The sequence below is a fragment of the Sphaerimonospora mesophila genome (genome assembly GCF_001417795.1).
Classification (GTDB): Bacteria; Actinomycetota; Actinomycetes; order Streptosporangiales; family Streptosporangiaceae; genus Sphaerimonospora; species Sphaerimonospora mesophila.
This window is the reverse complement of the sequence record NZ_BCBX01000031.1, coordinates 448791-563020: the sequence shown is the minus strand read 5'-3', so window position 1 is coordinate 563020 and position 114230 is coordinate 448791. Positions and strand designations below refer to the sequence as shown.

General features: G+C 70.6%; 102 protein-coding genes and 2 pseudogenes (2 of these 104 cut by a window edge). 54 read left to right on the top strand and 50 right to left on the bottom strand.

The features are described from left to right. On the bottom strand, positions 1–252 hold the 5' end (the start) of the coding sequence (locus AP234_RS06970; RefSeq protein ID WP_055478683.1) for a cytochrome ubiquinol oxidase subunit I. 936 nt of this gene lie to the left of the window's left edge; 252 of the gene's 1188 nt are visible here — the first part of the coding sequence; the start codon lies at positions 250–252; the stop codon falls past the left edge of the window. Between the two features lie 84 nt (positions 253–336). Here AP234_RS06970 and AP234_RS06965 point away from each other — a divergent pair, with 84 nt between their 5' ends. After that, a complete protein-coding gene (locus AP234_RS06965) occupies positions 337–660 on the top strand; it encodes a helix-turn-helix transcriptional regulator (protein ID WP_055478682.1) in 324 nt (107 codons plus the stop codon). Here the strand turns inward: AP234_RS06965 and AP234_RS37825 are convergent. Then, on the bottom strand, positions 620–1330 hold the full coding sequence (locus tag AP234_RS37825; protein ID WP_063842794.1) for a permease prefix domain 1-containing protein: 711 nt from the start codon (positions 1328–1330) through the stop codon (positions 620–622). The two genes, AP234_RS06965 and AP234_RS37825, sit on opposite strands and share 41 nt — an antisense overlap. Positions 1331–1590: 260 nt before the next feature. Further along, positions 1591–2433 (bottom strand): carbohydrate-binding protein, encoded by an 843-nt coding sequence (locus tag AP234_RS06955; protein WP_055478681.1) that lies wholly within the window; start codon positions 2431–2433, stop codon positions 1591–1593. Positions 2434–3025: 592 nt separating this feature from the next. On the opposite strand from AP234_RS06955, the gene AP234_RS06950 reads away from it, so the two are divergent. After that, positions 3026–3499 carry a universal stress protein gene (locus tag AP234_RS06950; protein ID WP_055478680.1) on the top strand — a complete coding sequence of 158 codons (474 nt, stop codon included), beginning with the start codon at positions 3026–3028 and terminating at the stop codon, positions 3497–3499. Between the two features lie 75 nt (positions 3500–3574). Here the strand turns inward: AP234_RS06950 and ctaD are convergent, their stop codons facing one another. Then, positions 3575–5257 carry an aa3-type cytochrome oxidase subunit I gene (gene ctaD, locus AP234_RS06945; RefSeq protein ID WP_083501845.1) on the bottom strand — a complete coding sequence of 561 codons (1683 nt, stop codon included), beginning with the start codon at positions 5255–5257 and terminating at the stop codon, positions 3575–3577. A gap of 149 nt (positions 5258–5406) precedes the next feature. On the opposite strand from ctaD, the gene trxA reads away from it, so the two are divergent. Continuing rightward, positions 5407–5781, top strand: coding sequence for a thioredoxin (gene trxA / locus AP234_RS06940; RefSeq protein WP_055478679.1), 375 nt, complete (start codon positions 5407–5409; stop codon positions 5779–5781). A gap of 120 nt (positions 5782–5901) precedes the next feature. Here the strand turns inward: trxA and AP234_RS06935 are convergent, their stop codons facing one another. From AP234_RS06935 to AP234_RS06905, 7 genes are all read right to left on the bottom strand, one after another. Beyond that, complete coding sequence (locus AP234_RS06935) at positions 5902–6897, bottom strand: Gfo/Idh/MocA family protein (RefSeq protein WP_055478678.1); 996 nt, start codon at positions 6895–6897, stop codon at positions 5902–5904. 105 nt (positions 6898–7002) lie between these two features. Continuing rightward, positions 7003–8967, bottom strand: a complete 1965-nt coding sequence (iolD, locus tag AP234_RS06930; protein WP_152990274.1) for a 3D-(3,5/4)-trihydroxycyclohexane-1,2-dione acylhydrolase (decyclizing) — start codon at positions 8965–8967, stop codon at positions 7003–7005. Next, positions 8964–9884, bottom strand: coding sequence for a 5-deoxy-glucuronate isomerase (gene iolB, locus AP234_RS06925; protein ID WP_055478676.1), 921 nt, complete (start codon positions 9882–9884; stop codon positions 8964–8966). Before iolB ends, iolD begins: the two co-directional genes overlap by 4 nt. An 83-nt stretch (positions 9885–9967) precedes the next feature. After that, on the bottom strand, positions 9968–10897 hold the full coding sequence (locus AP234_RS06920; protein ID WP_055478675.1) for a Cgl0159 family (beta/alpha)8-fold protein: 930 nt from the start codon (positions 10895–10897) through the stop codon (positions 9968–9970). Beyond that, positions 10894–11850 (bottom strand): 5-dehydro-2-deoxygluconokinase, encoded by a 957-nt coding sequence (iolC, locus tag AP234_RS06915; RefSeq protein WP_055478674.1) that lies wholly within the window; start codon positions 11848–11850, stop codon positions 10894–10896. The genes AP234_RS06920 and iolC overlap by 4 nt, the downstream gene beginning before the upstream one ends. Before the next feature lie 2 nt (positions 11851–11852). Further along, entirely contained in the window at positions 11853–12773 is a 921-nt protein-coding gene (locus tag AP234_RS06910; RefSeq protein ID WP_235557999.1) for a TIM barrel protein, read from the bottom strand. Between the two features lie 3 nt (positions 12774–12776). After that, on the bottom strand, positions 12777–13799 hold the full coding sequence (locus AP234_RS06905) for a Gfo/Idh/MocA family protein (RefSeq protein ID WP_055478673.1): 1023 nt from the start codon (positions 13797–13799) through the stop codon (positions 12777–12779). A gap of 215 nt (positions 13800–14014) precedes the next feature. Between AP234_RS06905 and AP234_RS06900 the strand changes: the two genes are divergently transcribed. Further along, a complete protein-coding gene (locus AP234_RS06900; RefSeq protein ID WP_055478672.1) occupies positions 14015–14752 on the top strand; it encodes a GntR family transcriptional regulator in 738 nt (245 codons plus the stop codon). 74 nt (positions 14753–14826) lie between these two features. On the opposite strand, the gene AP234_RS06895 is transcribed toward AP234_RS06900, so the two are convergent. The 5 genes from AP234_RS06895 to AP234_RS06875 form a co-directional block, all read right to left on the bottom strand. After that, positions 14827–16164, bottom strand: coding sequence for a class II 3-deoxy-7-phosphoheptulonate synthase (locus AP234_RS06895; RefSeq protein ID WP_055478671.1), 1338 nt, complete (start codon positions 16162–16164; stop codon positions 14827–14829). A 49-nt stretch (positions 16165–16213) separates the two neighbouring features. Further along, positions 16214–17443: an FAD-dependent oxidoreductase gene (locus AP234_RS06890; protein WP_055478670.1), complete on the bottom strand. Its 1230-nt coding sequence runs from the start codon at positions 17441–17443 to the stop codon at positions 16214–16216. An 84-nt stretch (positions 17444–17527) separates the two neighbouring features. Beyond that, positions 17528–18535 (bottom strand): phosphotransferase family protein, encoded by a 1008-nt coding sequence (locus AP234_RS06885; RefSeq protein WP_055478669.1) that lies wholly within the window; start codon positions 18533–18535, stop codon positions 17528–17530. 39 nt (positions 18536–18574) lie between these two features. Then, a complete protein-coding gene (locus tag AP234_RS06880) occupies positions 18575–19462 on the bottom strand; it encodes an aldose 1-epimerase family protein (RefSeq protein WP_055478668.1) in 888 nt (295 codons plus the stop codon). Between the two features lie 576 nt (positions 19463–20038). Continuing rightward, on the bottom strand, positions 20039–21361 hold the full coding sequence (locus AP234_RS06875; RefSeq protein WP_055478667.1) for a GH1 family beta-glucosidase: 1323 nt from the start codon (positions 21359–21361) through the stop codon (positions 20039–20041). A gap of 300 nt (positions 21362–21661) precedes the next feature. Here AP234_RS06875 and AP234_RS06870 point away from each other — a divergent pair, with 300 nt between their 5' ends. The 5 genes from AP234_RS06870 (at position 21662) to AP234_RS06850 (ending at position 25296) form a co-directional block, all read left to right on the top strand. Then, positions 21662–21907: a hypothetical protein gene (locus AP234_RS06870; protein WP_055478666.1), complete on the top strand. Its 246-nt coding sequence runs from the start codon at positions 21662–21664 to the stop codon at positions 21905–21907. Positions 21908–21939: 32 nt separating this feature from the next. Beyond that, positions 21940–22482: a TlpA disulfide reductase family protein gene (locus AP234_RS06865; protein ID WP_055478665.1), complete on the top strand. Its 543-nt coding sequence runs from the start codon at positions 21940–21942 to the stop codon at positions 22480–22482. Continuing rightward, positions 22479–24344, top strand: coding sequence for an ABC transporter ATP-binding protein (locus tag AP234_RS06860; protein ID WP_235557998.1), 1866 nt, complete (start codon positions 22479–22481; stop codon positions 24342–24344). Before AP234_RS06865 ends, AP234_RS06860 begins: the two co-directional genes overlap by 4 nt. A 103-nt stretch (positions 24345–24447) precedes the next feature. Continuing rightward, complete coding sequence (locus AP234_RS06855; RefSeq protein WP_055478664.1) at positions 24448–24924, top strand: S26 family signal peptidase; 477 nt, start codon at positions 24448–24450, stop codon at positions 24922–24924. A gap of 192 nt (positions 24925–25116) precedes the next feature. Continuing rightward, positions 25117–25296 (top strand): hypothetical protein, encoded by a 180-nt coding sequence (locus tag AP234_RS06850; RefSeq protein WP_055478663.1) that lies wholly within the window; start codon positions 25117–25119, stop codon positions 25294–25296. Between the two features lie 159 nt (positions 25297–25455). Here the strand turns inward: AP234_RS06850 and AP234_RS06845 are convergent, their stop codons facing one another. From AP234_RS06845 to AP234_RS06810, 8 genes are all read right to left on the bottom strand, one after another. Beyond that, positions 25456–27291: a BTAD domain-containing putative transcriptional regulator gene (locus tag AP234_RS06845; RefSeq protein WP_055478662.1), complete on the bottom strand. Its 1836-nt coding sequence runs from the start codon at positions 27289–27291 to the stop codon at positions 25456–25458. A 98-nt stretch (positions 27292–27389) separates the two neighbouring features. Next, positions 27390–28409: a LacI family DNA-binding transcriptional regulator gene (locus tag AP234_RS06840; RefSeq protein ID WP_055478661.1), complete on the bottom strand. Its 1020-nt coding sequence runs from the start codon at positions 28407–28409 to the stop codon at positions 27390–27392. Between the two features lie 27 nt (positions 28410–28436). Continuing rightward, a complete protein-coding gene (locus AP234_RS06835) occupies positions 28437–29828 on the bottom strand; it encodes a GH1 family beta-glucosidase (protein ID WP_055478660.1) in 1392 nt (463 codons plus the stop codon). A 41-nt stretch (positions 29829–29869) separates the two neighbouring features. Next, complete coding sequence (locus AP234_RS06830) at positions 29870–30763, bottom strand: carbohydrate ABC transporter permease (protein WP_083501844.1); 894 nt, start codon at positions 30761–30763, stop codon at positions 29870–29872. Continuing rightward, the gene (locus AP234_RS06825) at positions 30760–31734 is read right to left on the bottom strand and encodes a carbohydrate ABC transporter permease (RefSeq protein WP_055478659.1); all 975 of its coding nucleotides are present in this window, start codon (positions 31732–31734) and stop codon (positions 30760–30762) included. Before AP234_RS06825 ends, AP234_RS06830 begins: the two co-directional genes overlap by 4 nt. 84 nt (positions 31735–31818) lie before the next feature. Further along, complete coding sequence (locus AP234_RS06820; protein WP_055478658.1) at positions 31819–33174, bottom strand: ABC transporter substrate-binding protein; 1356 nt, start codon at positions 33172–33174, stop codon at positions 31819–31821. A 336-nt stretch (positions 33175–33510) separates the two neighbouring features. Next, on the bottom strand, positions 33511–35064 hold the full coding sequence (locus AP234_RS06815; protein ID WP_235557997.1) for a sulfatase family protein: 1554 nt from the start codon (positions 35062–35064) through the stop codon (positions 33511–33513). A gap of 145 nt (positions 35065–35209) precedes the next feature. Beyond that, positions 35210–36667, bottom strand: coding sequence for a sensor histidine kinase (locus tag AP234_RS06810; protein WP_055478656.1), 1458 nt, complete (start codon positions 36665–36667; stop codon positions 35210–35212). 253 nt (positions 36668–36920) lie between these two features. Between AP234_RS06810 and AP234_RS06805 the strand changes: the two genes are divergently transcribed. Next, a complete protein-coding gene (locus tag AP234_RS06805) occupies positions 36921–37580 on the top strand; it encodes an amino acid-binding protein (protein ID WP_055478866.1) in 660 nt (219 codons plus the stop codon). On the opposite strand, the gene AP234_RS06800 is transcribed toward AP234_RS06805, so the two are convergent. Next, entirely contained in the window at positions 37540–38817 is a 1278-nt protein-coding gene (locus tag AP234_RS06800; protein ID WP_055478655.1) for an ATP-binding cassette domain-containing protein, read from the bottom strand. The two genes, AP234_RS06805 and AP234_RS06800, sit on opposite strands and share 41 nt — an antisense overlap. Before the next feature lie 301 nt (positions 38818–39118). On the opposite strand from AP234_RS06800, the gene AP234_RS06795 reads away from it, so the two are divergent. Genes AP234_RS06795 through AP234_RS06775 form a run of 5 tightly spaced genes read left to right on the top strand, consistent with a single transcriptional unit; the run spans position 39119 to position 44943 of the window. Beyond that, positions 39119–40414, top strand: coding sequence for an extracellular solute-binding protein (locus AP234_RS06795; protein ID WP_055478654.1), 1296 nt, complete (start codon positions 39119–39121; stop codon positions 40412–40414). A 4-nt stretch (positions 40415–40418) separates the two neighbouring features. Continuing rightward, positions 40419–41381: a carbohydrate ABC transporter permease gene (locus AP234_RS06790; protein ID WP_055478653.1), complete on the top strand. Its 963-nt coding sequence runs from the start codon at positions 40419–40421 to the stop codon at positions 41379–41381. Then, positions 41375–42259, top strand: a complete 885-nt coding sequence (locus tag AP234_RS06785) for a sugar ABC transporter permease (RefSeq protein WP_055478652.1) — start codon at positions 41375–41377, stop codon at positions 42257–42259. Before AP234_RS06790 ends, AP234_RS06785 begins: the two co-directional genes overlap by 7 nt. A gap of 27 nt (positions 42260–42286) precedes the next feature. Further along, entirely contained in the window at positions 42287–43906 is a 1620-nt protein-coding gene (locus AP234_RS06780; protein WP_055478651.1) for a glycoside hydrolase family 13 protein, read from the top strand. A gap of 11 nt (positions 43907–43917) precedes the next feature. Continuing rightward, positions 43918–44943 carry a LacI family DNA-binding transcriptional regulator gene (locus tag AP234_RS06775; protein ID WP_055478650.1) on the top strand — a complete coding sequence of 342 codons (1026 nt, stop codon included), beginning with the start codon at positions 43918–43920 and terminating at the stop codon, positions 44941–44943. A 149-nt stretch (positions 44944–45092) separates the two neighbouring features. Here the strand turns inward: AP234_RS06775 and eda are convergent, their stop codons facing one another. The 3 genes from eda to edd are packed head-to-tail and all read right to left on the bottom strand — an operon-like array spanning position 45093 to position 48630. After that, entirely contained in the window at positions 45093–45713 is a 621-nt protein-coding gene (gene eda / locus AP234_RS06770) for a bifunctional 4-hydroxy-2-oxoglutarate aldolase/2-dehydro-3-deoxy-phosphogluconate aldolase (RefSeq protein WP_055478649.1), read from the bottom strand. Next, positions 45710–46699 (bottom strand): glucokinase, encoded by a 990-nt coding sequence (locus AP234_RS06765; RefSeq protein ID WP_055478648.1) that lies wholly within the window; start codon positions 46697–46699, stop codon positions 45710–45712. The genes eda and AP234_RS06765 overlap by 4 nt, the downstream gene beginning before the upstream one ends. After that, the gene (edd, locus tag AP234_RS06760; protein WP_083501843.1) at positions 46696–48630 is read right to left on the bottom strand and encodes a phosphogluconate dehydratase; all 1935 of its coding nucleotides are present in this window, start codon (positions 48628–48630) and stop codon (positions 46696–46698) included. Before edd ends, AP234_RS06765 begins: the two co-directional genes overlap by 4 nt. An 87-nt stretch (positions 48631–48717) precedes the next feature. On the opposite strand from edd, the gene AP234_RS06755 reads away from it, so the two are divergent. Beyond that, positions 48718–49884, top strand: coding sequence for an ROK family protein (locus AP234_RS06755; RefSeq protein WP_055478647.1), 1167 nt, complete (start codon positions 48718–48720; stop codon positions 49882–49884). Between the two features lie 327 nt (positions 49885–50211). Next, on the top strand, positions 50212–50979 hold the full coding sequence (locus AP234_RS06750) for an ion transporter (RefSeq protein ID WP_055478646.1): 768 nt from the start codon (positions 50212–50214) through the stop codon (positions 50977–50979). A 71-nt stretch (positions 50980–51050) separates the two neighbouring features. Here the strand turns inward: AP234_RS06750 and AP234_RS06745 are convergent, their stop codons facing one another. The 4 genes from AP234_RS06745 to AP234_RS06730 all read right to left on the bottom strand — a co-directional run bounded on the left by AP234_RS06745 (position 51051) and on the right by AP234_RS06730 (position 54792). After that, the gene (locus AP234_RS06745; protein WP_055478645.1) at positions 51051–51620 is read right to left on the bottom strand and encodes an AAA family ATPase; all 570 of its coding nucleotides are present in this window, start codon (positions 51618–51620) and stop codon (positions 51051–51053) included. After that, positions 51617–51880, bottom strand: coding sequence for a hypothetical protein (locus AP234_RS06740; RefSeq protein WP_055478644.1), 264 nt, complete (start codon positions 51878–51880; stop codon positions 51617–51619). Before AP234_RS06740 ends, AP234_RS06745 begins: the two co-directional genes overlap by 4 nt. A 28-nt stretch (positions 51881–51908) precedes the next feature. Then, a complete protein-coding gene (locus AP234_RS06735) occupies positions 51909–53270 on the bottom strand; it encodes a S8 family serine peptidase (protein WP_055478643.1) in 1362 nt (453 codons plus the stop codon). Positions 53271–53424: 154 nt separating this feature from the next. Continuing rightward, the gene (locus AP234_RS06730) at positions 53425–54792 is read right to left on the bottom strand and encodes an LCP family protein (protein WP_235557996.1); all 1368 of its coding nucleotides are present in this window, start codon (positions 54790–54792) and stop codon (positions 53425–53427) included. Positions 54793–55017: 225 nt separating this feature from the next. Between AP234_RS06730 and AP234_RS38415 the strand changes: the two genes are divergently transcribed. Continuing rightward, positions 55018–55350, top strand: a complete 333-nt coding sequence (locus tag AP234_RS38415) for a hypothetical protein (protein ID WP_235557995.1) — start codon at positions 55018–55020, stop codon at positions 55348–55350. A 234-nt stretch (positions 55351–55584) separates the two neighbouring features. Here the strand turns inward: AP234_RS38415 and AP234_RS37820 are convergent, their stop codons facing one another. After that, positions 55585–56505, bottom strand: a complete 921-nt coding sequence (locus tag AP234_RS37820) for a neutral zinc metallopeptidase (protein WP_200926253.1) — start codon at positions 56503–56505, stop codon at positions 55585–55587. On the opposite strand from AP234_RS37820, the gene AP234_RS37815 reads away from it, so the two are divergent. Together AP234_RS37815 and AP234_RS06720 are read left to right on the top strand one after the other, a co-directional pair. Beyond that, positions 56483–56665 carry a hypothetical protein gene (locus AP234_RS37815; RefSeq protein ID WP_200926252.1) on the top strand — a complete coding sequence of 61 codons (183 nt, stop codon included), beginning with the start codon at positions 56483–56485 and terminating at the stop codon, positions 56663–56665. The two genes, AP234_RS37820 and AP234_RS37815, sit on opposite strands and share 23 nt — an antisense overlap. Positions 56666–57149: 484 nt before the next feature. Beyond that, entirely contained in the window at positions 57150–58019 is an 870-nt protein-coding gene (locus AP234_RS06720) for a LysR family transcriptional regulator (RefSeq protein WP_055478642.1), read from the top strand. A 57-nt stretch (positions 58020–58076) separates the two neighbouring features. On the opposite strand, the gene AP234_RS06715 is transcribed toward AP234_RS06720, so the two are convergent. The 4 genes from AP234_RS06715 to AP234_RS06705 form a co-directional block, all read right to left on the bottom strand. Continuing rightward, on the bottom strand, positions 58077–59495 hold the full coding sequence (locus AP234_RS06715; protein WP_055478641.1) for a pyridoxal phosphate-dependent decarboxylase family protein: 1419 nt from the start codon (positions 59493–59495) through the stop codon (positions 58077–58079). 155 nt (positions 59496–59650) lie between these two features. Next, positions 59651–60415 (bottom strand): class I SAM-dependent methyltransferase, encoded by a 765-nt coding sequence (locus AP234_RS06710; protein WP_055478640.1) that lies wholly within the window; start codon positions 60413–60415, stop codon positions 59651–59653. 28 nt (positions 60416–60443) lie between these two features. Continuing rightward, a complete protein-coding gene (locus tag AP234_RS39415) occupies positions 60444–60704 on the bottom strand; it encodes a DUF664 domain-containing protein (RefSeq protein WP_431998197.1) in 261 nt (86 codons plus the stop codon). Between the two features lie 13 nt (positions 60705–60717). Next, complete coding sequence (locus AP234_RS06705; protein ID WP_083501840.1) at positions 60718–61326, bottom strand: MarR family winged helix-turn-helix transcriptional regulator; 609 nt, start codon at positions 61324–61326, stop codon at positions 60718–60720. 63 nt (positions 61327–61389) lie between these two features. Between AP234_RS06705 and AP234_RS06700 the strand changes: the two genes are divergently transcribed. Continuing rightward, positions 61390–61947 (top strand): hypothetical protein, encoded by a 558-nt coding sequence (locus AP234_RS06700; protein WP_055478639.1) that lies wholly within the window; start codon positions 61390–61392, stop codon positions 61945–61947. Here AP234_RS06700 and AP234_RS34680 read toward each other — a convergent pair. Beyond that, complete coding sequence (locus AP234_RS34680; RefSeq protein WP_152990271.1) at positions 61829–62326, bottom strand: DUF4158 domain-containing protein; 498 nt, start codon at positions 62324–62326, stop codon at positions 61829–61831. The genes AP234_RS06700 and AP234_RS34680 overlap by 119 nt on opposite strands. An 81-nt stretch (positions 62327–62407) precedes the next feature. Here AP234_RS34680 and AP234_RS06695 point away from each other — a divergent pair, with 81 nt between their 5' ends. Together AP234_RS06695 and AP234_RS06690 are read left to right on the top strand one after the other, a co-directional pair. Further along, entirely contained in the window at positions 62408–63232 is an 825-nt protein-coding gene (locus AP234_RS06695) for a hypothetical protein (protein ID WP_055478638.1), read from the top strand. Positions 63233–63303: 71 nt separating this feature from the next. Continuing rightward, complete coding sequence (locus tag AP234_RS06690; protein WP_055478637.1) at positions 63304–63777, top strand: hypothetical protein; 474 nt, start codon at positions 63304–63306, stop codon at positions 63775–63777. A 7-nt stretch (positions 63778–63784) separates the two neighbouring features. Here the strand turns inward: AP234_RS06690 and AP234_RS06685 are convergent, their stop codons facing one another. Genes AP234_RS06685 through AP234_RS06675 form a run of 3 tightly spaced genes read right to left on the bottom strand, consistent with a single transcriptional unit; the run spans position 63785 to position 66068 of the window. Next, complete coding sequence (locus tag AP234_RS06685; RefSeq protein WP_055478636.1) at positions 63785–64549, bottom strand: ATP-binding cassette domain-containing protein; 765 nt, start codon at positions 64547–64549, stop codon at positions 63785–63787. A 2-nt stretch (positions 64550–64551) separates the two neighbouring features. Next, positions 64552–65340 (bottom strand): ABC-2 family transporter protein, encoded by a 789-nt coding sequence (locus AP234_RS06680; RefSeq protein ID WP_083501838.1) that lies wholly within the window; start codon positions 65338–65340, stop codon positions 64552–64554. 35 nt (positions 65341–65375) lie between these two features. Beyond that, positions 65376–66068, bottom strand: a complete 693-nt coding sequence (locus tag AP234_RS06675; RefSeq protein ID WP_431998195.1) for an ABC transporter permease — start codon at positions 66066–66068, stop codon at positions 65376–65378. Positions 66069–66576: 508 nt separating this feature from the next. Here AP234_RS06675 and AP234_RS06670 point away from each other — a divergent pair. Both AP234_RS06670 and AP234_RS06665 read left to right on the top strand, forming a co-directional pair. Beyond that, positions 66577–67575 carry an alpha/beta hydrolase gene (locus tag AP234_RS06670; protein WP_055478635.1) on the top strand — a complete coding sequence of 333 codons (999 nt, stop codon included), beginning with the start codon at positions 66577–66579 and terminating at the stop codon, positions 67573–67575. A gap of 62 nt (positions 67576–67637) precedes the next feature. Continuing rightward, complete coding sequence (locus tag AP234_RS06665) at positions 67638–68447, top strand: ATP-binding cassette domain-containing protein (RefSeq protein WP_235557994.1); 810 nt, start codon at positions 67638–67640, stop codon at positions 68445–68447. 160 nt (positions 68448–68607) lie between these two features. On the opposite strand, the gene aceA is transcribed toward AP234_RS06665, so the two are convergent. Further along, the gene (aceA, locus tag AP234_RS06660) at positions 68608–69900 is read right to left on the bottom strand and encodes an isocitrate lyase (RefSeq protein WP_055478633.1); all 1293 of its coding nucleotides are present in this window, start codon (positions 69898–69900) and stop codon (positions 68608–68610) included. Between the two features lie 244 nt (positions 69901–70144). On the opposite strand from aceA, the gene AP234_RS06655 reads away from it, so the two are divergent. The 5 genes from AP234_RS06655 to AP234_RS06635 all read left to right on the top strand — a co-directional run bounded on the left by AP234_RS06655 (position 70145) and on the right by AP234_RS06635 (position 76807). Beyond that, positions 70145–71617, top strand: a complete 1473-nt coding sequence (locus tag AP234_RS06655) for a helix-turn-helix domain-containing protein (protein ID WP_055478632.1) — start codon at positions 70145–70147, stop codon at positions 71615–71617. An 80-nt stretch (positions 71618–71697) separates the two neighbouring features. Then, positions 71698–72924, top strand: a complete 1227-nt coding sequence (locus AP234_RS06650; RefSeq protein ID WP_055478631.1) for an acyl-CoA dehydrogenase family protein — start codon at positions 71698–71700, stop codon at positions 72922–72924. Positions 72925–73092: 168 nt separating this feature from the next. After that, positions 73093–75171 (top strand): histidine kinase, encoded by a 2079-nt coding sequence (locus tag AP234_RS06645; protein WP_083501837.1) that lies wholly within the window; start codon positions 73093–73095, stop codon positions 75169–75171. 96 nt (positions 75172–75267) lie between these two features. Next, positions 75268–75804, top strand: a complete 537-nt coding sequence (locus tag AP234_RS06640; RefSeq protein ID WP_268778016.1) for an NUDIX hydrolase family protein — start codon at positions 75268–75270, stop codon at positions 75802–75804. A 136-nt stretch (positions 75805–75940) separates the two neighbouring features. Beyond that, positions 75941–76807 carry a universal stress protein gene (locus tag AP234_RS06635; RefSeq protein WP_055478629.1) on the top strand — a complete coding sequence of 289 codons (867 nt, stop codon included), beginning with the start codon at positions 75941–75943 and terminating at the stop codon, positions 76805–76807. A 35-nt stretch (positions 76808–76842) separates the two neighbouring features. Here AP234_RS06635 and AP234_RS06630 read toward each other — a convergent pair whose 3' ends face one another. Next, on the bottom strand, positions 76843–77538 hold the full coding sequence (locus AP234_RS06630) for a CBS domain-containing protein (protein ID WP_055478628.1): 696 nt from the start codon (positions 77536–77538) through the stop codon (positions 76843–76845). A 157-nt stretch (positions 77539–77695) separates the two neighbouring features. Here AP234_RS06630 and AP234_RS06625 point away from each other — a divergent pair, with 157 nt between their 5' ends. Both AP234_RS06625 and AP234_RS06620 read left to right on the top strand, forming a co-directional pair. Then, on the top strand, positions 77696–78355 hold the full coding sequence (locus AP234_RS06625; RefSeq protein WP_055478627.1) for a CBS domain-containing protein: 660 nt from the start codon (positions 77696–77698) through the stop codon (positions 78353–78355). A gap of 32 nt (positions 78356–78387) precedes the next feature. Continuing rightward, positions 78388–79395 carry an Acg family FMN-binding oxidoreductase gene (locus tag AP234_RS06620; RefSeq protein WP_055478626.1) on the top strand — a complete coding sequence of 336 codons (1008 nt, stop codon included), beginning with the start codon at positions 78388–78390 and terminating at the stop codon, positions 79393–79395. Between the two features lie 94 nt (positions 79396–79489). Here AP234_RS06620 and AP234_RS06615 read toward each other — a convergent pair whose 3' ends face one another. Continuing rightward, positions 79490–80122 (bottom strand): NAD(P)H-binding protein, encoded by a 633-nt coding sequence (locus AP234_RS06615; protein ID WP_055478625.1) that lies wholly within the window; start codon positions 80120–80122, stop codon positions 79490–79492. 53 nt (positions 80123–80175) lie between these two features. Between AP234_RS06615 and AP234_RS06610 the strand changes: the two genes are divergently transcribed. After that, positions 80176–80661, top strand: a complete 486-nt coding sequence (locus tag AP234_RS06610) for a MarR family winged helix-turn-helix transcriptional regulator (RefSeq protein WP_055478624.1) — start codon at positions 80176–80178, stop codon at positions 80659–80661. On the opposite strand, the gene AP234_RS06605 is transcribed toward AP234_RS06610, so the two are convergent. Beyond that, positions 80658–81848: an MFS transporter gene (locus tag AP234_RS06605; RefSeq protein WP_055478623.1), complete on the bottom strand. Its 1191-nt coding sequence runs from the start codon at positions 81846–81848 to the stop codon at positions 80658–80660. The two genes, AP234_RS06610 and AP234_RS06605, sit on opposite strands and share 4 nt — an antisense overlap. A gap of 256 nt (positions 81849–82104) precedes the next feature. Between AP234_RS06605 and AP234_RS06600 the strand changes: the two genes are divergently transcribed. The 11 genes and pseudogenes from AP234_RS06600 to AP234_RS06555 all read left to right on the top strand — a co-directional run bounded on the left by AP234_RS06600 (position 82105) and on the right by AP234_RS06555 (position 95802). Next, positions 82105–82611, top strand: a complete 507-nt coding sequence (locus AP234_RS06600; RefSeq protein WP_235557993.1) for a MarR family winged helix-turn-helix transcriptional regulator — start codon at positions 82105–82107, stop codon at positions 82609–82611. 48 nt (positions 82612–82659) lie between these two features. Then, entirely contained in the window at positions 82660–83949 is a 1290-nt protein-coding gene (locus AP234_RS06595) for a helix-turn-helix domain-containing protein (protein WP_055478622.1), read from the top strand. 1001 nt (positions 83950–84950) lie between these two features. Beyond that, on the top strand, positions 84951–85637 hold the full coding sequence (locus AP234_RS06590) for a phosphoribosylanthranilate isomerase (RefSeq protein ID WP_055478621.1): 687 nt from the start codon (positions 84951–84953) through the stop codon (positions 85635–85637). Beyond that, positions 85634–86305, top strand: coding sequence for a uracil phosphoribosyltransferase (gene upp / locus AP234_RS06585; protein ID WP_055478620.1), 672 nt, complete (start codon positions 85634–85636; stop codon positions 86303–86305). Before AP234_RS06590 ends, upp begins: the two co-directional genes overlap by 4 nt. Positions 86306–86334: 29 nt before the next feature. Next, on the top strand, positions 86335–87216 hold the full coding sequence (locus AP234_RS06580; RefSeq protein WP_431998189.1) for an EamA family transporter: 882 nt from the start codon (positions 86335–86337) through the stop codon (positions 87214–87216). Between the two features lie 29 nt (positions 87217–87245). Then, positions 87246–88574 (top strand): annotated as a pseudogene (locus AP234_RS39410) (non-ribosomal peptide synthetase); the annotation flags it as partial. 87 nt (positions 88575–88661) lie between these two features. Then, positions 88662–91334: a thioesterase domain-containing protein gene (locus AP234_RS06575; protein WP_431998257.1), complete on the top strand. Its 2673-nt coding sequence runs from the start codon at positions 88662–88664 to the stop codon at positions 91332–91334. Positions 91335–91343: 9 nt separating this feature from the next. Next, the gene (locus tag AP234_RS06570) at positions 91344–92291 is read left to right on the top strand and encodes a pseudouridine-5'-phosphate glycosidase (RefSeq protein WP_055478617.1); all 948 of its coding nucleotides are present in this window, start codon (positions 91344–91346) and stop codon (positions 92289–92291) included. A 17-nt stretch (positions 92292–92308) separates the two neighbouring features. After that, positions 92309–93256: a ribose-phosphate diphosphokinase gene (locus AP234_RS06565; protein ID WP_055478861.1), complete on the top strand. Its 948-nt coding sequence runs from the start codon at positions 92309–92311 to the stop codon at positions 93254–93256. Positions 93257–93426: 170 nt separating this feature from the next. After that, the gene (locus AP234_RS06560) at positions 93427–94005 is read left to right on the top strand and encodes a hypothetical protein (protein ID WP_235557992.1); all 579 of its coding nucleotides are present in this window, start codon (positions 93427–93429) and stop codon (positions 94003–94005) included. A gap of 90 nt (positions 94006–94095) precedes the next feature. Further along, positions 94096–95802 (top strand): GAF domain-containing protein, encoded by a 1707-nt coding sequence (locus tag AP234_RS06555; RefSeq protein WP_055478616.1) that lies wholly within the window; start codon positions 94096–94098, stop codon positions 95800–95802. A gap of 299 nt (positions 95803–96101) precedes the next feature. On the opposite strand, the gene AP234_RS06550 is transcribed toward AP234_RS06555, so the two are convergent. Beyond that, on the bottom strand, positions 96102–96743 hold the full coding sequence (locus AP234_RS06550) for a response regulator (protein ID WP_055478859.1): 642 nt from the start codon (positions 96741–96743) through the stop codon (positions 96102–96104). Between the two features lie 110 nt (positions 96744–96853). On the opposite strand from AP234_RS06550, the gene AP234_RS06545 reads away from it, so the two are divergent. Continuing rightward, positions 96854–99475: a cation-translocating P-type ATPase gene (locus AP234_RS06545; protein ID WP_083501835.1), complete on the top strand. Its 2622-nt coding sequence runs from the start codon at positions 96854–96856 to the stop codon at positions 99473–99475. Positions 99476–99626: 151 nt separating this feature from the next. Here the strand turns inward: AP234_RS06545 and AP234_RS06540 are convergent, their stop codons facing one another. Continuing rightward, a complete protein-coding gene (locus tag AP234_RS06540; protein ID WP_235557991.1) occupies positions 99627–100334 on the bottom strand; it encodes a CBS domain-containing protein in 708 nt (235 codons plus the stop codon). A 271-nt stretch (positions 100335–100605) separates the two neighbouring features. On the opposite strand from AP234_RS06540, the gene AP234_RS06535 reads away from it, so the two are divergent. Beyond that, positions 100606–101496, top strand: coding sequence for a universal stress protein (locus tag AP234_RS06535; protein ID WP_055478615.1), 891 nt, complete (start codon positions 100606–100608; stop codon positions 101494–101496). A 111-nt stretch (positions 101497–101607) separates the two neighbouring features. Here AP234_RS06535 and AP234_RS06530 read toward each other — a convergent pair whose 3' ends face one another. Further along, positions 101608–102306 carry a methyltransferase domain-containing protein gene (locus AP234_RS06530; RefSeq protein ID WP_055478614.1) on the bottom strand — a complete coding sequence of 233 codons (699 nt, stop codon included), beginning with the start codon at positions 102304–102306 and terminating at the stop codon, positions 101608–101610. Positions 102307–102524: 218 nt separating this feature from the next. Further along, on the bottom strand, positions 102525–103952 hold the full coding sequence (locus tag AP234_RS06525) for a sensor histidine kinase (RefSeq protein WP_055478613.1): 1428 nt from the start codon (positions 103950–103952) through the stop codon (positions 102525–102527). A gap of 342 nt (positions 103953–104294) precedes the next feature. Here AP234_RS06525 and AP234_RS35960 point away from each other — a divergent pair, with 342 nt between their 5' ends. Continuing rightward, positions 104295–105092 carry an alpha/beta hydrolase gene (locus AP234_RS35960; protein ID WP_200926250.1) on the top strand — a complete coding sequence of 266 codons (798 nt, stop codon included), beginning with the start codon at positions 104295–104297 and terminating at the stop codon, positions 105090–105092. On the opposite strand, the gene AP234_RS06520 is transcribed toward AP234_RS35960, so the two are convergent. Continuing rightward, the gene (locus AP234_RS06520) at positions 104983–106218 is read right to left on the bottom strand and encodes an MFS transporter (protein WP_055478612.1); all 1236 of its coding nucleotides are present in this window, start codon (positions 106216–106218) and stop codon (positions 104983–104985) included. The genes AP234_RS35960 and AP234_RS06520 overlap by 110 nt on opposite strands. A gap of 160 nt (positions 106219–106378) precedes the next feature. On the opposite strand from AP234_RS06520, the gene AP234_RS06515 reads away from it, so the two are divergent. From AP234_RS06515 to AP234_RS06485, 7 genes and pseudogenes are all read left to right on the top strand, one after another. Then, on the top strand, positions 106379–108097 hold the full coding sequence (locus tag AP234_RS06515; RefSeq protein WP_055478611.1) for a DEAD/DEAH box helicase: 1719 nt from the start codon (positions 106379–106381) through the stop codon (positions 108095–108097). 70 nt (positions 108098–108167) lie between these two features. Then, positions 108168–108773 carry a hypothetical protein gene (locus tag AP234_RS06510; protein ID WP_055478610.1) on the top strand — a complete coding sequence of 202 codons (606 nt, stop codon included), beginning with the start codon at positions 108168–108170 and terminating at the stop codon, positions 108771–108773. A gap of 32 nt (positions 108774–108805) precedes the next feature. Next, the gene (locus AP234_RS06505; protein ID WP_055478609.1) at positions 108806–109540 is read left to right on the top strand and encodes a YcnI family copper-binding membrane protein; all 735 of its coding nucleotides are present in this window, start codon (positions 108806–108808) and stop codon (positions 109538–109540) included. A gap of 1157 nt (positions 109541–110697) precedes the next feature. Beyond that, positions 110698–112314: pseudogene (locus AP234_RS39405) on the top strand (PP2C family protein-serine/threonine phosphatase); the annotation flags it as partial. 43 nt (positions 112315–112357) lie between these two features. Next, entirely contained in the window at positions 112358–112987 is a 630-nt protein-coding gene (locus tag AP234_RS38405; RefSeq protein ID WP_431998255.1) for an ATP-binding protein, read from the top strand. 140 nt (positions 112988–113127) lie between these two features. Further along, on the top strand, positions 113128–113352 hold the full coding sequence (locus tag AP234_RS06490) for a hypothetical protein (protein ID WP_055478606.1): 225 nt from the start codon (positions 113128–113130) through the stop codon (positions 113350–113352). 94 nt (positions 113353–113446) lie between these two features. After that, positions 113447–114230 carry the 5' portion of a BadF/BadG/BcrA/BcrD ATPase family protein gene (locus AP234_RS06485; protein WP_055478605.1) on the top strand. It continues 254 nt past the right edge of the window, so the window shows 784 of its 1038 coding nt (coding positions 1–784); it begins with the start codon at positions 113447–113449; the stop codon falls past the right edge of the window.

Below are 114230 nucleotides of genomic sequence, written 5' to 3'. Positions count from 1 at the left end.
TGACAGACCACTCCAGTTCAGCCCGAACTGGAACTCCATCACCAGGCCGGTGAAGATGCCGAGCGCGTAGTTGATGACATAAATCTGCCCCCAGAAGCGGGTCATCCGCTCGTGCAGGGGGTTTCCGCTCAGCACGTGGCGCGTGTTCATGATCGCGACAAGCGGGGCCAGTCCCAGCGTGAGCACGACGAACAGGAAATGGAGGCTTCCCGTCACGGCGAACTGCAGCCGGGCCAGATCGACGACGTCCATGCGACTCCCTTATAGGTAGACAGCCTACATGTAGGTAGCCTACATATAGACTGGTCGCATGGAGGACCGGGATAGGGTTCGGATGTGAACGCCGACGAGCTCCGCGGGCACATGGACGCCCTGCTGCTCTCCGTGCTGGAGGGGGAGCGGCTGCACGGCTATGCGATCATCGAGGCGCTGCGCGAGCGCAGCGGTGGCGAGTTGAACGTTCCGACCGGCACGGTCTATCCGGCGCTGCGGCGGCTGGAGGGCGCGGGGCTGCTGGCCGGCGAGTGGTCGACCGCGGGGGGCCGCAGGCGCCGGACCTACCGGCTCACCGACGCGGGCCGCCGGGCCCTGGCCGGGGAGCGCTCGGCGTGGCGATCGTTCACGCGTACGATCGGGAGCGTGCTCGATCCGCTGCGCTGAGGGCGGCGGGAGAGGCGAACCGGAGGCAGAGTGTGGCGCTGCGGAGCTGCCACAGCCATATGGCGTAGCTGACGATGGTCAGGGCGATGCCGGGCAACTCGTCCATGATGTCCGATGTGCCGCGGGTGAAGCTCAGGGCCGCGCACATTGCGACGAGCACCGGCATCCCAAGCCACACCAGAAGCCCCAGCGACCGAGTGATCAGCGCGGGGCGGTGCAGCCGCCGCAGTCCCCGGCCGAGTGCCAGCAGCGCGAGAGCGCCGACCACGCCCGTGAGGAGCTGGCTGTAGTCCACCACCCTGGCCAGCACGCCGAACCAGGCCGGCTTGGCGGCCATCACGGAGGGGGGCTCGGGGAAGATCTTCCAGACGAGGTTCCACATCAGCGTCATCGGCGGCACGCTGAGGAACAGCAGGAGCGCGGTCCTGCGGCCCTGACCGACCGCGAGCTCCTGCTGGAATCCCGGGGCGATCTCCGCCACCGGGCCGAAGTCCGCGACCGCACGCCGCTCGGCCTCCGCTCGCGGCAGGCCATCGCACTCGTAGGCCTCGGCTGCGTCCAGCAGACCGTCGCGGGCCTCGGCGAGCAGGTCACGCTTCACCCGCCCCGGACCCCGCAGGGCGGAGCGCAGCGCGGCCACATAGACGTCGATCGGACCCCCGTCCGTCATGGAACCGCCTCCCTCGCCCCGGCTGCCCATAAGCGTAGTCGCGGGACGAGGGAGGCGGCGGGTCGCGGCCGTGCCGGAAGGGGGTCCGCGAGGTACCCGCGTGCGGACTCCCCGGCTGAGCCCCGCCGCCCAGCTCCCGGATGGCGTTCGGGACTCCCGGCGCGCGCCGCCGGCCCGGCTCCTGGCGGCCGCGTCCCCGGGCCGGCTCTGCCCCTGTCTCAGGCTCGGCCTGTGGGACGCGGCCGCTCAGTCGGGACGCGTCAGACGCGCTGCCACAGGGCCGGGACGTTCGGAGGCTCCCAGCCGACCAGGGCGGTGTGTCCCTGGAGGCAGCGGTACGTCACTCCGCCATAGGTGACCGTGGCGCCGGCCTGGTACGTCGTACCGGCCTGCCAGGTGCCCCCGCCGGGCGGCGGCGTTGGGGTGGGGCTGCTCGGCGGCGGCGTGGGGGTCGGGCCGGGGCTGGTCGGCGGGGTGCCGACGACGTTGAGCACGAAGTCGAACGTGGCCTCCCTGCCGTTGCCGTTCGCCCGTACGTTCATGAGCAGCCGGGGGTCGTAGATCGTGTCGGTGTTGTTGCGCGGCTCGCCCGGGAAGTAGAGCTGCGTGGTGAGGATCGGCTTGTTCGGGGCCTGTGCCTTCACGTGGATGTGCCGGGTGCGGCCGGGGTAGAGGCCGGGCACGATCGTGGTGAGCCTGTACGCCCCGTTGGCATCCGTGAACTGGTGTCCTCGGAAGGTGTAGCCCTGCATGTCGTAGTTGCCGTTCGCGTCCGCCTGCCAGAAGTCGAGCAGCACGTTGGCGAGCGGCACGCAGTTGACGCCGAACACGTAACCGCTGACGGTGAGCAGCGTGCCGGAGCCGGGCAGGGTGGAGCGCAACGGGGAGCTGGGCTTGAAGTAGGGACCCTCTATCTGCGGCGGAGTGTTCCCGCCGCTGTCACCGCAGAAGGGGGTCGGCTCCAGCGGCTCGCCCTTCTCCACCGCGGCCCGGGCCAGCGGCGTGGCCCCGAGCAGGAGCGGGATCGGGGCGGCCACGAGGGCTGCCTTCATGAAGGACTTGCGGCTGATGCCCTCGGGTTCGTTGGCGCTGTCGGCGGCCATGACTGTCTGTCTCCTTCGACCTGGGGGATGAGCGCGATCACAACCTGTCGAACGGTGACGACCCGACGAGGCTGGTCGAGGGCAGGCGCCGTTCAGGTCGTGTCCGGTAGGTCCTCCTGCCGATCGCGATGGCTACTGCGAAGATCCACAGGACACTCCCTCGCGCGACTGCAGATCGCGGCGCCTGGCTTGATCGATGCTAGCTCTGGAAAGGAAAGGTGAATACTAGATGAAACTCCATAACGCCGTGATATGCCCCTTGCCGTCGAATAGCCGTACCAACCGATAAAAAGCCAGATCTGTGGAAAATCGCGCCGGTCCCCGCGTACCGGGTCCAACGTCCCGTCCGTCTCGTGACCTTGGGACTCTCGCCGGTGGCCGTACGGCGGGCGACGGATGGGAACCGTCCGTGGCAGTGTGAGAGCCGTGGGGGACAACCCCCGAAAATTGGGAGATCGTGGGGCAGAAGAGGACCGTTGCCCGGATACCCTGTCTTCAGAGGAATCCCGGCTTCCCGGACCGTCGCCTGTCCCCCCGGGGCGAGGTGACGGGCAGCCGTCGTACCTGGCGGAAGTGGAGAGCGAGGCGGGACGTGGACCAGCCGAAAATCGTCGTGGGCATCAACGGGTCGATGGCATCGCAGGCCGCCCTGCGGTGGGCCGCCGCCGAGGGGCTGCTGCGCGGCGCGCGAGTCGAGGCCGTGTACGCCTGGGAGTGGTCGGGCGGACTGCACGCCCCTTATGCCCCGCTGTCGAGCCGGACCTCCCGCGAGGACGAGCACGCCGCCGCCGCCGACGTCGCCGAGCACGCCGTCGGCGAGCTGGGCGAGAGCCACGTCGTGCCCGTCGTCGTCGAGGGTCCGTCGGCCCAGGTCCTGCTGCGTGCGACCGCGGACGCCGACCTGCTCGTCCTCGGCGCGCACGAGGCCGAGAGCGAGCCGTACCCGGTGATCAACCCGGTGGTCACCGCCTGCCTGCTCAGGGCGCGCTGCCCGGTCGTCGTGGTGCTGCCCGGCGGCGAGCAGGAGCGCCGCGCCGAGGCCGTGCTCGCCGGCGCCCGCACCTGAGCCGGCCGGGGAGCCGGGTGGCGGACGCCACAGGGCCGGGGGGAGCCGGACGGCGGACGCCACAGGTCCACGACGTCACAGGTCCACGGCGTCGCGTCTGGTCTCGGGAGGCGCGCCCGGCGGGCCGCCGAGGCGCGGATAGTGGAGATCGAAGGCGGGCCGCTCCGACCGGATCGGCGGGATCGAGACGAAGTTGTGGCGCGGGGGCGGGCACGAGGTCGCCCACTCCAGTGAGTTGCCGTACCCCCAGGGGTCGTCGGTGGTGACCCGCCCGCCACGCCGGGCGGTGCGCCAGATGTTGAACAGGAACGGCAGGTTCGACAGCCCGAGCAGGAACGCGCCCACGCTGGAGACCTGGTTGAGCAGGGTGAAGCCGTCGAGCGGAGAGTAGTCGCCGTACCGCCGCGGCATGCCGATAACACCCAGCCAGTGCTGCACGAGGAACGTCACCTGGAAGCCGACGAAGACCATCCAGAAGTGCACCTGCCCGAGCCGGTCGTTCAGCATCTTTCCGGTCAGCTTCGGCCACCAGAAGTAGAACCCGGCGAACATCGCGAACACGACCGTGCCGAACAGCACGTAGTGGAAGTGGGCGACGACGAAGTAGGTGTCGGTCACATGGAAGTCGAGCGGCGGCGACGCCAGGATCACCCCGGTGAGCCCGCCGAACAGGAACGTGACCAGGAACCCCACGGCGAACAGCATCGGCGGCTCGAACGACAGGTGCCCGCGCCACATCGTGCCGACCCAGTTGAAGAACTTCACCCCGGTCGGCACCGCGATCAGGAACGTCATGAACGAGAAGAACGGCAGCAGCACCCGGCCGGTGGCGAACATGTGATGTGCCCACACCGTCGCCGACAGCACGGTGATCGCCATCGTCGCGCCCACCAGGCCGATGTACCCGAACAGCGGTTTGCGGCTGAAGACCGGGATCACCTCGGTGACGATCCCGAAGAACGGCAGCGCGACGATGTAGACCTCGGGATGGCCGAAGAACCAGAACAGGTGCTGCCAGAGGACCGGGCCGCCGGTCTGCGGATCGTAGATGTGCGTCCCGAGTTTGCGGTCGGCCTCCAGCGCGAGCAGCGCGGCGGCCAGCACCGGGAACGCCAGCAGCACGAGGATCCCGGTGAACAGCACGTTCCACGTGAACAGCGGCATCCGGAACATGGTCATGCCGGGGGCGCGCATCATGATGATCGTGGTGATGAAGTTGACCGTGCCGAGGATCGTGCCGACCCCCGCCATGGCGAGCCCCATGATCCACAGATCCCCCCCGATCTCCGGGCTGTACGTCGCGGTGGCCAGCGGCGTGTAGGCCGTCCAGCCGAAGGAGGGGGCGCCGCCCATCGCGAAACCGCCCAGGCTGATCAGCCCGCCGAAGAGGAACAGCCAGAAGCTCACCATGTTCAGCCGGGGGAACGCCACGTCCGGGGCGCCGATCTGCAGCGGCATGATCGCGTTGGCGAACCCCGCGAACAGCGGCGTCGCGAACAGCAGCAGCATGATCGTGCCGTGCATGGTGAACATCTCGTTGTACCGGGTCAGGTCGACGTACTGCATGCCCGGCTGGAGCAACTCGGCCCGTATCACCATGGCCATGGCGCCGCCGAGCAGGAAGAAGGCGAACGAGGTGATCAGATACAGGTTCCCGATCACCTTGTGATCCGTGCTGGACAGCCAGGAGGCGGCGACCGAGCCGATCGGGCGTCGCCGTCCCGGCGTCGTGCCGGGCCGAGTGGCCTGCGCGGTCATGCGGCGGCTCCTTTCGAAGGCGAAGGAGGTCCCCCTGCCCCGATTGCCCTGCCCCGTCACGCGCCGGTCACACGAGCATCGCCCGAAGAGGAATGCCGGAATCCCGCGGCTGGTTATGCCCGCTGAGGACCGGATGAAAGGAGTCGCCCATGGCGACCATCGAGGTGACCGAGAAGAACTTCAACGACATCACAGAAGAGGGCATCGTGCTGCTCGACTTCTGGGCGTCCTGGTGCGGACCCTGCCGATCGTTCGCACCCGTGTACGAGAAGGCGTCCGAGCAGCATGCCGACATCAAGTTCGGCAAGATCGACACAGAGGCGCAGCCCGCGCTGTCCCAGGCGTTCAACATCCAGGCCATTCCCACGATCATGGCGATCCGGGACGGCATCCAGGTCTTCGCCCAGGCGGGCGCGCTGCCCGCCACGGCGCTCGAGGACCTGATCAGGCAGCTTCGCGCCCTCGACATGGACGCGGTACGCGCCGAGGTCGCGGCCCAGACCGGCGGCAAGACCAAGCAGTGATGATCCCGCCTCTCCCGCGGAACGCGCCCCGGTCCGCGTCGATCATTCGGTGATCTTCCAGCGGACCGGGCACGGCGTACGGAGACACCGGCGATCGATCGCGAACGGTGTCTCCGATCGCTACATCCGCGGCCGGGGCGACAGTCCGGCGGCCCGATAGCAGTCGTCGATCAGCCGCATCGTGACCACCGCGTCGTCGGCGTCGGTGGGCACCGGCGTCCCCTCCCGGACCGCGGCGGTGAACGCCTCGAGCTGATAGGCGAAGGACGGCCGCCTGCCGAGGTGCTCGACCCGGCGGCCCGCCCCGGTCTCGATCACGATGCGGTCGTCCAGGTGCGGCAGGACGAAGTTCGTCGCGGTGGCCTCGCCCCGGCTGCCGACGATCCGGCAGCTCATCTCCACGCCGTCAGCGGCCATGTGGCAGCGCGCGAGGCCGGTCGCGCCGGAGGGGAAGACCAGGTCGGCGTCGAGCCACTCGTCCACGCCCGGCGCGCCGGCGCGCTCACCCGCCCTGGCCGACGCCACGGCGGGCTCACCGCCGCCCCACGGGGCGAGCACGCGCTGCGCGTGCAGGCTGTAGCAGCCGACGTCCATGAGCGCGCCGCCCGCGAGGGCCAGGGACCACCGGGGGTCGTCCTCGGCGGGAGCCTCGATCGCCGTCATCGTCTCGACGCGGACCAGTTCGCCCAGCTCTCCCGAGGCGAGCAGTTCGTGGAGCCGCAGCGTGACCGGGTGGTGGCGGTAGTGGAAGCCCTCCATCACCGTCACCCCCGCGCGCCGCGCCGCGTCGCGCACCTCGGCCGCCTCCTCGGCGTTCGAGGCGAACGGCTTCTCCGACAGCACGTGCTTGCCGGCCTCGACGGCCGCGAGATTCCATGGGCCGTGCAGGGCGTTGGCCAGCGGGTTGTACACCGCCTCGACCTCGGGGTCGGCCAGCAGATCGGCGTAGGTGGCGACGACCCGCTCCACGCCGTGCTCCGCGGCGAAGGCCTCGGCCCGCCGCCGGTCGCGCGCCGCCACCGCGACCAGGCGGGTGCCGGTCAGCTGCGCCGGCGCGACGATGGCGAGCGCCGAGATCCGGGCCGCGCCGAGAACGCCGAGCCGCAACGGTTCCATCTGTGCTTTCCCTTCCCCTGCTTACCGGCAGAAGGGATCGTATCGGTGCTTTCCACTACAGGACCGCCCGGGAACCGCGCTGCGCCGCGGAGTCGCCCCCGGGGGTCAGGAACCGCCCCCCTCGATCGGCTCGGCGGGGCGGCCCGGCCCCAGGAGGGGGCGCTGGGCCGCCTTGTCCGCGACGTACGCCTCATAGGCGCGCCGGGTGCTGTCGAGCTCGCTGACCTGGCTGACCGGCACGTCCCACCAGGACTCGCTGCCGGGGGCGTGCACGGTCGGGTCGGTCTCGACGTGGATGACGACGGGCCCGCCGCCCGCGGGGGCCGCCTTGGCGTCCTTGATCGCCTGATCGAGCTCAGCGCGGCCGCGCGCCTCGATCACGGTGGCGCCGAGGCTGCGGGCGTTGGCCGCCAGGTCGACCGGCAGCCGTGGTCCCTCCAGACGCCCGGTCGCCTGATCGCGGAAACGGTGGGCCGTGGCGAACCGCTGCGATCCCAGCGACTCCGACAGCGAGCCGATCGAGTGGAAGCCGTGGTTCTGCACCAGCACCACGATGATCTTGACGTGTTCCTGCACGGCGGTGACCAGCTCGGTCGGCATCATCAGATAGGAGCCGTCGCCCACCAGCACGAACACGTCGCGGTCGGGATCGGCCAGCCGCACCCCGATGCCGCCGGGGATCTCGTACCCCATGCAGGAGTAGCCGTACTCGACGTGGTAGGCCTTGCGGTCGCGGACCCGCCACAGCTTGTGCAGATCGCCCGGCATGGAACCGGCGGCGCAGACGACCACGTCCCGGGGATCGGACAGCTCGTTGACGCGGCCGAGCACGGTGCCCTGGGTGAGCACGCCGGGGGCGAGCGCCGCGGTGACCTCCTCGCCCGGGTGATGGGCCGCCTCGACCAGCGCGTCCCAGTCACGCCACAGCCGCGCCTGGAGCTCCCGATAAGCCGGCGCCACGGCGTACCCGTCGAGCGCGGCCGTGAGCGCGCCGAGCGCCTCGCGCGCGTCCGCGACGACCGGCAGCCCGCCGATCTTGCCGGCGTCGAACCGGGCGACGTTGATGTTGACGAACCGCACCTCCGGGTGCCGGAAGGCGCTGCGCGAGGCGGTGGTGAAGTCGCTGTAGCGGGTGCCCACGCCGATCACCAGATCGGCCTCGGCGGCGAGCGCGTTGGCGGCCGTCGTGCCGGTCGAGCCGACCGCGCCCATCGCCTGCGGATGACCGTGCGGCAGCGACCCCTTGCCCGCCTGGGTCTCGCCGACGGGGATGCCGGTCGCCGCGCAGAACGCGCGCAGCGCCTCCTCCGCGCCCGAGTAGTGCACCCCGCCGCCGGCCACGACGAGCGGCCGCCGCGCCGCGCGGACGAGCGCGGCCGCCGCCGCGATGTCGGCGGGCTCGGGGAGGGGCCGGCCGACCCGCCAGACCCGCTCGGCGAACAGCTCCGCCGGCCAGTCGAACGCCTCGGCCTGCACGTCCTGCGGCAGCGCGAGCGTGACCGCCCCGGTGTCCGCCGGGTCGGTGAGCACCCGCATGGCGCCCAGCAGCGCCGAGGGCAGCTGCTCGGGCCGGTCCACCCGGTCGAAGAACCGCGACACCGGCCGGAAGGCGTCGTTGACGGACACGTCACCGGCGTACGGAACCTCGAGCTCCTGCAGCACGGGCGTGGCCACCCGCGTCGCGAACGTGTCCGAGGGCAGCAGCAGCACCGGCAGCCGGTTGATCGTGGCGAGCGCGGCGCCGGTCAGCATGTTCGTCGAGCCGGGGCCGATCGACGCGGTGCACGCCCACGTCCGCAGGCGGTCCTTCTGCCGGGCGTAGGCCACCGCGGTGTGGACCATCGCCTGCTCGTTGCGCGCCGGCACGTACCGCAGCGGCCGGTCGCCGCCGGCGAGCTCGTTCTGCAGCAGCGCCTGGCCCAGACCGGCGACGTTGCCGTGCCCGAGGATGCCCAGGCACCCGGCGAACAGCCGCTGCCGCGCGCCGTCGCGTTCGGTCCACTGGGCGGCCAGGAAACGCACGATCGCCTGTCCGACGGTCAGGCGGACCGTGTCCGGGTGCGTGGTCATCGTGATCCTCCGATCGGCAGTCTCCGGTCGACCTCCTGCTGGGTCCACGAGTCCCGCACCCATCCGTGCGCGGGGTCGTCGCAGATCAGCCAGGCCCGGACCGGGCCGGGGCCGGCCATCACGTTGAGGTAGTAGAGGTCGTAGCCGGGCGGGGCCATGGCCGGGCCGTGCCAGCCGTGCGGCACGAGCACGACGTCGCCGGAGCGGACCTCGGCGAGCACGTCGATGGGCCGCTCCGGCGTGCCGTACACGCGCTGGTAGCCGACCGGGTCGGCGCCCGGCGGCGCGCCGCCGTCGGCCCTGACCTCGAAGTAGTAGATCTCCTCCAGCTCGGTCTCCACGCCGTCGCGCTCCTCGTCATGCTTGTGCGGGGGATAGGAGCTCCAGTTGCCGGCCGGTGTGATCACCTCGCAGGCGATGATCGAGTCGGCGTCGAGCACCCGCGGCACGCCGAAGTTGCGCACCTCGCGCGAGGCCCGTCCGGCGCCGCGCAACTCGACCGGGACCTCGGCCGCGCGCACGTGCCGGAAGGGGAGCGGCGCCGCCAGCTTGGCCGCCCTGGCGCCGCAGAGGGCGACCTTCGCCGGGGCGCCGCCGGTGTTCGTCACCGTGAGGCTCGCCTCGCGCGGGACGTAGGCCACGTCGGCCGGACCGGCGAAGACGCTCTCCCGTCCGGCCAGCCGCGCCTCGTGCCGCTCCCCGGTGTGATCGGTCACCGTGACCCCGCAGTCTCCCGACAGCGGGACGACGATCAGCTCGTCGCCGCCCGTGACGAGATCCACCCGCCCTCCCGGGTCCAGGGCCGCCACCCGCAGGCTCGTGTGCCGCCACCCGTCGACGGCGTCGGTGATCGAGACCTGGAATCCGCCTTCGGCGGCGGTGCCGTACGGATGAACCCAGCGTTCGTCGTCGTTCATGACCTGGCCTGCCCACTCATGGTCTGGTTCCGTTGCCGATCCGGGCCCCCTCACGATCCGCTCCCCTCATCATCCGGGTCCCGTCACGATCCGGGTCCGTGTACGAGCCGCGACGCGATGTCGACGGCGGCCGCCACGTCGCCGTCCGGCGGGAAGAGCAGCGCCCGCCCGACCACCAGCCCGCGTACGGCGGGAAGCCCCATGGCCCGTTCCCACGCGGCGAACGTCTCGTCGGGACGGCCGCTCGGATCGCCGCCGAGCAGCAGCGTCGGCAGCGTCGTGGCGTCCATCACCCGCTCCAGCTCATCGACGACCGGCAGCTTCAGCCAGGTGTGGCGGCTCGTGGCCCCGAGCCCGGCGGCGATGCTGATCGACGCGATGGTCGAGTCGGGATCGAGCAGGTTGCGCACCCGGCCCTCCTGGCGGACGGAAAGGAACGGCTCCACCATCGCCATCACACCATGGGACGCCAGCTCGGTCACCGCCCGGGCGCTCGCCTCCAGGGTCGCCACCGTGTCGGGGTCGTCGAGGCAGATCCGGGTGAGCATCTTGCCGCCGTCCAGCCCCCGGGCCGCGATCTCCCCGGCGGTGTAGGCGGTGAAGCGGTCGTCGAGTTCGAAGACCGACCCCTGCAGGCCACCCCGGTTCATCGACCCGATGACGAGCTTGTCCTCCAGCGCGCCCATCAGCAGCAGGTCGTCGAGGATGTCGGACGTGCCGAGCACTCCGTCGACGCCCGGGTGGGACAGCGCGACGGCCAGGCGCCGCAGCAGGTCGCTGCGCGAGGCCATGGCCCGCCGGTCGTCGCGGACGCCGAGTGCGCCCCTGGCCGGGTGGTCGGCGGCCACGATGAGCAGCCTGCCGTCCGCGCCGGCGAGATCGCGCCGGGCCCGGGCGGCCCACCCCGCGGTGATCCGCTGCGGCTCGCGCACCCGGATCTCGGTCAGCTCGGCGATGGCGACGGCGAGGTCCGGGCGGCCGGTCAGGCCTGGTCGGCTGCTCGTCGAGGTCATCGTCCCCCCTTCCGCTCTTCGGCGGCGAGGACGGCCTCGACCTCCGCTTCGTACGGCATGGCACTGGAGCATTCGAGCCGCGACGCGACGAGCGCGCCGGCCACGTTGGCGAACCGCAGCACGCGACGCAGGTCCCATCCGCTGAGCAGACCGTGGACGAGGGCGCCGCCGAACGCGTCGCCGGCGCCGAGGCCGTTGACGACCTTCACCGGGAACGGCGGCACCTCGACGCACTCGTCTGCGGTGGCGGCGAGCACGCCCTCGGGCCCCTGCTTCACGATCGCGAGTTCGATGCCCCGGTCGAGCAGGGCGTCGGCGGCGCGCCGCGGCTCGGTCTCGCCGACGGCGACCTCGCACTCCGCCCGGTTGCCGACCGCCACCGTGACGTGTTCGAGGGCGGCGCCCATCTGCGCGCCGGCCTCGGCCGGGTCGGGCCAGAACATGGGCCGGTAGTCGAGATCGAGGATCGTGTGCGCCCGCCGGCCGCGGGCCCGCCAGGCGGCGAAGTGCGCGGAACGGGAGGGCTCCTGCGACAGCCCGGTTCCGGTGGCCCAGCAGACGGCGGCCTCCCGTACGGCATCGAGCGGGATCTCGTCCGGCTCGATCATCAGGTCCGGCGCGATCGGATAGCGGTAGAAGTACAGCGGGAAGTCGTCGGGCGGGAAGATCTCGCAGAAGGTCACCGGGGTCGGCGGCCCGTCCACCTCGGTGACGAAGCGGTCGTCCACCCCGAAATCACGCAGCGCGCGGTGGATGTAGCGGCCGAAGGGGTCCCGTCCGGTCCGCGTGATGATCGCGGTGCGGCGTCCGTAGCGTGCCGCCGCCACCGTGACGTTGGTCGCGCTGCCGCCGAGGAACTTCCCGAAGCGCTCGACGTCTTCGAGGCCCACACCGTGTTCGAGCGGGTAGATGTCCACCCCGCACCGGCCCATGGCCACCAGGTCGTATGCCATCGTCAGGTCCCCGCCTCGTCCGCCAGAGTCAGCAAGTGCTCCAGGCTCGCCCGCACCTCCCGCGCCGGGCCGGTGCTCGCGTCCGCGGGCGGCCCGCTGAGGATGGTGTCCTGTTCCAGGACGTACCAACCTCGGTACCCGCCGCGCTCCAGGGCGGACACGATGGCCGCGATGTCGACGTCGCCCCGGCCGAGTGGGACGTACATGCCGCCGGCCACCGCCTCGGTGTAGGTCGCAGCTCCGCCGCTGACCCGGCGCGCCCAGTCGGCGCGTACGTCCTTCAGGTGGACGTGGGCGATCCGTTCGGGGTGCCGCCGGGCGACCTCGACGGGGTCGCCGCCGCCGATGAGCAGATGGCCGGTGTCGAGACACAGGCCGATGCGGCTGCCGCCGAGCACCCGGGCCGTCTCCTCGCCGCTTTCGATCATCGTGCCGACGTGCGGGTGCAGGGTGGCCACGAGTCCGCGGGCGGCCGCCGCGCCGGCGATCCGGTCGAGGTTGGCCAGCAGGGCCGACCAGCCGGCGCCGTCGAGCTGCGGCCGGGCGTCGTAACCCTCCCGGCCGGTGGCGGCCGCGACGACGACCGTGGAGGCCCGGGCGGCGACCAGGCCGGCCATGGCCCGCTCCACCTCGGGCAGCGGGTCGTGGCCGGCGTCGTGCAGCACGACGGGCACGAACTGCCCCACGGCCGCCAGGCCGTACGCCGCCAGGGTCGACGCCTTCTCCTCCGGCGCGTCGGGCAGGAAACCGTCGGGGCCGAACTCGGTCGCGGTCAGGCCCAGCTCGCGCATCTCGCGCAGCACGGTGTCGGGCGGGAGCTGATGGCCCCAGCCGGGGACCTCGCAGACGCCCCATGAGATGGGGGCCCCGGCCACGCGGCGGGCCACGGGCGTCCCGGCGGCGATCGCGTCCTCAGCGGTCACGTCTCAGATCCCCTCGGTTTCGTCGGTGCTCCTGATCTCGGCGAGGGCGACGGGTCTGCGCTCCGCGCGGGAGCGCTCGCACGCCTCGGCGATGCGGAAGGCCTCCAGGGCGTCGCGCACCGTGCACGGGGACGGCCGCAGCCCGCGTGCGACGTCGGCGAAGGCGGTGAGCTCGGCGCGGTAGGCGGGCAGGAAGCGCTCCATGAACGACCACTTACGCGGGCCGCGCGGGAAGTCGACGTCGTCCTCGGCCGAGCGCATGGCCAGCGAGTGGTCCAGCCCGACGGCGATCGTACCCTTCTCGCCGAAGATCTCCATTCGCACGTCGTGGCCGCCGCCGTTGTACCGGGCCGAGGAGACCATGACGATCGTGCCGTCGTCCAGGGTCAGCAGGGCGGCGCCGGTGTCGACGTCCCCGGCCGCGGCGAAGAAGTCCGCCCCCTTGTTGGCGCCGGTGGCGTACGCCGTGGCGACCTCCCGGCCGGTGACGAACCGGAGGATGTCGAAGTCGTGCACGTTGCAGTCGCGGAAGATCCCGCCGGAGACCGGGATGTAGGACGCGTGCGGCGGGGCCTGGTCGTGGGTGTTGGCCCGGATGGTGTGGACGAACCCGAGCTCGCCGGACTCCACCGCCCGCCGCGCCCGCCGGTAGCCCGCGTCGAATCGCCGCTGGAAGCCCACGTGCACCGGCACGCCGGCGTCCGCGACGAGTGCGGCGAGCGCGATGGTCTCCTCCAGGGTGGCCGCCACCGGCTTCTCGCAGAAGGTCGGCACCCCGGCGGCGACGCTCAGGCGCAGCAGCGGCGCGTGGCCCGGCGTGGCGGTGGCGATGACGAAGCCGTCGACGCCCGACGCCAGCAGCGTCTCGGCGTCCGGTGCGACCTCGGCGCCGAGTTCGTCGGCGACGGCCTTGGCGGTCTCGAGATCGGCGTCCGTCACCACGAGTTCGTCGACGAAGCCGAGGTCGGCCAGTGTCCTGGCATGGAAGGCGCCTATCCGTCCGACACCCGCGAGCCCGATGCGCATCCGCGTTCCAATCCGATCTAGTGCCCCCACCGCCGGTCTTCGTCCCGGGTGAACCTCGGCGGTCGGGTGCCGGTGGTCATTCGGTGTCCCCCGTGGTCGGCCGGGCCACGGCGGTGATGGGTGAAGCCTGCCTGGCCTATCAATGTTCCGTCAAGAGTTTGTCCTAACATATTTTCATAACGTCGTACGCACATGTTCGGGGTAAACTCTGCGTCGTGGCAATCCAAGTCGGCGTGACGATCGACCGCTCATCCCCCGTCCCCCTCTATCACCAGCTCGCCGAGCAGCTCAGCATGGCGATCGCGAGCGGGCGGCTGCAGCCGGGCGACCCGTTCGAGAACGAGGTCGCGCTCGCCGAACGGCTCAACCTGTCGCGGCCGACGGTCCGGCGGGCGATCCAGGAACTGGTGAACCAGGGGCTGCTCGTGCGGCGGCGCGGGCTCGGCACCACGGTCGCCAACCGCAAGGTGCACCGGCGGGCCGAGCTGACCAGTCTCTACGACGACCTCATGCGCGTCGGCGGCCGGCCGTCGACGGTCGTACTCAGCCACGAGGTGGTGTGCGACGAACGTGTGGCAGCCGCGCTCGACCTACCGGCCGACGCCGAGCTGCTGTCGATCGTGCGGCTGCGTCTGTCCGACGACCGGCCGCTGGCCATCATGCGCAACTGGCTGCCCCCCGGCCACCTGGACGTCACGCGTGCCGAGCTGGAGGCGGAGGGTCTGTACGGCGTGCTGCGGCGGCGTGGCGTCCGTCCGGTCGTCGCGCACCAGACGATCGGCGCACGCACCCCGACCCCGTCGGAGCGGCGTCATCTCCGCCTGAGACCCACCGAGCCCGTGCTCACGATGACGCGGGTCGCCTTCGACGCCGTGGGCAGCGCGGTGGAGTACGGCGACCACTGCTACCGGGCGCAGGACTACAGCATCGAGGTCATGGTCGACCAGCGCTGACACGGCGCCGCGGACCGGCCCCGCCCGCGAGCTCTCTCGCCGGCGCGAGCCGGTCGGGCATGGTGAATGCGATATCAGGCAGAGCGGTAGAGCTCGGCCACCCGGAAGGCGAGGTCGAGGGACTGGCTGCGGTTGAGCCGCGGGTCGCAGGCGGTCTCGTAGCGCAGCGACAGGTCCTCCTCGACGATGCCGTGCCCGCCGCCGACGCACTCGGTCACGTCGTCGCCGGTGAACTCGATGTGGATGCCGCCGGGGTGGGTGCCCAGCGCGTGGTGCACCTCGAAGAACCCGGCCACCTCGTCGAGCACGTCGTCCAGGCGGCGCGTCTTGTGCCCGCTCGGGGCCTCGAACGTGTTGCCGTGCATGGGGTCGCAGACCCAGGCGACGGTGGCCCCGCTCGCCCTGACCTTCTCCACCAGCGTCGGCAGCGCGTCCCTGACCCGGCCGGCGCCCATACGGCTGATGAACGTGAGCCGGCCCGCCTCGTTGTCCGGGTTCAGCTTCTCGACGAGCGCGATCGCGTCCTCGGGGGTGGTCGTCGGGCCCAGCTTCACGCCGATCGGATTGCGGATCTTGCTGAAGAACTCCACGTGCGCGCCGTCGAGCTGGCGGGTGCGCTCGCCGATCCACACCATGTGCCCCGACACGTCGTACGGCAGGCCGGTACGGGAGTCGATCCGGGTGAGGGCCCGGTCGTAGTCGAGGATCAGCGCCTCGTGCGAGGAGTAGAACTCGACCGTGTGGAACTCCTCGGGTTCCGCGCCGCAGGCCCGCATGAACGAGAGCGCCTGGTCGATCTCCCTGGCGAGCTGGTCGTAGCGCCGTCCGGCCGGGGACTCGGCCACGAAGTCCTGGTTCCAGGCGTGCACCTGCCGCAGGTCCGCGTAGCCGCCCTTGGTGAACGCCCGGGCGAGGTTCAGCGTGGCCGCCGAGGAGTGGTAGGCCCGAAGCAGGCGGTTGGGGTCGGGACGGCGCGCCTCGGCGGTGAAGTCGAAGCCGTTGACCATGTCCCCGCGGTAGGCCGGCAGCTCGACGCCGTCGCGCACCTCGGTGGACTTGGACCGCGGCTTGGCGAACTGGCCCGCCAGCCGGCCGATCTTCACGACCGGGACGCGGCCCGCGTAGGTGAGCACGATCGCCATCTGCAGCAACGTCTTGAGCTTGTTGCGCACGTTCTCGGCCGTGGCGCCGGCGAAGGTCTCGGCGCAGTCGCCGCCCTGCAGCACGAAGGCCTCGCCTCGCGCGACGGCCGCCATCTCGGCCTTGAGTTTGTCGCACTCGCCCGCGAACACCAGCGGGGGCAGCTCGGTCAGCTCTCGGACGACTCTGTCGAGCTCACCGCGGTCCGGCCAGTCGGGCTGCTGTGCGGCGGGCAGTTCACGCCACGTGTCAAGGTTGCTGCTAGCGCTCACGGCACACAAGGCTATTGCACCGGGGCGGCTGTGGCCGCCATCCGTCCAATTAGTGAGATCTTCGTTGCCGAGCCTGGAGGCGTACGCGCTCCGGCAGCCGTACGTGCTCGGGGAGCACGCCGTGGCCGATGAAGCGCCGGACGAGGCCCCTGATCACGGGCAGCCGGGTGAGGTCGGGCGGCAGCGCCGGCCGTCCGGGCCGGGTCAGCGCCGGGCGGATCAGCAGGCGCTGGACCACCCGCTGGGCGGTCTGGGTGACCACGGTGGGCAGGGCCCGGCGGCGCTGCACCCGGGCCAGCAGCGCATCGGGGGCCTCGCCGCGCAGCAGGGCGGGCCCGATGATGTTGGCGGCGGCCACGGCGTCCTGCACCGCGAGGTTGATGCCGACGCCGAAGACGGGCGACATGGCATGCGCGGCGTCCCCGATCAGCAGCAGGCCAGGGCGGTGCCAGCGGGTGAGCCGGTCGACCGCCACGCGCAGGAACCCGGCCTCGTCGAAGTCGCGCAGCTCGCCGACCCGGTCCGCCAGGTACGGCAGCAGCCGGGCGATCGTCCGGCGCAGCTCCGCCACGCCCCTCGCCTTGAGCTCCTCGTAGCCGCCCTTGGGGATGACGTAGGCCAGCTGCCAGTAGGTCTCCCGGTTGATCGCCACCATGAGGTGCCCGGCCGACGCCCGCAGGAACGGCTGCTGGGGATCGCCGGGCTCGCGGCGGACGCGGAGCCAGACGACGTCCATCGGCGCGCCGAACTCCTTCGGCCGCAGTCCGGCGGCCCGCCGTACGTCCGAGCCGCGCCCGTCGGCGCCCACCGTCAGCACCGCCCGGATCTCGTGCTCGCCGCTCTCGTCCCGGTATCGCACGCCCCTGACGGCGTCGTCCTCGACGATCAGGCCGGTCACCCGGGCGCGCATGAGCAGCCGGAAGTTGGGATATCGGGCGGCCTCGGCGGTGATCAGGTTGAGGAAGTCCCACTGCGGGACGAAGGCGATGTAGCGATACCTGCCGGGAAGCGCGCTCAGGTCGGCGATCGGGACCCGCGCCTCGTCGGCCTCGATGGCCATCCGGTACGCCTTGCGGTGCGGCAGCCGGTGGAACGCCTCGGCCAGCCCGATCTCGTCGAGCACCTGGAGGGTCGAGGGGTGGATCGTGTCGCCGCGGAAGTCGCGCAGGAAGTCGCCGTGCTTCTCCAGCAGCGTGACGTCCACCCCGGCGCGGGCCAGGAGCAGCGCGAGCATCGCCCCCGCCGGGCCGCCGCCCGCGATCACGCATGTCGTACGCATAATTCATCACCCGATGAAATCATCGCACACGCACCCGCGAGCGGCGATACCCGAACGGCATCCTTTCCCCGGAGGTGGCCGGATTCAGACGCGGACGCCCGCGATGCGGCGGGCGCGCAGGACCTCCAGGGAGCCGGACAGCGAGCGGGTGGCGAGGTCGCGGATCGTGCCGAAGTGCTCCTCGGGATACTGCCGGGGTCCCTGCTCCACCAGGTGGATCAGGTAGAGGTAGACGCGGTAGAGGGCGAGCCGGGTCCGCGCCTGCGGCGTCAGGGCGATCTCGCCGCCGGCCTCGCGGTAGCCCGCCAGCAGCGGATCGCCCTCGCGCAGCTCGCCGAAGATCGTGGGGGTGATGAAGTCGGCCAGCGGGTCGCCCCAGAAGGCCCGCTCGTGGTCGATCAGGCCCTCCACGCGTCTGTCCTCGGTCAGGAACACGTTCCCCGGCCACACGTCGAAGTGGACCAGCGACGGCGTGACGACCTCGTCGAGGACGTCGGAGTTCGTGTGGACCAGGCCGGCGATCTCCACGATCGTCGCGGGCAGCGGTGTGCCGAAGTGGACCGCGTCGTCCAGCAGCGCCCCCATCATGACGAGGAAGGCGTCCCGCCAGGTGTGCCCGGTCAGGCCGGCGTACGGATAGCCGAACACGCCCGTGCCGGAGACCTCGTGGAGGCGGGCGAGGTGACGGCCCAGCTCGAACCGCAGCGCGCCCTCCTCCTCCGGGGTGAGCGAGACCTGGTTCCAGGGCACCCCGTTCAGCGCGGACAGGATGAGGTAGTCGCCGCCGCCGAGCGCCGGATCGTCGAACCCGGCGTGCAGCAGCGCCGGCATCGGCAGCCCCTTCCCGGCGACCAGGTGATAGACCATGGCCTCGGTGCGCAGCAGGTGGTGCTCGTAGGTCAGCAGGCGCAGTCCGGGCGGCGACCCGGCCTTGAGCACGACCTGCCGTCCGTCGTCGAGACCGAGCAGCCACACCGCGTTGGCCATGCCGCCGGCCAGTTCTGTGACCGACACCACGCCGGCGCCCAGCCCGTCGCGGGCGAGCGCGTCGAGCTCATGGGTGGACAGCGGCCTTTTCGTCCTGCTCTGCATTATTCGGTGTCCCGTGCCTCGGAGTGGGGTTCGGAGAGATCAGTTGTCGTCGAAGATCGCGATGGTCCATGAGGCCTCGTGCTTGTCGCCCGGGTTCAGCACGACCAGATCGGCCTCGGAGTTGAACGCGTCCGGCGGGCACGTCATCGGTTCCACGGCCAGCCCCCGGTGGTCGAGGTAGGTGCCGGTGCAGACCTGGACCCACGGCATCACGGCGGGATCCCAGGTGATCTCCACCCCGCCCTCGGGGCCGCGCACCCGCACCCGGCCGGCGCCGATCGAGGTGAAGGCGTTGTCGATCGCCGTGTCACCGAGCGCCCGCGAGGCCCTGAAGTCGTACGGCGTCCCGGCCACGTCCTTCAGCGTGACCGGGGCGAGCGACTCGTCGGTGATCAGCATGCGCTCGATCGGCAGCTCCAGCTCGTACTCCCGTACGTCGGGGCCGGCCAGCAGCCAGGGGTGCGGGGCGCAGCCGTACGGCGCGGGGGCGTCGCCCACGTTCTGCGCCGTGAGCGTCGTGGTGAGGCCGTCGGCCGCGACGGAGTGCAGCACCTCCAGCGCGATCTTGAAGGGGTAGCCCGCCGTCGGCTCGATCATGTGCGTCAGCCGTACGAAGCCGTGGTCGTCCTCGGCCGAGAACACCTCGGCGCACTCCCACACCCGGTCGGAGACCAGGCCGTGCAGCGCGTGGCCCCGATCGGGCTCGTTCACCGGCAGGACGTGACGGCGGCCCCCGAAGACGTACGTGCCGCCGACGACCCGGTTCGGCCAGGGCGCGAGCACGGTGCCGCTGTAGTAGGGGATCGGGCCGTCCGGCGGCCAGCTCGTCACCAGGTCGCGGCTGCCGTGGCGCAGCGCGCGCAGGGCTCCGCCCCGCTCGCTGATCGTGGCGTGGTAACCGCCGCCGAGGATGGTGTGATCGGGCACGGGGGAGTCCTCTCACTGACAGACGTCATGAATCAGGTCAAGTACGCACGGGACTTTAGTCCAGCTCTCCGCCATGGATCCAAGGCGGGGACCATGCTGTGGGAGCGCTCCCACGACACGCCAAGTTAACGCCTTACGGCTGGACGGTCAACTAATTCCCGGAATTGCGGCTAGACGCCTTGGGAGCGGCCAAATCCTCATAATCAAGGGGGACGGGCAACGAACCTCATCGACAGGTCCATATGCCCATAAAAATGAAAATTTCACCCCCAACCACCCATAGCCGTGATCTTGTAGTTGCTCGCAGCCTCAGTGCTTCACCTGCGGCTCCGCCGTTCGTGATCTTGTAGAAACTTCTCGTACGGCCGGCCTGCCAGGGGCTTCGCCGTACGTGATCTTGCACTGCAAGATCAGTGAGGCTGTTCGTCCTGGTCAGGGCCGATCGGTGCGAGTTTCTGCAAGATCACGAACGGGAAGCGGCAGGTCGGCGGATGAGTATGCCAGTAACTGCAAGATCACGGCAGGGGTGGGGCGGGCACCGGCCGGCCGGATGGGCCGGCCGCCGCGAGAACACGCCTAGCGGAGCTCGCCGGTCTTCACGACGTCGCGGTACCAGAGCGCGCTGTCCTTGGGGATCCGCTTCTGGGTCGCGTAGTCCACGTAGACGATGCCGAAGCGCTGGCTGTACCCCTGGGCCCACTCGAAATTGTCGAGCAGCGACCACACGTGGTAGCCCTCCACCCGGGCGCCCTCCTCCACGGCGCGGTGCAGCGCCGCGAGGTGGTCCCGCAGGAAGGCGATGCGCCCCTCGTCGCGTACCCGCCCGTCGGGGCCCGGCTCGTCGAGGGTGGGCAGCCCGTTCTCGGTGATGACCAGCGGCACCCGCGGATAGTCCCGCGTGAGCCGGGTCACGACGTCGTAGAGGCCCTCGGGATAGATCTCCAGCCACTCGGCCTGCGCCGTGGGGTGCTTGAAGACCCGCTCGCCGTCGCCGTCGACGAAGTGCGGCGTGTAGTACTGCACGCCGAGCAGGTCGATGGGCGTGCTGATCGTCGCGAGATCGCCCTCCAGGATGTGGTCGCGCATCGGGCCGCGTTCGGAGATCCACCGCAGCGTGTCCTCCGGGTAGTGGCCCTTGAAGATCGGGTCGAGGTAGAGCCGGTTCTCCAGCCCGTCGGCGTGCCGGGCCGCCCGCGCCGCCTCCGGCGTGTCGTCGGCCGGATAGGTGGGATGCAGGTTCAGCGCCGGGCCGATCCGCCGCCCGGGGTGGCGGTCGTGCAGCACCTGTGCGGCGAGGCCGTGGGCGAGCAGCAGGTGGTGGCAGGCGACGAACGCGCGGGCCTCGTCGCGGACCCCCGGCGCGTGGTCGCCGAACTGGTAGCCGCTCTGCACGATGGTCTTGGGCTCGTTGATCGTGAGCCAGTCGCCGATGTCCAGGGCGTCGAACACGATCTCGGCGTAGTCGGCGAACCGGGCGGCGGTGTCCCGGTTCTCCCAGCCGCCCCGGTCCTGCAGCTCCTGGGGGAGATCCCAGTGGAACAGCGTCGCCATCGGGCTGACCCCGCGCTCGGCCAGGCCGTCCACCAGCCGCCGGTAGAAGTCGAGGCCCTTCTGGTTCGGCCGGCCCGTGCCCGTGGGCTGGATCCGCGGCCAGGCGATCGAGAACCGGTAGCTGCCGAGACCGAGCTCCGCGATCAGGTCGAGATCCTCGCGGTAGCGGTGGTAGTGATCGGCCGCCGGTTCCCCGGTGTCGCCGTCGCGGACGTTGCCGGGCGTCGCCGAGAAGGTGTCCCAGATCGACGCCCCCCGTCCGTCCTCGGTGGTGGCACCCTCGATCTGGTAGGCCGCGGTGGCGGCTCCCCAGACGAATCCGTCCGGAAATCGCGCCGGAGAGTTCATCGCGTCATCCCAATCTCACTTAGCAATTCTTCCGGGCGCTCGAACGCCGCGTCGCAGGCCGTCATAGGGGAACGCTCTTCCGATCGAGGTGCCGTCTCGTCGCGCACGTGTCGTGGGAGCGCTCCCACGAGGAGCCTAAATGGCTCTGTGATGGCTGTCAATCCCAGCGGAGGCCCAAGAAACCGCCCTGGCCGGCGGACATACATGTGCGCGTGTATCCGACGTATAGCCGGTTGCCGCCATGCCTTGGTTAGCGTCTGCGGAGCACACCCGCCCCGAACGTCGCCGAGGTGCGCCTTCATGTCCTACGTCCTTGTCGGCCGCCGACCGTCGATGGGGGCCGGCATTCCTCATCTCGGCGGTGAGCAAGATCCGGAGCCGGGCGGCGTACGCCCGGCGGCCGGCGCCGTGCCGGCCATCGGCGGAGTCCCCGCGGCGGGCCCCGATCAGGCGGGGCCGGCGGTCGCGATCGCCGTCGCGGCGCTGCTCACCCCGCTGACGGTGCCGTCCGTCGGCATCGCCGACCTCTTCTCGGCTTCGTCCTGACCGGAACTTCGTCCTCACCGGAGGTCCCGCCCATGCCGTTCCTGATCGCCCTCGTCGTCGTGGTCGGCGTCCTGTGCCTGCTCGACCTGCTGCTCACTCTCGGAGTGATCCGCAGGTTGCGCGTGCACGGCGAACTGCTCGCCACGCGGACCGGCCCCCGGCCCGAGCCGATGCTTCCGGAGGGGGAGAAGGCTCAGCCGTTCTCGACCGTCACCGTGGACGGCGTGCGGTTGTCGGACACCGCGCTCGCGGACCCGACCCTGCTCGGTTTCTTCTCTCCCGGGTGTTCGGCGTGTGTAGAACGCCTGCCGCTCTTCGTCGAACGTGCGCGGGACTTCCCGGGTGGACGCGATCACGTGCTCGCCGTCGTGGTCGGACCGGAGAACGAGGCGGCCGACTACCTGCGACGGCTTCGGCCGGTGGCGCGAGTAGCGCTCGAAGAGCACGGGGGCGAGGTCAGCCGGGCGTTCCGTGTCACGGGCTTCCCGTCGTTCGCACTGATGGACGGTGACGCGAGAGTGCTGGCCAGCGGCGCCCTCCTCGAAGATCTCGACAGTGCCCCGGCGTCCAGGTGAGCGGCCGGACGACCCCGCACGCCGATACCCGCACGGTCGCACGCGGAGCCGTCATCGCGCTCGGCATGGCGTGTCGGGCAGCCGGTTGGCACACCGTCGGTTTCGCCGTTCTCAGCGTGGTCGCGGCGGCCGTACCGGTGACCCTCGCATGGTTGACGAAGTCGGCGCTCGACCAGATCGCGGGCGCGGACGCCACGGTGGCCGCCCTGGCGGGCCTCGGCCTCGCCATGGCCGGATGCGGTGTGATCGTCGCACTCGTGCCGCAGGCCATCGAGTACCTCAAGGCGGAGACGGGCCGCAGGGTGGGGCTGGTCGCGCAGGATCGCCTCTTCCGGGCGACGGAACGTTTCGTCGGCCTGGCCAGGTTCGAGGATCCCCCGTTCCTGGATCGGATCCGGATGGCCCAGCAGTACGGCGGTGCCACGCCCGGCATGGTCGTCTCCGCCGTGCTGGGCATCATGAAAGCCGCGGTGCTCGGCGCCGGATTCCTGGTGTCTCTCCTGGTGTCTCTCCTGGTGACGATGCCGTGGATGGCGCTGGCCGTCATCGGCTCGGCGGTTCCTTCGCTGATGGCCGAGCTGTGGCTGTCCCGGCGGCGGGCGGCGATGCTCTGGCGGATCGGTCCGGTGGAACGCCGCGAAGTGTTCTTCGCCGACCTGCTGCTCAACGTGCGAGCGGCGAAGGAACTGCGGCTGTTCGGGATCGCCTCTTACCTGAGGGAGATCGTGAATCGGCAACGCCGCATCGCGAACGCCGAACGGCGCCGGATGGATCGGCGAGAGCTGTGGGTGCAGGCCGGCTGCGGCTTTGTCAGCGCTTTCTCCGCCGGCGTCGGCCTGGTCTGGGTCCTGATCTCAGCCGTCCACGGCCACCTCGGTGTCGGCGACATCTCGCTGTTCGTCGCCGCCGTGGCGGGCGTCCAGTCCGCGCTCGGCGGGCTCGTCGCAGAACTCGCCGTCGCGCACCGGCAGCTGCTTTTGTTCGATCATTATCTCGCGGTGCTGCGCGCCGGGCCCGACCTGACCGTCCGGACCGTGCCCGTTGACGTGAAGCCACTGTCCGGCGGCATCGAGTTGCGGGACGTGTGGTTCCGCTACTCGCCCGATCATCCATGGGCGCTGCGTGGGGTCAGCCTCACCATCCCCCACGGTACGGCGATCGCCCTCGTCGGCAAGAACGGGGCAGGCAAAAGCACATTGGTCAAGCTGCTCTGCCGGATGTACGACCCGGAACGTGGCGCGGTGCTCTGGGACGGTGTGGATCTGCGCGATATGGACCCGGGGCAGTTGCGCGGCCGGATCGGCGCGGTCTTCCAGGACTACATGGAGTACGACATGACCGTGGCCGAGAACATCGGTCTGGGCGATCTCACCGCGTTGGACGACCGAGGCCGGATCGAGGCGGCGGCTCGCCGGGCTGGGGCGCACAGCCTGGTCGCCGGGCTGCCCCGGGGATACGACACGCTGCTGTCGCGGATCTTCTTCACGGTCGGGGAGGGGGATCAGGACGGCGATTCCGGGATGCACCTGTCCGGCGGTCAGTGGCAGCGATTAGCGCTGGCCCGGGCGTATCTGCGCGGCGAGCGTGACCTGCTGATCCTGGACGAGCCCAGCTCCGGTCTGGATGCGGAGGCCGAGCATGAGATTCACACGGGGCTGCGTGAGCATCGGAGAGGCCGCACCAACGTGCTGATCTCACATCGGCTGGGGGCGGTTCGCGACGCCGACCACATCGTCGTACTGGACGAGGGCCGGATCGTGGAGGAAGGCACGCACGCGACGCTGATGGCGTCCCAGGGCTTGTACGCGCGACTGTTCTCCATGCAGGCGCAGGGATACCATCCCGAGCGGATCCCGGGGTGAACGCAATGGCCTGGTCGCCTCCCACAGCGAAAACGCTCGGCCCGCCGTTGCCCGACCGCTCTCCCGTGCCCTACCGGACGGACCGGACGGCAGGGAGCCCGTATTGATCGCGCTCACGGTCGCGGGCCTGGTCGTCGTGCTCGGCGCGGCGGCCGCGGCCGGGCTGGTCCTGGTACGGCGGGCCTTCATGGTCATCGAGGTCGAAGGGCGGAGCATGGAGCCCGCTCTACGGTCGGGGGATCGGCTTCTCGCCCGGAGGCGCACCGGGCCGGGCGGAACCATCGAACGTGGCCAGATCGTGGTCATCACTCGGATCGGGCCTGGCGACGGGTTCCTGTTGGACGGCGGTCCCCTGCAGGTGATCAAGCGGGTGGCGGCACTGCCCGGCGACGCGGTTCCCTCGGTGTTCGAAGGGTTGGGGGAGGGACCGGTGCCGCCCGGACACGTTCTCGTGCTCGGCGACAACCCGGATCACAGCGCCGACTCACGCCAGTGGGGATTCCTCCCCGACCATCGGTTGATCGCTGTCGTGGCCCGGCGCCTCCCGCCCGGACCCTCCGTAATCGCGAGACGACCGTAGCGGCGACAATCCCGCTAATGACGATTCCGAAATTCTTTACTTCCCGATCGCTATTCGGCGCGCCATCGGTAATCGCAGCTGCGGGGAAGTGGCCGTCGTACGGGGGATACAGGGCGACGTGTATCGGATTCGTATGCCGGCTATCCCCGCCCTTAGTAATTTGTCACCAGGAAATCTCATCGAGGAGGTTTGATGACGAGAGGTATCCAGCGTCTGGCCGACCGCATGCTCGCCCGGTTCGTCCCCGAGACCAAGGCGGCTGCCAGCGAGTGCGGTACCGAGGGCAGCGGTACCTGCTTGGTCCGGTACTGCTGCTGGGGTGGCGGAGTCCCCAACGGCAAGTTGTGCGGCCCCTGGCAGTACACCTGCTGACGGTCGAGACATGCGGCGGGACGCCCCCGGTCCTCGGGGGCGTCCCGCCTTTCGATTCTCCGGGTTGCGTTCTCGGCGAATCCTCACCGAAATCGCCCTGCGCCTTTGTCCGGGCTGGTCGCGCAGCACCGCCGGGCTCAGCGCCGTATGGAAATCCGCTCATTTGCTGATCACGGAATTCGCCGTTTCCATGGCGTACAGTCGGGTGAGATCGTTCATCCGATACAGATCCTCAGAGATCGGCTCGACCAGTCGGAGATCGGCGAGTCGGCCGAGCGCCGCGGACGCGGTATGGAGGTCGCAGCTCAGCAGGCGCGAGGCCTCGGCCGTGCCACAGTCGGCGATCCCCTCGGTGCCCAGGCGGTGGAAGAGCTTCACCGCGTTCTCATCCGACGGGCCCTGCCCGCGGAGCAGGACCTCATAGTCAGGATGGAAGGCGGCGCGCACGGAGAGATCGCCGCACGTTAGTAGATCGAGCCGCTGCCGCTCATTCTCCAGCATGTCGGCGAAGGTCGCGAGCGACCATTCTCGCCGGACGTCCAGCCTCTTGCCGGCGATGCGCAGCGCCAGCGGGAGATGCTCGCACAGCCGCGCCACCCGGCCCACCTGGTCGGGTTCTCGGCGGGAACGTTCCCGTCCGCAGAGCCGTGCCAGCAGCTCGCATGCCGATGAGTGCTCCAACGGACCCAGGGATACGTGTTCGACGTGATCAAGCGCCCCGAGCACCCTGCGACTGGTGATCAGCACCTGGCACTCGCGGGCGGTGTTGAGAAGCGGGCGCACCTGCCGTTCGTCGGTGACATTGTCGAGCAGGACCAGGAAGCGTCGTCCCGTCGTCACCGCGACGAATCGCTGGACCACCTCGCTCTCACCGGTCGGAACGTCCCCGCCGCACATGCCGAGGATGGCGAGCAGCCTGGTCAGGGTCTCGTACGCGCCCGACCGGGCGCACGATCTCAGGTCGACGTAGAGAACGCCGTCGGGAAACGTGTCGGCCGCGGCACGAGCCGCGTGGATCGCCAGCGCGGACTTGCCCGTGCCCGCCGGACCGTGGACGGCGATGGTCCGCCACGGAGGCGCCGCCGAGGTGATCGCCGCGACCAGATCCTTCAGCTCCGCGTCGCGCCCCACGAACCGGGCCGGCGGCGCGGGCAGCGCCCACGACGGTGGCACCGGACGGGACGGCTGGGACGCGCCGGCCGGTTCGGACTCCACCGGGGAGGGGCCCCCGGCGAACCTCGGAGGCTCGCCGAGCGCCGGGTCACGCAGCAGGATCGCCTGGTGGAGGGTGGCCAGCTCGGGGCCCGGCGCGACGCCCAGTTCCTCGCCGAGTGCGGCCCGTGCCCTGCCGTACGCGCCGAGGGCCGCCGCCGCGTCACCGGTCCGGTACAGCGCGAGCATGAGGTGTCCCCAGAGTCGTTCCCTCGTGGGGTGCACCGCGAGGGTCTCGCGGAGATCGGCGATGACCTCCGCGCGCTCGCCCAGGGCGAGACGGGCCTCGGCCAGTGTCTCCAGGGCGAGTAAGCGTTGCTCGCCGATGGCGTCCAGCCGCGGCCCCAGCGCCGAGGATCTGGGTACGTCCTCGGCCGGCGCGCCCCGCCACCAGGACAGCGCGGCCGTCAGGTGCCGGAGCGCCGCCGCCGCGTCGCCGCCGGACAGCGCTTCCCGGCCCCGCCGTACGGCCTCGGCGAACTCGGTGAGATCGAGCTCGCCGGGGCCGACGGAGAGCAGGTAGCCGGGTGGGCGGGCGATCAGCAACTCGGGCGTGCTCAGGCTGTCGCGCAGCCGATTCGCGTAGGTGCGGAGGTTGGCCACGGCGGAACGTGGCGGATTCGCGTCCCACACGGCCTCCACCAGCCGGTCCAAGGACACGGTGTGGTTGGCCTCCAGCAGTAGGGCGGTCAACAGAGCCCGCTGCTTGGGAGGGCCGAGCGGCACCTTCTTACCGTTTCGCCGCACCTGAACCGGGCCGAGAATGCTGAACCGCAGACTCATCGGACCTCCGCGTTCCGGAAGGAAATCGAGGTCGGCACAGGTTCTGCCGTCGAGCGGGTCGGCGCGTGGGGAGCGCCGCAGTCCCTACGGTGGCCCCGTCAAGCGGAGGCGCGGATCACCAGGTGCGTGTCGAGGATCACGACCGGCTGCTCCAGCGGCTCACCGTTGATCCGGGCGATCAGCAGTTGCACCATCTGCCTGCCCATCGCCTCGGTCGGCTGGTGCACGCTGGTGAGCGGCGGATCGGTGTGCAGCGCCACCTTGGAATCCTCGAAGCCGATGAGCGCGACGTCGTCGGGCACCCGCATGCCCCGCTCCCTGAGCACGTGGAGCGCGCCCATCGCCATCGGGTCGGATGCCGTGAACACGGCGTCCAGGTCCGGATGCCGCTCCAGCAGTTCGTGCATCGCCGCCTCGCCGCTCTCCTCGGAGAAGTCTCCGTACGCGACGCGCTCGGTCATGCCGGTGGCGAGCAGGGCGTCGCGATATCCCGCGAGACGGTCGACACCCACCCCCATGTCCTGGGGACCGGCGATCGTGGCGATGCGGCCGCGGCCCTTGGAGATCAGATACTTGACCGCCTGCCGCGCGCCCGCCCGGTTGTCCATGTCGACATAGCTGTACGGGTTCAGCCCGACAGGACGGCCGCCCAGCACGGTCGGCACGCCCATCTTCTCCAGCCGCCCCGGCAGGGGATCGGCGCCGTGGACCGAGGTCAGCAGGACGCCGTCCACGTGCTGGCCGGTCAGATAGTGCTCCAGCCGGTCGTGCTCGCGTCGGTTCTGCGCCATCGTCAGGATGAGCTGCAGACCGGTCTCCGCGAGCGCCGAGCCGATGCCGCGGATGACCCCGGCGAAGTACGGCTCGTCGAAGACCCGCTGTTCGGACTCGGACACCACCAGCGCGATGGTGTCCGTCCGGTTGGTGACCAGGGTTCGCGCCGCCCGGTTGGGCACGTAGCCGAGCTCCTGGATGGCCTGCATCACGGCGTCTCGGGCTTTGTCACTGACCTTCGGTGACCCGTTGATCACACGCGACACCGTGCCGCGGCCGACCCCGGCGCGGGCGGCGACCGCCTCCAGCGTCGGTCGCCCTCCCGAACGGCGGTCACCGTTCATCTGGTTGCCCCCTCGTCCTATCTGCGCTTATTCTGCCGGACCCAGCAGCCCGCCGTGCCGGATGGTGTCGGCGTACCAGAGGGCGCTCGACTTCATTGTCCTGATCTGCGTCTCGTAGTCCACATAAACCAGGCCGAAGCGCTTGCCGTACCCCCAGGCCCACTCGAAGTTGTCCATCAGCGACCAGGCGAAGTAGCCCCGCAGCGGGATGCCCGCCTCGATGGCGTCGTGGCAGACCCGCAGGTGCGTGTCGATGTACGCGGCCCGCTCGGGGTCGTGGATCGTGCCGTCCTCCGCGACCACGTCGTCGAAGGCCGCGCCGTTCTCTGAGATGTAGAGCGGGAGTCGCGGGTATTCGGCGACGAGCCGGTCGAGCACCTCGCGCAGCCCCGAGCCGTCGATCTCCCAGCCCATCCCGGTGACCGGCCGGCCACCGTTGACGAACCCGACATGCTCGCTGCCCACCCAGGGCGAGCCGGAGTCCGTCGGCGCCGCCGACGCCGACTGCGCACCGCCGGGAGCCCCGGACACGGTGAAGCGGCTGTAGTAGTTGATCAGCAGCATGTCGAGGGGCGCGGCGATCGTCGCCAGGTCGCCGTCCTCGATGAAATCGAGGTCGGTGACGGCGCCGAGGTCCTTCAGCACGTCCTCGGGGTATTCGCCCTTCAGCAGCGCGTCCAGGAAGAAGCGGTTCTGCAGGCCGTCGATGCGCCGTGCCGCGTCCGCGTCCTCCTCGCTGTCGGTGGCCGGGGAGATCGCGTACAGGTTCACGCACCCGCCGATCTGCGAGTCCGCGTTCTGCGCGCGCATCGCCTGTGCGGCCAGGCCGTGGGCGAGGTTGAGGTGGTGCGCGGCGCGGATCGCCGCGGCCGGCTCACGCCGCCCGGGGGCGTGCTCTCCGGAGGCGTACCCGAGGAAGGCCGCGCACCACGGCTCGTTGACCGTGCTCCAGTTCCGCACGCGGTCGCCGAGCTCGGCGTGCACGGCGGCGGCGAAGTCGGCGAAGCGCTTCGACGTGTCGCGTGCCGGCCACCCCCCGGCGTCCTCCAACGCCTGGGGCAGATCCCAGTGGTAGAGGGTCAGCCAGGGGTCGATGCCGTAGCTGAGCAACTCGTCGACCAGCCGCTTGTAGAAGTCGAGGCCCTTGGTGTTGTACGCCCCCGAGCCGAGGGGCTGGATCCGCGGCCACGAGACGGAGAACCGGTAGGCGGTCAGCCCGAGATCGGCCATCAGCCGGACGTCCTCGGCGTACCGGTTGTAGTGGTCGATCGCGACCTCGGCGTGGTCGCCGCCCACGATCCGGCCGTCCTGGCGGCAGAAGGTGTCCCAGATCGAGACCCCCCGCCCGTCCGCCGAGATCGATCCCTCGATCTGGTAGGCGGACGTGGCGGCTCCCCAGACGAACCCGGTAGGGAACATCAGGCCTGAGGGCTGGGTCTCGGGTCGTGTGCCTTGCGTGGTCACGCTTTGACTGCACCTTCCATGAGTCCGCCGATGATCTGTCGGCCGAACGCGATGAAAACGACGATGAGCGGGATGATCGACATCAGCGTGCCGCTGAAGATCAGCACGTAGTCCGTGCCGTACTTCGCGTTGAGCGAGTTGATGGCGACCTGGACGGTCGGGTTGTCCGGCGTCAGCACGAGCAGCGGCCACATGAAGTCGTTCCAGGTCAGCATGAACGTGTTGATGCCGAGCACCGCCATGCCCGGCCGTACGGCGGGCAGGATGACGTTCCACCAGATCCGCATCGTGGACGCGCCGTCCACCCGGGCGGCCTCCACCAGCTCGTTCGGCACGGCCTGGTCGGTGTACTGCGTCATGAGGAAGACGCCGAAGCCGTTGAGCAGGTACGGCATGATCACGGCCTTGATCGTGCCGACCCACTCGAGGCTGACCATCACCCGGTAGAGGGGCACGATGCCCATCTGCTGCAGCGGCACCATCATGGTCACCAGGACCAGCAGCAGCAGGATCTTGCCACCCTTGAAGCGGAGCCTGGCGAACGCGAAACCGGCGAACGTCGAGATCATCACCACGGAGGCGGTCACCGTGACGGCGATGATCAGGGAGTTGGTCAGACCGGTCAGGTAGTGCGCGTCCGGGTTGGACAGCACGCGCTGGATGTTCTCGCCGAGATTGCCGCCGGGCAGGAACGGCGGCGGGATGTCGGTGGCCTCCCGGTTGGAGCGCGAGGCGATGATGATCATCCAGTAGAGCGGGAAAGCCGAGATGACGATCGTGATGGCGAGCACGATCTTCGTGAACGGAGTTGCGGCCCAGATGCCGGCGGCTCCTCCGGACGCCTTGGTGCGGCGCCGCCGCGTGCCGGCGGGCGCGGAGAGCGTGGTCACTTGTTGCCCCCGATCCGGCGGATGAGCAGGAAGTTGATCAGTGATCCGATGAGGATGAGCAGGAACAGCAGCCAGGCGGCGGCCGAGGCATAGCCGTAGTCGAACTCGCGGAAGCCCTCTTCGAAGATGAACATCGAGACGGTCTGGAACTGGCTGTCGGTGCCGCCGTGGACGTTGCCGTTGTAGAACGTGGTCGGCTCGGCGAACAGCGTGAGACCGCCGATCGTCGAGTTCAGCACCACGAAGATCATGGTCGGCCGGAGCATCGGCACGGTGATCTGCCAGAACTGACGCCGCCGGGACGCGCCGTCGATCGAGGCCGCCTCGTAGAGGTCCTTGGGGATCGTCTGCATGCCGGCGAGGAAGATGATCGCGTTGTAGCCGGTCCACCGCCAGTCGACCATCGTGGCGATGGCGAGCCAGGAGGGGATGCGCTGGGCCTTCCAGTCGATGGGGTCGACCCCGAACCAGCTGAGGATCCAGTTGATCACACCCCAGTCCCGGCCGTAGAGCTGGGTGAAGACGACCGCCACCGCGACCACCGAGGTGACCAGGGGGAGCAGGACGCCCATCCGGACCAGCAGCTGGCCCCTGAACCGCTTGTTCAGCGCGTTGGCGAGCAGTAGCGCCAGCAGCATCTGCGGGACCGTCGCGATGACGAACATGCCCAGCGTGTTGACGACCGCCTTCCAGAAGGCGGAGTCGGCGAGCATCGCGGTGTAGTTGCCCAGGCCGGTCCACTCGACCGTGCCGGTGAGGTCGTACTTGTAGAAGGAGTAGTAGAGGGTGAAGCCGAGGGGGAACAGCCCGAAGAGCAGGAAGAGCAGATAGTACGGCGAGACCAGGAGGTACGGCGCGGCCTTGAGGTCCAGCCAGGTCCGGAAGGACCGGGGCGAATTCCGCCGGACGTGCCTCCTGCCGGGGGGAACCGGCGCCCGGGTGGGTTGGCCGGCGTCGACGTGCAGGCTCATGGATTACCTTTCAGTGAAAGCAGGCGACCGGCCCGCCGGCGGGGTGCCGCTGCGGCGGGCCGGTGTTCACCTGGCGGGCGAGGGTCAGCCCGCGGCCTTCACGGCGTCGTCGACGAGCCGCTTCCAGCCCTCGGCGTACGGCACGGAGCCGTCGTCGATGGCCGAGACCACCGACTCCACCGCGTTCTTCACCTGGGCGTGCTTCACACCGAGGAAGACCGGCTGGAGCGCGCCGGCCGACTTGACGAAGATGTCACCGACCGGGGCGTCGTTGAAGTACTCGTTCTTCGCGCCCTGGACGGCCGGGTCCTGCTGGGCCTGGACGTTGCTCGGCAGGTTGCCGGAGTAGTTGAAGACGCTCACCTGGCCTTCCTTGCCGGTCAGGTACTCGAGGACCTGGGCGGCCTCCTTCGGGTGCTTGGACTGCTTGGGCACCGCGAGCCAGGAGCCGCCCCAGTTGCCGCCGCCGCCGGGCACCGCCGCGACGTCCCACTTACCGGCGAACTCCGGACCGGCCGCGTCGTCGCCGCTGACCACGCCGAGCATCCAGGCCGGGCAGCCGAGGGTGGCGAACTGCGACTTCTTCATGCCGGTCTTCCACTCGTCGGTGAAGTTGCGCAGCTTGGCGGTGAGTCCCTCCTTGCTGATCTTCTCGGCGAAGTCGTAGGCCGTCTTGACCGCCGGGTTCGAGTCGACGATCAGCTTGTTGTCCTTGTCGAAGTAGGCGACGTTGCCGTTCTTGGCGGCCTCCTGCACCAGGACCACGTTGTAGAGCGTGTTGGTGCCGTCGACGAACTTGGTGTCCTTGACCTTGGCCTGGAACTGGTGGCCGACCTTGACGAAGTCGTCCCAGGTGGGCCAGAGCTTGCCGACCTCCTCGCGGTCGGAGGGCAGGCCGGCCTTCTCGAACAGGTCCTTGCGGTAGCACAGGCTCATGCCGCCGACGTCGGTGCCGAGCGCGAACAGCTTGCCGTCGACGGTGACGCCGTTCTCCCACTTCCAGGCGGGGAAGTCCGCCTGGTGGTTGTTCAGGCCGAACTCGCCGAGGTCGGCCCACCACTCGGGGTGCGCCTTGGCGAGGCCCATGCCGCCTTCCTCGATGCCGACCACGTCGCCCGCGCCGGCGCCGGACTGCAGCCACTGGATCATCTGCGGCCAGTAGGTCTGCTCGAACTGGTCGGTCAGGTTGTCATATTTGATCTGGATGTCGGTGTGCTCGGCGTTCCACTTGTCGACGGCCTCCTTGAAGCCGAAGTTCTTGCCGCCGCCGAACGTCTGGAGCGTGATCGTGACCTTCTCTGCGGCGGCCGAGGACCCGCCGTCCGACGGAGTGCTGCTGCTGCCGCCGTCGTCGGTGCTGCAGGCGCTGATGACGCTCAGGGCGAGCGCGGACGCCGCGGCGATCGCGAGCATCCTGCCGCGACGCGAGTTGCCAATCATTGCGGACCCCTCTCAGGTGGTATCCCGAAGTCTCATTGGGAGGGTTGTGTCTCAGGCCGGTCCCCGAGCTGACGGCCCGTGATCTGTAACTGCTGCTCGGCGCTGCCGTGCCCGTTGCGAATCCAGGGTTGGGAGCGCTCCCACGAAGAGTCCTCTATTGGGCCCTCAGGCGTCAATACGCTGAAACCTAACTGTTACTCCGCGGGGGGTTAGAGCCCCGAAAAGGGATAGAACCGGATGAACTTCGCCTGGGAGCGCTCCCATGGTCATATGGGTAGAAACGTGGGAATGGCCACCGCCCCTCCGGGCGGTGGCCATCCGAGGCGGACGCACCGATCACGGGACCTGCGCCGGCGGTGCGCGCCCGCCGGTCGCGCTCGCCGAGTCGGCGACCCGGCAGGTGATGCCGACGCAGGCGCGCAGCATCGCCAATCGCGCCGATAGGGTGGCCAGCAGGAAGGGATCGGCCGTCGCGGCGAGGTTGTGCATCTGCGCGGGATCGCTGCTCAGGTCGTAGAGTTGTCGCTCACCCGTGGCGTACTCCACGTAGCTGTAGTGGTCGGTGCGCAGGACGCCGTAGTCGGGCGGGGTCTTCGGCGAGTAGTCGGCGTGGGCGAACTCCACGAGCACGGCGTCGCGCCAGGGCACCGCACGGCCGTGCAGGAGCGGGGCGAGCGAGCGGCCCTCGGCGAACGCGGGCGCCACGGTCCCGGCGATTTCGGCGAACGTGGGCGCGAGGTCGACCGTTGAGGCCAGCGCGCCGATCCTGCTGCCGGGGACGATGCCCGGGCCCCTGACCACGAGGGGGATGCGGATGTCCTCTTCGAAGGGCGTCGTCTTGCCCGGGCGCAGCCGATGCTGGCCCAGATGGAAGCCGTTGTCGGAGGTGAAGAAGATGTAGGTGTCGTCCAGGCGGCCGGTCTCGGCCAGGGTGGAGACCAGGGCGCCCACCATGTCGTCGACGCCCAGCATGGCGCGCAGCCGGTTCCGGTGCACCCGGTCGATCCTGCGCACGTCCTTCGCCGACAGCGGCGCGTGCTTTCTGAGCCACAGCGGCTCGGCCGAGGTGTCCGCCTGGTCGAACGACGCGGTCCTGGGCGCGATCTCGTCGCTGAACGCGTCGGCGTGCCTGGGGGCGTAATTGGCGGGCAGGTGCGGCGCGACCGGGGCCAGGTAGAGGAAGAACGGCCCGGTGGTCGAGGTGGCGAACGCGCTCGCCTTCGTGCTCAGCACGTCCTCGAGGTAGTCCTCGGCCGCGTGGCCGTACTGCCGGATGGTCCCGTTCTCGTTGAGCGCGTAGCCGTACTCCTGATAGAGCCTGGTGACGGGGACCGCCCACTCGTCCCAGCCCCGCGGGACGTACGACCAGCTCGCGCCGGTCGGATAGTTGTTGAGGTACTTGCCCAGCAGGGCGGTGCGGTAGCCGGCGTCGTGCAGCCATGTGCCGACCGTGGAGGCCTCCAGCGGCCGGAACTTGGGAAAGCCGCCGGTCGGCGGCCGGTTGCTCACCACATGGTGGCTGTGCATGTACTGTGACCGCAGGATCGACGATCGGGAGGGGCAGCACCAGGGGTTGGTGGCGAAGAAGCGGGAGAACGTCGCCCCCTGACGGACCAGCAGGTTCCAGATGTTGGGAAACCGGCTGAGATCCATGGCGTCCAGATCGTCCACCAGGATGAACACGATGTTCGGCCGATGGGGCGTGGCGGGTTGCGCGCGTGAGGGCTCTCCGTGGGCGATGCCGGAGAGTGCGAGGCACAGGGTGAGTGCGGCGGCCAGCCGGGTCGGCCATCTCCCGCGCCCCCTCGCGATCGCCGCCCTCTTGGGGAACAGCGCTCTCATGCGGACCGCTGCCCTCTTGAGGAACAGGGCTCTCTTTGTGAACGGCACGGCAGGGATCGTAACCGCACGCTGGACAGCGGAAACACACAGAGCGTAACTGCTTCGACGCAAAAAGTGAACAAATCGCACGAAAGGCGTGCGAAACGCCAGCCCTGCTCACGTCCTCCGCGGCGGCCTCGTGCCCCGCCCGCCCTCAGCGGGAGGCCGAGTCGGAGACCGCGGCGCCGTACGCGGCGCCGGAGGCCGGATCGGGCGCCGCCTCGGGCGCCGGATCGGGTGCCGTTTCCGCCGCGGGGTCGGGCGACAGCGGCAGCCTGACGACGAACCGGACGCCCGCGTCCTCGCACTCGACGTGAATCGTGCCGCCGTGCGACTCCACGACCTCGCGGGCGATGGCGAGGCCGAGCCCGGTCCCGCCGTGGGTCCTGCTCCTGGCGGTGTCGCGCCGGTAGAACCGTTCGAAGATCCGGTCGCAGTCCCCCTGCGGGATGGGCTCGCCGTCGTTGAACACCGACAGCACGGCGTGCTCACCGGTTTCGTCGCGGACCCGGCCGACCTCGGCGTGCACCCGCGTCGCCGCGTGCCGCTCGGCGTTGTCGAGCAGGTTGGTCACCACCCGGGAAAGCTGCGGGCGCAGCCCTTTGACCGTCACGCCCGGCGCGGCCTGGAGGTGTGTCGGCACCCGGTCCGGGCGGGAGCGGATCTCGGCGGTGAGCAGTTCCCCGAGGTCGAGGAACTCGCGCACGGTGGGCGGGGCGGTGCCGAGCCGCGCCAGCAGGAGCAGGTCCGTCACGATCGCCTCGAGCCTGCCCGTGTCGCGCAGGGCCGCCTCGACGGCCTCCTCGGTGTCCTCCGGATGCAGGCGGGCGCACTCCAGCTGGGCGCGGATCCCCGCTATGGGCGTGCGCAGCTCGTGCGAGGCGTCGGCGGCGAACTGCCGCTGCTGCTGGATCGACCGCTCCAGCCGGGACAGCGCGTCGTTGGCGGTCCTGGCGAGCCTGGCGATCTCGTCGTCACCGGGGGGTTCCGGCACCCGGCAGCCGGGGTTTGACGGCGCGACCTCCCCGAGCTCCGACCGGATCGCCTCGACGGGGCGCAGGGCACGTCCGGCGACCAGCCAGGCGATCGATGCCACCCCGCCGCAGAGCAGCAGGCACGCGAGCAGGAGCCCCAGCTCCGGCAGCCGGGTGCCGAGAACGGCCGGGGTGGCCCGGCCCGCGTACACCACGGCGGAGTCCGGCTCGGGGGAGACCTTGACCGCGGTCACGTAGAGGCACTCGCCGTGCGGCAGCGAACACGAGGTGGCCCGGCTGACCCGCGTGTGGGGGGCGGGACGTAAGGGGCTGAGCCGGCGCAGCTCCCTGGCCGGTGCGCTGGCCGCCATGATCCGCCCGTCCGAGGTGACCACCTCGATGAGGTCGATGCCGTTCCCGCTCGTCGGCAGCGGGTCGGGCAGCCGCCCCACCTGGACCTCCGCGGCGATCCGGCTCGCGGTCGACAGGCTGTCGTCCCAGATCCGGTCGGCGATGCCGTGCCGCAGGACGATGTCCGCGATGATCGCCACCGGGATGAGGACGAGCGCGGCGGCGGCTGTGGCGATCAGCGTCAGACGTGCCCTGAGGGACGGTACGCGCGGCCAGGGGAGGGACATGTCCCGAGGCTACTGATGGTCATCTCGTGGAAACTTCGCGACAGCGAAAATTCGAGGCCAAAGTTATTCAAAGTGGGACCAAGTGGATGTTTGCCCGCTCTTTCTGAAACTTGCGGAAGGAGCATGCATGGATCGGCGGTGTCTCGTACGCGCGCTCCGATGTCGACCCATGCCCGGCCCACCGCCGTAACGGCGGCGCGACCCGTGTCGGAGACTGTTGGTGTCGGCCCCGGTAGGAAGGCAGGTGGTGGGCATGTTGCTGCGGCTGCGGGTCTCGCTCCCGGACCGCCCCGGAGTGCTGGGGCAGGTGGCCCGGGCCTTCGGGGTGATGGGCGCCGACATTCTGCAGGTCACCGTGCTGGAACGGCGGGCCGGGCGCGCCGTGGACGACTTCACCGTCTTCTGGCCCGGCCTGTTCGAGCCCGGCGAGCTGCGTGACCGGATCTGCGTGGTCCCCGGCGCCCGGGTCGACGGGGTGTGGCCGACACGGGAGGCCCCCGGCACGAGCCCCGACTACGACCTGCTCGGCCACATCGCGGGCGAACCGGAACGGGCGATCGTCACGCTGGTCGACGCGATGCCCGACGTGGTGAGCGCCGAGTGGGCGGTCGCGGTCGACTCCGGGAGCGGCGCGGTGCTGCACGGGAGCTGGCAGGCGCCCGAGGACGTGCCGGCCGCGGACCTGACCCCGCTGCGCGCCTCCGCCATGACCAGGGACGGACTGCACCTGGCGTGCGTGCCGATGGACGGGACGCACCTGGTCGTGGCCCGGTCACAGGGGCCGCCGTTCCACCAGGCCGAGCTCGACAAGATCGCCAGGTTGACGGGCATCGTCTGCGCCCTGGCCCGATCGGCCGCCGGCCGGGAGCACGCTACCGGCGCGGCGGGTCTATCCGGGCGCCGCTCTGGGTGAACAGCATCAGACGGGAGACGTCGACGGCGACCCGGCCGTGCTCGCCGGCCCGCCACACGGGACGGTTGCCCAGCCGGACGATCAGGTCGGCCCGCCGGTGCGTGCCGTACCCCGCCGGCGGCGGGGTGTGCTCCTCCTCGGAGCTCCCGCCACCCCCCAGGAGCCTGCGCATGATCGAGCGGGTCTTGCCGTTGGCCCCGGCGCCGCCGTTCATGTGGCGACGGGGGTCCGGCGGTTCCGGCACGGTGACGGCGGGGATGCCCGCCTCCAGGTAGGCCAGCCACTCGTGGCCGTGATATTCCAGGGTGCGGACCCGGCCGAAGAAGCTCGGCCCCTCCGTCTGCTCGGGCACCGGCGTCAGCCCGTCCGGCCGGATGCCCACGATGATCTGCGCGCCGGTGTGCTGGGAAACGGCGTACGCACGTGGATCGGTCCATGGCATCGTGATTTGGTGCGGGCCGAAATCCAGCATGATGAACTGGTTCTGCGGCGTCCGGACGGTGGCGGCGAGCAGGTTGAGCTGCTGTGAGTTGAGGAACGCGGCGGTGAAGGCGGTGGCCGGGTCGTTGTAGACCTGGGCGGGGGTGCCGACATCCTGCAGCACGCCACGATTCATGATCGCGATGCGGTCGGCCAGGGTCAGCGCCTCGACCTGGTCGTGCGTCACGTAGATCGTGGTGACCCCGAGCGCACGCACCAGCGATGAGATCTCCATGCGCAGTTCTGTGCGCATGCCGGCGTCGAGGTTGGACAGCGGCTCGTCCATCAGGAACAGGGACGGCTGCCGTACGATCGCGCGGCCCATGGCGACACGCTGGCGCTGCCCGCCGGACAGGGTGCCCGGCCGGCGGTCCAGGGTCTCCTCGATGTGCAGCGCGCGGGACAGCTCCACCACCCGCTCGCGGACCATGTTCGGGTCGGTCTTGGCGATCTCCATCGGGAAGGACAGGTTCCCGCGTACGGATCGGTGCGGATAGAGCGCCCCATTCTGGAACACCATCGCGACATCGCGGTCGCGAGGTGCGTAGTCATTGGCGAGTTGGCCGGAAAGCCACAGATCGCCTGATGTGATCTCCTCCAGCCCCGCGATCATGCGCAGCAGGGTGGACTTCCCGCAGCCCGAGGGCCCGAGCAGGACGAGAAGCTCCCCCTCGTCCGCGCGCAGGCTCAGGCGGTCTACCGCGAGAAATCCCCCCGGGTAGACCTTCGTCACGTTGTCGAGGACGACGGTGCTCATCAAAAGCTCGTTCCTCCCGGGCGCCGCGCCCGGATCCCCAGCCATCGGTTGTGATTGATGAGGTAGTACATCGCGTCTCGGCCACGAATGTCCATACATCCAATGAACAATCCGGCAACTACTGCTATTTCAAGGTGACTAAATCACTTTCTCCATAAAAAGTAGTTTGTCGGATTTGATGCCAGCTGGGCCGAGACCGGCCGAAGGTCACGACTTTGCGGAAACTTTCTGCAAGGTCTTTCACCACGGCTCGGCGGCCGGTACGTTCCGACGTAAACCCCCGAACAAGGAGCGCAACCAGATGCGGCGAGTCATCACGGCCGCGGCTACCGCCGCGGCGCTGACCCTGGCGGTGGCGGCATGCGGTGGCGGTGACGGCGGCACCGGTACGGCTCCCGCCTCCAGTGCGGCGCCCGCCGAGGTCTCGGGTGAGATCACGTGGTGGGACACCTCGGACGCGACCACCGAGGCCCCCGCGTTCAAGGAGCTCGTCGAGGAGTTCCACGCGAAGTATCCGAAGATCAACGTGACCTACGTCAACGTGCCCTTCGCCGACGCCCGGGACAAGTTCAAGACGGCCGCCCCGTCCGGATCCGGCGCCCCCGACGTGCTGCGCACCGACGTCGGCTGGGTGGCGGAGTTCGCCTCGCTCGGCTACCTCGCGCCGCTCGACGGCACCCCGGCCGTGGACAGGCCGGAGGAGTTCCTGCCCACGCCGGCGGCCAGCGGCAGGTTCGGCGGCAAGACGTACGGCGTGCCGCAGGTCACCGACACGATCGGCCTGCTCTACAACAAGGAGCTGCTGAAGAAGGCGGGCCACGACGCCCCGCCGGCCACCATGGCCGAGCTGAAGCAGACCGCGCTCGACGTCAAGTCGAAGACCGACGCCGACGGCATCGCGCTCAACGTCGACGCCTACTTCCTGCTGCCGTTCATCTACGGCGAGGGCGGAGACCTCGTCGACGCGCAGAACAAGAAGATCACGATCTCGTCGCCGCAGTCCGTCGCGGGCGTCAAGATCGTCGAAGACCTGATCGAGTCGGGTGCGGCCGCCAAGCCCGCCCTGCAGGACAGCTACACCAACGCCGAGACCGCCTTCAAGGAAGGCAAGGTCGCGATGATCTTCAATGGCCCGTGGTCGAACGCCGACAACCTCGGCGGCAAGGTGTTCAAGGACGACCCGGACAACTTCGGCGTCGCCCCGGTCCCGGCCGGCTCGGTGCGATCGGGCGCCCCCGTCGGCGGCCACGACTACACCGTCTACGCCGGCTCGAAGAACCTCGCCGCTGCGTATCTGTTCGTCCAGTTCATGGCCTCGGCGGAGAGCCAGGCCAAGATCGCCGGAGAGCTGGGCCTGCTGCCCACCCGCACCCCGGCGTACGGCATGCCCGCAGCGACCGCGAACCCGAAGATCGCGCAGTGGCAGAAGCCGATGGAGTCGGCCGTGGAGCGGCCGTGGATCCCGGAGGCGGCCTCGCTGTTCCAGCCGCTGGTGGAGGGCTACCAGAGGCTCGCCGGCGGTCAGACGACCACCGAGCCGATGCTGGAGGACGTGGCCACCGCCTACGAGGGCATCCTCAAGGGCTGGAGCCGGTGACCCGATGACGACCGATGCCGCCGCGGCTGGGCGGGCCGCGCCCCCGGGTGCGGTGCGGCGTGCCCTTTCCCGGCACTGGTACGCGTGGGCGATGACGGCCCCGGTCGTCATCGTCACGCTCGTGCTGGTCGGCTACCCGCTGCTGCGTGGCGTTTACCTGTCGCTCACCGACGCGACCGAGGCCAACATGGGCCGCACCATCGGGATGAACGTCATCCCCGCGACGTACGAGTTCATCGGGCTGCGCAACTACGTGGAGATCCTCACCTCGGCCACGTTCGTCGGGCGCCTGACCTGGACCATCGTCTGGACGGCGGTGTGCGTCGCCCTGCACGTGGGCATCGGGCTGGGCATGGCGTTGCTGCTCAACCGGCCGATGCGCCTGCGGTCGGTCTACCGGGTGCTGCTCGTGCTGCCCTGGGCCGTACCGGCGTTCGTGTCGGCGTTCATCTGGCGTTACCTGCTCAACGGCGAGTTCGGCGTGATCAACGCCATGCTCCGGGCGGCCGGGTTCGCCGGGATCGCCTGGCTCGACGACCCCTTCTGGGCGAAGGTCTCGGTGATCGTCTGCAACGTCTGGCTGGGCGTGCCGTTCATGATGCTCGCCATGCTGGGCGGCCTGCAGGCCATCCCGCGCGAGCTGCACGAGGCGGCCGAGGTCGACGGAGCCTCGCCCCGGCAGCGGTTCCGCCACATCACGCTGCCCGGCCTGCGCCCGGTGTCGAGCACCGTGGTGCTGCTCGGCACGATCTGGACGTTCAACCAGTTCCCGGTCATCTTCCTGCTCACCAAGGGCGGGCCGGCCGGGTCCACGGAGATCCTCGTCACGTACGCCTTCCGGGAGGCGTTCGAAGGCATCCGCGACTACTCGGGCTCGGCCGCCTGGGGCATGGTGATCCTCGCCCTGCTCGCGGTGCTGGCCGTCGTCTACCGGCGTGCGCTCGGCCGGCAGGGGGAGGCATGGTGACGGGCTCCTCCCAGGTCGTCCAGGGGTCCCGGCGGACGCCCCGGCCGCGTGGCGAGCGCGGCCCGCTGAAGTCGATCGCGCTGCACCTCACGCTGATCACGGCGAGCCTGATCGCGGTCTTCCCGGTCGCCTGGCTGGTGCTGACCTCGCTCAAGCCCAGGACGGTCATCGAGTCGGCCTCGGTCCGGCCGTTCGAACAGCCGACGCTGGACAACTACGCGCAGGTGCTCGGGGACACCAAGTTCCTCACCTGGGCCGCCAACGCGATCGCCGTCTCGCTGCTCACCGCGGTGATCGGCGTGCTGCTGTCGGCCACCACGGGCTACGCCGTGAGCCGCTTCCGGTTTCCCGGCCACCGGTCGATCATGTGGATGCTGCTGGTCACCCAGATGTTCCCGGTGGCCATCCTGATCGTGCCGATCTACAACCTGCTGGCCGGGCTCGGGCTGATCAACCGGCTTCCGTCGCTCGTCATCGCGTACCTCACCTCGACCGTCCCGTTCTGCGCCTGGATGATGCGGGGTTACTTCAACACGGTGCCGGTGTCGATCGACGAGGCGGGACTGGTGGACGGGCTGACGCCGTTCGGCGCGTTCTGGCGGCTCATCCTGCCGCTGGCCAAACCGGGGCTGGCCGTGGCCGCCTTCTACTCGTTCCTCACCGCCTGGGCGGAGGTCGCGTACGCGACCGCGTTCATGACCGGCGACGACAAGTACACGCTCGCCGTCGGCCTCAGCCAGTTCGTCGGGCAGCACAAGGCGGAGTGGGGCCTGCTCACGGCGTCGTCGGTGCTGATCGCCATCCCGGCGGCCGTCGTCTTCCTGCTCGTCCAGCGCCATCTGGTCACCGGCCTCACCGCCGGGGCCGCGAAGGCATGACATCACCATGAGAATCGGGGGATACACATGACCGAAGTCGCCCTGCACCCATCGGCGCGGACGACGGCCACCCGCTGGTGGCGGGACGCGGTGATCTACCAGGTGTACGTGCGCAGCTTCGCCGACGGCAACGGCGACGGCGTCGGCGATCTGCTCGGCGTCCGCAGCCGGCTGCGCTACCTGGCCGATCTGGGCGTGGACGCGATCTGGCTGACGCCGTTCTACCCCTCGCCGATGGCCGACTTCGGCTACGACGTGGCCGACTACCGCGACGTCGACCCGATCTTCGGATCGCTGGCCGATGCCCGGGCGTTGATCGACGACGCCCACCGGCACGGCCTGAAGATCATCGTGGACGTCGTGCCGAACCACACCTCCGACGAGCACCCCTGGTTCCTCGCGGCGCTGGCGGCCGGCCCCGGCTCCCCCGAGCGGGAGCGCTACATCTTCCGGCACGGCAGGGGCACGACCGGGGAACTGCCGCCCAACGACTGGGAGTCGATCTTCGGCGGCCCGGCCTGGACCCGGGTGGCCGACGGGCAGTGGTACCTCCACCTGTTCGCCCCCCAGCAGCCCGACCTCAACTGGGAGCACCCCGAGGTGCACGAGGAGTTCGCCGATGTGCTGCGGTTCTGGCTCGACCTCGGCGTGGACGGCTTCCGGATCGACGTGGCGCACGGCATGGTCAAGGCGCCCGGACTGCCGGACGTCGGCCACACCGGCCAGGTGCGGATGATCGGCACCGAGGTGGTGCCGTACTTCGACCAGGACGGCGTGCACGAGATCCACCGCTCCTGGCGGCGCATCCTCGACTCCTACGACGGCGAGCGGATCGGCGTGGCCGAGGCCTGGGCGCCGACCCCGCGGCGGCTCGCCGACTACGTCCGCCCCGACGAGCTGCACCAGGCGTTCAACTTCCACTTCCTCACCACCCCCTGGGACGCGGCCGGGTTCCGCACGGTCATCGACGAGTCGCTCCGCACGGCGGGACTGGTGGGCGCGCCCTCGACCTGGGTGCTGTCCAACCACGACGTGAAACGGCACGTCACCCGGTACGGCGGGGGCGAGCTCGGCCTGCGCCGCGCCCGCGCGGCCGCCCTGCTCATGCTCGCGCTGCCCGGCTCGGCCTACATCTACCAGGGCGAGGAGCTGGGGCTGCCCGAGGTGCTCGACCTGCCGGAGGAGTATCTGCGCGACCCGCAGCGGCTGCGCGCCCCCGACAGCGGCCGGGACGGCTGCCGGGTGCCGCTCCCGTGGACCGCGACCGGGGAACCGCCGTACGGCTTCGCCCCGCCGGGGATCTACGAGAGCTGGCTGCCGATGCCGGGCGAATGGCGGGACCTCAGCGTCGAGGCCCAGCTCAGGGACGAGACGTCCATGCTCGTCCTCTACCGGGCGGCGCTGGCGATCCGGCGCGGCCGCCCCGATCTCGGCGACGGCCCGCTCGGCTGGCTGGACGGCCCGCCCGGCACGCTGGCGTTCTCCCGCGGCGGCTCCTTCGCCTGCCTGGTGAACATGACGTCCGAGTGGGTCGAGATCGGTGCGGCGCCCGGGACGCCACTCCTCGCGAGCGACCCTCAGGCCGGGCACGGAGATCCGGTCCGGCTTCCCCCGGACTCGGCTACCTGGTGGGATATCGGTCGGTAATGTCTAAACCCATGAACAACACCACGCGGCTCGCCGACATCGCGGCTCAGGCAGGGGTGAGCGAGGCCACGGTGAGCCGCGTGCTGAACGGCAAGGCGGGGGTCTCCGCCGCCACCCGGCAGGCCGTGCTGACCGCGCTCGACCTCATGGGCTACGAGCGCCCCCAGCGGCTGCGCCGGCGCAGCAACGGCCTGATCGGGCTGGTCATCCCCGAGCTCGGCAACCCGATCTTCCCGGCGTTCGCGCAGGCCGTGGAGAAGCCGCTGACCCAGCACGGCTACACCCCGATCCTGTGCACCCAGGAGCCCGGCGGCGCCCCCGAGGACGAGTTCACCGAGATGCTGCTGGACCGGGGGGTCTCCGGCATCGTCTTCGTGTCCGGTCTGCACGCCGACACCACGGCCCGGATGGACCGGTACGCCCGCCTCACCGACCGCGGCCTGCCGATCGTGCTGGTGGACGGCTACAACGAGACGATCCCCGCGCCGTTCATCTCACCCGACGACCGGCTCGCTGCCCGCCTGGCCGTACAGCACCTGGTCGATCTCGGGCACGAGCGGATCGGCCTGGCCCTGGGGCAGCGGCGGTACGTCCCCGTCATCCGCAAGATCGAGGGGTTCCGGCGGGCGATGTCCGAGCTGCTCGGCCTGGCCGACGTCGACGACCTCATCCAGCACTCGCTGTTCTCGGTCGAGGGCGGGCAGGCGGCGGCGGGCGCGCTCCTCGACCGCGGCTGCACCGGCATCTTCTGCGCGAGCGACCTCATGGCGCTCGGCGCGATCCGCGCGGCGCGCGAGCGCGGGCTGTCGGTGCCGGGCGAGGTGTCGGTGGTCGGGTTCGACGACTCGCCGCTCATGGCGTTCACCGATCCGCCGCTCACCACGGTGCGCAAACCGATCGGCGCGATGGCGGCCGCCGCCGTGCAGACGCTGCTCGAGGAGATCGGCGGCACGCCCGCCAAGCACGTGGAGCTCGTCTACCAGCCCGAGCTCGTCGTGCGCGGCTCGACCGGATCCGGCCCACTCGTTCATCGCTGACGGCGTGTCCCAGAAAGGGGCGGGCCCGTGACCGCCGGGTTACAAGGTCACGGGCCCAGGTTTCCATGAACGTGACTCCGGATTGCGGGCACGAGCATGGCCGTCGGCTCCGCCGAGGGAGGATGGCTCGGCCGACGAGGTATGCGAGATCAGGGACTGGTTCGCAGACAGGCGGCCTCCGCGGCGAGTTTCTCGATCCGAGGATAGTCGCCGGCCGCCAGCAGGACGGCCGGCGTGACCCAGCTTCCCCCGACACAGCCCACGTTGGCCAGGGCCAGATAGGACGGCGCGTTCGCCGGCGTGATCCCGCCCGTCGGGCAGAACCGGACATCGGGCAGCGGACCGGACAGGGCCTTGAGATAGGACACGCCGCCGGCCGACTCGGCGGGGAAGAACTTCATCTCCCGCACGCCCTGCTCCGCCAGCGTCATCGCCTCCGTCGCCGTGGCCACCCCCGGCAGGTACGGCACGCCGGACGAGACCATCGCGGCGAGCAGCGACGGCGTGGTCCCGGGGGAGACGAGGAACCTCGCGCCGGCGCCGAGCGCGGCGGTCACGTCGTCGGCCGTGCGGACCGTCCCGGCGCCCACCACGGCGTCGGGCACCTCCGCCGCGATGCGCCGGACGGCTTCGAGCGCGGCGGGCGTACGCAGCGTGATCTCGATGACCGGCAGTCCGCCGGCCACCAGGGCCCGGGCGAGCGGCACCGCCGTACCGGCGTCCTCGATCACGACGACCGGCACCACGGGGGTGAGGTCAAGAAGGCTCATGACGGCTCCACATTAGATGACTTGCGCATCGGGAGGACTTCCCCGGATGCCTGCTGCGTCAGCCAGGCCGCCGCTCCGGCCAGCGCGGGCTGCCCGGCGACGATCAGTGAGGTGGCGATCGGGGCGAGATATTCGCGCAGCGCCGGGATGCTCTCCTCGAACCGCGCACGGAACGCGCTGGCCGGGATGCGGCCGGCGATCCTCGGCAGCACGCCGCCGCCGAGATAGACGCCGCCCCGTGCGCCCAGCGTGAGCGCGACGTTGCCGGCGAACCCGCCGAGCAGCGCGAGGAACACCTCGACGGTCTCGACGCACAGCGGGTGCTCCGACGCCACGATCTCCGAGGCGGTCCGCGCCCGCGGGTCGACCCCGCGCACCAGCGCCAGACCTCGATGGAGCCGTGACAGCCCCGGGCCGGACAGCAGGTGCTCGGCGTCCACGTACGGCAGGCCGTCGGCGCGCAGCGCCCGGACGACGTCGATCTCCAGATCGGACACGACCGGGACCGACACGTGCCCGCCCTCGCCCGGCAGCGGCACCCATTCCGTGCCGTACGGCACCAGCCCCCCGACGCCGAGGCCGGTCCCCGGACCGAGCACCGCCTTGGGCAGGCCGGCCGCCGGGGGCGGGCCGCCGAGCGGCACGAGGTCGTCCTCCGCCAGGTGCGGCAGCGAGAACGCGAGCGCCTCGAAGTCGTTGAGCAGCACCGTGTGCGGAATGCCCAGCTCGGTGACCGAGCCCGACCATCCCGCGTTGGTCAGCCGGTAGCGGTCGCCCTCGACCGGTCCGGCTATCGCCAGACACGCGGCCCCCGGCCGAACTCCGCCCGCATGTTCTGCGAGATAGGCGGCTACGGCATCGGCAAGGCCGAGATGCTGGGAAACGTTGAGTACGGCTATCGCCTCCGGCTGCCCGCCGGGGCGGGTCACCAAACCGAATCGCGCGTTCGTGCCGCCGATGTCGGCGACCAGCCAGGGCGGCCTCATGCGACGTCTCCGAAGGCGTTCCCGAGGACGTCCGTACGGGCGTCGGCGCCGAAGGCGGGCCCGGCGGCGCCACGCGAGACGGTCGCCGGGAAGACGCTCGCCCCGTGGTCGGCCGGTCCGACCACGTGCCGGAAGGCGGCGAACAGCTCCCGCCCGGTGCCCTGCCACCGCTCGTCGCCGGGCGGGGCGCCCGCCGGGGCGCGGCCGGACAGGTCGGCGAGGACGGTGAGCGTCCCGGCGGACGAGTCGAGACGGATCATGTCGCCGTCGCGTACCAGGGCGATCGGCCCGCCGTCGGCGGCCTCCGGCGACAGGTGGATCGCCGCGGGCACCTTGCCCGAGGCGCCGGACATCCGGCCGTCGGTGACGATCGCGACCTTCCGCCCCCGGTCGAGCAGGACCGCCAGCGGCGGGGTGAGCTTGTGCAGCTCGGGCATCCCGTTCGCGCGCGGGCCCTGGTAGCGGACGACCGCGACGAAGTCCTGATCGTCGAGCTCGCCGTCCTCGAACGCGCGCAGCAGGTCGAGCTGGTCGTCGAACACCCTGGCCGGGGCCTCGATCACGAGGTGCTCCGGCTTGACGGCCGACACCTTGCTGACGGCCCGGCCGAGGTTGCCCGACAGGATGTGGATGCCCCCGTCGGGGGAGAACGGCTCGCTCACCGGGCGCAGCACCTCGCGTACGTCCAGGCCGTCGAGGCCGTCACCGCCCACGGGGACGGCGGTGCGCTCCGCCCAGACGAGCTCTCCCTCCTTGAGCTCGGGGGCGCTGCGGTAGTGGTCGAGGCCGGGGCCGGCCACGGTGAGCACGTCGCGGTGCAGCAGCCCGGCGTCGAGCAGGGCGCCGATGAACACGGCCATGCCGCCCGCGGCCTGGAAGTGGTTAACGTCCGCCTGGCCGTTGGGGTACATCCGGGCGAGCAGCGGCACGACCCGCGACAGGTCGGCCATGTCGTCCCAGGTCAGCGTGATGCCGGCGGCCGCGGCCACGGCGACCAGGTGCATGGTGTGGTTGGTGGAGCCGCCGGAGGCCAGCAGCGCCACGACCGCGTTGACGATCGCCCGCTCGTCGACGATCTCGCCGAGGGGGATGTACTCCCCGCCGTGCGGAGTGATCTCGACCGCCCGCCGGGCCGCCGCCCCGGTGAGCGCCTGCCGCAGCTCGGTGCGCGGGTTGACGAACGTCGCGCCCGGCAGGTGCAGGCCCATCACCTCCATCAGGAGCTGGTTGGAGTTGGCGGTGCCGTAGAACGTGCAGGTGCCGGGGGAGTGGTACGACGCGGCCTCGGCCTCCAGCATCTCGGCCCGGCCGATCGCGCCCTCGGCGAACCGCTGCCTGGCCCGCGCCTTGACCTTGTTCGGCAGGCCCGAGGGCATCGGCCCGGCCGGCACGAACAGCGCGGGCAGGTGGCCGAAGCGCAGCGCGCCGATCAGCAGCCCCGGCACGATCTTGTCGCAGACCCCGAGCAGCAGGGCGGCGTCGAACATGTCGTGCGACAGCGCGATCGCGGTCGCCATCGCGATCACGTCGCGACTGTAGAGCGACAGCTCCATGCCGGCGCGCCCCTGAGTGATGCCGTCGCACATGGCCGGCACACCGCCCGCGACCTGCGCCACGCCGCCGGCCGCGCGGACCGCCCGCTTCAGCTGCGCCGGATAGGTCTCGTACGGCTGATGCGCGGAGAGCATGTCGTTGTAGGAGGTGACGATCGCCACCCCGGGCTTGGCCGTACCACGCAGGTCGAGCCTGTCCGCCGCCGGGGCGGCGGCGAAGCCGTGCGCGAGGTTGGCGCACGCCAGTCGGCCGCGGGCCGGCCCCCGCTCGCGCAGCTCCTGCCCGGCCCGCCCGATCCGGTCGAGGTAGTCGGCACGGCTCACCCGACTGCGACGGCGGATCCGGTCGGTGACCCGGTTGATCACGTGGTTCGTCACGCTAGGGAGCGTAGCGGGGAGTTATGTGTTATTTCAAGCCTACTTTTGTATGTTGAGATGAATAAGTCATTGAGCTTCGGTCAGTGGATGTGCTTAACTTCGAGGGTGACGCGACTGGCGACCACCGGCGAGGTCTTCCAGCTCATCAGGAGCGGCGAGGGGGTCACGCGTGCCGACATCGGCCGCGTGACCGGACTATCGCGTCCCGCCGTCGCCGCGCGGGTCGCCGAGCTGCTCCATCGCGGGCTCATCGTGGAGGACGCCGTGGGCCCCTCGACGGGAGGCCGCCCGCCGGTCCGGCTGCGCTTCGCCGCCACCGGGGGAGTGGTCCCGGTGGCCTCGCTGGGCGCGAGCCGTACCCAGATCGCGCTCTGCGACCTGGCCGGCGAGGTGCTGGTGCGCACCGATGTGGAGATCGACGTCGAGGACGGTCCCGACGTCGTGCTGCCCCTGCTCATGGACACCTGGGACAAGCTGCTCGACGGGCGGGGCCCGGTCGTCGGCATCGGGCTCGGCGTCCCCGCCACCGTGGAGTTCGCCGCCGGGCGCACCGAGAGCGCCCGGGTCATGGCGAGCTGGACGGGGGTGGTCATCCCGCCGATCATCGCCGAGCGGTTTCCCGTGCCCGTCCTGGTCGACAACGACGTGAACGTCATAGCGATGGGCGAGCACCGCGCGGCGTACGCGGCCGACCTCGACGACCTGCTGTTCGTGAAGGTCTCCACCCGGATCGGCGCCGGGGTGATCTCCGGCGGGAGCATCCTGCGCGGCGCGCTCGGCGCGGCCGGTGAGATCGGCCACATCCAGGTCAGGGACGGCGGGGGAGTGCTCTGCCGCTGCGGCAACCTCGACTGCGTCGACTCGGTCGCCAGCGGCACCGCGATCCTGCGCGACCTGCGCGCCAAGGGCCGGGACGTACGCTCGCTCGCCGACGTGACCGCGCTCGTGCGCGCGGGCGACGCGGAGACCATGGCGGTGGTGCGGCTGGCCGGCCGCCGGCTCGGTGAGGTCATCTCGACCGCCGTCAACCTGCTCAACCCGGCCGTCGTCGTGCTCGGCGGCGACGTGGCGGAGATGTTCCAGCCGCTGGTCTCCGGCGTCCGCGAGGTGGTCTATCGCCGGTCGACCCAGCTCGCCACCCGCAGCCTGCGCATCGAGCGCAGCCGCCTCGGCGCGGGCGCCGGCATCACCGGCTGCGCCCTCATGGTCCTCGACCGCGTCCTGTCCGCCGACGCCATCGACCGCGTCGCCTGACCACCCACCCCCCATGGTGGTGATCTTGCGATTTCTCGCAGCCACGCCGTGAGCAGGCACGTTCCGTTCGTGATCTTGCGGTTTCTCGCACGCATATCCCCTGAGCGGCGGAAACGGCATTCGTGATCTTGTGCTGGGCGCCGACCGCAAGATCACGAAAGGTGAAGGCGCACGTCAGACGGCCTGCGTGCGAGAAAGTGCAAGATCACCGAAATGATCTGCGCAGGTCCGGTGGCGTCCGTGCAAGAATTCGCAAGATCACGGGGGGTGGCTCTAAAATCCTGGCGATCTAGATAAGTGCCAGGTGTTCGATCTCGGGGAGTGCGCGTGCGTGAGCGAGTCCGCCGTGTGGTCGAGTCGCGGCGGTTCCAGCGGCTCATCATCGCGGTGATCCTGGTCAATGCGGTGACCCTCGGTCTCGAGACCTCGCCCTGGGTGCTCACCCGGTACACCACCGAACTGCACATCGTCGACCATGTCGCGCTGTACGTCTTCGTGGCCGAGCTGCTGGCCAAGGTCTACGTCTACCGGCTGCGGTTCTTACGCGACCCCTGGAACGTTTTCGACGCGCTCATCGTCGCCTTCTCGTTCCTGCCCACGGCGGGCGGGCTGTCGGTGCTGCGGGCCCTGCGCGTGCTGCGGGCCCTGCGCCTGATCTCGGTGGTGCCCTCGCTGCGGCGGGTGGTCTCCGCGCTGCTCAGCGCGGTGCCCGGAATGACCTCGATCGTGCTGCTCCTCGGGCTGGTGCTCTACGTCGCCGCGGTCATGGGCACCAAGTTGTACGGCACGGCCGCGCCGGAGTACTTCGGCGATCTGCCCACCTCGCTCTTCACGCTGTTCCAGGTGATGACCGGAGACGGCTGGTCGGAGATCACCCGCGATCTCATGGACACCCACCCGTCGGCCTGGCTGTATTTCGTGGTGTTCGTCCTGATATGCACCTTCGTGGTGCTCAACCTCTTCATCGCCGTGGTGGTGAGCGCGATGGAGGAGGAGAGCCGGGAGGAGCGCAACGAGGACGCCACCGTGCTGGCCGAGGTGGCCGCCCTGCGTGCGGAGATCCAGGGCCTGCGGCAGACGCTCATCGACCCCTGACCCCGGTCCGTCGATCTCGACGTACGGGCGCGGGCGGGTCCGCCGCCCATTCTCTCGAGCCTCCGGCCCGGTCAGATGTCGAGGAGCTTCGCGACCTGCTGCTCCAGGGGGATCGCGTCGAGACGATTGTCGATCTCGGCGTACGGCACGACCGGCGGCTCGTCGACACGGATGGCCTTCAGGTATTCGTCGAAGCGGGCGAGCTTCCCGCCGTCCCGGTGCAGCCCGCGGCGGACGAGGCGGTCGCGCAGGGTGGGGCCGTCGGAGCGGATCCACACCAGCCGCACCTCGGGACCGCCGAGCTCGCGGACCCAGGTGTGCCATCGGGCGGCGTCGTGGACCTGACCGGTGAACGGCCCGCTGAGCATGACCGGGCAGCCGTGCGAACGGATCTCCCTGGCGGTCTCCGTCATCCCGCCGTATTCGTACCGTTTGATGTGTTCGTCGTACCAGGGGCCCTCCCGCTCGTCCGGCGGCCTGCCGTGGCCGGCGAGCACGGCCTCGACGAAGCCGCCGTAGAGCGTGTCCTTGTCCAGCAGCGCCGGGACCGGGTCGAGCCGGGCGAGCAGGAGCCCGCACACCGTGGACTTGCCCGCGCCCGGCGGACCCGAGACCACCCACGCCGGTGCAGCGGCGGTCATTCTGGCCGGCCGTACGGCTCGATCCGGTCCATCGGGGCTATCGGGGGATCGGCGTAGGGCCCCGACGCCTCCGGGTGACTCCCGGCCACCCGGAGGCTCGCCGCCTCGGTCACCCGCATCGCGTACAGATCGTTCGCGGGGTCGACGGGAATCAGGCCGTAGCCCGTGTCCACCTCGTCCTCGGCGAGATCGAGGTGCCGCCTGGCGGACTCCAGGTTCGCGCCGTGCGGGAGCCGTACGGTGATGAGTACTTTCCGCAATCTCGCTCCCCGCTGCCCGGCCGCGGTCTCAGGCCGCCCTGGCGGCCCTGCGCCGCAGGGCCGCGATGACGCCGGCGGCGTCCACGACACCGTACCCGTAGTCGTGGTCATAGCCTACGTCGCTGCGATCATCGGCGGTACGGCGCAGCAGGGTCCTGAGCTGGCTCGCCGACAGCTTGGCCGACGGCCACAGGGTGCGTACGGCGGCGACGAGACCGGCCGCGACCGGACAGGCGGCGGAGGTGCCCGAGTCGGGCTCCGTGTCACCGAAGGCCTGGGAGCCGGCGAAGTGGGTGTACGCGCAGAGGTCCGGCTTGCGTTCCGTGAGCCGTCCGGGCCCCTGGGAGGAGTAGCCGACCCGCGCCCCGTTGGTGTCGATCCCGCCGATCGACAGCACCTTGGGATGGGAGTTGGCCCCCACGATGGGCCGATCGGGGAAGGCGCAGCGCGAGTCCCGGCAGTCGCGGCCGCAGTTGCCCGCCGCGAACAGGATGTCGGCCCCGGCCTCGGCGAGGCTGCCGACGATCAGGTTGAACGGGTGGGCGGGGTTGTCCGAGTAGTTGCCCGGGCTGCCGGGCGGGAAGTCCCAGCGCGGGGAGAACGACCCCCAGCTGTTGCTGACCACGAGCGCGCGCGACCGCGCGGGCTGGGCCTCCAGCACGTCACGCAGGTGCGCGTACGCCGCGATCGCGTCGGAGAGCAGCCCGTCGAGCGTCGATCCGCCGCGCCGTCGCGACAGCAGCACCGGGATGTCGAGGAGCGACGCCTTGGGCGCGGCGATGAGCGCGTCGAACGCGCACATCGTGCCGTGGTCGATCGGATGCTCGCCCGGCTTTCCCGACACACCGTGGGGACTCCAGCTCCGGTCCTCGTCGACGGTGATCTCGTGCCCGAGCACGCGCTCGGCGTGGGCCGCGTTGATCCCCGTGTCGACGACGGCCAGGGCGACTCCGCCGCCGTCGAGTCCCTCGTCCGCCAGCTCGGCCACGTGCAGCAGCCGCTCCACGTCGTGCCAGTCGCCGACGGCCGGGTCGTCACCGCAGGTGAGGCAGCTCTCGATGACCGGGTCCGCGTAGACGGCGACGACCTCCCGGCGGGTCATGGGCAGCAGCGAGACGCGGGTGGAGATCTCGTCGTCGGCGATCTCACCGCAGACCACGACGGACGCCTCGTCCGGGCGCATCGAGAAGGTCAGCGGCTGGTTGAGGGAGAGCGGGTCGGCGCCGGGCGTGGCGGGGACCGGACGGGGCACCGCGACGGGCGCGAACGCGTGGTCGAGGACGACGCCCGGCAGCCCGTCCGCCACGTCGGAGGCGGTGACGGCGACGGTGGGATCGGCGACCGCCGCGACCAGGTCGGGCGACGGGCGGACCTGGATGAGAACGCGCATGACGATTCGCTCCGTATCGTTTCCGTTACGCGACGTCACCACCTTCCTCCATGCGGAGGGCCACGTCCACTCATTCCGGCGGTCCGGCCCGCACGCGCCGCCGCTGAAAAAAGATCGGGATGCCGCCGGCGGGGCGGCATCCCGAGATGTCAGCTCAGAAACCGCACAGTTCGGACAGGCTCTTGGCCTCCCGATCGTCGTTCTGCGTCGGAGTCTGCGTCGGCCGCTTCGCGATCAGCTGGGACTTCGAGGGGGAGGAGGACGCCGAGACCCGGGGCGTGGTCGCGCCGGGCGTGGCGGGGGCGCCCGAGGGGGACGCGTTCGCCGCGACCGTACGGCGGTCGGCCATGGACTCGCGGATCGCCTTGAGCGTGAGCGTCCTGATCTTGTGCCAGTCCGGATTGCCCGGCCAGATCAGCGGCGGCACGAACTGCAGGCTGGTGATCTTGGCGTCCTTCACCTTCAACCCGAGCGGGACCAGGTGCTCCAGCAGATCGCGCGGAATGTCCGTACGGAACATGTGCCGGGTGGCAGTGGCGATCTTGGTGAAGTTGGTGAGCACGGTCGCCGGGTTGGCCTGCTGAGCGAGCGCACCGATGACGCAGCGCTGCCTGCCCATCCGGGAGAAGTCGTCGCTGTCCACCCGGGACCGTCCGTACCAGAGCACCTCCTCGCCGCTCAGCCTGCGATGGCCCGCCTTGATCGTGCCGGCCGTGCCGAACTTGCCGCCCCACTTGATGTCCCGCTCGACGCGGATCTGCAGACCGCCCATCGCGTCGATCAGCCGGGCGAAGCCGAACATGTCGACCATCGCGTAGTAGTCGATTTTCAGGCCCAGCGTGTGCCCGATCGCGTCCTTCAGAGCCTGCGGACCACGGTTCCGCCCACCCATCACCTGGGGGTTGTTGTCCGCGTAGTACCAGACGGCGTTGAGCAGGCCCTGCTCGGCGGTGAACCCGTTGGGGAACTGCTTGTGCAACGGACTACTGGCCGGGAAACGGACGTACTGCAGGTTGCGCGGCAGGCTGAACAGCACGGTGTTGCCGGTGGCGATGTTCACGCTGGCCACGGTCATGGAGTCGGTTCGCACGCTCTCCCGGTTGCCCGCCGCGTCCCCGCCGAGCAGGAGGAAGTTGATCCGCTTGCGGCCGTTCCACGGATCCTCGGCCCTGATGGGAACGTGGGTCGGCTGGCTCCCGTCGGAGGGGGCGCTGATGGCGTCGAGCGTCTCGCCCACCGCCTTGATCGCGCTCGCGGTCAGCGCGAAGGGCGCCATCACCGACACCGCCAGCACGCCGACGACGATGCCCGACACGATCTGGCCGTTCTGGGGCAGACGCTTGGGGCGCAGCGCGACGAAGGACAGGACCATCAGGGTGAACCACGCGAGCGCGCACACCCCCGAACCGATCATGATGGTCGTGAGCGTGCTCGACCTGATGACCGCGCCCGCGTCGCCCGTGAATCGCAGCCCGTAGAGCAGGATCGCGACCAGCACCACGCCGAACACGGCCAGCAGCACGAATCCGGTGCGCCGCCGGCCCGCCCGGAGATGGGCGGCGCCGGGGACCAGGGCGGACAGCGCGGTCCAGCCGATCAGCGAGGCGGTGGTCAGCGGCCGGGCGTAGCGGGGACCATGTGACCCCTGCCCCTGCCGGGACGGCCCGGGTGAAGGCCGCTGCGACGAGGGCCCCGGCGATGGAGGTCCCTGCCGGGGGCCGGGCGATCCAGGCGCCCGCTGTGCTCCATGCCTCTGCTGTGCGCCAGACCCCTGCTGTGCGCCAGACCCCTGCTGTGCTCCAGACCCCTGCTGTGCGCCGGGCCCCTGCTGTGGCCCGGGTCCTTGCTGGGGGCCCCGCTGCCCGCGCGTGCGCTGACCCTGCCGGCTCTGTCCGCTCGCGCGCTGCCCACGCTGGGCCGGGTCACGCGGTCCGGCTTCGCGTTGCTCCTGCCCTCGCTGCCGTGGCGCCTGGGGCGACTGGGGCGCCTGTGGCGCCTGTCGCGACGTCTGCGGCGGCTGCGGGGGCTCGCCACCCTGCCGTGGCTGTGGCTGGGGCCGTGGCTCTGGCCGTGGCTGTGACGTGTCGCGTCCCGCTCCGGACCGCTCCGGGCCCCTGCCCGCCGTCCGCCCCCTGGCCCGGCCCGACGATCGGCCCGTGTTCCGGCGCGCCGGGCGTTCCGGGCCGTCGGCTGGCTCAGCGGGCCCCTCGCCGCGCATGGTTCACCGCTCTCCACCCTCCGTGAAAACTTGGCTAGGGATTCTAGCCCCCATACCTGGACAAGATTGACATAAGCCAAATGCTGCGGCGTACCGTCAGGACACGTAGGACGAGCCCATGACCCACGTGTTGCACTGGTGGACCTTCGGCCGGGTGTAGCCCTGGCGGAACCACACCGCGTTGTTGCGCGTGCTGCCGTGGTCGCGCGGCCCGCCCGGCTGGTCCCCGATGTATCCGTACGCCCACAGAAGCGTGTTGCGCCGGGCCGGGGTGATCGGATAGCTGCGCTCAACGGAGCGCATGAACATGGCGCCGAAGCAGGTCGCCTGCAGCTCGTGCCGCCGGGTGAGGGCCAGTTGCGCGCTACGCGAGCTCGACTCCTGATAGCGCGCCCACCAGGAGTTCGAGATGCCGGTGAGGTGCTGGATGTGGTGGCCGTACTCGTGGCCCATCATGCTGATGATGATCCCGTTCCAGGATCCGAGCGGGCCGTACTCCTTGGCCATCGCCGAGGTCGAGGCGTAGATCGTGCTGTTGCTCGGGCAGTAGTACGGCACGTTGCTCCCGGGCATCGGATAGTCGCCGCAGGCGCCCCTGCCCCTGCTCTGGGCGATCATGTAGCCCGGGGCACTCCACTCGATCCCGACCCGCCTCAGCGCCGGGGCCCACGCCTGGCCCATGCACCTGCCGGTCTTCAGGATCAGCGCCTTGAACTGCGCGTGGTTGTAGATGCTCGCGTTGCCCGCCGGGCACTTCGGCCGGGCCAGCGAGCCGGCCTGATAGACCGTGTTGTTCTTCAGGGTGCGGTTCAGCCTCGGGGCCGGCTTCTCGGAGACGTCGTCCTCTCGGGTGGGCCGGGACGTGGGTCTCGCGGTCGGGGGCTCGGCGGCGGTCGGTTCGGCGGTGGCGGTCTCGGACGTGTGGGTCGGCAGCGCGATCGGCTGCCGCTTCGTCGCCTTCTGCACCGCGCCGATCACGACGATCACCAGGAACGTGAACGCCAGCACGCCGATCACCCCGCCGATGGTCGCCGCCGCGCTGGACTTGCGCTTGGGCGGCTGCCAGTTCGGCGCATGGCCGTACGGCGACCGCGGGCCGTACGGCGGGTGCGGCTGCCCCGGCGGCCACCCGGGCCGGGGCGGGCCGCCCGCGCCGGGCTGCTGGGGCCAGGGCTGAGAAGGCCCCGGCTGTGGCGGCCAGGGCTGCGGAGAGACGGGGGGCGGCGGGTAGGGCGGCCGACCGGGGAGACCGGGTTGAGCGGACCCGCCGGGCGGTGGCGGGTAGGGCGCGTTCGGCGGGGGGCCGGGCGGTGGAGCCGGAGGCGGAGCGGGTGGCGGGTAGGGCGCGCGGCCGGCGGGCGGCCGTCCCGGAGGGGGGTGCTGTCCCGGCGGATGGCCGGCCGGCGGGTACTGCGCGGGTGGCGGCTGGGGCGGTTGCTGATATGGCCCGACCGGATAAGGAGCGCGCCCGCGTGACGGCGGTGGTGGTGGAGGGTACTGCGACGCCAAGACTTTGCCCCCTTTACAGATTCGGGGCGAAATCATACTGATTTTCCGATCAGTCTTGGATGTCGCACTCGCTTGAGTACGATATGTAATCAGGCGAAGTGATCTCGGTAATGTTCCGGAATCGTTTGGCCGATCTGCCTTAGCTTTTTCGCATGAATCTGCAGCAGCTTCGTTACGTGGTGGCCACGGCGGAGCATCGCACCATGACTGACGCGGCCAAGTCGCTGTACATCGCGCAGCCGGCGCTTTCCCGTGCTATCCGGGATCTGGAACGCGAGCTCGGGGTGACGCTTTTCGCGCGTTCCGGCAGAGGGGTCGTCGTGACCGCGCACGGGCGCCAGGTCGTCAAACTGGCCAGGGAGGCGCTCGACGCGGTCAAGGAGATCGAGTTGCTCGCCCGGCAGTCCGCGGTGTCCTCTGACGACCTGCGCATCGCGGCGACCCCCAGCTTGGAGCCCGGTCTCGCCGGACGCCTGCTGCCCGCCTACGCGTCGCAGCATCCGGAGATCCGCGTGCGGATCGTGCGGTGTGACGGCCGGGAGGACGTGGTGAACGCGGTACGCAGGCAGCGGGCCGACCTCGGCCTCACCGATCTGCCGGTGCCGGCCGACCTGGTCAGCCATCCGTTCGAGCGGCAGGAGATCGTGCTGATCTCGCCTCCCGGCGCGGATCTGCCCGACCCCGTGCCGATGGCCAGATTGAACGGGATGCGCCTCGTGCTGCCGGCGCAGGGGACCGCCCGGCGCCGGGAGTTCGATCACACCTTCGCCGTGTACGGCATCCGGCCGCTGGCGACGGTGGAGTCGGACGAACGCCGCGGCTGGCTGCGCACGGTTCGTACGGGGAAGGCCTCGCTGCTGTGGTATCGCGGAATGGCCATGCGCGCGGAGCGGGCCGGACTGGTGGTCCGCTCACTCGATCCGCCGGTCACGAAGGTCATCGCCATGGTCCACACCCGGCGCAGGCTCCCCGCCACTGCGCAGGACTTCCTCATGCTGACGGAGGGTGGCTCAGCCGCCTGATTGGAGCGCTCCAAAAGCCATGAAGCGGACATCCGTAACTGTCGGTGCCGTTACCGCTCAGCCGTACATCACGGACAGGAAGCGGACGAGGACCGCCTCGCGGACCGGCGCCGGCAGCGCGTCGAGCACGGCGTTGACGGTCGCCATGGCGGGCTGTCCGGCACCACGCAGGTCGATGCCGACCGAGGCGGCGAGCTCGGCGAACGTTTCGTCGTCGAGCGTGTCGAGGTCGAACGAGGCGATCAGTTCGGGCAGGCCTTCCGGCACGGCGGCCGGACCACGCAGCCGGGCGGTCCCGGCCGCCGACGCGATCACCTCGAGCATGGCGTCGACCCCGGCCAGCGTGACCCCGGTGACCGTGATGTGCAGATTTGCCGGGATCCCCGCGTAGGAGAGCTGCGGCTGGAGGAACCAGCCCAGACGCCGCGCCTCGTCGGCCAGCACGAACACGTCGATCTCGGGAGATCCCGCGATCGCCACCAGCGACGCGTCCGGCTCGCCCAGCACCCGCAGCCCGGGGATGCCGCCGATCCCGGCGACGAGCCGCCGGGTCGCCGCCAGCGTCCTGCGGCCCAGCTCCAGATAGCCCTCGCGGCCGAGCGACTGGAGGGTGGCCCACGCCCCGCCGAGCGGCCCGGCCGAGCGTGAGCTCTGCACGGTCGCGTTGATGATCGTGTAACCGGGCCAGGCGGCCGACGCGAAGTACGCGGCGCGGCGCAGCTCGGCGTCCCGGAACAGCAGCACCGAGGCGCCCTTGGGCGCGTAGCCGAACTTGTGCAGGTCACAGGAGATCGAGGTCACCCCGGGAACGCCGAGATCGAAGGGCGGGATCGCCGCGCCCGCCTCGCGCAGCCAGGGCAGCAGCCAGCCGCCCACGCAGGCGTCGACGTGGCACGGCACCCCCCGCGAGGCGGCTAGCCCGGCGATCTCCGCCACCGGGTCGACGACGCCCTGGGGGTAGGCGGGGGCGGACGCCACGACCAGGGCCGTCCGCTCGTCGATCGCCTCGGCGACCGCGGGCACCGACGCACGGAACGTCTCGGCGTCGACCGGCACCGGCACGGTCTCCATGCCGAGGTAGTGCGCGGCCTTGTGGAACGCGGGATGCGCGGTGACCGGCAGCACCACGCGGTCGGCCCCCGGGCGGGCGTCCCGCGCCGCCTTCACGGCCAGCATGATCGACTCCGTGCCGCCGCTGGTGAAGATCCCGGGAGCGCCGGGCCGTCCGAGCAGCTCGGCGGCCGCGCCCACCACCTGCTTCTCCATCGCGACCATGCTGGGGAACGCCGTCGGGTCGAGCATGTTGACCTCGAGCATCTCGGCGTACGCCCGGTGTGCGGCGTCGTGCACCTCGGGCCGCCCGGTGTCGTAGACGTACGCGGTCACCCTGCCGCCGCGTACCGGCAGGTCGTCGGCCCGCAGCGCGGACAGCTCGGCGAGCAGTTCGGACGCGGGCCTGCCGTGCTCGGGAAGCATCGTGGTCTCTCCAGGGTGAGCTCAGGGGGGCGGCGGCGAGGAGCCGGTTCAGGCATCGGCGAGCGGGAGCCGTACGACCGCGCGCAGCCCGGGGGCGGCGTCCTCGAGATGGACGGTACCGCCATGGGCCATGAATCGATCGTTACGAGGCGTCGTCAGCCGGCTTCGAGAACGAAGAACAAGAAGCTCAGGAACCTCGTGCCGGTGATCTCACGGAACTCCTCGGGGAACACCTCGCGGGCTTCCGGCACGAACGGCGGTTCGCTGATGACGCTGATGCGAAAGCCGGCCGCGGTGAAGGCTTCGGTCATCGCGTGCAGCGGCCGGTCCCAGAAGCTCACCTGGGCGGTCTGCCCGCCCATGGTCCATTCTTGGGTCCGGTTACGGGTCTCGAAGTACGTGGGCTTTTCCCCGGCCATGTGCTGCATGAGGGTGCTCATGAACGGGTGATCGACCGAGATGAGGAGCCTGCCACCACGCCTCAGCACGCGTCGCAGCTCGGCCAGTGTCGGTCCCCAGTCTTTCAGGTAGTGCAGCACCAGGGACGCGATGACGTCGTCGAACGCGTCGTCGGGGAAGGGCAGTGGGCCGGCCAGGTCGACGACCCGAAGATCCGCGTCGGCGCCCAGCCGCCGTCGGGCCAGCTCCAGCATCCCGGCGCTCGCGTCGACGCCGGTCACGATGGCGCCTCTATCGCGCAACACGGAGAACAGCGGACCCGAGCCGCAGCCGGCGTCGAGGATGCGCCTTCCGGTCACGTCCCCGGCGAGCTCCAGCATCGCGGGCCGCTCGTAGTACGCGTTGAGGAGACCGGTCTCGTTCTCGGCCGTGTACCCCTCGGCGAGCATGTCGTAGTCGTTGAATCGCGACGAAGACGCGGCCTCGACATGCATCTCGGGCATAGAAGACATGCGGGCCATTGTGACGCAGCCGGTGCAGCGCCGGGGGTCAGCGCCCGGTCGTGCCGTCGATCAGTTCGCGGAGGATGCCCGCGTGGCCCGCGTGACGTCCGCTCTCCTCGATCACGTGGGTGAGGGCCCAGCGGACGCTGGGAGCGGGGCGTCCCGGCCGCGGTCGAGGGACCGGTGCGTCGAGGTCGGTGCCCGGGATCGTCGTGATCTCATGCGGAATCGATCGGATACGCCGATGACCTGTGATAACGCAGGATCCCCCGACCGAGGTCTCGGTATTATCACGATCTTGGATCATGGCCGGGGACGGTTCACGGCTCGGGTGCCGGCGAGGGACTACGGCCGTTGCTCGCATCGTCGGCTCCCGCGTCCAGCTCGGCGATGCCGGTGTTGTGGTCGCGGAGCATGCGCATGACGGTGCCAGAGGAGGGGGGCCGGCCCCTCTTGGCCCCCACGCCGGGTGCCCCGGTCTTGGCCTCGGCTGCCACTCCTTCGCCGGACAGGAGGCGATCAATGAGGGCCTTAAGCGTCTTGGCGTCGTCCGGGCCGAGCCGGTCCAGCAGGTGACGTCGGGTGGCCGTCTCCAGTGTCGGCAACGTCGCGTTGATCGTGTGCCTGCCTGCCGGGCGTAGCGCGACCTCCATCCCGTTCGGAAGCTTGTCGCGGGTCACGTAGCCGCGGTCGGCCATCCGGGTCAGCAGGTGCGACAGCCGCGTCCGGTCCCAGCCGAGGGCGGCGGCGAGGGCGTTCTGCCGCAGACTCCCGCCGGACTCGTGCAGGCAGGCCAAGACGCTCAATTCCGACTCGGAGACGCCGGACGCCGCGGTGGTTTCGGCGATGACGGCGGCACGGACCATCTCATGGGCGCGTTTCCATCGCAGCCACAGCTCAGTCGCCTCACCCGGCCCAACTGTTGACATATCAACACCTTCTTTTCTAGTGTTCGACCCGACCAGACGGCTCGATGTACAAGGACTTCTCCGATGCTCGATCCTCGGCGGCACTACGCCGGCCTGCGCCTGGTGGCGCTACTACCCCTCCTTCTGTTCCTCCCTGCCGTGATCGCCTTCTTCACGGACCCGGAGGTGGCGTGGGGAGAATACCTGGGTGTCTTCTTCCACCTCTCGATCCTCTTTCTGGTATCGCGCCTGGAGGCGGCGCCCTGGGCCAAAGCCGCGGGCTACGGCTGGGTGGCACTCGACGTACTCGCCGGCATCCTGATGATCAACGCGATCGAGTACGACACAGCCTGGGCGGTCCGGCTCGGCGGCCACGTCCTCGCCGGTGTCTGGATTGTGGCGAGTTCCCTGGTCAGCCGTTCCTGGCCGGTCCGCGTGGTCGGCGTCATCACCGGCGTCTGGCTCGGCGGCTACTCCTTCGTCGGCACCCTTCTCGCTGAGGAATTCCTGCGCCCGGCCGGAATCATGATCCTGGTCTGGTTCGCCCTCCTGGCGATTTTCCACCGCGACGATCCCGGGCACCCGGTGGCACCGACCAGCCCCGCACCGGCGGTTCGATCCGCTCCTCGCGCAGATGCTTGAGCAACTCCTCTCGCACCCGCTCGGGCCGTCGCTCGGCGTGCGCGACGTGCTCGGCCGGCCAGACCGCCAGCTTCGTCGCATCTGCGGTCGTACAGGTGCGAAAGCCCAGGTGCGTGCGGATCTGACTGCGGTGGTACTTGATCGTCGAGCCGGACCACTCGTAGAAGCCGAGCTCTGAGGCGGGAACCTGAACCCGCTTGGCCACATGCTCGACCACGTCGTCCGGCAGAACTGAACGACCGCGCGGCAACCGGCCGTGCTGCGTGCAGAACTTCAGCAAGATCGCGAAGCCGAGTCGCGTGGCGTCGCGCTTTCCGGCGATAAGGTCGCCCTCTTCGTCCGGGATCGTCCCGTGCTCGACCAGCTCGTCGACGTGCATCCAGGTTCGGGGCACCTGCGCCAGCGCCTGAATGAACCCTCCAGGTCGGTGGCACGTCCCTTCGGTATGAAGAGATCGCGTTTGACCGTCATCGCGCTGCTCGCGTCGTTGTGCGCCTGCGGCCAGTCCGGTGCCGGTCCGATGTTCGCTGTGGCCTCGACCGAGACGATCGTGTTACCACGGGCCGATCAGCCCACACCGCATCGGCCCACCCTGGAGCGGCTCAAACGAGAGGCGGCGTCGTCGGGCCGACCCCTGGAGGAGGTCGTCAAACGGTACGCGGCCCGGGTGGCCGCTACCTCGTCCCCCAGGCCGACGGACTTCGACGGTTACGACCCCGCGGTGACCGAACCGGACGTGACGATCGACGGCATTCCCTACGCCGAGCTGGTCGACATCGGGACCATCGCCAAATCGGAGGGCATCTCCTATGAGGAGGCCATCGACCGCTTCGGCGCACAGTCGTCCAACAGCCGGGTGATCGACAAACTCAATGCGGAGTTCCCTGACGAGATCTCCGGCGTCGGATACGTCGACGACCATCGGGGGCTGCGCGTCGGCTTCAAGGGTCCCATCCCGGCTCGCGCGATCGAGCTGGCCAGGACCCTCCCCATGGAGGTCACCCTGATCGGCGGCAAGGGATTCTCCACCGCGGAGCTCCGGCGGGCCCAGGACACGGTCGTCTCCTGGCTCCGATCCCGTCCCGAGGTGGCCACGATGACGGCGCACCCGGATGACGAGACCGGCCAGGTCAAGGTCACCGTTCAGCCGAAGGTGATGCCGGACGATGCCGAGGAGTTCAAGCGTGGGCTTCAGCTCCCGCAGCCGGACAATCCGCACATCACCGTCGAAGTCACGCTCTCCGCGGGGCCATCGCGTGGTCTCGCTTCACATCTAATGACATAACCGCCTAAGTTGCTGCCCGCGGCGGAGATTTGTCGCTAATGTTGCCGCGAACCTCTCACTAGGTGGTGTGCATGCGGCACTTCTTCGGGCTGCTGCTGGGCGTTTTCGTCGCCGCGGCCCTGCTCCTCGGTGGCGGATGGGCCTCCCAGGAGGTGATTCGAGGCGCGGTGCAGAACGTCGATCCGATCAAGGAACCCCGCATGCTGATCGCGATCGGTGTGATGGTGGCCGTGGGTCTGCTGCTCGGGCTGGTCCTGGTGGGCCGGGTGTCCCCGCTGGCGACGTTCATCCCGTCGATGGCGCTGCTCGCCTGGACCGTTGTCTATGTCCTGGACGTCTCGCGGGCCGCGTCCCTCGCCCCCACCGGCGCCTCCGTGCACCATGAGCTCGCCCAGGCGGGACAGGGGACGCTCACCCTGCTGTCCAGCGGGGTCTACGCCATGGTCGGCATCGCGCTGTTCCTCCCGGTGCTGATGCCGTCCCGATGGGCGCGCCAGGTCGGGAGCGAGGAGGAAGAAGAGGACGAGGAGGGCCTCGGCTTCTGAGCCTCCGCTATCGGGGCTCGCCGGTCGGCGACGCGCCGTTGCGGTAGAGGTGCGCCACCACGTCCTCGATCGAGGTCTCGCCCGGCACGGTGGCCAGCAGCTCGCCGACCGTGCCGTCGAAGGCGAGCCTGCCGTGGTCGATCAGCAGCACCCGGCGGCACAGCCGTTCGACGTCGCCCAGGTCGTGGGTGGTGAGCAGGACCGTGGTGCCGTACTCGGCGTTGCGCCGCCGCAGGAAGTCGCGCACTCCCGCCTTGCTGACGATGTCGAGGCCGATCGTCGGCTCGTCGAGGACGAGCACCGCCGGGTCGTGGAGCAGCGCCGCCGCGAGGTCGCCGCGCATCCGCTGACCGAGGCTGAGCTGCCGGACCGGGGTCGTCAGGAACCCGGCCATGTCGAGGAGAGTGGTCAACTCGTCCAGCCGCTCCCGGAACGGCTTTCGATCTACTTTGTAAAGGAGGCGGATCAGTTCGAAGCTGTCCCTCAGCGGCAGATCCCACCACAGCGTGGTCCGCTGGCCGAAGACCACGCCGATCCGCCGGGCGAGAGCCGTACGACGGCGGGTGGGGTCGAGGCCGGCCACGGTGACCCGGCCCGACGTCGGCGACAGGATGCCGGTGAGCATCTTGATCGTCGTGGATTTGCCGGCGCCGTTCGGGCCCAGGCAGCCGACGAACTCCCCGGCCTCGATGCGGAAGGACAGGTCCCGTACGGCATGCACGACGCGGCCGCGCACCTTGAAGGCGCGGCCGAGACCGGCGGCCTCGATCATGGTCAGCTCCCCGTCGATCGGTAGCGGCGGATCCCGGCGCGCCAGGCGAGCGCGGCGACGAGCGCCAGCGCGACGGCGGCGGCCGGGGAGAGGAAACGCACCCAGTGCGGCAGGCCGAGCGGGTCGTCGCGACCGAGCACGTACAGACCCGGCTGCCAGTTGACGAACGCCAGCGGCAGGATGAACGTGACACCCCGGACGATGTGGTCGCCGTAGACGCTCAGCGGATACTGGGTGAGCATGCCGCCCCCGTAGGTGAACGCGTTGGCGACCTCGGGGGCGTCGGTGAGCAGGAACTGGACGGCGCCGCCGAGGGCCCAGACGGACGTGAAGATCACGATGCCGCAGACGACCATCACCGGGATCATCCAGGCGCGGCTGGCCGGCACGTCCAGCCGGGGCAGCGCGATGCCCAGCACGACGGCCGCCTGGGCCACCCGGCCGATCCGATGCGGCATGAACCGGTCGGCGGCCACCTGTACGAACGGGCTCACCGGCCGGATCAGCATCGCGTCGAGGGTGCCGGCCCTGATGTGCTCGCTGATCCGGTCGACGTTGCTGAACAGCAGGTCGGCGATGGCGAAGGCCAGGCCGGCCGAGCCGTACAGGAACATGACCTCGGTGAGGCCGAAGCCGCCGAGCGAGGAGGTGTTCGCGAAGATCACCCAGATCACGGCGATGTCGAGGCCGCTCACGACGAACCCGCCGACGGTCATGAGGGCGAACGAGAGCGGGTACTGCGCGGCGGCCCTGGTCCACGTCCACACGAGCAGCGCGTAGGTTCTAACCACGGGGACCTCCCGCTTCGGCGGCGCCCGCGGGTCGCTCAGCCACCCTGGATCACCACCTTCCGCCGGGCGGCGGCCGTGAGGGCCGCGCCCAGCCCGAGCAGCACGGCCGCCCACAGGCACTGGAACGCCAGGGCCCCCGCCAGGCCGCCGGTCCGGTCGCCGATCCTGCCCAGGTACACGTCGGCGGGCACCTGCACCATCGCGGCCCAGGGCAGCGAGCGGGCGAGCGAACCGAGCCACCCGGGGAAGATCACCAAGGGCAGCATCATCCCGCTGAAGAACGTGGTGAGCACCATCGACATCACGTTGAGGCCCCGGTCGTCCAGCACCCAGCAGGCGGCGAGCGCGATCAGGTAGCGCCAGCCGAAGCTGACGACGACGGCGAGGACGAGGCACACCAGGAAGGCGGCCGCCTCGGCCGGCGGCTCGATCCCGAACAGCAGCGCGCCGGCGAGCGTGGGCGGGAGGCCGCGGGCGAGGAAGAGGTAGGCGGCCCGGCCCAGGTCCTCCGACAGGGTCCACATCTGCAGGGGCGCCGGGCGGACGAGATCGAGCGCGATGTCGCCGCTGCGGATGCGCCGGGGGAGCTCCAGACCCCCGCCGAACAGCTGCATCGGCCCGATGAACGCCTGGGTGAGGAAGCAGAAGGTGACGGCGTCGCCCACGTCGTAGCCGCCGAGCCCCGGCCGGGACTCCCACAGGGCGATCAGCACGTACGCGCGCAGCACCCCGAAGACGGTGTTGGTGAGCGCGCCGGCCGCCGCCGCGCCCCAGTAGGTCGCGTGCCTGCGGAAGCCGTACCGGACGAGTCGCAGATAGAGGAAGAAGGCAGGACACCTCCCAAAGTCGGGCCCGGGGGATCGGGCGGTCGGGGTCGGGCGGTCGGGGTCGGACGGTCCGGAGTCTGGCGGTCGAGAGTCTGGCGGTCGGGAGTCTGGCGGTCCGGAGTCGGCGGGGAGATCAGGACGCGTCGGTCCGGACCGTGTGGTCCGGGGAGTGGCTCGAGGGGTGGTCCGGGCGCGTGGTCCGGACCGTGGAGATCGTAAATCATCATGCGGCCGCGTGCACTTGATTACCGAGCGCTTTCCTGGGCAGCGGGAAGCACAGGGGGATGTCCTGCCCACAGGGCTCCCACCAGGAGCGTTACCTGACCGTAACCAGTCTGTGAGGGGGGTGAAACATACCGACCGGTAGAACCGTTACCTATACGGGAATGTCCCTTTTGGGAGGTTTTGAATGGGTGACGAGCTGAACCGTGATGTTCATCCTGATTACCCCGTGAGCTGGCAGGCGGCCGCCCTCAACGGACTGCTCCGGGGGACGATGAAGCCGATGACCAGCATCCTCCTCCGCAACACCACGGGCATGACGGTCGCCAGCCGGGTGATGGGCCTGGGCGAGCGCGTGCCGGGCATCCTTCCCAAGCACGTGACCATAGAACAGGAGAGGTTCGGCGCCTGCTCCGGCGAGTGGGTGCGCGCCGGCGACGGCATGGACGAGGGCAAGGTCCTGCTCTACTTCCACGGTGGTGCGTACTTCCTGTGCTCGGCCGCCACGCATCGCCCGATCACCTGGCGGCTGTCGCTCACGGCCGGGCGGCCGGTGCTCTCCCTCGACTACCGGCAGGGACCGGTCCACTCGCTCGCCGAGTCGCTCTCCGACGCGCTCGCCGCCTATGAGTGCCTGCTCGATCGCGGGTACGCTCCTGAGGACATCCTGCTGGCCGGCGACTCCGCCGGCGGCCATCTCACCCTGGCCAGCCTGCTCGCCCTGCGCGACAGGGGCATGCCCCTGCCCGCGGCCGGCGTATGCCTTTCCCCCTGGACCGACCTGAGCAGCTCGCGCCGCAGGGTGAACCACTGGAGCGACCCCATGCTTCCCGCCGGGCGCGTGGACTGGCTCGCCCGCCGCTGGACCGACGGCCTCGACCCGCTCGACCCCCTCGTATCCCCCGTCTACGGCGACTACACCGGCATCCCGCCACTGATGATCGTGACGGGTTCGACGGAGGTCCTGCGCGATGAGGGCCACCGGGTCGCGCTGAGCGCGCGGGAGAACGGCGTGCCGGTGACCTACGAGGAGTGGCGCCGGATGCCCCACGTCTTCCCGATCCTCGCCGACCTCCTCCCCGAGGCCCGCATGGTGTTCAAGCACATCTCCCGATTCTTCGACGCCGTCGAGTCGGCCGGCCGCGCCGGAACCGCCGTCCGCTCCGAGAGCGAAGCCGCCGCCTGAACCGGGCCGAGTCGGCCTGCGCCTGCAGCGGGCCGGGGGTGGTCTGGTGCATTCTTGGTCGGGTGGACGCAGCTCTCGAACTCAACGATGTGACAATCCGTGTGGTCGGCCGGACGCTCGTCTCCGGGGCGGACTGGCGGGTCGAGTACGGCCAGCACTGGGTGATCCTCGGCCCCAACGGGGCGGGGAAGACCACGATGCTCTCGGTCGCGGCAGCCGTACGGCACCCGAGCTCGGGCACCGTAACCGTGCTCGGCCGGCGGCTCGGCCGGGTCGACCTGCGGGAGCTGCGGCGGGACATCGGGCTGGTGGCGGCCAGCCAGCGGCTCGTCGACGAGGCACTGCTCGAGGAGGAGGCGGCCGACGCGCTCACCGTCGTACTGACCGGGCACACCGGGACCAGCGCCCCGCTCTGGGACAGGTACGGCGAAGCCGAGCGGGAGCGGGCCGAGCGGCTGCTGGCCGACCTCGGCTGCAAGGACCTGGGGGACCGGCCGTTCCGGGTGTGCTCGCAGGGGGAGCGGGCCAGGATCCGGGTGGCCCGGGCGCTGATGGCCGACCCGGCGATCCTGCTGCTGGACGAGCCGTTCGCGGGCCTCGACCTGCCCGCCCGCGAGGACCTGATCGAGGCGCTGGAGGATCTCGCCGCGGCCCGGCCCGGCCTGACGACCGTGCTGGTCACCCACCACCTGGAGGAGGTGCCGGCGACCACCACCCACGCGCTGCTCATGAAGGACACCCGCATCGTCGCGGCCGGTCCGGTGCGTGAGGTGCTGACCGGGGCCAACCTCTCCGACTGCTTCGGGCGGCGGCTGCGGCTCGACACGGTGGACGGCCGCTGGTACGCACGCGCGCTGCGCTCCTCCGCGTGAGGAGACCCGCGTGAGGAGACCCGTGAAGAGACCCGCGTGAGGAGATCCGTGTGAGGCGACGCGTGTGAGGGACCCCGCCGCGGTCCGTCGGGTCCGGGAGTGACCCGCGGTTCCGCGGCGGGGCCGGTTTCGACCTGCTGCCGTGCGCTGCCCGTGCGAGTTAGTGAGCCTCGGCGAACTGCGACTCCTCGGTGGAGCCCTTGAGGGCCGTGGTCGAGGAGTCCGGCGCGATGGCCGTGCTGACCAGGTCGAAGTATCCGGTGCCGACCTCGCGCTGGTGGCGGGTGGCGGTGTAGCCGCGCCGCTCGGCGGCGAACTCCGCCTCCTGCAGCCCGACGTAGGCCGTCATGCCCTCGTCGGCGTAGCCCCTGGCGAGGTCGAACATCGAGTAGTTCAGCGAGTGGAAGCCGGCCAGCGTGATGAACTGGAACTTGTACCCCATGTGGCCGAGCTCCCGCTGGAACTTCGCGATCGTGGAGTCGTCGAGGTGCTTCTTCCAGTTGAACGACGGCGAGCAGTTGTAGGCGAGCATCTGGTCGGGGTACTCGGCCTTGATGGCCTCGGCGAACTCCCTGGCCACGTCGAGATCGGGCGTGGAGGTCTCCATCCACAGCAGGTCCGAGTACGGGGCGTAGGCGAGGCCGCGTGCGATGCAGGCCGCCACGCCGTTGCGGACCCGGTAGAAGCCCTCGGCGGTGCGGTCGCCGGTGACGAAGGCCTGGTCGCGGGGGTCGACATCACTGGTCAGCAGCGTCGCGGCCTGGGCGTCGGTCCGCGCGATGATCAGTGAGGGGACGTCCGCGACGTCGGCGGCCAGGCGGGCCGCGTTGAGGGTCTTGATGTGCTGGCCGGTCGGGATCAGCACCTTGCCGCCCAGGTGGCCGCACTTCTTCTCGGAGGCGAGCTGGTCCTCCCAGTGGACGCCGGCGGCGCCCGCGGCGATCATCGCCTTCATCAGCTCGAACGCGTTGAGCACGCCGCCGAAGCCCGCCTCGGCGTCGGCCACGATCGGGGCCAGCCAGTAGGGGGCGTTCTCGTCGTCCTCCGACCAGCTGATCTGGTCGGCGCGCAGCAGCGCGTTGTTGATGCGCCGGACCACGGCCGGCACCGAGTTGGCGGGGTAGAGGCTCTGGTCCGGGTAGGTGTGCCCGCTCAGGTTGGCGTCGGCGGCGACCTGCCAGCCGGACAGGTAGATGGCCTTCAGACCGGCCTTCACCTGCTGCACGGCCTGGTTGCCGGTGAGCGCCCCCAGCGAGTGGACGTAGTCCCGGGTGTGGAGCAGGTGCCAGAGCCGCTTGGCCCCCAGCCGGGCCAGCGTGTGCTCCTCCTGGACGGAACCTCGCAGCCGGATCACGTCCTCGGCGGTGTAGGTCCGCTCGATGCCCTTCCACCTGGGGTTGGTCTCCCAATCCTGCTGCAACTGCCGGGCGGCAGCGGCGATGCGATCCGACATGTCCAGATCACTCCCTTGTTGCGTGCTCTGTCGTCACCTGGGGCTTGCTTCCGAGTCTGTTGCCCCGAAGAGAGATCAACAAGGACATCTGTCACGGAAGAACGCAAAATATTCTGCTAACACGAAGATTCGACAGTATTCAGCGGTGAAGAAATGACGAGTTTTCCCGATGGACTAGACCAATCAAGTGGTGTGGACCACCTATCGGTGGAAGATCCGAGGATTTTTCGCCTAGGATCGGTTCATGGCCTCGATTCTTGGCGAAGAACCGCTGTCTTTGACGCAGGAGCTCGACCTCCTGGCCTTCGGGCAGCGGCTCAAGCACCTGCGCAGGCAGCGTGGTCTCACCCTGACCGAGCTCGGCCAGCGGGTCGGGCGGGCGCCGAGTCAGCTCTCACTGCTGGAGAACGGCAAGCGCGAGCCGAAGCTGTCGCTGCTGAAGTCGCTCGCGGCCGCGCTGAACGTGCCGGTCGAGGAACTGCTGCGCAGGCAGGCGCCCAACCGGCGGGCCCAGCTCGAGATCGCCCTGGAGGAGGCGCAGCGCGATCCGCTGTACGCCGCGATCGGGCTCAGCCGGCTCAAGGTCTCCGCGCGCGTGCCCAACGACGTCCTGGAGCACATCCTCGGCCTGTTCCAGGAGCTCAAGGCCAGGGAGGCCAAGGGTACGGCCACGCCGGAGGAGGCGCGGGCGGCCAACGTGGAGCTCCGGCGCAAGCAGCGTGAGCTGGGCAACTACTTCGAGGAGATCGAGAAGGCGGCGGCCGAGGCGCTCGACGCCGTGGGCTACCGCGCCGGCGCGCTGTCGGAGAGCACCGTGCAGGCGCTGGTGTCGCACTTCGGGTTCACCCTGCACACCGTCCAGGACCTGCCGCGTTCGGCCAGGTCGGTGACCGATCTGCGCAACCGGCGGATCTACCTCAAGCGCGAGCATCTCGGCGGCATGCACAGCCCTCGGACCGTGCTGCTGCAGACGCTCGGCCACTTCGCGCTCCAGCACCACAGGCCCCGTGACTTCGCCGACTTCCTGCGCCAGCGGGTGGAGGCCAACTATTTCGCCGCCGCCGTGCTGGTGCCCGAGACCGCCGCAGTGCCGTACCTGCGGGAGGCCAAGCAGGACCGGGCGCTGTCGGTGGAGGACCTGCGCGACGTGTTCGCCGTCTCCTACGAGATGGCCGCGCACCGGTTCACCAACCTCGCCACCCGCCACCTCGACCTGGTCTGCCACTTCGTGCGCAACGACGCCGACGGGATCATCTACAAGGCGTACGAGAACGACGGCATCGTCTTCCCCGCCGACGAGCAGGGGGCGATCGAGGGGCAGCGGATGTGCCGGCAGTGGTCGGGCCGCCAGGTCTTCCGCTCGCCCGACCGCTTCTCGCTGTACTACCAGTACTCGGACTCGCCCACCGGGACGTACTTCTGCATCGCCCACGTCGACCCCTCCCAGGAGAAGGACTTCGCCATCACGCTCGGCGTGCCGTACCGGGAGTCCCGCTGGTTCCGCGGCCGCGAGACGACCGTACGGACGAAGTCGAAGTGCCCCGGCGGCGACTGCTGCCGGCGCCCGCCCGCAGAGCTCGCCCAGCGCTGGGAGGGGTACGCCTGGCCGTCGGCGCGGGCCAACTCCCACGTGCTGACCGTGCTGCCGCCGGGGTCGTTCCCCGGCGTCGACGAGGCCGATCTCTACGCCTTCCTGGAGCGGCACGCGGCCATGTGACTCGAGATCTCCGCAGTGATAGGGTTACCCGCCAGTAACCGTTACTTCCGGTAACCCTCACCGGACTGCAGGGATGGTCCATGAGCGAGCAAAACGGCGCTTTCCGCCCCGAATTGAGCGACGACCTGCGCGAGTTGCGCGACTGGGTGCACGGCTTCGCCGCCGACGTGATCCGCCCGGCGGGCGCGGAGTGGGACGAGCGCGAGGAGACCCCCTGGCCGATCATCCAGGAGGCCGCCAAGCTCGGGCTCTACTCGCTGGACTTCTTCGCCCAGCAGTGGTTCGAGGAGTCGGGGCTCGGGCTGCCGGTCGCCTTCGAGGAGTTGTTCTGGGGTGACGCCGGCATCGGCCTGTCGATCGTCGGCACCGGGCTGGCCGCCGCCTCCCTCGCGGCCAACGGCACCCCCGAGCAGATGGGGGAGTGGCTGCCGCAGATGTTCGGCACTCCCGACGACGTCAAGCTCGGCGCGTTCTGCGCGTCCGAGCCGGACGCCGGCAGCGACGTCGGCGCCATCAGGACCCGGGCCGAGTACGACGCCGCCAAGGACGAGTGGGTGATCAACGGGGTGAAGACCTGGGCCACCAACGGCGGGATCGCCAACGTCCACGTCGTCGTCGCGTCGGTCGATGCCGACCTCGGCACCCGCGGCCAGGCCTCGTTCGTGATCCCGCCGGGGACGGCGGGGCTCGCCCAGGGGCAGAAGTTCAAGAAGCACGGCATCCGCGCCTCCCACACCGCCGAGGTCGTCCTGGACGGCGTACGGGTGCCCGGCCGCTGTCTGCTGGGCGGCAAGGAGAAGCTGGACGAACGGCTCGCCCGGGTGCGTTCGGGGGCCCGCGTCGGCGGTCAGGCGGCCATGCGGACCTTCGAGGCCACCCGGCCGCTGGTCGCCGCCATGGCCGTCGGCACCGCGAGGGCGGCGTTCGAGTACGCGCGTGACTACGCCCGTGAGCGCGAGCAGTTCGGCCGCAAGATCGGCGAGAACCAGGCGATCGCCTTCCTCCTCGCCGACATGGCCACCAGGGTGGACGTGGCGCGGATGATGACCTGGCGGGCCGCCTGGATGGGCCGAAGGGGCGGGCCGTTCCCCCAGGCGGAGGGCTCGATGAGCAAGCTGGTCGCGAGCGAGACCGCCGTCTGGGTGACCGAGCAGGCCATCCAGATCCTCGGCGGCGCCGGCTACACGCGCGATCACCCGGTCGAGCGCTTCCACCGCGACGCGAAGATCTACACCATCTTCGAGGGGACGTCGGAGATCCAGCGCCTCATCATCGGCCGCGCCGTCACCGGCCTGCCCGTTCGGTGAGTATGTCCGTTCACTGACCACGGCGCGGCGGTCATGCTCGGCCACCCCGGCAGCGGGGGCCGGTCGGCGGCCGTCCCTCGGGGCGCCCCGGCAGGTGGTCGAGCGCGTGCGGCCGCGGCCCGGTCGATCCGCCGGCAACGGGGAGCCGGGGACCTACGGGGGTAGGGGATGCGAGCAGTCGAGGAAGACGGGGAAGCGGGCGGGGGCGGCGGACCGGGCACGGCCCCCCGAACGGTCACGTGGGCGCGGGGGACGTCCGCCGTGCTGGCCGTGCTGTCGGTGTCGCTGACCGCGGCCGGCACCGCGATCCAGTTATCGGTGCCGAAGGAGTGGGCGCCGTGGCCGCCAGCGGCGCCCGACCACGGCGCGGGCCTGACGTTCCCGCTGATCGGCGCGTTCCTGATCGCGCACCGTCCCCGTCTCAAGCTGGCCTGGCTGATGTGCGTCGGCGGCCTCGGCTGCGCGGTCAACGTGATGGCGATCGGGCTGCAGTTCACGCAGGCGGCGGCCGGCGACCTGGAGAGCGCGGGGTGGCTGCGCATCCTGGCCATCGTGGGCTGGATGACCGGGGGGTGCCTGCTGGGGATCCTCACGCCGCTGCTCTCGCCGGACGACCGCCTGCCCTCCCGCCGCTGGCTGCCGGTGGCGATCGGCGGCGTGGCCGTGTACTTCGCCGACGGGGTGCGCAACATCGTGCGGCCGACGCCGCCCGCGAGCACGTACCGCTGGCCCGAGGTCATCCCGAACCCGCTGGCGATCGAGGCCCTGGCCCCCTACCACCCGGCGCTCACGGGTTCGCTGACCCTGCTGATGAACGCCTGCGTGGTGCTCACGGTGCTCTCCCTGTTCGTACGGCTGAGGCGCGCGACCTCGACGGCGCGCAGGCAGATCGCCTGGCCGCTGTCCGCGTTCGTCGTCTATGCGCTGTTCCCGCTGCTCGGCGAGGACCACTGGCTGCCGGCGACGATCTGGACGGGACTGGTTCCGGTGGCGATCGCGTTCGCCGTGCTGCGCCACCGCCTGTACGGCATCGACACCGTCATCAGCCGGACCGTCATCGCGGCCGGCCTGATCGCCGCCGTCGGTGCGGTGTACTTCGGCATCGGCGCCCTGGCCGGACTGCTCGTGTCGGACTACGACCAGGTCGCGGGGCTGGTCGCCGCGCTGGCGACGGGCGCGTTCTTCCAGCCGCTGCGCGGGCGCCTGCGCCGGTTGACCGACACGATGCTGTACGGCAGGCACGGACGGCCCGAGGGACTCGCCGGAAGGCTGGCCCGCGAGGTCGGCGAGACGGAACCGGCCAACGCGCTGGCCGCCGTCACGGCGGTGGTGCACGACGGCCTCGGCGTCACCGGCGTCGCCGTCGAGTCCGGGGGCAGGCGGGTGGAGTCGGGCGAGACCGGGCCCGGCCCGCGCGTCGTGCCGCTGGTACGGCACGGCGAGCCGGTCGGCCGGATGCTGATCGGACCGCCGGGACCGCGGCGCTTCTCCGCCGCCTACACCGAGCGGCTGATCAGGGTGGCGACCCCCTTCGTCGCGGACGTCGCGCACGCCATGCTGATGGCGGCGCACCTGCAGCGTTCCCGGGAGCACATCCTGAACGCACGAGAGGAGGAGCGGCGCAGGCTCCGCCGCGACCTGCACGACGGCCTCGGCCAGGCGCTCGGCAACATGGCGATGTCACTGAACATCGCCCGGATGTGCCTGCGGGAGGACCCGTCCTCGGTCGACCGGATGCTGCGGGACCTGTGCGGCGACATGGACGCGGTCACCCGGGAGATCCGCGAGCTGGTCTACGGCCTGCGCCCGCCCCGACTGGACGACCTCGGCCTGCCCGGGGCGGTGCGCGCGCTCGCCGCGGAGCCGGGGCCGCCCGTCGAGGTCGAGGTGACGGGCGAGACCGGTGACCTGCCGGCCGCGGTGGAGGTGGCGGCCTATCGGATCGTGCAGGAGGCGCTGACCAACGTGCGCAAGCACGCCGGCGCCACCCGGGCCTTCGTCACGCTGACCCGCTCGGAGAACGCGCTGATCCTGCGGGTGCGAGACGACGGCAGGGGGCTGCCCGAGCGGCGGCGCTCCGGCGTCGGCTTCGCCTCGATGCGCGAGCGCGCCGCCGAGCTGGGCGGCACCTGCCTGATCGCCGGCTCGTGCAGGTCCGGTGCGGAGGGCGGCCCGGGAACGCGGGTGGAGGTGACGCTCCCGCTTCCCGAGCGCTCCGGCGCAGAACCCACCCTGATGATCACGTGACCGCGGCGGGACGCGAAAGTGCGGGCCGGACGGCATGCGTGGGGCGTACTCGCCGTACGGGGGCCGGATCGCCCGGCCGCCGCGTAGGATCGACTGGTGACCGAAATGACCGAAACCACACCTGGTTGGCTCTCTCCGGAAGAGCTGGAGTCGACGCGCGCGCGAATGCCGATCCTCTACGTCGACGCCGTGCCGGTGCGAGTCGACGACACCGGAGTGGTCACCCATGTCGGCCTGTTGCTGCGCATCGGATCGGACGGGACGGTCAGCCGCGCCCTCGTGTCCGGCCGCGTGCTCCACTACGAGCGCGTCCGCGACGCCCTCATGCGCCATCTGGAGAAGGATCTCGGCCCGGTCGCGCTGCCCCGCGTCCCGGCCTCCCCGCAGCCGTTCACCGTCGCCGAGTACTTCCCCACCGCGGGCGTCACGCCGTACCACGATCCCAGGCAGCACGCGGTCTCGCTCGCGTACGTCGTGCCGGTGGCGGGAGACTGCCGCCCCCGTCAGGACGCCCTCGACCTGGTGTGGTTCACGCCCGAGGAGGCGGCCTCGCCGATGGTGCTGAGCGAGATGTCGGGCGGGCAGGACGTCCTGCTGAAGCAGGCCCTCGCCCATGTCGGCCGCCTGCCCTGACCGTCCCATCGTCCATGCCGGGCCGCCCGCGATCCACTGCTCATGGTCCTGAGTGGGCGGGACTTTCGCCGCTGCCCGGACACGGCGGGGCAGGATGTCATGGAGAGACGCCGATATCGGGAACAGGAGGGGCGTCATGATCGTCGCCGGGGTGGACGGTTCGCAGGCCGGGCTGGAGGCGGTGGCCTGGGCCGCGCGGGAGGCGGTGCTGCGCGGCATGCCGTTGCGGCTGGTCCACGCGATCCCGCGCTGGGTGCTGGAGAGTGGCGAGGCCGTCGAGGGAGGCCAGGGCGGCCGCTACGCCGGGGTCGCCAGGTGGATGCGCGAGGGGGCCGACACGGCGCTGGCCGCCGCCGTCGACCGGGCTCGGCGTGAGGCGCCCGAGGTCGAGGTGGACTCCGCCCACCTTCCCGGGGATCCGCGGACCGCGTTGATCGACGCGGCGGCCAAGGCCGATCTCCTCGTGGTGGGCAACCACGGGCTCGGCGGCTTCCGCGGGCTGCTGCTCGGCTCGGTCGCGTACGGCGTGGCAGGGCAGGCCCCGTGCGACGTCGTGATCGTGCGTGAGACGCCAACGCCGCCGCGCGGCGAGGTGGTGGTCGGGGTGGACGGCTCGCCGGTCGGCGCGGCCGCGCTCGACTTCGCCTTCGCCGAGGCCGCGCTGCGGCGGGCGAGGCTGCGCGCGGTGCACGCCTGGACCTGGTTCGAGGCGGGCGGCGGCATCGTCCCCGTGCCCGACGATCTCGACGTCGAGCAGACCGAGGTCCGCGTGGTCAAGGAGGCGCTGGCGGGCCGCCGGGAGCGCTACCCGGACGTCGAGGTGACCGAGGAGGTCGTCCGCGGGCACCCCGTCGAGGTGCTCGGCGAGGCGTCGGAGCGCGCCGACCTGCTGGTCGTCGGCTCGCGCGGCCGCGGGAACCTCGCGGGGCTGGTCCTCGGCTCGGTGAGCCACGCCCTGCTGCACCACGCCAGGTGCCCGCTCGCGGTCGTAAGCGGCCGGTAGCCGACCGGGGCCGGGGGCGACGGGCGGATCAGCGGTCACCCCGCGTCCGTGTCGTCGCCCTCCTGCCAGGTCAGCATGTCGATCACGTCGAGCACGCCGTTGACCCGCTCGACCATCCGTACGAGGATCCGCGCGTCGGCGGGACGGGGCATCGTGCCGCCGAGCGTCACCACACCGTCGTTCACCTGGACGTCGACACCCGAGGTGTCCGCCCACAGCGCGTCGTCGAGGATCTCCTCGCGGATCTCCCGGGCGATCTCGTCGTCGGACTGGGCGAAGACCTTGACCAGGTCGTGCCGGCTGACGACCCCCTCCAGCCGGCCCTCGTCGTCGACGACCGGCAGCCTCTTGATGCCGCGCTCGGCCATCACCCGGGCCGCGCTCACCACGCTGGTGTAGGGCCTGATCGTGACGGCGGGGGCGGTCATCAGCTCGGCCGCCGTCTCGCCGAGTGCCTTCTCCTCGGCCCCCGCGCCGGGACGGGCCGCCAGGTCGCGCAGGCGCGCCAGCAGAGGCGGCCGGTAGCCCTCGCGGTAGTACTGCTCACGGAACTCCTCCTTGCGCAGCAGATCGGCCTCCGACACCACGCCGATGACGTGGCCCTCGCCGTCCACGACCGGCACCGCGCTCACCTCGTGGGCGACGAGCACCTCGGCGATGTCACGGAACGGTGTGCTGCCGTTGACCGAGGCCACCTCACGGGTCATCACGTCCCGCACCTTCTTGTGCATGTCGGTTCCCTCCGCCGTCCTCGGTGTCCGCTCGCCTCCCCTGGGAACCGTTCCCCGCGAGTGCGGTCGAAAGTCCCGCCGGGTCAGGACCTTCACCGCTGATCGGGCGGGACGCCGGCGGACAGGCTGGTAGGGACACGGATGGGAGGAAGTTCCGATGGGCATGAAGGTGAAGGACGTCATGGGAAAGGTGGCGATCGCCGTTCGCATGGACGCGTCGTTCGCCGACCTCGTCGAGACGATGAGGCGGTTCAAGGTGGGCGCCGTGACCGTGATCGACGCCGACCGGCGGCCGGTGGGAGTGGTGTCCGAGGACGACATCCTCCTCAAGGAGATCGATCCCGGTGGAAGCCTGTTCGAGAGCCGCAGGACGCGGGCCGAGCGCCGCAAGGCGGCGGGCACGACCGCCGGTGAGATCATGACCACTCCGGCGATCACCGTGACCGGGGGGACGCCGGTACGCGACGCGGCGAGGCTGATGCACCGCAACCGCATCAAGCAGCTGCCCGTGATCGATTCGATGAGCGGCCGCATCGTCGGGACCGTCCACCAGGGTGACCTGCTGCGCGTGTTCGCCCGGCCGGAGGCGGACATGCGGGCGGAGATCGAGGAGATCGCCGAGCGGATGGCGGTCGAGACGGACGACCTGGAGATCGTCGTCGCGGCCGGGATGGTCACGCTGCGCGGCACGGTCGCCCGGCGGTCGCAGATCCGGCCGTTCCTGCACGCGGTACGCGGCGTCGACGGCGTCATCGAGGTGGACGCGGACGTGGCGTTCGAGATCGACGACCTGCTGATCGCCCCGCCGCTCCTGTGACCTGGCGGTAGACCACCGGATGGAGGGACGCCATGGACGCTCGGATATCCGACGAGACCACCCGCGCGGTGCACGAGGCGGTCGAGGCCGCCGTGTGGGCGCCCTCGCCGCACAACAGCCAGCCATGGTCCTTCGTCGTGTCGGGGGACGAGATCGCCCTGCGCGCCGACCCGGACCGCAAGCTGCGCGTCGCCGACCCCGACGGCCGCCAGATGGTGGTGAGCTGCGGGGCCGCCCTGTTCAACGTGCGGGTCACGCTGCGCGCGCTCGGCTATCACCCCGAGGTGCGCAAGCGCCCCGATCCGCAGCGCCCGCTGCTGCTGGCCACGGTCCGGCCCGCCCAGGCGGGAGCGCAGGCGAGGGGAGAACCCGACGAACACGCCCGCCTGCTCCACGCCGAGATCGAGCGACGCCGGACCCACCGGAGCGGTTTCACCGGGCTGGCCGTCGCCGACGAACTGGTCGACGTGCTGGTCGCCCAGGCGGCCGACGAGGGGGCGCGGCTGCGGCCGATCCGGGCGGAGGAGGACGCGCGGGTGCTGGCCGCGCTCACGGGCGCCGCCCAGGACGTCCAGTCCCGGGACCGCCTGTTCAGCCTGGAGATCATGCGTTGGGCCCGGCCTCCGGGGAGCACCAGGCAGGACGGCGTGCCGGCGGGAAGCTATCCGGCGGCCTCCGGACGGACGCGGCCGCAGTATTTCGCCCAGCGCGACTACGCCAGAGGCCACGACTGGGGGGTCGAATCCGACGAGCCCGGCGCCACCGGCCTCGTCGCCGTGCTGACGACGCGGGGCGACGGCGCCGACGACTGGCTGACCGCCGGTCAGACACTGCAGCGGGTCCTGCTGTACGCCTCGGCGTACGGCCTCAGCGCCGCCTTCCACACGCAGGCCCTGGAGCTGCCCGACCTGCGGGAGTTCATCCGCAAGCACGTGTGCGACGGTGCCTACCCTCAGATGATCATGAGGTTGGGCTTCGCGGTGGACGAGGCGGGCAGCGTACGCCGTCCGCCCGCCGAGGTGACCGAGGAACAGGCCTGACGGCTCCCCGAGCCGGCCGGTCCGCGGCCGGCGCCTCCGCCCGGCGCGGCGGGGAACGGCCGGAGCCGTCCCCCGGCGGATGCGGGCTCGCGGGTCAGTACGCCACGGTGAAACGCATCCGGTGGTGCCGCGGCCGTTCGGCCTCGTCCAGCAGCGCCACCGCGAGGTCCTCCAGCGAGATCCGGGAGTCACCGTCGGCGTCGACCAGCAGGTCGTCACCGCCTATCCGGTACCGGCCGGTGCGCTCACCGGGCACGAGCAGCTTGGCGGGGCTCAGATAGGCCCAGTCCACGACGGTGTCGGCCCGGCAGGCCGCCAGCTGGTCGATGCACGCCAGCGCGATCGGCCGCAGGTAGGCCGGGTAGCCCACCTCGTTCATCAGGATGCCGCCGCCCTCGACGGCCAGACTGCCGGCGCCGCCGACGAGCAGCAGGCGCGTGCCGGTCTTGGCGCACGCCGTCAGCAGCGTGTGGGCGACGGTGACGAGCTCGTTCTCGTTGCCGGGCGCCGGGCAGGTCGCGGTGATCACCAGATCACGTCCGGTGATCAAGGGGAGGACCGCGTCCAGGTCGGTCGCGTCGCCGACGCGCCCCTCCACTCCGGGTGGGAGATCGGCGAACGCCGCCGCGTTCAGGGCCACGCCCGTCACCTCGTGTCCGCGGGACACGGCCTCGGCGACGACGCGGCGACCCACGTTTCCGGTTGCTCCGAACACTGAGATGCGCATGCCTGTGCTTCCTCTCGACCTTGTCGGTTGCTTTGGGCGGTAACCTTTTCGATGTGGCAGATCACGTCGACCACGTCCTGCGGCAGTGGGCTGCCGCCTGCCCTGACCTGGACGTTTCCCCGATGGCGGTGTTCGGTCGGCTCTCGAGACTGACCCGGCTCGTCAACGGCGAGCTGCGCCGTACGTTCGCGGAACACGACCTCGACCCCTCGTCGTTCGACGTTCTGGCCACCCTCCGTCGTGGCGGCCGGCTGACCCCGGCCGAGTTGATGCGTTCATCGATGATCACTTCAGGTGCGGTCACCCAGCGCCTGGACCGGCTGGAGGCGCGGGGGCTGGTGGTCCGGACGCCCAACGAGTCCGACGGCCGCGGCGTTCACGTCGACCTGACCGACGAGGGCCGCAAGCTCATCGACCAGGCCCTGCCGGATCACGTGAACGCCGAACAGCGCTTGCTCGCCGGGCTCACCCCTGATCAGCGGGAGAGCCTGGCCGACATCCTCAGGCGGCTGCTGGTCTCGCTGGGCGACGAGGTCTAGATCCGCTTGGTGCCCCAGACCACGATCGACGTCAGGACCACGAGACCCGCCGCGACCCACAGCACGCCGCTCACGGTGACCAGGCCCACGATGAGGCTGCCGAACAGCGCGCCCAGTGCGATCGCCAGATTGAACATGCAGGTGTTCAGCCCGGTCGCGGCCTCGATGCCCTGGGGCGCCGCCTTGATGATCCAGGTCTGCACGCTCACCGGCAGGCCGCCGAACGCGAAACCCCACAGGATCAGCAGGATCGATCCGCTGATCGTGTTCCCGCCGATGAACGGGAGCAGCGCCAGGATGACCGCGAGCGCGATGCTCACCACGATGATGGTGCCGCGGACGTTGCGGCCGGACCACGAACCGGCGATGAGGTTGCCGATCATGCCGGCCACGCCGTAGGCGAGCAGCAGCGGGCCGACGTACGTCGCGTCGATCCCGGAGATGTCCTGCAGGATCGGGCTGACGAAGGTGAAGGCGCCGTAGTGTCCGGCCACCAGCAGGAAGGTGGCGATGACGCCGACCCGGACGGCCGGTGTGCGCAGCTGCTCGGCCAGCGTGCGCAGCCGGACCGGCTCGGTCGCCGGCATCCGCGGCAGCAGTACGGCCAGTGCGATCACCAGGAGGAGCGCGACCGCGGCGACCGCGCCGAACGCGATGCGCCAGCTGGTGAGCTCACCCACGAACGTGCCCGCCGGGACGCCGATGACGTTGGCGGCCATGGCGCCGAAGAAGATCAGCGAGGTGGCCTTGGCCACGTACGCCTCGGGCACCAGCCGGACGCCGAGACCCGCGGCGAGCGCCCAGAACCCGCCGATGCTGACGCCCACGAACAGCCGCGCCACCATGAGCACGGCGTAGTTGGGGGTCACGGCGGACACGACGTTGGCCACCAACGCCAGCAGGATCAGGCCGAGCAGGACCACGCGCCGGTCCAGTCCCCGGATCGCCACCGGCAGCAGCGGCGCGGTGACGGCGGCGACCAGGCCGGACACGGTCACCATCAGGCCTACTTCGCCGTCCGAGACGTTCAGCCCGCCGCCGATCGCGGTGAGCAGGCCCATGGGCAGGTTCTCGACGGTTACCACCAGGAAGGTGCCGAGCGCGACGGCGGTCACCGCTATCCAGCTCTTGATGGGCACTCGTTCCGGTCTGGCGGTCCCGGCGGAGACGGACTCGACGTTTGTCATTCGGGTTACTCCTACTCCTATGAGCTTGGGCCCGGTCCGGGCAGGCGGGAACAACCGACCGACCGGCGCGCATCGGTCGAGTTCGGCTCTGACTGTCGGGTGGGGTCGGCGGTCAGGATCTTGATGCCTGCCGGGCCCGGTGACAGACATCGGGCAGGCCACCGATCAGGCCGCACCCTGCAAGGCTGATTTTGCTTAACGCTAAGATACTATAGCTTAGTGCTAAGCAAAATAACCAGCCGAGAGGAGAACGCAGGTGGGCACGGTGACGACGGATCACGTCGACTTCGTGCTGGAACAGTGGCAGAAACAGCGCCCCGACCTGGACATGTCGGCCATGGAGGTGATCGGGCGGCTGCCACGGCTGATGCGGTTCTTCACCGCGGCACTGCGGCGGACGTTCGGCGCGCACGGGCTCGATCCCGCCTCGTTCGACGTCCTCGCGACGCTGTATCGCAGCGAGCCGCGCTCTCTGTCGCCGGCCGACCTGATGCGCGCCTCGATGGTCACGTCCGGCGCCGTCACCCAGCGCCTGGACCGGCTCGAATCCCGAGGACTGGTGACGCGCACGCCGAGCGCCTCGGACGGCCGCTGTGTCCGTGTCGCACTGACCGAGGAGGGCGTCGCGCTCATGGAACGGGTGCTGCCCTACCACGTGGAGACCGAGAACCGGCTGCTCGTCGCGCTCGACCCGGCAGATCGCGAGACATTGGCCGACACCCTGCGCGACCTCCTCATCTCGCTGGGCGACCTGCCGGACTGAATTCCCTATCCCAGCTCATCCCTCTGCCGTAAGGAAGGATGTGAAGAAGTGTCCGCTGAAGATGATTCAGCGCTGCCCGCCGCTGCGACCTCCGACGGCTTGACCGCTTTCGGCGCCTCGCTGCGTGCCGCACGGCTGCGACGCGGACTCACCCTCCGGGAACTGGCACGCCGGACGCACTACAGCCACAGCTACATGTCGAAGGTGGAGAACGGCATCAAGCACCCGTCGGTGGAACTGGCGCAACGCTGCGACAAGGTGCTCGAGCTGGACGGGGAGCTGGCCGAGTCGCTCACCGTCCGCGCACTCACGCCGGCGGCGGTGGACGCCTGGCCGCGGCCGGCGCAACTGCCGCGGGGGCCGGTGCAGTTCGTCGGCCGTACGAGGGAACTGGCCGAGCTGACCGCGGCGCTGCTGCCGGACGACAGGCAGGCGGGTGTGGTGCCGGTGGTCGCGGTCGACGGGCCGCCCGGTGTCGGCAAGACCGCGCTGGTGGTCCGATGGGCTCATCAGAACAGCCACCTGTTCCCCGACGGGGTCCTGTTCGCCGATCTCGGCGGGTACGGCGGCGACCTTCAGCCGCCCGACGCCGTGTTGAAGGTGTTCCTGCACGAGCTGGGCATCGGTGGGCTGCCGTCCGGGACCGGACAGCCCGCGTCGTTGTTCCGGTCGTTCCTGCACGGACGCAGGCTGCTGATCGTGCTGGACAACGCGGCGGACGCCCAGCAGGTGCGGGCGTTGCTGCCCGGGGCGCCGGGATGCGCGGTCGTCGTCACCAGCCGGCAGCGCCTGTCCGGCCTGGCCGTACGCGACGGCGCGCAGCGGATCACACTGCCTCCCCTGGGGCAGGCCGACGCGGTGGCGTTGCTGGCCGAGATGATCGGCCGGGCTCGCGTGGGCTCGGAACCCGAAGCGGCTGCGGCGATCGCGGGCTGCTGCGCGGGCCTGCCGCTGGCGCTGCGGTTGGCCGGGGAGCGGCTCACCAACCTGCCGGCCAAGTCGCTGCACGCGTTCGCGGCGGAACTGGCGGCGGAGGAGCACGCTCTCGACATGCTCACCGTCCTCGGCGACCCGCGTTCCGCGGTCAGGACGGTGTTCTCCTGGTCCTACCTGGCGCTCGCCCCCGCGGATGCGCGGGTGTTCCAGCAGCTGGGACTGCACCCCAGCGCCGAGTTCAGCACCACCGTGGCGACGGCGGTCACCGGCCTGCCGCCGGTGGAGGCCGAGCGAGCGCTGGAGCGGCTGGCGGCGGCGCACCTGATCGAACCGGTGGGGCCGCAGCGGTACCGGCTCCACAACCCGCTCCGGCTGTACGCGAGGGAGAGAGCGCGAGCATGAGATGACGTGGCCGTCCGCCGGTCTGTCCTTCGCCGACACCGCCGGGCAACCCGTAATCCGCATGTCACCGCAGGGATGGTGCCCTCGGTTCCCGTCAAGGAGTCACCAGGGCACCGCTTGCGGTCGACGGGACGAGCTGCTCATGATACATGAGGCAATTGGCAAGTGTGTGATTAGCGAGAAGTGAGGTTGTTCTGGGGTGAGACGTGCCGGCCGCGGAGACCGGGTCCCCATGTCCGCGTTCGGCGTCACCGTCTCGACCGTTCGAGGGTGGTGAAGGTGACCGAGAGATCAGGCGAGGGAACCGATGTCGCGGCGGGCGACGTCTCGGCCGTTCGGCACTGCCGAGTCTTCGGCCGTGCCCGGCAGGTGGCGAGACGCCCTCGGTGGATCCGGCGCGAGCTCAGGAACATCACCGTGGCCGCGAGGCCGCTGCGGCCCGGTGGGCGATCCGGCCCTGACCGTTCGGTCCGCGTAGATCTGGTCCCTGCCGCGCCCCCGGACCCGACCGGGTGATGTCCGCGCTGCTCGGCGACAGCGGCCGAGCGGGGTGTCCTGTGCCGCGGGCGTGACCGAGGCGGCCATCCGGAAACGGCGGGGAAATTCCACGGTTGAACACCGAGCCGGACCCGATCCCGTCCAGAACTGACCGATATTCCATTTCCGGTAATCCGCGGCGGCGCTCCGATCAGGCTCGCCGTCGCGGTTATTCGTGTATTGGCTCCGATTTTAAGCGGTCCGTTTTGATGTGATACCTGCAGATGGATCGCCGATGTCAAACCTGTCCGGGAAACTGTTGACTGCGATGGGTCGATGTGTCACGATCATCGCGGTTACCGGTTCGGGCACCAGAGTAAACATCGGGGTGCCTCAGGCTGGAGCCGAGTGGATTCTCTCTGGTAAGACCCGCGATGTCGGCGGGCGTTAACGGCAATCTTCAACGGCCTAATGCAATTCGTTCTCAGCGGTGCCGGCTCGGGCCGGTTGAAAGGCGGTTCAACATGCAGGGAATCATTCAGGTGGCCGGTGTCATCGACCAGGCCGAAGCGGACCTGATCTGCGAGGAAGGCGCGGACTGGCTCGGTTTCGCCTTGCGGCTTCCCCTGAAGAACGAGGATTTGTCGGAGAAGGACGCCGCAGCGATCATCAAGGCGATCCAGCCGGCGCACAGGGGCGTCGTGATCACCTACCTGACCGACGCCGAGGAGATCAAGCAGTTCTGCCAGGAGCTGGGTGTCACCGCCATCCAGTTGCACGGCGACGTCACCCCCGGTGAGCTGCGGACCCTCCGGCGCATCGCGCCCGACCTCTACGTGCTCAAGAGCCTCGTGGTCAAGCAGGACAACCTCGACGAGCTGACCGAGATCGTGGACCAGGCCGCCGAGTGGGTCGACATGTTCATCACCGACAGCTTCAACCCGGCGACCGGTGCCAAGGGCGCCACCGGACTGCTGCACGACTGGTCGATCAGCGCCGAGCTGGTCCGGCTCTCGCCCCGGCCGCTGATGCTCGCCGGCGGGCTGAACCCGGACAACGTCGCCGCCGCGATAGCCGAGATCCGCCCGGCTGCCGTCGACGCGCACACCGGCCTGGAGAACACGACGGGCCGCAAGGACCGGATGAAGGTGCGCAAGTTCGTCGAGGAGGCCCGCAAGGCCTTCGCCCAGCTCGCGAATGAGGGCGCATGACCAGCGCAATGACGCCGGCGATCGGCACCGTGCATCTGCTGCCCCAGACCAAGCAGCTGCGAGCGCTGCACACGGTCATCCGCGACCGGAACGTCGGCAGGGAGGACTTCGTCGCCTCGTCGGGCCGGATCATCCGCCAGCTGATCGAAGCGGGGCTGGATCTTCTCCCGTTCGACTCGTGCGAGGTCCTCACCCCGGTGGGGCGCACCTATCACGGCCTGCGGCAGACTCCGGGGATCTGCGGGGTGTCGGTCGCCCGCGCCGGGGAGAGCATGGAGTCCGAGCTGCGGGCGATCCTGCCGGGCGTGCGGATCGGCAAGATCCTGATCCAGCGGGACAAGGTGACGAAGTTGCCGCACCTGTACTACTCCGCCCTGCCCGCCGACATCGACCAGCGGCACGTGCTGCTGCTGGATCCGATGCTGGCCACCGGCGGGACCGCGCTGGCGGCCCTCGACGTCCTCCTCGACCGGGGGGTCGAGGAGGACAACATCGTGTTCATCAACCTGCTGTCGGCGCCGGAGGGCATCGACGCGGTCCGGGCGCGCCACCCGAACCTGCGGATCGTGACGTCGGCCATCGAGGAGCGGCTGAACGAGAACGCCTACATGGTCCCCGGCATCGGTGACTTCGGCGACCGCTACTTCGGTACGGACATCGTGCGATGAAGAGCGGCGGCCGGCTTCTGGACCCGGTCGTGACAGCGTTCGCGCCGGCGGTCTGGGGGAGCACTTATCTGGTGACCACCGAGCTGCTGCCGGCGAATCGCCCGCTGCTGGCCGCCGCCGTACGCGCGCTGCCCGCGGGGCTGATCCTGGTGGGCATCGGACGGGTCCTGCCCAAGGGAGTCTGGTGGTGGCGCGCGTTCGTGCTGGGCACCTTGAACATCGGCGCGTTCTTCTACTTCCTCTTCGTCGCCGCGTACCGGTTGCCGGGCGGCGTGGCCGCGCTGATCATGTCGTTCCAGCCCATGATGGTGCTCATCCTCGCGGCGCTGCTGCTCGGCGACCGGATCAGGTTCGTCCATGTGGTGGCCTGCGTGGTCGGCGCCGCCGGTGTGGCGCTGCTGGTCATCCGGCCCACGGCGGCGCTGGACCTGGTCGGCGTCGCGGCGGCGCTGGCCGGCGCCGCCTGCATGGCGGCCGGCATCGTGTTCACCAAGCGGTGGAAACGGCCGGCGGGTGTGTCTCTGCTGCAGTTCACCGGTTGGCAGCTCACCACGGGCGGGCTCGTACTGCTGCCGGTCACGCTGCTGGCCGAAGGGCTGCCGGGTGAGCTCAACGGCCCGAACATCGCGGGTTTCGTTTACCTGGTCGTGCTGGGTTCGTTGGTCGGGTATTCGGTGTGGTTCCGCGGGATAGAGCGGTTGTCCGCACTGGCGGTTTCGTTTCTCGCCTTCGCGAGCCCGATCGTCGCGACCGTTCTCGGCTACTTCTTCCTCGATCAGGTGCTGACCGGCGTTCAGGCCATCGGCGCTCTGATCATCATCGGCGCCGTCGTGTTCGCCAACCTTTCGACCGCACCCCCGGGCGAGCGCGAGAAAACGGCGGGAAAACCAAGGGAAACGGCTTACCAGTAACTTTTCTCCGTCCATTGCAAGGGGAGGAAATGTTCACCACTCCAGTCGCTCGGGCGAGGCGCGAATTACCCGACGACACGTGTCTTCCTGATTTACTCGACGCCCAGGTCCGGATGCGGCCGGACGACACGGCAATCATTTACGGTAATCACCGGATGACCTACCGCGAACTCGCGGAGAGCAGCTCGGAACTCGGCGGATATCTCCGGGAGATCGGCGTCTCGCCCGATGAATGCGTCGGGTTGTTCGTCGAGCCGTCGATCGACCTGATGGCCGGCGTGTGGGGAATCCTGTTCGCCGGCGGCGCGTACCTGCCGCTGTCCCCCGAGTACCCCGAAGAGCGGCTCCGCTACATGATCGAGGACGCCGGCGTCCGCGTGATCGTCACGCAGGAGGCGTTCGCGGCCAGGCTGACCGAGCTGGCGCCTGCCGGGACGAGGATCGTCACCCGGAAGGACGCGGCGCGGTTCGCCGGTTCGCCCGGCGCCGCCGTCGGCGCCGATTCGCGTCCGGAGGACCTCGCCTACGTCATCTACACCTCCGGCAGCACCGGCAGGCCGAAGGGGGTGATGATCGAGCACCGCAGCGTGGTCAGCCAGTTGCGGTGGCTGCGAACCCGCTATGGGATCGACCGCGGGAAGACCGTCCTGCAGAAGACGCCGATGAGTTTCGACGCGGCGCAGTGGGAGATCCTCGCGCCGGCCTGCGGCGCGACGGTCGTGTCGGGCCCGCCCGGGGTCTACCGGGACCCGGAGCGGCTGATCGACGTGATCAGGACGCACGACGTCACCACGCTGCAGTGCGTGCCGACGCTGCTGACGGCGCTGCTGGACACCGAGGAACTCGGCAGCTGCACGTCGCTGACCCAGGTCTTCACCGGTGGCGAGGCCCTGTCCAGGACGCTGGCGACGACGTTCTTCGAGGCTCTGCCCGATTGCGCGCTGGTCAACCTGTACGGACCGACCGAGTGCACGATCAACTCGTCCGCGTTCACCGTCGACCGGGAGACGGTCGGCGAGGGCCCCAACGCGATCTCGATCGGCGCGCCCGTCGACCACACCGAGTACCACATCCTCGACGAGGGCGGGTCGCCCGTGGCCGTCGGCGAGATCGGCGAGCTGTACATCGGCGGCGTCCAGGTCGCCCGCGGCTACCTGCATCGGCCCGAGCTGACCGCGGAACGTTTCGTGCGCAACCCCTTCGGCGAGGGCAGGCTGTTCAAGACCGGTGACCTCGCCTACTGGAACCCCGACGGCACCGTTCAGTTCGTCGGCCGCGTGGACAACCAGGTCAAGCTGCGGGGATTCCGCGTCGAACTGGACGAGATCAGGCTGGCGATCGAGGCCCACGACTGGGTCAAGCACGCGGCGGCCATCGTGAAGAAGGACCCGCGGACCGGATTCCAGAACCTGATCGCCTGCGTCGAACTGGATCCCAAGGAAGCGATGCTGATGGACCAGGGCAATCACGGCGCCCACCATCAGTCCAAGGAGAGCAGGCTCCAGGTCCGGGCGCAACTGTCCAACGCCGGGGTCCGGGACGCCGAGGAGATCAGCGGCAAGCCGGTGATCGACCTGCCCGGCAGGGAGCCGGCCGGGAAACAGCGCAGGCTGGCGTTCGCGCGCAAGACCTACCGGTTCTACGAAGGCGGGGAGGTCACGAAGGACGACGTCCTGAGGCTGCTGGCCAGGAAGGTCGAGGGCACGCACTCCCGGAGTCTCGACACCCTCGGCCTCGCCGAGTTCGGCGAGATCCTGCGATATTTCGGGCAGCACCTCAGCGAGGAGCGACTGCTGCCGAAGTACGCCTACGCGTCGCCCGGGGCGTTGTACGCGACCCAGATGTACCTCGAGATCGACCGGGTCGGCGGCCTGGAACCGGGCTTCTACTACTACCATCCGCTGGACCACCGGCTCGTGCTGATCAGACCGACGGCCGGGCGGTCCGAGGCGCAGGTGCGGCTGCACTTCATCGGCAAGAAACGGGCCATAGAACCGGTCTACAAGAACAACATCCGCGAGGTCCTCGAGATCGAGACCGGCCACATGGTCGGCCTGTTCGAGGAGGTGCTGCCCGAATACGGGCTGTACATCACGGATCTGGAGTACGCGCCCGCGACGAAGGACGTCCTGGAATGCGCCGATGAGGACTACTACCTGGGCACGTTCCAGCTGATCCCGTACACCGCGCCACCGCCGGACGAGCTCGACGTCTACGTCCAGGCGCATCCCGGAAAGGTCGCCGACCTGCCGGCGGGCCAGTACGCCTACGAGGACGGGCGGCTGCGGCTGATCTCCGCCGAGCTCATCCTGAAGAAGCAGGTCATCGCGATCAACCAGCAGGTCTACGACCGGGCCGGCATCGGCATCTCGGTGGTCAGCAGAAACCGCAAGGAGTGGCTGCGCTACGTCGACCTGGGCCGGAAGCTGCAGCACCTGTCGATGAACGACGTCGGCCTCGGGTTCATGTCGTCCGGATACAGCTCGAAATCCGGCGACGACCTGCCCTCCGCGCGCCGCATCGACGGCATCCTGCGCGACTGCGGCCGGGACCCCGGCTTCTCCTCCTACTTCTTCATCGGCGGCCGGGTCAGCGACGACCAGCGGACGAGCGAGGGAATGAAGGAGGACCTGGTCCATCTGAAGGGACCGGCGGAGATCCTCAGAGAGGATCTGATCAACTTCCTGCCGGACTACATGATCCCGAACAAGGTCGTCGTGCTGGACCGGCTGCCGTTCACCGTCAACGGCAAGATCGATGTCAACGCGCTGGTCGCGTCGGACAAGACGAACGTGGACACCGCGGACCAGCCGTTCGTCGCACCGCGGACCGACGCCGAGCGCAGGATCGCCGAGCTGTGGAAGAAGGCGATGAAGCAGGACACGGTCTCGGTGCAGGCCGACTTCTTCGCGTCCGGTGGGAACTCGCTCATCGCGGTCGGGCTGATCAACAAGATCAACCGGGAGTTCTCCGGCTCGCTGCCTCTGCAGGTGCTGTTCGAGTGCCCCACGATCGAGAAGCTCGCCCGGCGGGTCGAGGGACTCGGCTCCCAGGTCTCCTCACGGCTGGTGCCGCTGCGGCGGAAGGGAACGGGCAACCCCGTCTACTGCTGGCCCGGTCTCGGCGGATACCCCATGAACCTGCGCCTGCTGGCCGACAGGATGGGGGAGACGCGGCCCTTCTACGGCGTGCAGGCGTACGGCATCAATCCCGGCGAGGCCCCCTACCCGACCATCGGCGAGATGGCGGCCGAGGACGTCAAGACGATCCGCCGGCTGCAACCGACCGGTCCGTACACACTGTGGGGCTACTCGTTCGGCGCGCGCGTCGCGTTCGAGACCGCCTACCGGCTGGAACAGGCCGGTGAGCGGGTGGATCACCTGTTCCTGATCGCGCCGGGCTCGCCGAAGGTCGACCTGATGGACGGGCCCGTACGCGAGTACGAGGCCGGCTACGACAACAAGGCGTACGTGACGATCCTCTTCTCGGTCTTCGCCGGCACGATCACCGGGCCGCTACTGGAGCGGTGCCTGGCCGAGGCCCGGGACGAGGACACCTTCGCCGCGTTCATCCACCGCAACTTCCCTGCGCTGGACATCGACCTGGTGCGCCGGATCATGCGGGTGGTCGGCCAGACCTTCGAGTTCAGCTACACGTTCCGGGAGCTGGCCCAGCGTCGGATCCAGGCGCCGATCACCATCTTCAAGGCCAGCGGCGACGACTATTCCTTCCTGGAGAACAGCCGGGGGTATTCGACCACGGTCCCGGTCGTCATCGACCTGGAGGCCGATCACTACGCCCTGCTCAAGGAGCCGGGGATCGACGAGCTGGTCGGCGCCATCCGAAACCGTCTCGGCACCCGCAGTAAGGAGATCACCATGCCGCACGTCAGCATCAAGCACTTCCCGGTGTCCCTCAGCGACCAGCAGCACTCCGAACTCGTCGCGGCCGTGACCAAGGCGATGACGAGCGCCTTCGGCTGTGACGAGGGCTCGGTGTCGATCATCTTGGAACCGGTCGAGAAGGAGCTGTGGAACGAGAAGGTCTACATTCCGGAGATCGCCAATCAGAAGCACAGGCTGGGCAAGGTGCCGACCTACGGGACAGAGACGAACTGAGGGGCGACGATGACCCGAGAACAGCATGGCGGCGTTCCGCTGGTGTTCAGCGAGGAGGTCGCGGACGCCCTCAGTGAGGGCCGGCCCGTGGTGGCGCTGGAGTCGAACGTCATCACACACGGCCTGCCCTATCCGGACAACGCCGCGACCGCGCGGAAGGTCGAGGAGGCGGTCCGCTCCGGCGGCGCGGTCCCGGCCACGATCTGCCTGGAGGGCGGCCGGATCAAGGTCGGGATGACCGACGAGGACATCGAGCGGTTCGCCTCGGCGTCCGACATCCCCAAGGTCAGCAGCCGGGACATACCGGTGATCCTGGCTCAGGGCGGGCTCGGCGCGATGACGGTGGCCAGCTCCGTGGTGGCGGCCGAGCTGGCCGGCATCCCGTTCTTCACCTCGGCGGGCATCGGCGGCGTGCACCGGGGCGCGGAGAAGACGATGGACATCTCCTCCGACCTGATCCAGTTCACCCGGTCGAAGGTGGCGGTCGTCTGCGCCGGCGCCAAGAGCATCCTCGACCTCCGGCTGACCATGGAGTATCTGGAGACCCACTGCGTCCCGGTGGTGTCCTACCGGTCGGACGACTTTCCCGCGTTCTACTGCGTCTCCAGCGGCATCCGCAGCCCACAGCGGCTGGACGACGAGCGGGTGATCGCCCGGGCGCTGGAGAATCACTGGGCGCTGGGCAACCGGAGCTCGTTCCTGATCACCACGCCGGTGCGGGAGGAGGACGCGATCGACGGCTCCGAGGTGGCCGCGGTCATCTCCGACGCGCTGGCCGCGGCCGAGCGGGACGGCATCCGCGGCAACGCGATCACCAAGTATCTGATGCGCGCGGTCGACGCGGCTACCGAGGGCCGGTCCTCCAGAGCGAACATGTCCGTGCTCATCAGCACGGCCGAGGTCGGCGGCCGGCTCGCCGCCGCGCACGCCCGATACCTCCGGGAGACACGCTCGTGAGCCCGACGTCGGCGAACATGATGCTGTTCGCCGGGCGCAGCCATCCCGAGCTGGCCGAGGAGGTGGCCAAGCGGCTGGACGTGCCGCTCACGCCACAGTCGTCGTACGACTTCGCCAACGGCGAGATCTTCGTACGGTTCGAGGAGTCGGTGCGCGGCTGCGACGCGTTCGTCGTCCAGAGCCACTGCGCGCCGGTCAACAAGTGGCTGATGGAACAGCTGCTCATGGTGGACGCGCTCAAGCGCGCCAGCGCCAAGCAGATCACCGCGGTCATGCCGTTCTACGGCTACGCGCGGCAGGACAAGAAACACCGGGGCCGCGAGCCGGTGTCGGCGAGGCTGATCGCGGACATGTTCGCCACGGCGGGCGCCGACCGGATCATGACCGTGGACCTGCACACCGCGCAGATCCAGGGCTTCTTCGACGGTCCGGTGGACCACCTTTTCGCGCAGAACCTGCTGGCCGGGTACGTACGGGACAAGTACGGCGGCGCGGCCATCACGGTCGTGTCACCGGACGCCGGACGCACCAAGCTGGCCGAAAAGTGGGCCGACCGGCTCGGCGGCTGCCCTCTCGCGTTCGTCCACAAGACCCGTGATCCGATGCGGCCCAACGAAGTCGTCGCCAACCGGGTCGTCGGCGATGTGAAGGGCCGTATCTGCGTGACGATCGACGACATGGTCGACACCGGCGGCACGATCGCCGAGGCGGTACGGCAACTGCTGCGGGAGGGCGCGGCAGAGGTGATCGTCGCGGCCACCCACGGCGTGCTGTCCGGCCCGGCGAGCCGGCGGCTGGCCACCTGCGGCGCCCGCGAAGTGATCTTCACGAACACCCTGCCGATCCCCGACGAGCGGCGCTTCCCGCAGCTGACCGTCCTGTCCATCGCGCCGTTGCTGGCCAGAGCCATCAGGGAGGTCTTCCAGAACGGCTCGGTCACGAGCCTCTTCGACGACCACGCCTGATCCGGCGCGATCACCGGCCGGTCACGCCTCCCCGAGGGCCGAAGGTCCCATGGCGCCGGGACGTCAGGGCCGAGGGCCCGTGCCGTACGGCTCTGCGATCCCGAAGCCGGACGCGATGTGATTGAGACGCGAAAGCAAAGGGGCCGCAAACCGAAGGGAAGGTGCCGGTCATGGCCACCATCGAAGGACGTCACCAGCGCAATCACCTCATCGAGGTCGACCGGGGCGACGTGGCCGGGCGGACCGCCCCGCGGACCGGAGGCGCCCGGCCCGCCGCCTACGCCTGGGCGCTCGCCCGGATCGCCCTCGGCTGGGTGTTCCTGTGGGCCTTCCTCGACAAGACCTTCGGCTGGGGGTTCGCCACTCCCGCCGACAGGGCCTGGGTCCAGGGTGGCAGCCCGACCACCGGTTTCCTGAAGGGCACGGCCGACAACGCGCTCGGCGGGTTCTTCGGCGGGCTGGCCGGTCAGGGCTGGGTCGATCTGCTGTTCATGCTCGGGCTGCTGGGCGTCGGCGGGGCGCTCATCGTGGGTGCGGGGTTGCGGATCGCGGCGGTCGCCGGCGGTCTGATGATGGTCCTGATGTGGGCCGCGGCACTGCCCCTGGTCACCAACCCCTTCATGGACGAGCACATCGTCTACGCGATCGTGCTGGCCGGTCTGGCCATGGCGAACGCCGGCGACACCCTGGGCATCGGCGCCCGGTGGGGCCGGACCGCCCTGGTCAAGCGGCTCCCGATCCTCAAGTAGACACCGTCGGCACCGAAGCGCCCGCCCTCCACCTCCGGGGGCGGGTGCTTCGCTGTGGAGACCGAGGGGGGCGAATGGGAAACTTCTTGCATGAAGCAAGACGAGCCTCGTTCGCTGCTCCCGCACATGCGACTGGACGATCTGCTCTCCGAGCTGCAGGGCCGGCTGGAGGCGGTGCTGGCCACCCGTGACCGGGTGCACGCCCTGCTGGACGCCGTCGTCTCGGTGGGCAGCGACCTGGCCCTGGAGACCGTGCTCCGCAGGATCGTCGAGACCGCCACCACCCTCGTCGACGCCTGCTACGGCGCGATGGGCGTGATAGGCGAAGAGAACACGCTTGTCCAGTTCGTCCCGGTGGGGCTGACGGAGGAGGAGATCGCCCGGATCGAGCACTGGCCGCACGGCCTGGGCCTGCTCGGGCTGCTCATCAAGGACCCGCAGATCCTGCGGCTCGCGCACATCACCGACCACCCGGAGTCGTACGGCTTCCCGCCCGGCCATCCGGAGATGGGCAGCTTCCTCGGCGTGCCGATCCGGGTGCGCGACGAGGTGTTCGGCAACCTCTATCTCACCGAGAAGCGCGGGGGAGGAGAGTTCGACGAGGACGACGAGGCCGTCGTCGTCGCCCTGGCCACCGCCGCCGGCGTCGCCATCGAGAACGCCCGCCTGTACGAGGACACCCGGCGCCGGGAGACCTGGCTCAAGGCGTCGTCGGAGGTCACCACCCGTCTGCTGTCCGGCGCGGAGCCCGACGAGGTGCTCGCGCTGATGGCGCGGCGGACCCGCGAGATGTCCGAGGCGGATGTCGTGGCGGTCCTGCTGCCCGGCGATGACGGCGACACCCTCCTGGGCGCGGTCGCGGAAGGCGAGGGAACCCCCGCCGGAGCCGGGATCACCGGCCGGGAGGTGGCGATCTCCGGCACCCTCGCGGGGCGGGCCTTCCTGAGCGGGGAGCCGCTCATGAGCAACGACTCGGACGACGACATCGACACCGACATTGAAGACGAGCCTTCGATGGGGCCGGTCGCCGTGGTGCCGATCGGCAGGGCGGGGGCGGTGCGCGGCGTGCTGTGGCTCGGCAAGCGCCACGGACGCATGCCGTTCAGCCACCTGGAGCTGGAGATGTTCCACGCCTTCGCCGGACAGGCCGCCGTCGCGCTGGAGCTCGCCGAGACCAGGAAGAACGCCGAGCGGCTGGGGCTGCTCGAAGACCGCGACCGCATCGCCAAGGACCTGCACGACGTGGTCATCCAGCGGCTGTTCGCCGTCGCCATGACGCTGATGGGCGCGGTCCGCATGGTCGAACGGCCGGAGGCCTCGTCGAGGGTGCAGAGCGCCATCGACGAGCTGGACACCACGATCCGGCAGATCCGGTCGACCATCTTCGCTCTGCAGACCCCCAGGGAGGAGAGCGCGCCGAGCCTGCGGGCCCAGGTGGTCGACCTCGTGGAGGGCGCGCGCGGCCACCTCGGCTTCATGCCCGGCCTGAGCATGGAGGGCAGGCTGGACACCGAGGTGTCCCCGGCCGTCGCCGAGCATCTGCTGGCCGTCCTGCGCGAGGCGCTGTCCAACCTCGTGCGCCATGCCAAGGCGTCACGCGCGGACGTGACCGTACGCAACGAGGACCGGCTGCTCACCCTGATCGTGACGGACAACGGGGTCGGGGTGCCCGCGGCCGGACGGCGCAGCGGGCTGCGCAACCTCGAGGACCGCGCACACCGGCTCGGCGGTTCCTTCGAGCTCACCGCCCCCGAAGGCGGAGGAACCCGCCTCCAATGGAGCGTCCCCCTCAGCTAACCCCTGGAGCGTCCCCCTCAGCTAACCCCCCACCCTCCGTGATCTTGTAATTTCTCGCACATCACCCTTCTGAACTGCACGAACCGGTTAGACGATCTTGCAGTTTCTCGCAGGCGAGCCGTCTGGCCTGCGTCCATATAGTTCGTGATCTTGCAGTTGCGAGTGCAAGATCACGAACGCTGTTTTCGCTGCTCAGCGGGTAGAGCTGCAAGAAAATGCAAGATCATGGAACGAGAAGTGCTTGCTCACGGCACCCGCATGCGAGTATTCGCAAGATCACGGCCAGGGGGCGGGGGGCGTCACCGGCCGCGGTCGGCCTTGAGACGGGCGGCCAGGGCCGCCGCCTGGGTACGGCGTTCCATGTTGAGCTTGCTCAGCAGGTTGGAGACGTAGTTCTTGACGGTCTTCTCCGCCAGGAACATCCGCTCGCCGATCTGGCGGTTGGTCAGCCCCTCGCCGATCAGCTCCAGGATCTGCCGCTCCTGATCGGACAGCGCGGCGAGCGGGTCCTTCCTGGTCGCCTGGTCGCGCAGCCGCTGCAGCATGCTCGCCGTGGTCTGCGGATCGAGCAGCGACTGGCCGGCCGCGACCGTGCGCACCGCGCCGACCAGGTCGGAGCCGTGGATCTGCTTGAGCACATAGCCCGCGGCTCCCGCCATCACGGCGTTGAACAGCGCCTCGTCGTCGGCGAACGACGTCAGCATCAGACAGGCCAGCTCCGGCATCTTCGAACGCAGGTCGCGGCAGACGTCCACGCCGTTGCCGTCGGGCAGGCGGACGTCGAGCACCGCGACGTCCGGTTTGAGTGCGGGGATCCGGGCCAGCGCCGACTCGGCCGTGCCCGCCTCCCCGACGACCTCGATGTCGGTCTCGGCCTCGAGCAGCGCCGCGACGCCTCGCCGTACCACCTCGTGGTCGTCCACCAGGAACACACGAATCATGCCCATACGCTAACCCGCGGCGGGTCCGCTTCGCCGACGGGCCGAAGGTCCCCGGCCGGGATGCCTTTCGCCCGGGGTGGTCCGGACGTCTGAATGATCTGCTTGAGGGTATGGAGGCGACAGCGCGAGCACTGACCGGACTGACCGAGGAGGCCGCTTCCCGGCGGCTGGCCGAGTGCGGGCCCAACGAGTTTCCGCAGCCTCGCCCGCCCGGCCTGCTCGTCCGGGCCGCCCGTCAGCTCGCCGACCCGATGTCGATCCTGCTGCTGGTGGCCGGACTGGTCACCCTGGTCGTCCTCGGCGAGGTGCCGGAGGGCGCGGCCATCGTGACCATTCTCCTGGTCAACGTGATCATCGGGGTGAGCCAGGAGACGAAGGCGGACCGTGCCGTACGGGCCCTGCGCACGCTCACGGCTCCCATGGCCAAGGTCGTCCGCGACGGCGCCGTACGCAGGATCCCCGCGGCCGAGGTCGTACCGGGCGACGTCATGCAGGTGGCGGCCGGAGACCGCGTCCCGGCCGACGCGCGGCTGCTGGAGGCGAGCGGGCTCGGCGTGGACGAGTCCATGCTCACGGGGGAGTCGCTGTCGGCGGACAAGCGGGTGACCGCGCCGGGCGAGGGGCCCGGCGCGGAGACGGGGACGAACGTGCCGCCGGCGGATCGGCACGGCGAGCTGTTCGCCGGGACGCTGGTCGTCCGGGGCGCGGGCGTGGCCGAGGTGACCGGCACCGGCGGCGGCACCGAGATGGGGCGCATCGCCGCCGCGCTCGGCGGCGGCGTCAAGGGCCCGCTCGCGGTGGAGCTCGCACAGGTGTCGCGGCGGATCGGCCTGGTCGCCGTGCTCGCGGGCATCGTGATGATCCTCATCGGGCTCACCCGGGTCCAGCGGGGCGAGGCCGCGCTGCTCGACATCATCCTGGCCGGGGTGGCGCTGGCCATCGCCGCGGTGCCGGAGAGCCTGGCCGCGGCCGTCACCACCGCGCTGGCGCTCGGCTCACAGCGCATGGCCAGGCTCGGCGTCATCGTCCGCCGGCTGTCGGCCATCGAGGCACTGGGCGCGACCACCGTCATCGCCACGGACAAGACCGGCACGCTGACCACCGGCCACCTGACCGTGGTCGACCAGGTGACGGTGCCCGGGGGTGACCTGTGGCGGGCCGCGTTGCGCTGCAACGACGCCCGTGACGGCCTCGGCGACGCCGTCGACGTGGCCCTCGCCGTGGCGGCCGAACGCCGTGGTGTACGGCTCCAGCCGGAGGAGAGACGCCTGGCCGACCGGCCGTTCGAGGCCGAGACGAAGTCCATGGCCGTGATCACCTCGGTGGCGGCAGGCGATCGCGGGTCGCGGCCGCTGCTGACGGTCAAGGGCGCCCCCGAGGTGGTGCTCGCCCGGTGTGTTCCGGGAGAGGAGACCGATCGGCTGGCGGCGGCGGTGTCCGGCCTCGCCGACCGGGGCCTGCGGGTGCTCGCGCTCGCCGAGAAGGACACCGGAGATCTCGACGCCGGTGGGCTGCGCCCGCTCGGCCTGGTCGCGCTGCGCGACGAGATCCGCCCATCGGCGCCGCAGGCGGTGGCGGACTGCCGTGCGGCCGGCATCCGGGTCGTCATGGTGACCGGTGACCACGCGGACACCGCCCGCGCGATCGCCGAGGAGGTGGGCATCGAGGCCGACCCGGTGGTCACGGGCGCCGCACTCGACGCGCTGGGCGGTTCCGTCGGCTCACCCGGGACCGGCGAGCACGCCCATGCCGAGCGGTCCGCCCGGCTGCGCGAGGCGGCCGTGCTGGCCCGGGTCGACCCCGCCACCAAGCTCGACCTGGTGCGTGTGCTGCGGTCGGGCGGCGAGGTCGTGGCGATGACCGGCGACGGAGTGAACGACGCGCCCGCGCTGCGCAACGCCGACGTGGGGGTGGCCATGGCCGGTGAGGAGGGCACCGACGTGGCCCGGGAGGCGGCGGCCGTCGTCGTCACCAACGGGGAGCTCGGCACGATCGTCAGCGGGGTGCGCGAGGGCCGCCGCCTGCACCACAACGTGGCCTCGATGATCGGATATCTGCTGATCGGCAACCTCGCGGAGATCCTCATCGTCCTCACCGGCCTCATCGCCTGGCCGGAGCTGGTCGTGCCGCTGCTTCCCGTGCAACTGCTCTGGATCAACCTGGTGCTGGACGGCATCCCGGCCATCGCGCTCGGCGTCGACCGGCCGGCCGGCGATCCGCTGGCGCTGCGTCCGCGCGTGGGCGGCCTGCTGTCGTGGCGGGTCCTGACCCGGATCGCGCTGCGGGCGCTGGTCGTCGGCGCGCTCGTCTTCGCGGCCGTGGAGAGCGCACGCCGCCTCGGCTGGAGCGAGGAGCAGGTGCGCGGCCAGGCCGTGCTCGCCCTGGTCTTCGCCCGCCTGACCCTGGCCTATGTCGTACGGGCCCGCCGCCGGACCTTCGAGCGCGGCTGGTGGCGGGGCCGTGCCGTGCTCGTCGCGGTGGCCGCTACCGCCGCGCTGCAGGTGCTGGTGACGGTGATCCCGCCGCTGGGCGCGCCCCTCGCACTGGTGCCGCTGCCGGCGGCGGGCTGGGCGATGGCACTCGGCGCCGCCGTGCTGTCCGTGATCGTGTGCGACCTGATCCGCTTCGGTGAGCGGGGCGCTCGCAGGGGTGCGGAGGACGACGCCGGCGGTCGTACCGGACGGGCGGTGGCCGGGCGGGACGCCGAGCCCGCCGGCCGGGGTGCCTCCTGAGCCACCGATCCCGGCGGCTTCCCCGGAAGCCGCCGGGATCGGCGTCGTACGAGCCCGGCGGGGTGCCCGGACGTGGTGCGGCCCGCCGGAACGGGTCCGGCGGGCCTGCGGGGGGGCCGCCCGGCTCGGTGGCGGCGACGGGGTGGCGGGGTCAGAGGCTCACCCACCGCTGCTGCCGCAGGTCGTCCCAGTCCCAGCAGAGCCGGTTGACGACGTCGACGACGCCGTTGACCCGGCGGATGAGCCGGATGGCGATGTCCGCGCTGCTCCGCTCTGGGATGGTGCCGGCGACGGTGACGACACCGTCCCGCACGGTGATCTCGATGTCGGAGGTGTCCGTCCACAGGTTGCGTTCGACGATGTCCTCGGCGATCTCGCGGGCGATCTCCTCGTCGGGGCGGACGAACACCTTCAGCAGGTCGTGCCTGCTGACGATGCCCATCAGGCGACCGTGCCCGTCGACGACGGGAAGCCGCCGCACGCCGTGCCGGTCCATGAGGCGGGCCGCCGACACCACCGAGGTCTCGCCGGAGACGGTCACGGCGGGGGTGGTCATGAGCTCGCCCGCGCTGTCCCCGAGGGCCCTCGCGGCCGGGTCGCCGCCCACGAGGTCGAGGCGGTGGCGCAGGCGGGCGCGCAGCGGCGGCCGGTAGCCCTCGCGGTAGTACCGCTCCCGGAACTCCTCCTTGCGCAGCAGGTCGGTCTCGGAGACCACGCCGGAGACCCGGCCCTGGTCGTCCACGACGGGCACGGCGCTGACGCCGCGCCTGATCAGCAGCTCGGCGATGTCCTTGAACGGGGTGCCCGCGTTCACGCCGGCGACGTCACGCGTCATGACGTCCTTCACTTTCACTTGCACGGTGTCCTCCCGGCACGATGTGATCTACCTCGACGTTAGGCCGGGACGGGCGCCGGGCGCAGAGGCGTTGGCCCACGCCTCGCGATGACCTTCGGCCTTCGCTTCCGGCGGCGGACGGGGTCCCCTGTCCGGATGCCCGGGGGATCGGGGCATGGCGGGCTCCTGGGGGGAAGAGGTCCGTGAGGGTCGCCGGCTCACCCGGGATCACGCCTGCCGGGTGGCGCCGGCGGGGGCGGTACGGCGACACGAGCACCGAGACTGGAGGCTTCCGATGACCGAACCGATCGTGGTCGCGACCGACGGCTCGCCCGCGGCGACCGCCGCCGTCGAGTGGGCGGCCGACGACGCCGCGCGCAAGCGTCTGCCCCTGCGCATCGTGCACGTCCTGGACCGCCTGCCGTACGACATCCCCCGCTATCCGATCCCCGATGTGTACGACCACCTGAGCCGGTCCGGCGGGCAGATCCTCGACGAGGCCGAGCGGACCGCCCGGGAACGGTGGCCGGACGTCGAGGTCACCGTCGAAATGGCCGAGGGAGACCCGGTCCACATCCTGCGGCGGCAGGCCGAGCACGCCCTCGAACTCGTCGTCGGCAGCCGTGGCCTGGGCGGTTTCACCGGGATGCTGCTCGGCTCGGTCAGCATGCACGTGGCCGGTCAGGTGGAGGTCCCCGTGGTCGTGGTGCGCCCCGGCGCGGCGACGGTCCACTCGGAGATCGTCGCGGGGTTCGACGGCTCGCCGGAATCCGAGGCCGCCCTGGCCTACGCCTTCGAAGAGGCCGTGGTGCGCGGCGGCCGGCTGCGGGTGGTGCACGCCTGGCAGATGCCGGTGTACGTCTACGCTCCGGAGCTCGCCTACGACATGGACGAAACACGGCAGGCGCACGAGGACTTCGTGACCGACCGGCTCACGGCGTGGCGCGAGCGGTACCCCGGTGTGGACACCGTGCTGGACGCCGTCTCCGCGCACCCGGTCACCGCGCTCGTCGAGGCCTCGGCGGAGGCCGACCTGCTGGTCGTCGGCTCCAGGGGGCGCGGCGCCGTACGATCGCTCGTGCTCGGCTCGGTCAGCCGGGCCGTGCTGCACCACGCCCGGTGTCCGGTCGCCGTCGTGCGGTCGAAGGCGCCCGTCACCGGAGAGTCGCCCCAGGCCGACACCTGAGGCCCGGCCGGCCGAACCGGCGCCCGCGCCGTCGGTCGAAGAACCGGGCCGTCAGTCGAAGAACCGGGCCGTCGGTCGGAGAACCGGGCCGTCGGTCGAAGAACCGGGCCGTCAGTCGAAGAACCGCGCCAGCCGCCGGTCGTCGGCCGGTCGTACGCCCGCCTTGGCGGGGATCAGGTCGGCGAAGACGGTCGCCTCGTCGCGGGTCACGAGCAGGGGGTACCAGCACCGCCCGGCGCGGTCGGGCCGGCACAGGTGCTTGAAGGTCTGCACGTCGAGCAGGCGCACGTGGGTGGGGTCGGCCACGGCGTTGACATGTCGCCACCAGGGCGCGAGGACGTGCAGGACGCCACCGGGGCGCAGAATCCGATGGCACTCGGCGAGCAGCGGCAGATAGTCGGCGAGGTGTTCGAGCACGTGGACCGCGAAGATCTGGTCCACCGATTCGTCCTGGAACGGGACGCCGTTCATCAGGTCGGCGACGACGTCGACGGCGGGCCCCGGCCACACGTCGAGGCCGAGGTTGTCGGCGTGCTGCTTGGTGCCGCCGCAGCCGAGATCCACGACTCTCGGCGCGACGCCGCCGACGCGGACCCGGTCCCACACCGCCAGCACGCCGCCCATCCGGCCGAGCAGCTCCCGCAGGATCGCGAGGTCGTCCGGATCCGGGGCGGAGCCCTCGACATGGGCCACCCCGCCGTCGAACCGTACGGACACCTCGAGCGCGCCCAGCCGGGGATCGTGTTCGAGCAGGTCGGCGGCGGCGCATTCGAGATCGCGATCCAGCAGGTCGCGCCGGGACCGGCTCACGCCGGCCTCCCGGGAACGGGACCTCCGCGGAGGCGGGGCACGATCATCGGTTCCTCCTCCCGGCGGCGCGGCAGCCGCCGCAGACGGTGGGCACTGTCCCGGCCACCTGCCCCGGATGACGGGGTCTTATGGCTCGTTCCGGGGTGATCCGCCGGGAATCAGGCCGCAGGCCCCCTACGGATAGGTCCGTACCCGCACGGGGGCGTCCTCGGGCGCGCTCAGTGCGCCGGGATCACGGGGGCGGGGCGGATGGCGGTCGTCGGTACGGCCGAGGGCCGGTCCGGGCTCAGCAGCGGCAGGCGGAGGGCGAACCGGGCGCCACGCGGCGAGTCCTCGATGCGCAGGGTCCCGTTGTGGGCCCGGACGATCGCGCGGCAGATGGCGAGGCCGAGCCCGCTGCCTCCGGGATCACGGCGGCGTCCGTCGGCGAGGCGGACGAAGGGCTCGAAGACCCGTTCCCGATCCTGCGGTGCGACGCCGCAGCCGTCGTCCGACACGATGACCACCGCCTCTCCGTCCCCGCTCGCCACGCTGACCTCCACTGCGGTTTCCGCATGCCGCTGCGCGTTGGCGATGAGGTTGGTGAGGACCCCGGTCAGCTGCAGCCGGTTGCCGAGGACCTTCGGCTCACCGGAGGCGTGCATCCGCACCGGCGGGCCGTACGTCTTGGAGCTCGTCTCCTCCCGGGCGAGCGCGACCAGATCGACCGGTTCGAGGGTGGGCGCCTCCTGCTTGACCCGGGCGTATATCAGCACCCCGTCGATGATCGACTGCAGCCGTTCCGTGGTGGCCAGCGCGGCCCGGATGGCGTCGTGGGGGTCCACCTCGTCGGGGTACGTCAGGGCCTCCTCCAGCCTCACCCGCAGACCGGTGACCGGAGATCTGAGCTCGTGCGACACGATCTGGGCGAACTGCCGCTGACAGCCCACGGTCTCCTCGATCTCGGCGAAGGTCCGGTTGGCGGTCCGGGCGAGCTGCGCGATCTCGTCGTCCCTGGGCGGCTCGGGCACCCGGAGGCTGAGGTCGCCGGCGGTGATCTGGGAGGCGCGGGCGCGGATCGCGGCCACGGGACGCAGCGTGCGGCCGACCCCCGCCCAGGTCGCCCAGGCGGCGAGAGCGGTCGCGGCGAGGACCCCGGCGCCGGTGAGCAGCTCCAGCCGGTGCGCCGCCAGGAGGGCGGGCCGCGCCTTCCCCACGTGGATGTAGTGGGTTGCGCCCTGCCCGAACAGGTGGTTCAGCTGAGGAGGGATCCGGATGGCGGTGACCAGGAAGCACTGATCGCCTCCCGGGCCGCACTCGGTGCGGTTCCGTACGCGCTCGGCGGTGCCCAGCGGGGTCATGCGCACCGGCGGTGCGTCCTGCGCGGGGGCCGCCACCACCCGGCCCCGGGCGTCCGTCACCTGCAGCAGGTCGGCCCGGCGCGGGAGAGCGGGGGTCAGCGGCGCGCGCTCCGAGGTCATCGAGACGATCCAGTCGACGGCGGTGCGCTGGGTCGCCTGGAACAGCCGGGCTTCGACCGCGTTCCTGGTCACGAAGTCGAGGCTCGCCCCGATCGCCGTCAGGACGATCAGAGACAGCAACGCGACGGTGAGCGTGTAGCGTGCCCGAATCGACCGGGGGCGAGGGAGAAGGCGTCCGCCTGTCACGGGTCCGTCCTTTCCAGGGCGTCGATATGGCGCGTCTCCGGTGGGAGAACCTATTAGGTCCCAACCCCATATATGGCGTTTTCAATACCGGTCATGCGTGGGGGAGGCGGAAGGACGCCGAATCATTGCGGCGGCATTACCGGGTCTTGACGAAAACGGCCGGATGATCGATCGAATCGGTGAATAGAGCAAGGTTTCCGCTGGTCACGGGTTTGTCGAGACGGAACCACGTCACCGGGAGTGTCGCCGGACATCACCGGTCCCGATGGCGTACGGAAATACCAAAGGGGTGGGATGGACATCCGGCCGCGGGAAAGAACCGCGCCCCACGGGGGAAGAAACGTGAGGAGCGTCTGGAATCGGGAGGTGGTCGGCGTGTCCGTGCTGGAGAGGGCCGCTCCCCATCCGCTTCCGGACGAGGGCGCCCGGCACGGCCGTCTCGCCGCCCGCCCCGCGATCAGCCGTACCACCGCCGAGCCGGGCCTGCACCGGCTGGACGGGCAGGCGCTGCTGCACGTGCCACGCGACCTGCCGGACGGACCGTCCCGGCTGGCCGTGGTCCTGCACGGGGCCGGTGGTACGGCACAGCAGGCGCTGCGCTGGCTGGCCGATCAGGCGAACGGTCTCGGCATGCTGATCCTCGCCCCGCAGGCGATCTCCACGACCTGGGACGTGATCGTGGGCGGGTACGGCCCGGACGTGGCGCGGATCGACACCGCGCTGCACGAGGTGTTCGCCAGGACGACGGTCGACGCGGAATTGGTCGCCGTCGCGGGATTCTCCGACGGCGCGTCCTACGCGCTTTCCCTCGGCGTGTCCAACGGAGACCTGTTCCGCGCCGTGCTCGCCTTCTCCCCGGGTTTCATGGCGCCCATGGTCCGCCACGGATGCCCGAGGATGTTCATCTCGCACGGCATGTCCGACCGGGTGCTGCCGATCGACGTCTGCAGCAGGCGGCTCGTCCCCGGGCTGCGGCGGAACGGCTACGAGGTCACCTACAAGGAATTCGCCGGCGGGCACGAGGTGCCGGTCAGGATCGCCGCGGCGGCGGTGCGATGGTGGTGCGGCGCCGAACGGCCGGCCGAGTCCCCGTCCCCCCAGTCGCCCCAGTCCCCGCAGTCCCCCCGGTCCCGCGTCTGAGCACGCCGGCGCCCAGCAGGACCGCGGCCAGCATGGCGGTGACGAGGGTGAAGGAGACCGGCAGCGTGCTCGCCTCGGCGATCCAGCCGATCGCGCTCGGCGCCAGGAAACCGGCGGAATAGCTGATCGTCGCCGCCCCCGCCACACCCTCGCTGGGCGTGTTCGCCGCGTTGCCCGCGGCCGCGAACACCAGCGGGATGATCACCGCGATCCCCAGGCCGATCAGCATGAATCCGACGATCGCCGGCAGGGGTTCGCGGGCGATCACGACGATGACCCCGCCGAGGGACCCGAGCGTCCCGCCGAGACGTACGACCGCCACGGTGCCCAGGCGGCGGACCACGGCGTCGCCGCAGAACCGCCCGGCCGCCATGGTGAAGGCGAACGCGCTGTAGCTCGCGGCGGCGACCCCGGGCGAGGCCCCGGTGACCTGGGTCAGGTAGACGGCGCACCAGTCATGTCCGGCCGCTTCGGCGAACACCGCGCAGAAGCCGACGAGCCCGATGATCAGTACGGCGCGTGACGGCAGCGCGAACCTCGGCGGCTCCGCCGCGTCCGCCTCCGACCGCACATCGAGCAGCAGGCCGCCGACGACGGCGCCGGCCACGGCCAGCGCGAACGCCATGACCCCCAGGTGGAGGCGGGCGTCGACTTCGGCGTGCGCGGCCACCGAGCCCACGCCGCCGCCGATCAGCCCGCCGAGACTCCACATCCCGTGCAGTCCTGACATGATCGATCGGCCCACCCGCTGTTCGATCACCACACCCTGCGCGTTCATCGCCACATCGGACATCCCCGAAGCGGCGCCGTACACCGCGAGGGTCGCGCAGAGCACGGGCAGGTTCGGCGCGAGCGCGGGGAGGGCGAGCGCCCCGCACCACAGGCAGATCAGCCACCGGGTGACCGCGCGGCCGCCGTACCGATGGGTGATGCGGCTCGCGGTGGGCATCGTGAGCAGGGAGCCGACCGCGGGCGCGAGCAGGGCCAGGCCGAGCTCGCCGGTGTTCACGTTCAGCTGGTCCTGCAGCCAGGGGATGCGAGTGGCGAAGCTGCCCATCACCGCGCCGTGGAGCGCGAACGTGACCGAGACGGCGACACGGGCCCGCCGCAACGACTGCTGATCCACTGCTTAACGGTACAGGATGGGAGTTTTGCCCGGAATCTACAATTACGGGGACAACGTGCGGGACCGGGCGAATGAGACGCCCACTGACCAGCGAACTCCGGGATTAGGGGATCATAGTTTCCGATGTGTACCGCGTGTGTCTGTCCCGGAGGAGCCTGAGATGGTCGAGAACATGATCGACGATGGATCGGGTTTCGCCGATCTCGAGCTGCTTCCCGAACTGCTCAAGGCGCTGGCCGACCTGGGCTACGAGGAGCCCACCCCCATCCAGCGGGAGGCCATCCCACCCCTGCTGGAGGGGCGGGACCTGCTGGGGCAGGCCGCCACCGGGACCGGCAAGACGGCCGCGTTCGCGCTTCCCGTGCTGCAGCGGATGCACGACCTGCGTACCCGGGGGGATGAGAACGGGGACGGCGACGGCAAGCCGATGGCGCTCGTGCTTCTGCCCACGCGAGAGCTCGCCGTGCAGGTCTCCGAGGCGATGCACCGCTATGGCCGCGACCTCGGTGCGCGGGTCCTGCCCATCTACGGCGGACAGCCGATCGGGCGGCAGCTGCGGGCGCTCGAGCGCGGCGTCGACGTGGTGGTCGCGACGCCGGGGCGTGCCCTCGATCACATCGGCCGGGGCACGCTCGCCCTGGACGGGCTGAAGATGATCGTGCTCGACGAGGCCGACGAGATGCTCGACATGGGGTTCGCCGAGGACATCGACGCGATCCTCCAGGACGTCCCGGAGGAGCGGCAGACCGTGCTCTTCTCGGCCACCATGCCGCCGCGCATCAACGGGATGGCCCGCAGCCACCTGCGCGACCCGGTCCGCATCAAGATCGAGCGTGAGCGGCCCGCCGCCGGTGAGGCTCCGCTGGTACGGCAGAGCGCGTACATCGTCGCGCGCCCCCACAAGCCGGCCGCCCTCGGGCGGGTGCTCGACGTGGAGGCCCCGACCGCCGCGATCGTGTTCTGCCGCACGCGGGAGGAGGTCGACCATCTCACCGAGACCATGAACGGCCGCGGCTACCGGGCCGAGGCGCTGCACGGCGGGATGGGACAGGAGCAGCGCGACCGCGTGATGGGACGGCTGCGCGCCGGAACGGCCGATCTGCTGGTCGCCACCGACGTCGCGGCGCGCGGCCTCGACATCGAGCAGCTCACCCACGTGATCAACTACGACGTGCCGTCGGCGCCGGAGGCGTACGTCCACCGGATCGGCCGGGTGGGCCGGGCCGGTCGCGAGGGCGTCGCCATCACGCTGGCCGAGCCGCGCGAGCACCGGATGCTGAAGACGATCGAGCGGGTGACCCGCAGCCGGATCACGGTCGAGAAGGTGCCGACCGTCGCGGACCTGCGGGCGAGGCGGCTGGAGCTGACCAGGTCGGCCCTGGAGGAGAGCATGGTGGAGGACGTCGACCTCGACCGGTTCCGCGTCGTGGTCGAGACCCTCGCCGGCGAGTTCGACCTCATGGACATCGCGCTCGCGGCGGTCAAACTCGCCCACGAGTCCACCGGAGCCGCCGCCGACGAGGAGGAGATCCCGGAGGTCGCCCCGAGGGCGCCCCGGCCGGATCGGGGCCGGCGCGACGGCGGCCCCGGGCGTGAGGATCGGCGCGGGCGCGGCCCGGCCGGCGGGATGACCCGGATCTTCGTCGGCGCCGGCCGCAGTGTCGGGGTCCGTCCGCGTGACCTGGTCGGGGCCATCACCGGGGAGACCAGGGTCAGCGGCCGCGAGATCGGGGCGATCGAGATCGCCGACCGGTTCTCACTCGTGGAGATCCCCGAGTCGGCCGCGCACGAGGTGATAAACGCGCTGCGCAAGACCACCATAAAGGGGAAGAAGCCGCCGGTCCGCCGGGACCGCGACGAGTTCTCCGGGCACCGCTGAGGCGTCGCCGGCCACGGTGATCGCGTTCGCGCCGCCGCCGGTCGGCTTGTGTGGAACAATTCCCCCCGTCATGCGCGCCAACGTCCCCCTGCGGATCGCGCGGTCGGCCACCTTCTCCGCCGTCTGCGTGCTGCTCGCCGTAGGCGCGCACTGGTTCGCCGGGGGGGCCGGCCCCACCCCCCGAATCCTCCTGGTGGGCTGGCTGGCCGTCATGGCGGCGGCCACCGCTCTGGCGGGCAGGCAACGCTCGCCGGAGACCATCATCGGGCTGGTCCTCGCCGCCCAGGTGCTCCTGCACCAGATGCTCGGCCCGGCCCGGCGGCCCGGCGTCGTGCCTCACCCTCCCGTGGCCCACGACCCGGCGCATGAGCTGGGGTTGTACGAGCACGGCGAGCCGCTGAGCGTGCGCGCGGGGATGCTGGTGGCCCACCTGACGGCGGCGCTGATCACGGGCTGGTGGCTGTCGCGTGGCGAGGCGCTCGTGTGGTCGATCCTCCGCCGGATCGGCGTGCGCGCGGTCAGGTGGTTCCGCCCGCTGCTCGGCCGGATCGGGGCCGGAGACGACGTCGTGCCGCGCCCGCGTTCGCGTGGACCGGAGCCGGTCCTGCCCGGGTGCGCGGTGCTCCTCCGGCACGCCGTGATCCGGCGCGGGCCGCCCGGGCTTCTCCTTTCGTAGTCCATATCCCCCATACGACTGGAGAAACTTTCATGGCATTCACCGCTGTGACACGCCGGGTCGCGACCGTCGGCGCCGGCGCCCTGGCGCTCGCCCTCGGTCTCGCCTTCCCCGCTTTCGCGCACGTGTCGATCCAGCCGGGAACGGCGACGCAGGGCGGCTGGACGAAGATCGCTTTCCGGGTGCCGAACGAGCGCGACAACGCCTCGACCAGCAAGATCGAGGTCGAGTTCCCCACCGATCACCCGCTGCCCTTCGTCTCGGTCCGGCCGGTCCAGGGCTGGGACGTGAAGGTGACGAGGGGCGAACTGCCCGCCCCCGTCGTGAACGACGACGGCGACAAGGTCACCGAGTCGGTTCTGAAGATCACCTGGTCCGGTGGGAAGATCAACCCCGGGGAGTTCCAGGAGTTCGAGGCGTCGCTCGGCCCGCTGCCGAAGTCCGTCGACCAGCTGCAGTTCCCGACGGTTCAGACCTACACCAACGGCGAGGTCGTCAAGTGGGCCGACGCGCCCAAGGCCGACGGCTCGGAGGCGGACCACCCGGTCCCCGTCCTCAAGCTGGTCGCGCCGGCCGAGGGCGAGGGCGACCAGCACGGCGCCGCGAGCCCGTCGCCGTCCGTCGCCGCCGTCGCGGCCGATGCGGAGTCCCCCGCCGCTGAGGACGCGTCGGACGGCACCGCCCGGCTGCTGGCCGGGATCGGCATCGCCGTGGGCGTGGCCGGAGCCGCCGTCGGCGTCGCCGGCCTGCGCCGTTCCCGGAGCTAGATCGGCGGCGTCCACCCGTTCGACGGATCGGCCTCGGCGAGGGTCCGCGCCCGAGCCGGGGCCGGGCGGTTCGGGTTCCGGAACAGGTGAAAGCCCGGGCCCGGGTCATCCCCCGGGAAGCCGCTCGAAGTGATCGTCGAACATGTGCCAGGAGCTCGGCGGGCTCCTGGCACACCACCCCGACGGGCAGGGCCCGAGGCCGGCACCACGTAGATCAGGAAGGCGCGGCACTCGCTCCGGCGGGCTCACCGGACGGCTGCTGGCGATCACCGTCACAACCCTGGGAAAGTCGGCCATCGATAGATTCACCACGAAATTCGAAGCGCTCGTATCCGGACGTTCTCGATCTTTCATGACCCTTGTGTGAACGCCGAGGAAGGACCGTGCCGGAGGGAGGTCGCGGCCCCGCGCCGGACCAGCTCCGCTGCACGTGGCTCGCGCTTGTCACTCCCTTTGAGGTCGGCTGGGTAGCCTGAATGTCGAGCGCAGAACATAGGATATTTGTCGGTTTTCATCCAATATGTGAGGTATAGACTCACGGTCGTGGCAGTGGTGATCGCCGACAGGGGCGGAGGATCCGCCGGGACTCGACCTCCCGGCCGGAAGCCGCCCGAGGAGGTCCTGTGCACCCTGACGAGCGAACCGTAGAGCGCTTCTTCGATCGGGAGCCGGTCGAGGGACAGGTGAGCCCTGCCGTCCTCAGATCGTGGCGGCGATGCCGCGCGGCGGGTCTGGTTCCGGACGAGCTCGATCTCGGGGATCCGGTGGAGCTGGACTGGGACGGCCCGCTCGTCCGGGCGGCCCGTCCCGTGCTCGATCGAGTGCGGTCCGTCATCGCGGACGCGGAGACGGGGTTGCTCCTCAACGACGACAAGGCCAGGTTGCTGGCGGAGGTCGTCGGCGACAGAGTGCTCGCGAGGGAACTCGAAGCCCGGCATCACCTGCCCGGGGCCTGCTACGCCGAAGATCTTCTCGGCACCAACGCCGTCGGTAGCGCGTTGCGGGAGAGGTCGCCTTTCCGCGTCTCGGCGTTCGAGCATCTCGCCGAGTGCGTGCGGCCGTTCACCGCCACGGGGGTTCCGGTGCTGGATCCGCTCACCGGACGGGCGGAGGGCAGCGTGACCGTCGTCTGTCTCCACGGGCGGGAGCATCCGGCGATGACCGTGCTGGCGGGTCACGTGGCCGCCGCCGTCGAACGACGGCTGCTCGAGCAGAGCAGGCAGCGGGAGCGGGACATGCTCCATGCCTTTCTCCGCACCGAGGCGATACCCGGTCTGCTGGGTGGCCCGGCGCTTCGTGATCTCTCTCGGAGTGATCACCTCATCCTGGAGGAGAGGGCCGTGGAGCTGATCGCTCACGGGCAGCGCGCGGCCGTCAGGGTGCCGCTCTCCCATGGCCGAGTGGCCGTGCTCCGGGCGGTGCCGGTGATCGAGTCCGCCGGGGTGGTCGGCGTGTTCGCGCAGGTGCGGATCGACGGCGGCGCGTGGGAGCCGCTCGCGGAGGTGCCCCTCTTCGCGGCGCCTGCGCTCACCGAGAGCGCGCCGCCCTCGGCTCGTACGGCGACGACGCCCCCGATCCACGCGGGTGCGTACATCATCAGGACCGAGCCCGGCGCGGAGGAGAAGGCCGGGGCGCCGCCCGCGCCCGCGACGTCGGCGCGGCGCGACGTCGGTGATGACCCCTGGCTGCTTCTCGTCGGCGAGCGGGGCGTCGGCAGGCTCGCCGCCTCGGCCAGGAATCGGTTGCGACTCCTGTTCGAGGCCGCCATGGGCATCGGCCAGACGCTGGATGTGGTGCGGACGGCCGAAGAGCTGGCGGAGGCGACCGTCCCCCGCTTCGCCGACCTGGTCACGGTCGATATGCCGGAGCCCGTACTGCGGGGCGGGGAGGGGACCGGTGAACCGGGGGCGGACCTTCGCCGGGTCGTGACCCGCGACATCGAGGAGATGCCGGCCTCCACCGGTCCTCGGCGGCAGCAGGGGCGGCAGGTCCGCTACCCGTCCTCCTCCGCGCAGGCGCGCTGTCTCGCCGAGGGAGGGCCGGTGCCGGCGCAGGAACCGGAAGCCGGCATCCGATCGCTGATCGCCGCCCCGCTGAGCACGCACGGCGGCATCTTCGGCGTGGTCACCTTCATGCGTCGTTCGACCTCGTTCGAGGACGATGACCTGGCCCTCGCCGAGGAGCTGAGCACCCGGACCGCGGTGTGCATCGACAACGCCCGCCGGTTCGTCCGAGAACGGGCCATGGCCCTGGCCCTGCGGCGCGCCATGCTCCCGCGGAGTCTTCCCGAGCAGAACGCGGTCGAGGTCGCGTACCGCTATCTGCCCGCGCAGCAGGCCATCAGCGGTGATTGGTTCGACGTGATCCCCCTGTCCGGCGGGCGCGTGGCCCTCGTGGTGGGCGATGTCGCCGGGAGCGGGCTGTACGCCGCCGCGGCCATGGGCCGCCTGCGCACCGCGATCAGCAACTTCTCCGCTCTGGACCTGGCGCCGGAGGAGATCCTCGGGCAGCTCGACGACCTGGTCCGCCGGCTCGCGTGCGAGCAGGCCGATCGGGCGGGCGACGACGCCACCGGGTCGCTCGGCATCGCGGCGGAGAACCTCATGACGGATGGCGCGGGTGACCCCGTCACGGGCACCACCTGCCTTTACGCCGTCTACGATCCGGCCGGCGGGCAGTGCACGCTCGCCTCGGCCGGCCATCCGCCCCCCGCCGTCGTCCATCCCGACGGATCGGTGGAGTTCCCGCACAAGTCCGCCGGGCCGCCGCTGGGTCTTGCCGCCGGGCCTGGGCGGGCCGCCGTTCGAGACGGCCGAGGTGAGGCTTCCCGAGGGCAGCAAGCTCGTGCTCTACACCGATGGACTGCTCGCCGACGATCCGGACGACCCCCGCCCGGGAATGGAACGGCTGCGTGCGGCGCTGGGCTCCTGCGGCCGCTCCGCAGAAGAGGCCTGCGCCTCGGCGCTGACCGTCCTGCCGCCCGGCCGGCGATCCGACGACGTCGTCTTGCTGGTCGCCCGCACCCGGGCGCTTCCGGCCGACCACGTGGCCTGCTGGGATCTGTCGGTCGATCCCGCGGCGGTGTCCCGCGTACGCACCGAGGTCGCCCGGCGCCTGTCGGCCTGGAACCTGGACGAGCTGGGCTTCACCACCGAGCTGATCTTCAGCGAGCTGGTCACCAACGCGATCCGGTACGGGAGCGAGCCCATCAGCGCGCGTCTTCTCCTCGACCGGAAGCTGATCTGCGAGGTGTCCGACGCGAGTGAGACCTCCCCTCGGCCGCGCCGGGCCGCCATCACCGACGAGGGAGGCAGAGGGCTGTTTCTCGTCGCCCAGCTCGCCGAGCGCTGGGGCACCCGTTACACGCAACGGGGCAAAATCATCTGGGCCGAGCAGTTCCTGGAGGGGGAACCGGCCGGTCAACTGCAAGCCCATGAGAAACCGTAAGATCACGAGGATGGGTGAGGGCGGTTCGGGCACGTCTTACGACAGAGGGGGTTCCGCCTGACGGGGACTCGCCGAGCAGGGCTTCGGCTCGAAGCCTTGGACTTCGAGATGTCCGGCAGGGGACTTGAGCGGGGGGACATATGGCCGTCAACGCTGATCTCAGCAAGCTGCTCGACCGGGACTACGAGGACGTGAACCTCGAGGATCTCGTCAAGGCGCCGGTCCAGGCCCTGGCGGGCGTGTCGGAAAGCGACGCCGAGTTGCTCAAGAAGGCCTTCAACATCAAGACGGTGGGGGACATGGGGCGCAACAAGTTCTTCCGCGCCGCCACCGCGATCGTCGATCTGGCCGAGAGTAAGAAGTAGCTCCGCCCGGGCGGCCCGCCGGGAAGCGTTGTAGAAATTCTCCGCTCGCTTGTAGGTTGTCGGAGGGTATCTACGAAGAGTGCGAGGGGCGACCGTGGGGGCTCTGTTCGTCGGAGTGGATGGCGGTGGCACCAGCACGCGGTGTGTCGTCGCCCGCCAGAGTGGGGAGATCGCCGGACGCGGACGCGCCGGAGGCGCGAACGCCGTCTCCGTCGCCGATCCGGCCGCCAACCTGCTGGCCGCGCTGCTCGCCGCGCTGGACGGCCTCGACCATTCGCGCGTGGCCGGGGGAGTATTCGGCCTGGCCGGCGCCGAGGCCATGGGCGGGCTGGCGGAACGCGCCTGGAAGGAGGCCGGACTGCCCGGCCGTCCCACGGTGGTCCCGGACATGCTCGTCGCGTTCACGGGTACGACCACGCAGCCGGACGGGACCGTCCTGGTGGCCGGCACCGGCGCGGTCGGCGCCCACGTCCACGACTGGCGGGTCGTACGGCGTGCCGACGGCTGGGGCTGGCTGCTGGGCGACGAAGGGTCGGGGGTGTGGATCGGCAGGCGTGCCGTCGCCGCCGCGCTGACCGCCCTCGACGGCCGCGCCGCGCCCACGGCGCTGGTCGACGACGTCGCGGCCGCGATCCTCGGCGAAGGAACGGGGGACCGGGACCGGCGGGACTCCGCCGAGCTGGCCCGGACGATCGTCGCGGCCGTCTACGCCCGTGTGGCCGAGTCCGGTCCGGCCTGGCTCGCCACGCTCGCGCCGATGACCGACGCCGCCGCCGCGAACGGGGACCCGGTGGCGCGGGAGATCCTCCGGGAGGGCGCCGCGCTGCTGTGCCGTACGGCACGTGCCGTACGCTCCGAACCGCCGCCGCGCGCGAACG

What these genes read in the sequence shown, in the direction of transcription:
- AP234_RS37825 (WP_063842794.1), bottom strand. Translation starts at nt 1,330, where the DNA reads ATGACGGACGGGGGTCCGATCGACGTCTATGTGGCCGCGCTGCGCTCC.
- AP234_RS06955 (WP_055478681.1), bottom strand. Translation starts at nt 2,433, where the DNA reads ATGGCCGCCGACAGCGCCAACGAACCCGAGGGCATCAGCCGCAAGTCC.
- ctaD (WP_083501845.1), bottom strand. Translation starts at nt 5,257, where the DNA reads ATGACCGCGCAGGCCACTCGGCCCGGCACGACGCCGGGACGGCGACGC.
- trxA (WP_055478679.1), top strand. Translation starts at nt 5,407, where the DNA reads ATGGCGACCATCGAGGTGACCGAGAAGAACTTCAACGACATCACAGAA.
- AP234_RS06935 (WP_055478678.1), bottom strand. Translation starts at nt 6,897, where the DNA reads ATGGAACCGTTGCGGCTCGGCGTTCTCGGCGCGGCCCGGATCTCGGCG.
- iolD (WP_152990274.1), bottom strand. Translation starts at nt 8,967, where the DNA reads ATGACCACGCACCCGGACACGGTCCGCCTGACCGTCGGACAGGCGATC.
- iolB (WP_055478676.1), bottom strand. Translation starts at nt 9,884, where the DNA reads ATGAACGACGACGAACGCTGGGTTCATCCGTACGGCACCGCCGCCGAA.
- AP234_RS06920 (WP_055478675.1), bottom strand. Translation starts at nt 10,897, where the DNA reads ATGACCTCGACGAGCAGCCGACCAGGCCTGACCGGCCGCCCGGACCTC.
- iolC (WP_055478674.1), bottom strand. Translation starts at nt 11,850, where the DNA reads ATGGCATACGACCTGGTGGCCATGGGCCGGTGCGGGGTGGACATCTAC.
- AP234_RS06905 (WP_055478673.1), bottom strand. Translation starts at nt 13,799, where the DNA reads ATGCGCATCGGGCTCGCGGGTGTCGGACGGATAGGCGCCTTCCATGCC.
- AP234_RS06890 (WP_055478670.1), bottom strand. Translation starts at nt 17,443, where the DNA reads ATGCGTACGACATGCGTGATCGCGGGCGGCGGCCCGGCGGGGGCGATG.
- AP234_RS06885 (WP_055478669.1), bottom strand. Translation starts at nt 18,535, where the DNA reads ATGCAGAGCAGGACGAAAAGGCCGCTGTCCACCCATGAGCTCGACGCG.
- AP234_RS06875 (WP_055478667.1), bottom strand. Translation starts at nt 21,361, where the DNA reads ATGAACTCTCCGGCGCGATTTCCGGACGGATTCGTCTGGGGAGCCGCC.
- AP234_RS06870 (WP_055478666.1), top strand. Translation starts at nt 21,662, where the DNA reads ATGTCCTACGTCCTTGTCGGCCGCCGACCGTCGATGGGGGCCGGCATT.
- AP234_RS06865 (WP_055478665.1), top strand. Translation starts at nt 21,940, where the DNA reads ATGCCGTTCCTGATCGCCCTCGTCGTCGTGGTCGGCGTCCTGTGCCTG.
- AP234_RS06850 (WP_055478663.1), top strand. Translation starts at nt 25,117, where the DNA reads ATGACGAGAGGTATCCAGCGTCTGGCCGACCGCATGCTCGCCCGGTTC.
- AP234_RS06845 (WP_055478662.1), bottom strand. Translation starts at nt 27,291, where the DNA reads ATGAGTCTGCGGTTCAGCATTCTCGGCCCGGTTCAGGTGCGGCGAAAC.
- AP234_RS06840 (WP_055478661.1), bottom strand. Translation starts at nt 28,409, where the DNA reads ATGAACGGTGACCGCCGTTCGGGAGGGCGACCGACGCTGGAGGCGGTC.
- AP234_RS06835 (WP_055478660.1), bottom strand. Translation starts at nt 29,828, where the DNA reads ATGTTCCCTACCGGGTTCGTCTGGGGAGCCGCCACGTCCGCCTACCAG.
- AP234_RS06825 (WP_055478659.1), bottom strand. Translation starts at nt 31,734, where the DNA reads ATGAGCCTGCACGTCGACGCCGGCCAACCCACCCGGGCGCCGGTTCCC.
- AP234_RS06820 (WP_055478658.1), bottom strand. Translation starts at nt 33,174, where the DNA reads ATGATTGGCAACTCGCGTCGCGGCAGGATGCTCGCGATCGCCGCGGCG.
- AP234_RS06810 (WP_055478656.1), bottom strand. Translation starts at nt 36,667, where the DNA reads ATGTCCCTCCCCTGGCCGCGCGTACCGTCCCTCAGGGCACGTCTGACG.
- AP234_RS06805 (WP_055478866.1), top strand. Translation starts at nt 36,921, where the DNA reads ATGTTGCTGCGGCTGCGGGTCTCGCTCCCGGACCGCCCCGGAGTGCTG.
- AP234_RS06800 (WP_055478655.1), bottom strand. Translation starts at nt 38,817, where the DNA reads ATGAGCACCGTCGTCCTCGACAACGTGACGAAGGTCTACCCGGGGGGA.
- AP234_RS06795 (WP_055478654.1), top strand. Translation starts at nt 39,119, where the DNA reads ATGCGGCGAGTCATCACGGCCGCGGCTACCGCCGCGGCGCTGACCCTG.
- AP234_RS06790 (WP_055478653.1), top strand. Translation starts at nt 40,419, where the DNA reads ATGACGACCGATGCCGCCGCGGCTGGGCGGGCCGCGCCCCCGGGTGCG.
- AP234_RS06785 (WP_055478652.1), top strand. Translation starts at nt 41,375, where the DNA reads ATGGTGACGGGCTCCTCCCAGGTCGTCCAGGGGTCCCGGCGGACGCCC.
- AP234_RS06780 (WP_055478651.1), top strand. Translation starts at nt 42,287, where the DNA reads ATGACCGAAGTCGCCCTGCACCCATCGGCGCGGACGACGGCCACCCGC.
- AP234_RS06775 (WP_055478650.1), top strand. Translation starts at nt 43,918, where the DNA reads ATGAACAACACCACGCGGCTCGCCGACATCGCGGCTCAGGCAGGGGTG.
- eda (WP_055478649.1), bottom strand. Translation starts at nt 45,713, where the DNA reads ATGAGCCTTCTTGACCTCACCCCCGTGGTGCCGGTCGTCGTGATCGAG.
- AP234_RS06765 (WP_055478648.1), bottom strand. Translation starts at nt 46,699, where the DNA reads ATGAGGCCGCCCTGGCTGGTCGCCGACATCGGCGGCACGAACGCGCGA.
- AP234_RS06755 (WP_055478647.1), top strand. Translation starts at nt 48,718, where the DNA reads ATGTGCTTAACTTCGAGGGTGACGCGACTGGCGACCACCGGCGAGGTC.
- AP234_RS06745 (WP_055478645.1), bottom strand. Translation starts at nt 51,620, where the DNA reads ATGACCGCCGCTGCACCGGCGTGGGTGGTCTCGGGTCCGCCGGGCGCG.
- AP234_RS06735 (WP_055478643.1), bottom strand. Translation starts at nt 53,270, where the DNA reads ATGCGCGTTCTCATCCAGGTCCGCCCGTCGCCCGACCTGGTCGCGGCG.
- AP234_RS38415 (WP_235557995.1), top strand. Translation starts at nt 55,018, where the DNA reads ATGCCTCTGCTGTGCGCCAGACCCCTGCTGTGCGCCAGACCCCTGCTG.
- AP234_RS06720 (WP_055478642.1), top strand. Translation starts at nt 57,150, where the DNA reads ATGAATCTGCAGCAGCTTCGTTACGTGGTGGCCACGGCGGAGCATCGC.
- AP234_RS06715 (WP_055478641.1), bottom strand. Translation starts at nt 59,495, where the DNA reads ATGCTTCCCGAGCACGGCAGGCCCGCGTCCGAACTGCTCGCCGAGCTG.
- AP234_RS06710 (WP_055478640.1), bottom strand. Translation starts at nt 60,415, where the DNA reads ATGGCCCGCATGTCTTCTATGCCCGAGATGCATGTCGAGGCCGCGTCT.
- AP234_RS39415 (WP_431998197.1), bottom strand. Translation starts at nt 60,704, where the DNA reads ATGATCCAAGATCGTGATAATACCGAGACCTCGGTCGGGGGATCCTGC.
- AP234_RS06705 (WP_083501840.1), bottom strand. Translation starts at nt 61,326, where the DNA reads ATGTCAACAGTTGGGCCGGGTGAGGCGACTGAGCTGTGGCTGCGATGG.
- AP234_RS06700 (WP_055478639.1), top strand. Translation starts at nt 61,390, where the DNA reads ATGCTCGATCCTCGGCGGCACTACGCCGGCCTGCGCCTGGTGGCGCTA.
- AP234_RS34680 (WP_152990271.1), bottom strand. Translation starts at nt 62,326, where the DNA reads ATGCACGTCGACGAGCTGGTCGAGCACGGGACGATCCCGGACGAAGAG.
- AP234_RS06690 (WP_055478637.1), top strand. Translation starts at nt 63,304, where the DNA reads ATGCGGCACTTCTTCGGGCTGCTGCTGGGCGTTTTCGTCGCCGCGGCC.
- AP234_RS06685 (WP_055478636.1), bottom strand. Translation starts at nt 64,549, where the DNA reads ATGATCGAGGCCGCCGGTCTCGGCCGCGCCTTCAAGGTGCGCGGCCGC.
- AP234_RS06670 (WP_055478635.1), top strand. Translation starts at nt 66,577, where the DNA reads ATGGGTGACGAGCTGAACCGTGATGTTCATCCTGATTACCCCGTGAGC.
- aceA (WP_055478633.1), bottom strand. Translation starts at nt 69,900, where the DNA reads ATGTCGGATCGCATCGCCGCTGCCGCCCGGCAGTTGCAGCAGGATTGG.
- AP234_RS06655 (WP_055478632.1), top strand. Translation starts at nt 70,145, where the DNA reads ATGGCCTCGATTCTTGGCGAAGAACCGCTGTCTTTGACGCAGGAGCTC.
- AP234_RS06650 (WP_055478631.1), top strand. Translation starts at nt 71,698, where the DNA reads ATGAGCGAGCAAAACGGCGCTTTCCGCCCCGAATTGAGCGACGACCTG.
- AP234_RS06645 (WP_083501837.1), top strand. Translation starts at nt 73,093, where the DNA reads ATGCGAGCAGTCGAGGAAGACGGGGAAGCGGGCGGGGGCGGCGGACCG.
- AP234_RS06635 (WP_055478629.1), top strand. Translation starts at nt 75,941, where the DNA reads ATGATCGTCGCCGGGGTGGACGGTTCGCAGGCCGGGCTGGAGGCGGTG.
- AP234_RS06630 (WP_055478628.1), bottom strand. Translation starts at nt 77,538, where the DNA reads ATGCACAAGAAGGTGCGGGACGTGATGACCCGTGAGGTGGCCTCGGTC.
- AP234_RS06625 (WP_055478627.1), top strand. Translation starts at nt 77,696, where the DNA reads ATGGGCATGAAGGTGAAGGACGTCATGGGAAAGGTGGCGATCGCCGTT.
- AP234_RS06620 (WP_055478626.1), top strand. Translation starts at nt 78,388, where the DNA reads ATGGACGCTCGGATATCCGACGAGACCACCCGCGCGGTGCACGAGGCG.
- AP234_RS06615 (WP_055478625.1), bottom strand. Translation starts at nt 80,122, where the DNA reads ATGCGCATCTCAGTGTTCGGAGCAACCGGAAACGTGGGTCGCCGCGTC.
- AP234_RS06605 (WP_055478623.1), bottom strand. Translation starts at nt 81,848, where the DNA reads ATGACAAACGTCGAGTCCGTCTCCGCCGGGACCGCCAGACCGGAACGA.
- AP234_RS06590 (WP_055478621.1), top strand. Translation starts at nt 84,951, where the DNA reads ATGCAGGGAATCATTCAGGTGGCCGGTGTCATCGACCAGGCCGAAGCG.
- upp (WP_055478620.1), top strand. Translation starts at nt 85,634, where the DNA reads ATGACCAGCGCAATGACGCCGGCGATCGGCACCGTGCATCTGCTGCCC.
- AP234_RS06575 (WP_431998257.1), top strand. Translation starts at nt 88,662, where the DNA reads ATGCTGATGGACCAGGGCAATCACGGCGCCCACCATCAGTCCAAGGAG.
- AP234_RS06570 (WP_055478617.1), top strand. Translation starts at nt 91,344, where the DNA reads ATGACCCGAGAACAGCATGGCGGCGTTCCGCTGGTGTTCAGCGAGGAG.
- AP234_RS06565 (WP_055478861.1), top strand. Translation starts at nt 92,309, where the DNA reads ATGATGCTGTTCGCCGGGCGCAGCCATCCCGAGCTGGCCGAGGAGGTG.
- AP234_RS06560 (WP_235557992.1), top strand. Translation starts at nt 93,427, where the DNA reads ATGGCCACCATCGAAGGACGTCACCAGCGCAATCACCTCATCGAGGTC.
- AP234_RS06555 (WP_055478616.1), top strand. Translation starts at nt 94,096, where the DNA reads ATGAAGCAAGACGAGCCTCGTTCGCTGCTCCCGCACATGCGACTGGAC.
- AP234_RS06550 (WP_055478859.1), bottom strand. Translation starts at nt 96,743, where the DNA reads ATGATTCGTGTGTTCCTGGTGGACGACCACGAGGTGGTACGGCGAGGC.
- AP234_RS06545 (WP_083501835.1), top strand. Translation starts at nt 96,854, where the DNA reads ATGGAGGCGACAGCGCGAGCACTGACCGGACTGACCGAGGAGGCCGCT.
- AP234_RS06535 (WP_055478615.1), top strand. Translation starts at nt 100,606, where the DNA reads ATGACCGAACCGATCGTGGTCGCGACCGACGGCTCGCCCGCGGCGACC.
- AP234_RS06515 (WP_055478611.1), top strand. Translation starts at nt 106,379, where the DNA reads ATGGTCGAGAACATGATCGACGATGGATCGGGTTTCGCCGATCTCGAG.
- AP234_RS06510 (WP_055478610.1), top strand. Translation starts at nt 108,168, where the DNA reads ATGCGCGCCAACGTCCCCCTGCGGATCGCGCGGTCGGCCACCTTCTCC.
- AP234_RS06505 (WP_055478609.1), top strand. Translation starts at nt 108,806, where the DNA reads ATGGCATTCACCGCTGTGACACGCCGGGTCGCGACCGTCGGCGCCGGC.
- AP234_RS06490 (WP_055478606.1), top strand. Translation starts at nt 113,128, where the DNA reads ATGGCCGTCAACGCTGATCTCAGCAAGCTGCTCGACCGGGACTACGAG.